Origin of the sequence: Kitasatospora sp. NPDC004723 (genome assembly GCF_040609255.1) — a bacterium.
In the GTDB taxonomy this organism is placed as follows: Bacteria; Actinomycetota; Actinomycetes; order Streptomycetales; family Streptomycetaceae; genus Kitasatospora.
On record NZ_JBEXJT010000039.1, the window covers coordinates 1 to 81725 of the forward strand.

An 81725-nucleotide genomic window follows, 5' to 3' on the forward strand; every position below is an offset into this window, starting at 1 on the left:
GGGGCGCGGGCGCCGCCGCGCCCCCCCGCCCGCCGCGCGCCCCCCGCCCCCCGGGCGCCGCCCCGGCCCCCCCCGCCCCTCGCCCGCCCCCCCCCCGGGCCCGCAGGACGGGCCCCAGGGGCTCAGGCCCAGCTGGAGTGCAGCGGCTTGCCCTCGGCGTAGCCGGCCGCGCTCTGGATGCCGACCACGGCCTTGTCGTGGAACTCCTCCAGGGTGGCCGCGCCCGCGTAGGTGCAGGAGCTGCGCACGCCCGCGATGATCGAGTCGATCAGGTCCTCGACGCCCGGGCGGGCCGGGTCCAGGAACATCCGCGAGTGCGAGATGCCCTCCTCGAAGAGCGCCTTGCGGGCCCGGTCGTACGAGGAGTCCTGGGCGGTGCGGTTGCCCACGGCCCGCTTGGAGGCCATGCCGAAGGACTCCTTGTACTGCCGGCCGTCGGCGGTGGTCTGCAGGTCGCCGGGCGACTCGTAGGTACCGGCGAACCAGGAGCCGATCATCACATTGGACGCACCGGCGGCCAGCGCCATGGCGACGTCGCGCGGGTGGCGCACGCCGCCGTCGGCCCAGACGTGCCGGCCGAGCCGGCGGGCCTCGGCGGCGCACTCCAGAACGGCCGAGAACTGCGGTCGGCCGACGCCGGTCATCATCCGGGTGGTGCACATCGCGCCCGGGCCGACGCCGACCTTCAGGATGTCGGCACCCGCCTCGACGAGGTCCCGCACGCCGGCCGCCGAGACGACGTTGCCCGCGACGACCGGGACCTGCGGGTCCAGGCCGCGCACGGCCCGCAGCGCGGTGATCATCGACTCCTGGTGGCCGTGCGCGGTGTCCACGACGAGCGTGTCGGCACCGGCCTCCAGCAGGGCCTTGGCCTTGCCGGCGACGTCGCCGTTGATGCCGACGGTGGCGGCGACCCGCAGCCGGCCGGCGGCGTCCACGGCCGGGGTGTAGAGGGTGGCGCGCAGCGCGTTCTTGCGGGTCAGGATGCCGACCAGGCGGCCCTCGCGGTCCACCACGGGGGCGAGCTTGCGGTGCCCCTCGCTCAGCCTGTCGAAGGCGTCCCGCGGGTCGATGTCCTCGTCGAGCAGCAGCAGCTCGCGGGACATCACCTCGGAGAGCGAGGTGAAGCGGTCGACGCCCTGGCAGTCGGAGTCGGCGACGACGCCGACCGGACGGCCGTCCTCGACCACGACCAGCGCGCCGTGGGCGCGCTTGGGCAGCAGCGAGAGCGCCTCGGCGACGGTGGCGCCGGGGTCGAGGGTGATGGCCGTGTCGTGCACCAGGTGACGCCGCTTGACCCAGCCGACGACCTCGGCGATGACCTCGGTCGGGATGTCCTGGGGAATGGCGACCAGGCCGCCGCGGCGGGCCACGGTCTCGGCCATCCGGCGGCCGGCGATGGCGGTCATGTTGGCGACGACCAGCGGGATGGTGGTGCCGGTGCCGTCGTTGGAGGAGAGGTCGACACCCTGGCGGGAGCCCACGGCGGATCGACTGGGGACCATGAAGACGTCGTCGTACGTGAGGTCGTACGAGGGCATGAGGTCGTTCAGGAAGCGCATGAAGGGGGCTCTCTGGCTGGGAGAAGATACATCTCGGGTGCGGGTGCGGCACGGCCGCAGGGCGCACTCGGGCGCCCCTGCACCCGACGTTCGATTCTGCGGGAGCCCTGTACCAAAAGCCAGTTCGAGCACGATTGCTGGCACTGCACACAAGCCATGATCGAAGCTCCGCGCGTAGACCTGGAGGATCCTCCAAACACTCGGCTTTTCGCCCCGCCCCGGGCCACTCCCGTAGCATTCACGCGGTGAACGCGGCGACCGCCGTGGTCGGTGAGGCGAGCGGGAAACGGCAGAGGGCATGACGGCGGCGGGCGTGGACATCGAGCAGGACAACGGCACCGGGACCGCCGAGGAGATCGACTACGGCCCCGGCCTCGACCCGGAGCGGCTGCGGCTCTGCCTGGAGGTGCTCGCCGAGCTGGACGAGCTGCACGTCGACCACCCGGACGCGATCACCGTCCGGCAGGCCGTCGGCGGCATATTCCGCACCCTGAAGCAGCGCCGCCGCCAGGAGACCCGGGCCCGCAAGACGGCCAACGACCGCGAGGTCACCGCGCGCACCGCGACCGGCGCGCCGACCCGGATCGACGACGAGACGGCCGGCGCGTTCGGCCTGACCACCGTCACCACCACCGAGATCGCCGGGATCCTGGAGCGCCCCCGCTCCTGCTACATCTGCAAGCAGCGCTACGTCGAGGTCGACGCCTTCTACCACAACCTCTGCCAGAACTGCGCGGTCAAGAACCGGACCCGCCGGGACGCCCGCGCCGACCTCACCGGCAAGCGCGCGCTGCTGACCGGCGGACGGGCCAAGATCGGGATGTACATCGCGCTGATGCTGCTGCGCGACGGCGCCCACACCACCATCACCACCCGCTTCCCCAACGACGCGATCCGCCGCTTCACCGCGATGCCGGACAGCGCCGAGTGGCTGCACCGGCTGAAGATCGTCGGCATCGACCTGCGCGACCCGGCCCAGGTGATGGCGCTGGCCGACGAGGTCGCCGCGGACGGCCCGCTGGACATCCTGATCAACAACGCCGCGCAGACCGTGCGCCGCCCGCCGGAGTCCTACCGCGAGCTGGTCGCCGCCGAGTCCGCGCCGCTGCCGGCCGGCGAGCTGCCGCAGTCCACCACCATCGGCCGGTTCAACAGCGGCAGCGTCGACCTGCCCGCCCTGCCGCAGCAGTCCTCCGGCGGCGAGCGGATCTCCGCCGAGGACGTCACCTCGCTCGCCCTGGTCACCGGGTCGGCGACGCCCGAGCGGATCCAGGCCGGCACGGCGATCGACGCCGGCGGCCTGGTGCCCGACCTCGCGGACACCAACAGCTGGGTGCAGACGGTCAGCGAGGTCGGCCCGGTGGAGCTGCTGGAGGTCCAGCTGTGCAACTCCACCGCGCCGTTCATCCTGATCAGCCGGCTCCGCCCGGCGATGGCCGCCTCGGCGTCCCGCCGCAAGTACGTGGTCAACGTCTCCGCGATGGAGGGCGTGTTCCAGCGGGGCTACAAGGGCGCCGGCCACCCGCACACCAACATGGCCAAGGCCGCGCTGAACATGCTCACCCGCACCAGCGCGCAGGAGATGTTCCAGGCCGACGGCATCCTGATGACCGCCGTCGACACCGGCTGGATCACCGACGAGCGCCCGCACCCGGACAAGATGCGACTGGCCGACGAGGGCTTCCACGCCCCGCTCGACCTGGTCGACGGCGCGGCCCGGGTCTACGACCCGATCGTCCGCGGCGAGCAGGGCGAGGACCTCTACGGCTGCTTCCTGAAGGACTTCGAGCGCGCCGCCTGGTAGCCACAGCCCGTCCCCACGTCACGGAGGAACCGCCATGACCACCGCACCGCTGCTCGGCGCCGGCGTGATCGTGCCCACCGGGGACGGCCGGGTGCTGATCGGCCGCCGCACCACCGCGGGCGAGCCTCCGACCTGGAGCCTGCCCGGCGGCAAGGTCGACCCCGGCGAGTCCTTCGAGCGGACGGCCGCGCGCGAACTGGCCGAGGAGACCGGGATCGTGCTGCCCGCCGAGGGGATGCGGGTGCTCGCGGTACTGCTCGACCACGAGCTGGGCCGCCCCCGGCTGACCGCCGCGGTGCTCGCCCCGCCGAGCCTGGCGCCCGCCGTGGTCACCGAGCCGCACGCGTGCGGCGGCTGGGAGCGGCTGCCGCTGGACGCGCTGCCGGAGCCGATGTTCTACCCGTCCGGGCTGGTGCTCGGCAGCTGGCGCCGGGAGCTGGGCGGCTCGCCGCGGCCCGGGACGCACGCGTACCCCGTCCACGGGTGAGACCCGCCCCGGGCGGGACGGGTCTCACCTTCACCTCAAGGATCCGCTGTCGGGGTTCCGGTCAGAACTCGCTGGTGACGGTGACGCCCTTGAAGTCCTGCTGGGCGTACAGGCTGAAGAACACGTAGCCGGCGGGCGGGTTGGTGATGGTCAGGGTCTCGGAGTTGTCCGGCCCCGCCGAGCGCGTGACGTACGCGTTGGTGTACGCCCAGCTGCCCCAGTGGTAGTAGAGGTCGGCATTGCCGGTGCCGCCGCTGCTGGTCACCCTGATCTGCTTGGTGCCGGCCGGCACGTTGATGTAGAAGTGCGCGTAGTTGCCGGTGGTCGCCGAGATGCCGGTCCGCACGCAGTTCTTGTCGAGCTGGCGGGTGTCGCCGCTCTCGCACGCCTTGAACTGCGGGAACTCCGGGACGGTCGCGCAGGCACCGGCGGCGCAACGGCTCAGCCAGTTGTCGAAGTCGGCGTCGTAGCGGGTGCCGATGGCGGTCGTGATGGCGCGGGAGCCCGCCCAGTCACCGACGCGCCACTTGGCGAGCAGCGCGTCCACGTCGGAGCGGTGCTGCTCCAGCATGTAGCGGACGGCCAGGTAGCCCCACTGGTAGACGCGGTTCTGGTCGCCGTAGGCGGTGTCGAAGAGCTCGCTCAGCCGGTAGCTGTGCCGGGCCGCCGAGTCGATGGCGGCCTGGTTGACCTGCTTCAGGTACGAGGTGGCGACGACCTCGGCGAGGCCCTCGGTCCACCAGACCAGCTTGCCGGGCCCGCCCTGGTCGAAGTTGCCCCAGAGGTTGAAGCGGGCGTCGAGGTAGTGGGTGTACTCGTGGTTGAGGTTGCGGATCTCGTAGCCCCCGGACCGCGACGGCTCCTCGTAGGCGAGGAAGCGGGCCTGGTTGCCGGCCTTGGAGGGCTCGCCCTCCAGGTAGATGCCGCCGTTGTTGGTGTCGGTGTTGAAGATCGCCCGGCCGAGCAGCACGTACTGGACGTCGGAGTCGAAGGCGACGACCTCCAGGGCCGCGTTGTTGTCGTCGGCGACCGGGCCCTTGTCCCGGGACACGGCGTGGAAGAAGACGTCCTGGCCGTTCAGGCTGGTGCAGGCCGCGGCCAGCTGGGCCGCGGTCAGGTCCTGGCCGAGGATGCGCAGGGTCGGGCTGCAGGTGTGCCGGACCGGCAGGTAGGCGTCCTTGAACCGCTGCGGGTCGTCACAGGTGCCGTAGTAGCCGCAGTTGGCCTGGTCGAACTTCTGGATGGAGGCCACGGCGGAGGCGCGCTGGGGCCAGTTCGGCCCGGTGACGCCGCCGGAGGTGTCGACCAGGTTCTTCACCATCGCGCGGGACCGCGGGGCGATCTCCCCGATCGCCTTCAGCCGGGTCAGCTCGTCGATGGCGTTGTTGAGGGTGAGGGAGTTGTTGCGGTCCCGGTCCAGCAGGTGGCCCCTGGCGCGGAGGATGAAGCCGTTCAGCGCGTCGAGCACGCCCGGGTCGGCCACGACGGCCGCCCGGAACGCCGGGTCCTCGGAGTTGACGCCCCGGTACAGCACCAGGGTGACCGGGTTGACCGCCCGCAGCAGGTTGGCCTTGTCCCAGGCCTCGGGCTGATAGGCGTTCAGGATCTGCTTGACGACGTCGACGTAGTCGCCGGGCCGGCGGGGCACGTCGGCCAGCACGGCGGCGCGCTCCAGCGGGACGGCGTTGGCCGTGGTGGCGTCGAGCGAGCGGGGGTTGGCGAAGAAGGCGTGGACGGCCTCGCTGATCTTGGCCGGCAGCTTGTCGTACGAGCCGACGACGTCCGCCTTGGTCCACTGCACCGAGTAGCCGGCCTGCACGTAGTACATCAGCTGCGTGATGTGGTCGTTGTCGTTGCCCTGGTAGGTGCGGGCACTCTCGCGCAGCGCGTCGATGACGGTGAGCATCTGGGACTCGCGGAAGGCCCCGGCCGCGTACTCGGTCGGGATCCGGAACAGCCCGTCGACGCAGTCGTAGCTGGCCGCCTTGACGAGGCGGACCAGGGCCGCGCCGGTCCGGGCGAAGGACGCCGGGTTGCAGGCGGCGGCGTCGGCCGCCTCCGTGTCCGCGGCCTCCGCGCCCAGGCCGAACGCCTTGGCGGAGGGCGCGGGAGCCTTGGCCGGCGCGGAGTCGGACTCCTGGAAGGCGTGCCGCTCGGGGGCGGCGTCCGCCGGCCTCGGCTCCGCGTCGCGGCCGTGCGCCGACGACGCGAGGTCGCTGTCGGCGCCGGGCGGCGGGAGGTCGCCGCGGTCGGTCTTGGGGGTCGCCGCGGGGGTCGGGGCGACGGGAGCGGCCTGGCTCCGCGGGGCGAACAGGCCGATCGTCAGGGCACAGGAAAGGACGAGCAGAAGCAGTCTTGCCAGTTGCGGGAGTCGCAACAGGCGCACGGTACTCACGTGGGGGCCTCCGGGCCTGGTTCGGCCGCATTGGGGTACGGCCGGTGGGGGGGTGAGGACCGATGGCAACGGGGCTGGGTACCGGTCCGTCGCACGGTGGGGAGGTGAGCAGTACCATTGCACATGTCACATGCCTTGCGGAAGTCCCTTTCCCGACTCCGCACGTTCGTCCCGGAACGACCGGAGGGCTTGACCTTCGGTCAGACTCCGTGCGCGCCACGGGAATTCGCCGGAATTCGGGCCGGACGTACGCGAACCCCGCCTCCGGGTCCGGGGGCGGGGTTCGCGCGAAAGGGCCGTGGCCGGCCACGGGGGGATCAGCCGTTGCGGGCCGCCTCCGGGCCGGTGATCCGCTTCAGCAGCGGCAGCGTGGAGGCGATGATCCCGAGCGACACCGCGAGCCCGAGCAGCACCAGCACGAAGTACACCGCGCCCGGCGAGACCAGGTCGTAGTTCATCTGCGACTTGAGGAACATCGCCGCCGCGCCGAAGCCCGTACCGGTCGCGATCGCCGCCACCACCAGCAGCGGCAGCGCGCTCTCCAGGGCGATCACCCAGCGCAGCATGCGCAGCGGCGCCCCGGTGAGCCGCAGCATCGCGAACGGCCGGCGCCGGTCGGAGAGGCCGGCGACCACGCTGACCGCGAGGCTGCAGCCGGCGATCGGCAGGGTGGTGAGCAGGACGACGTCGGCCAGCTGCCGCCAGCCGGCGAGGACCTGCTGCTCGGCGGAGCCCCAGTCGTGGACCGTCCGGGCGTTGTGGTCCGGGAAGGCCCGGCTGAGGATGGTGCGGACCCGTTCCTTCGCGGCCGTCGACCCGTCCGTCGTCACGTAGAGCGACTGCACCGGCAGCCGGGCCGCCGCCTCGACGGTGATCGGCGCGCTCGGCCACTCGACGGCCTGCTGGGAGCTCAGGCTCAGGAAGCCGTACGGCTCGACGGCCGCCACGGCCGCGCCCGGGGCGCAGTGGCCGACCGCCTGGACCTGCGCGAGGTCCGCGCAGTCCGTCAGCAGGGGCACCGGCCCGCCGGGCCGGTTGGACGTTTCGCGGGCCAGGCCGTCCGGGTTGGCATGGGCGACGGCGAGGCCCCGGAAGCCGGGGACGGCCTTCAGGTCGGCCAACACCCGCTCCGGGACGGCCGCGGTCATCGGCGGCTGGTCGGAGGAGGCGCCGTGCTCCACCGCCACCCGGGTCTGCGGGTCACCGCTGAGCGCGCCCCGGTTGGCGTCGATGGTGCCGATGATGGAGACCGTCGCGGTGGTGACGAACAGCGCCAGGATCAGGCCGGCGACCGAGCGGAACCCGGCCTTGGGGTCGTCGGCGAGCCGTCGTACGGCGATCAGGGTGGCCGGGCGGCCGGTCCGGGCGGCGACCGCGCGGGCGGCCGCCATGGTCAGCCAGGGGCCGGCCACCACCAGGCCGAGCATGACCACCAGGAAGCCGGTCAGGTAGGCGGCGGTCTGCCCGTCGGTGGTGTCCGGGCGGCGGCCGACGAACCAGGCGAGTTCGGCGAGTCCGGCCAGCAGCGGCACGACCCGCCAGACGGTCGGCGGCTTGGGGGTGACCCGGCGGCTGACGCCGAGCGGGGAGATGGTCACCCGGCGCAGTGCGAGCCGGGCGGCCACCGCCGCCGCCACCGGGACGCCGAGCAGCACGGCCAGGCCCTGCGGCGCGGTGAGCGCGAGGTCCTCGACGAAGAAGCGGTCCCCGGTGAACGGCACGGTCGCCACCAGCGGGCGCAGCGCCAGGTACAGCCCGAAGCCGAGGGCGGTGCCGACGACGGCGGCGAGCGTGGACTCGACGGCCGCGATCAGCGTGATCTGCCGGGGCGTCGCACCGACCAGGCGCATCGCGGCGTAGCGCTGCTCACGGGTGGCGGCGGAGAGCCGGGTGGCGGTGCCGATGAAGATCACCACCGGGAAGAGCAGTGCCCCGGCGACCACCGAGAGGATCAGGGTCATGGCGTCGCCGCGGGTGCCGGTGGCCGGGCAGTCGCTGGTGCACCCCGGCGGGAGGGCGGTGGCGATGGTGGTGATCCGGCGGGCGTCGGGCCGGGCCGCGAGCGCCGCCTGGTCCTGACCGCCGATCAGGACCAGCGAGTCCGGGGAGGCGAGCGCGGAGTCGCCGATCTCGCCGGCCAGCCGGCCGGGGAAGCGGTCGGCCAGTTGGTCGGCCGGCCGCTCCCGGATCAGCTTGGCGAGGGCGGGCGAGGCGTAGTACTCGCCGGCCGCGGGCAGCTTCGGCAGACCGGGCGGCACCGGCGAGGTCGGCCCGGTGGCGGCGACCTCGAAGTAGAGCATCCGCTCGCCGTCGTAGAACTCGGGGCCGCGGTCGCGCCACCAGAGCGGGTCGACGGCCGCGGTCTCGGTGCGGCTCTTGGCACCGCTGTTGGCCCAGAGCATCCGTTCGTTGGTGGCGCCGACGGCGTTCACGGCGGCGATCGTGGAGAGCAGCAGGCCGACGCCGACGGCCGCGGCGGCGGCGATGGTGAGCAGCCGGGCGACGGCCTGCCGGCCGCCGCTGACGGCGAGGCGCAGGGCGAAGGAGATCACGAGGCGGCCCGTCCCGCCGGTGCGGGGCCGGTCGCGTAGTCGGCGGAGAGCGTACGGGCCCGGCCGTCGCGGACGATGGCCTCGCGGTCGGCGTAGGCGGCGACCCGGGGCTCGTGGGTGACCAGGACGACCGTGGTGCCCTGCTCGCGGGCGGCGGCGACCATCAGTGCCATCACCTGCTCGCCGGTGAGCGAGTCCAGCGCGCCGGTCGGCTCGTCGGCGAACAGCACCCGGGGGCGGGTCACCAGGCCGCGGGCGAGCGCGACCCGCTGGGCCTGACCGCCCGACAGCTCGCCGGAGCGGCGGCGCTCCAGGCCGTCGAGGCCGAGCTGGGCGAACCACGGGCGGGCGTCGGCGAGGGCGGCGGAGCGGCGGACGCCGGAGAGCAGCAGCGGCAGGGCGATGTTCTCCTCGGCCGTCAGTTCCGGGACGAGCTGGCCGAACTGGAACACGAAGCCGAAGCGGTCCCGCCTTAAGGCGCTGCGCCGGTTCTCGTCGAGGTTGTCGATCCGCTGCCCTTCGAAGAGCACCTCGCCCGCGTCGGGGACGAGGATGCCGGCCAGGCAGTGCAGCAGGGTGGACTTGCCGGAGCCGCTGGCGCCCATCACGGCGAGCACCTCGCCGGCCTCGGCGGCCAGGCTGGCACCGCGCAGGGCCGGGGTCTCGCCGAAGGCCAGTTCGATGTCGCGGGCTTCGATCAGGGGGGTCATGCGCGCACCTCCGAGGCAAGGGCGTCCAGGCGGGCGGTGGTCAGGTCGATCCACCGCAGGTCCGCCTCCAGGTGGAAGAGGCCGTGGTCGGCGAGCAGGGCGTCGACCAGCGGGCCGGTCCGGCGCAGTTCGGTGAGCTCGCGCATCCGGCGCAGGTGCGCGGCGCGCTGGGTGTCGAGGTAGGCCTCGGCGTCGCGGCCGAGCAGCAGGGCCAGCACGACCTTGGTGAAGAGCACGGACTGGAGGGTGGGTTCGGGGGCGACGGGCTCGGCGAGCCAGTGCTCGAACTCGCTCACCCCGGCCTCGGTGATGACGTAGCGCTTGCGCTCGGGCCCGTCGCCGGGTTCGGCCTCGCCGGGCACGACCTTGCCGTCGCGCGCCAGGCGGCCGAGCGTGGCGTAGACCTGACCGTACGGCAGGGGTTTGCCGCGTCCGAAGAAGGTGTCGTAGTCGCGCTTGAGGTCGTAGCCGTGGCTCGGCTCCCGCTCCAGCAGCCCGAGAAGGGTCAGGGGAACACTCATGGAAGGACCATACACCAGAGGTATACATCGAGTGTATAGCTGGCGAGAATACGGCCCTGACCTGGATAAACGCGATGTCGATCTCTACTCGGGAAACGCCGCGAGCGGGGGACGGCCCCAACCCCGTCCCCCGCTCTGCACGGCGGCCCGGCGAGCCCCCACAGCGGGCCGGGCCTCCGCGTCCCCGGCACGAGAACGCGGCCAGGGCCCAGCCTGCCTCCTCACCCCCCGGCCCGCCGAGGGCCGAACGTCCCGGTCCTCCCCCGTGCTTTGGGCCCAAGGGCCCGCCGGGGCCGGGCCCCCCGCTCTTGTGCGAGGGGCCGTCGCCGGGGGAGATTTGGATCCGACGGGGCCGAACCACGCCAACAGCCGTGAGGAGCACGCATCGTGTCCAGCTCACCCCGCTCGGCCCGCACCGCGTCCCTGCCCCGGCGGGCCGGCCGCCATCTGCGCCGCGCCCTCGGCCGCCACCGCACCGTCCAGCGCCGTGAACCACTCGCCCGTCCCGTCGACCGGGCCCGCAGCCGGGCCTGGCTGGTCGCCGGGCTCGCCCTGGTCGTCGGACTCGCCGGCGTCGTCACCGCCGCCGTCCTCGGCTACCGCGCCGCCGGGCGCACCGCCGAGGCCGAACGCGGCCGGCTGCACCGCACCGAGGCACTGGTGCTCGGCAAACTCCGCACGGAGGAGACCGGCGCCGGGCGCTGGAGCGGCGGCTACCAGAAGCGGACCGACACCTCGGTCTCCTGGACCGCCCCCGACGGCCTCGCCCGCACCGGCACCGTCGAGATCCCGCGCAGCACCGCCAGCGGCTCCACCATCGTCCTGTGGGTCGACGACGCCGGGCTGCCCGCCACCGCCCCGGCCACCCGGGTGGGGCTGACCGTCGGGGCCGTCTGCACCGGACTGGCGGGCTCGGCGAGCCTGGCCGCGCTGGTCGGCGGCGTGCTGGCGCTGCGGCTGCGCGTGCTCGACCGGCGGGCGCACCGCGGCTGGGAACGGTCCTGGGCCCGCTGGGAGCCGCGCTGGTCCGGGCGCACCAGCCAGCCGCAGGACGACTGACCGCACGTCACAACACCACGCCCTCGGAATTGGAGCACCGTTGTTCACCACCGACCGGTTGACCGCCCGCCTCTGGGAGCACACCGACGCCGAGCGCGCGTACGACCTGTACTCGCGCTGGGAGGTCGCACAGTGGCTCGGCGCCGCGCCGCGGGCACTGGAGTCGCCCGCCGAGGTGCCCGCCATGATCGACCGCTGGCGGGCCCGGTCGGCGGACCCCCGGTACGGCGTCTGGGCGCTGGAGCGGCGCGACACCGGGGTGGTGGCCGGCTCGGTGATGCTCCTCCCGCTGCCGGACCCGGACGGCACCGGGAACGGCGAGGTGGAGGTCGGCTGGCACCTCCACCCCGACTCCTGGGGCCACGGCTACGCCACCGAGGCCGCCCGCGCCGCCCTCGCCAAGGGCTTCGCCGACGGCCTCACCGAGATCCACGCCGTCGTCCGCCCCGGCAACGACCGCTCCGCCGCCGTCTGCCACCGCCTCGCCATGACGCCCCAGGGCCGCACCACCCGCTGGTACGGCGCCGAGTTCGACGCCTTCCTCGCCACCCGCCTCTGACCCCCTCCTCGCCCCGCCCCGCACAATATGCAGACCGGTCCACTCAGCACGAGAAGTCGGCCCGGCCGACTTCCTGCTCCGGCACCCCCACAGCCCCCGCCCCGGGTGGACGGGCGAAGGCCGCGTCAGGCCGGGGCCGACCAGGGGGTGGCGGGGGGGCGGGAGGCCTGGTGGGTGAGGGCGGCGACGGAGAGCAGCAGGGCGAGGGCGGCGGCGAGGGCGACCGGGACCGCGGCGTGCAGGACGAGCACGGCACCGACCAGGGCGCCCGCGAACATCCAGGCGGCGGAGGCGAGCCGGCGGCCACCGGCGCGGTCGGCGGCCAGCGCGGTGAGCGTCATGGTCAGCACGGTGGTCGTCAGGTCCGGCACCTTGAGCGCGCGGACCACCGCGTTCTGCAGCCCCATCGCCGCGCCCAGCACCGCGATCAGCGGGTAGCGGACCGGGTCGGCGGTGTGCCCGAAGGCCGCGGCGAAGGCCGTGCACGCGGCGAGCAGCACCGACTGCACGCCGGCCGTGACCACCAGCAGCCGCCCGCGGTGGCCGGGACGGCGCTCGGCGAGGCGCCCGCCCGCCAGCGCGCCCGCCAGGAAGGCGGCGAGCGCGGTGAGCGAGGCCGTCGCGGACAGCCCCGGCGCGCCGGCCAGGGCGAAGCCGAGGAAGACCACGTTGCCGGTCATGTTGGCGACGAAGACGTGCCCGAGCGCGAGGTAGCTCACCGCGTCGACCAGTCCGGTGACCACCGTGAGCACCAGCAGCATCGGCACCAGCGGGCCGTGCCGGGGGTCGGGGTCGCCGTACATCCGGGTCAGCACCGCCTCAGCCTAGCCTCGCCCGGCCGGTGGGGCCCGACGGTGCCCGTCGGGCCCCACCGGCGGACGAGTGGACGAGCGGTCAGATCGCGAGCGCCGGCTTGTGGTGGTCCAGCCAGAGCGCCAGGTCCACGACCCGCTCCAGCCGGAGCCGGTGGCCCCACTCCAGCTGGTCGGCCGGCGTGTCCAGGCTGCTCTTGATCACCGTCTCGTCGGCGATGTCCCGCACGTGCGGCGCGTCCAGCGCCTCGCGGGCGAGCCGCTGCAGCCCGCTGTTGTAGTCGGCGTGGTGGGTGGCCGGGTAGTGGTTCTTCGGCCGCCACAGCACCGAGTCCGGGGCGATGCCCTGGCCGGCGGCGCGCAGCAGGCTCTTCTCGCGGCCGTCGTAGCTCTTCATCGCCCACGGGGTGCTGAAGGCGTACTCGACCAGCCGGTGGTCGCAGTACGGCACCCGCACCTCCAGGCCCTGGGCCATCGACAGCCGGTCCTTGCGGTGCAGCAGCTGGCGCAGCCAGCGGGTCAGCGACAGGTGCTGCATCTCGCGCTGCCGGTGCTCGGCCGGGCTCTCGCCGTCCACGTGCGGGACGGCGGCCAGCGAGCTGCGGTAGGTGTCGTCGCGGAACTCGGCGATCCGCAGGTGTGCGGCGAGGTCCGGGTTGATCGGCATGGCCGCCTCGTCGCCGGTGACGAGCAGCCAGGGGAAGGTCTGCGCGGCGAGCGCCTTGGGGTTGTGGAACCACGGGTAGCCGCCGAACACCTCGTCGGCCGCCTCGCCGGAGAGGGCGACCGTCGAGTGCTTGCGGATCTCGCCGAACAGCAGGAACAGCGAGGTGTCCATGTCGCCGACGCCGATCGGCGAGTCCCGGGAGACGACGACGGCCCGCCGGTTCTCCAGGTCGAGCAGGGTGCGCGGGTCGAGCACCACGGTGGAGTGGTCGCTGCCGATGAACGCGCCGGCCTCGGCGGCGTACGGGGTGTCGTGGCCGGTGCGCAGCACGTCGCCGGTGAACTGCTCGGCCTGGTCGCTGTAGTCGACGGCGTAGGAGCGCAGCTTGGCGTCCGGGCCCTCCTGGAGGCGCAGTTCGTCGGCGACCAGGGCGGTGACGATGGTGGAGTCGAGGCCGCCGGAGAGCAGGCTGCAGAGCGGGACGTCCGCCTCCAGCTGGGCGCGGGCGGCACGGTTGACCAGCTCGCCGATCCGCTCCTTGGTGGCGTCCAGGTCCTCGGTGTGCGGGCGGGCGGTGAGCTCCCAGTAGGTCCGCTCGCGGATGCCGGTGCGGTCGAGGACGAGCAGGCCGCCGGGGTGGACCTCGCGGACGCCGGACCAGACGGTGGGGCCGGTGTTGAAGAGCAGGCTGTAGGCCTCGCGCAGGCCGTCGGCGTCGACGGTGGGGGTGACCTCGGGGTGGGCGAACAGCGCCTTGGGCTCGGAGCCGAAGACCAGCCCGCCGCCGGTCTCGGCCCAGAACAGCGGCTTGACGCCGAGCCGGTCGCGGACCAGCAGCAGCCGCTGCTCGCGCTCGTCCCAGACGGCGAAGGCGTACATGCCCTCCAGCCGCTCGACGAGGGCGTCGCCCCACTCCTGGTAGGCGCGGAGCACCACCTCGGTGTCGCTGCGGGTCTCGAACCGGTGGCCCCTGGCCCGCAGTTCGGCGCGCAGCTCGTGGTGGTTGTAGACCTCGCCGCTGTAGGTGAGGACGACACCCGGTTCGTCCTGCCGGTCGGGCATGGGCTGGGCGCCGCCCTCGATGTCGATGACGGCGAGGCGCCGGTGGCCCAGGGCGGCGTGGCGGCCGAGCCAGACACCTCCGGCGTCGGGGCCGCGCAGGGTCATGGTGGCGGTCATCGCCTCGATGACGGGGGCGCTGTGGCGGACGTCCTGGTGAAAGGACACCCAGCCGGTGATTCCGCACATGCGCGAGCACTCCTTGGACGAGCTGACAATCGGATCCGGCCCAGCAGTCGGACAAGCGGCGGCGGTGGTTCCACGAATTCGGACACATTTCCGGCCACGCCACGGCGGCTCCGGAATTTTGAACACGTTCAGTCCACCCCTTAGGGTGGGTACCGACGAACGACCGAGGGGGTCTCGACGCGATGAGAATCGTCATACCCGGGGGGACCGGGCAGATCGGCCGCATCCTGGACCGGGCGCTGACCGACGACGGCCACGAGGTCCTGGTCCTCACCCGCCGGCCCCGGCGCGACCAGGAGATCCACTGGGACGGCCGCTCGCTCGGCCGCTGGACGGACGTGGTCGACGGCGCCGACGCCGTCGTCAACCTCGCCGGACGCAGCATCGACTGCCGCTACACCGAGCAGAACCTGCGCGACATGCGCGAGTCCCGGGTGCACTCCACCCGGACCGTCGGCCGGGCCATCGCCGGCGCCCGGCACCCGCCCCGGGTCTGGCTGCAGATGAGCACCGCCACCGTCTACAGCCACACCTTCGGCACCCCGCACGACGAGGAAACCGGCGTCATCGGCGGCGGCGAGCCCGGCGTGCCCCGCTCCTGGGACCACAGCGTGCGGATCGCCCGCGACTGGGAGCGCGAGCAGACGGACGCCGCCACCCCGCACACCCGCCGGGTCGCGCTGCGCTGCGCGGCGGTGATGAGCCCGGACGCCGGCGGCACCTTCGACCGGCTGGTGCGGCTCGCCCGGACCGGCCTCGGCGGACCGGTCGACGGCGGCGCGCAGTACGTGTCGTGGATCCACGACCACGACCTCGTCCGCGCCGTCCGCTTCCTGCTCGACCGGGAGGACGTCACCGGCCCGGTGAACCTGGCCGCACCGGCGCCGCTGCCGCAGCGGGAGTTCATGCGGACGATCCGGCGGGCCAAGGGCATCCCGCTGGGGCTGCCCGCGACCCGGTGGATGGCCCGGGCGGGCGCCTTCGCGCTGCGCTCGGACAGCGAACTGCTGCTGAAGAGCCGTGCCGTCGTCCCGGGCCGGCTCCAGGCGGCCGGGTTCGGCTTCGAGCACCCGCACTGGCCGGCGGCGGCGGCCGACCTGGTCCGGCGGATGCGCCGCTGAGCGCGCGCCACCGTACGATGGGCGGCGGCCCGGACGGTACGGCGGGCACAACGGCAGGCCGGCGGAACGGCGGGACGGCGGAGGAGCGCACGGGGTGCTGCGGGGACTGGGCGATCTGGAGGCCGAGATCATGGACCGGCTCTGGTCCTGGGGCCGCCCGGCCACCGCCCGCGAGGTCGTCGACGACCTGCGGCAGGACCGCCCCGTCGCCTACACCACCGTCAACACCGTCGCCGACATCCTGCACACCAAGGGCTGGCTGCGACGCCACAAGGTCGGCCGCGCCTGGGTGTACGAGCCGACCTGCACCCGCGAGTCGTACACCGCGCAGCTGATGCACCAGGCGCTGGAGACCACCTCCGACCGGGCCGGGGCCCTGCTGCACTTCGTCGACCGGATCAGCGGGGACGAGGCGACGGCACTGCTCGCCGCCCTGGAGCAGGTCAAGGCCCGGGACGACGCCCGGTGACCCTGCTGCTGCTCGCGCTCCACCTGCTCCTGGTCGGCGTCCTGCTCCCCCGGCGGCTGGCCGGCTCACCGCGGCTCCGGGCCCGCCCGGGCGTCGGCGCCGCCGTCTGGCTCGCGCTGATGGCCTCCTTCGGCACCGGCCTGCTGCTGGCCGCGCACCATCTGCTCGCCCCGCTCGGACACGAGCCGGCCGGGCTGGTCGGACTGCTGCCGCACGTCGAACCGCCCACCGCCGCGCCGCACGCGCACGGCTGGTGGCTGCCGGCCGCGGCGGGCGGGGCGGTCGCCGCGATGGCGGCGGTCCTGGCCGTCCGGGCCGCGCGGGCCCGGCGGCGGCACCGGGCCGCGCTCGACCTGGTCGCCGCCCGGGACCCGCGGCGCCGGCTGCTGGTGCTGGACGACCCGCGGCCCGCCGTCTACTGCCTGCCCGGCCGCCGGTCCCGGGTGGTGGTCACCCGCGGCGCCGTGGAACTGCTGGACGAGCGGCGGCTGGCCGCGGCCGTCGCCCACGAACACGGCCACCTGCGGGGGCGGCACCACCTGGTGCTGCTCGCGGCGGACACCTTCGCGCTGCTGCTCGGCCGCCGGCTGCCGCTGGCCGGCCTCGGGCGGACGGAGGTGGCGCTGCTGCTGGAGATGGCGGCCGACGACGCCGCGCTCGCCCGGGTGACCCGTACCGACCTGGCCGGCGCCCTGTACGCGCTGGCCACCGCCGCTCCGGCCGCCCCCGCCGCCGGGCCGGGCACCCTCGCCGCCGCGTCCACCGGCGTGCTCGCCCGCGTCCAGCGCCTCGCCCACACCCCCGCGCCCCCGGCGCGCGCCTACCGCCTGGCCGCCCTCGCCGCCCCGCTGCTCCCCTACCTCCTCGCCTGCGCCCCGCACCCGTAGGAGCGCACCCGTAGGAGCAGGCGCCCCGGCGTTTCGACGCTCCCGCGCCGCCGCGCGCGGGGAGGAGGGACCCACCGTCCGCCACCCCGACGGAGTCCCGGATGCGCCTGCTGATCACCTCGGACACCCACGTCCCGCCGCGCGCACGGCAGTTGCCCGCACCGCTGCTCACCGCCGTGGACGAGGCCGACGTGGTGTTCCACGCCGGCGACTGGGTCGACACCGCCACCCTCGACCTGTTCCTGGCGCGGTCCGCCCGGCTGGTCGCCGTGCACGGCAACAACGACGGGCCCGGACTGCGCGAGCGCCTCCCCGAGATCGCGCGGGCGGAACTCCAGGGCCTGCGCTTCGCCGTGGTGCACGAGACCGGCCCGGCCCGGGGCCGGGAGCAGCGGTGCGAGGCGCGCTTCCCCGACACCGACGTCCTGGTCTTCGGCCACAGCCACATCCCCTGGGACAGCACCGCCCCCGGGGGCCTGCGGCTGCTCAACCCGGGGTCGCCCACCGACCGCCGCCGCCAGGCGTTCGCCACCTACCTGACCGCCCGGGTCGACGACGGCCGCCTGGCCGACGTCCGGCTCCACCGGCTGCCGCCCCGGCCCTGACCGGCACCGCCCCCCTGCCGCCTTGACCGGCCGCCGCGCCGTGTGATCCGATCGCGGGGCATCGCGTGCCGGTGGCGGACCGCGCCAGGCATGGAGGTGTGGAACCCGAAAGGGCGGCCGCCATGGCTTCCCCCACCAGCGACCGCACGGTCGCGCTCAGTCTCCAGCTCTCCCGTACCCACCGGGACCTGCTCCGCCGGATCGACGACCTCAGGTCCGATCCGGGCTCCCGCCGGCCGGACGAGGATCCGCTCAGTACCCACTGCCTGGCCTTCTGCGAGGCCCTGACGGCCCACCACGAGGGCGAGGACGAAGGCCTGTTCGCCCAGCTGCTGCGCGAGCGCCCCGACCTCGCGCCGACGATCGCCAAACTCGTCGAGGACCACGGACTGATCTCCGGGATCCTGTCCCGGGTGCGCGCACTCGCCCTGCGGGCCGCCGGATCCGCCGCAGCCGAACGCGAAGCGGTCAGGCGTGAGCTCGACGGCCTCGCGGCGATCATGGAGTCCCACTTCCGCTACGAGGAACGCGCGATCAGCGCGGCCCTCGACGCCACCACACCGCTCGGCGACTGGCCCGACCCGGTCTTCCGCCCCGGCCCGGCCGCCGCCCGCCGCGACCACCCGCGGCAGCACACCGCTCAGGGCCGGACGGCTCAGGGGCGGACGGCGCCGACGTAGGGCATCGCGTCGATCGGGAGGACCTCGACGTTCTTGCCGGTGCGCGGGGCGTGGATCATCTTGCCCCCGCCGATGTAGATGCCGACGTGGTGGATGTCGCCGTAGAAGAACACCAGGTCCCCGGGCTGGAGGTCGCCGCGGGCGATCCGGGCGCCGGCCTTCCACTGGTCCTGGGAGACACGCGGGAGCTTGACGCCCGCCGCGCGGTAGGCGGCACCGGTCAGGCCGGAGCAGTCGAAGCCGGAGGGGCCGGTGGCGCCCCAGACGTAGGGCTTGCCCAGCTGCGCGTAGGCGAACTGGAGGATGGTGGCCGCCCGCCCGGTGGCCGGTGCGGCGTCGGCCGGGCGCTCGGCGGCGGCGGAGCGGGAGGCGCGGGTGGCGGCGGCCTCCTGGGCGTTGACCTTGGCCCGGTCGGCGGCGCTCAGCTTGTTGAGCATCGCCTGCGCCTTGGCCAGCTTGTCCTGGACCGCCTTCTTCTCCGCGGCCAGGGACGTGCCGGCCTCGTCGAGCTGGGCGAGGGTGGCGGTGGCCTCGGCACGGTCCTGGTCGAGCCGGCGCTGCTCGTCGAGGGCCCGGCGCAACAGCGCCGCCTGGGAGTCGACGACCTGGTTCTGCGCGGCGGCCCGGGCCAGGTAGCCGCCGGGGTCGGAGTCGAGCATCAGCTGGACGGACGGGTCGATGCCGCCGTTGCGGTACTGCTCGGCCGCGATGCCGCCGAGCTGGGTGCGCAGCTCGTTCATCGCCTCCTGACCGCGGGCCACCTTCTCCTGGATCCGGTTGGCGTCGCCCTGGAGGGTCTGCTGCTTCTCCTGGAAGCCGTTGTAGCGCTCGATCGACTGCTCGGCCTCCTCGTTGAGCTGGTCGACCTGCTCCTTGACCGAGGCGAGGCTGGGCGCGGGCTCGGCCTGGGCGGGGCCCGCGGTGAGGACGACGCCGCCGGCCATCGCGGTGGTGACGACCGCCAGGCGGGCCCGGCTGGGCGGGCTGGGCTTGCGGCGCTTTCCCATGACGGCTGACTCCTCGGGGCGGGGAAGACGGTGCGGAGGGAACACGGGCAGGGGGTGTCCGGGGAGAACCGCCCCGGCCCGCGTTCTACTAAGCAAGTTAATAGATGACGGCCGCTGTTCCGCAAGCCGCCCGCCCGCAGCCGCCCGCACGGCCCTCACCGCGCGCCCTCCACCGGGGCCCCGCCGGTACGCCCGGCGGCCGTCCTCCGCGCCGGTAGTGCAACAGAGTGCAGAGCGAGGGCAAGGTCACACCCTTCGCCTCTCCTGCGCCCCCGCGAACGAGCGCTAACCTGCCGGACATGACGGTCCCGCCCGAAGGGCTTCCCCTGGCCGCCGAGTTCCCGGCCGCCCACCACGAGCAGTGGCAGACCCTCGTCGAGGGTGTGCTGCGCAAGTCGGGGGCGCAGCCCGAGGACGGCGCAGCCGCCGAGCGCGCGCTCAGCACCGCGCTCCAGGACGGGCTGCGCGCCCGCCCGCTGTACACCGCCGAGGACGCCCCGGCCGACCCGGGCTTCCCCGGGTTCCCGCCGTTCGTCCGCGGCGCCCGTCCGCAGGGCGCCTCGGTCGCGGGCTGGGACGTCCGCCAGCGGCACGGCGACCCCGATCCGCGCCGCACCAACGAGGCGGTGCTGGCCGATCTGGAGCACGGCGGCGGCTCGCTCTGGCTGGAGCTGGGCGGCGACGGCCTGCCGGTCACCGCGCTGGGCGAGGCGCTCACCGGCGTCTACCTGGACCTGGCCGGGGTGGTGCTCGACGCTGGCGCCGAATTCCCCGAGGCCGCCGAGCAGTTGTTCAAGCTGTACCGGGAGCGCGAGGTCTCCCCCGGCGCCGCCGTCGGCACCCTGGGCGCCGACCCGCTGGGCCTGCAGGCCCACACCGGCGACGCCGCGCGCACCGAGGCACTGCTCGCCGAGGCCGCCGCGCTCGCCACCCGCTGCGCCGAGGGCTTCCCCGGTCTGCGGGCGCTGGCCGTCGACGCGCTGCCGTACCACGAGGCCGGCGCCTCGCCCGCGCAGGAGCTGGGCGCCTCGCTGGCCACCGGCGTCGCCTACCTGCGCGCGCTGACCGGGGCCGGGCTGCCGGTGGACGCCGCGCTCGGCCAGCTGGAGTTCCGCTACGCCGCGGACGCCGACCAGTTCCTGACGATCGCCAAGTTCCGTGCCGCGCGCCGTCTCTGGGCCCGGGTGGCCGAGGCCTGCGGCGCGTCCCCGGCCGTCTCGGCGCAGCGCCAGCACGCCGTCACCTCCGCGGTGATGATGACCGCCCGCGACCCGTGGGTGAACATGCTCCGCACCACGATCGCTTGCCTGGCCGCCGGCGTCGGCGGCGCGGACGCGGTCACCGTCCTGCCGTTCGACGCCGCACTCGGCCTGCCGGACGCCTTCGCCCGCCGGATCGCCCGCAACACCCAGGCGATCCTGCTGGAGGAGTCGCACCTGGCCCGCGTCGTCGACCCGGCCGGCGGCTCCTGGTACGTGGAGCGGCTGACCGACGAGCTGGCGCACGCCGCCTGGGCGTGGTTCCAGGAGATCGAGCGGGCCGGCGGCCAGCGCGCCGCACTGGAGTCGGGCCTGGTCGGCGAGCGGATCGCGGCCACCTGGGCGGAGCGCTCGGTGCGGCTCGCCAAGCGGCGCGAACCCGTCACCGGCGTCAGCGAGTTCCCCCACCTCGGCGAGCAGGCGCCGGTGCGCGAGCCGGCCCCGGCCGGACCGGCCGGCGGGCTGCCGCGGGTGCGCCGCGCCGAGGCCTTCGAGGCGCTGCGCGACCGCTCGGACGCCTGGCTCGCGGCCACCGGCACGCGGCCGACGCTGTTCCTGGCGTCGATCGGCACCGCCGCGGCGCACACCGCGCGCACCACCTTCGCCGCCAACCTGTTCCAGGCCGGCGGGATCGCCACCACCGCGTTCGAGGGCACCGAACCCGCCGCGTTCGCCGAGGCGTTCGCCGCGAGCGGCGCCGCGGTGGCCTGCCTCTGCTCCAGCGACGCCCTGTACGCCGAGCACGCCGAGGCGGTCGCCGCCGCGCTCCGGGCGGCCGGCGCGCAGCGGGTGCTGCTGGCCGGCCGGCCGGGCGGGACGCCGCCGGCGGGTGTGGACGGGTTCGTCTTCGCGGGCGGCGACGCGGTGGCCGTGCTGACGTCCCTGCTCGACCAGATCACCGAGACCGCCGACAACGGCGGGACCGCCCAGATCGGAGTGGCCCGATGATCCCCGACTTCACCTCGATCGGGCTGGACGCCGACGGCACCGACGCCCCGGCGGCCGCCCCCGCTGCTGCCGTCACCGACGGCCAGTGGCGCGCCGCCTGGCGGCAGGCCACCGGCAAGGACGTCGACGAGCAGCTCTGGGACACCCCCGAGGGCATCGGCGTCAAGCCGCTCTACACCGCCGAGGACCTCGCGGGCCTGGACTTCCTGGGCACCTACCCGGGCATCGCCCCCTACCTGCGCGGCCCGTACCCGACGATGTACGTCAACCAGCCGTGGACGGTGCGCCAGTACGCGGGCTTCTCCACCGCCGAGGAGTCCAACGCCTTCTACCGCCGCAACCTGGCGGCCGGCCAGAAGGGCCTGTCGGTCGCCTTCGACCTGCCGACCCACCGCGGCTACGACAGCGACCACCCCCGGGTGACCGGCGACGTCGGCATGGCGGGCGTGGCGATCGACTCGATCTACGACATGCGCCAGCTGTTCGACGGCATCCCGCTCGACCGGATGTCGGTGTCGATGACGATGAACGGCGCGGTGCTGCCCGTGCTCGCGCTGTACATCGTGGCGGCCGAGGAGCAGGGCGTACCGCCGGAGAAGCTGGCCGGGACCATCCAGAACGACATCCTCAAGGAGTTCATGGTCCGCAACACGTACATCTACCCGCCGCAGCCGTCGATGCGGATCATCTCGGACATCTTCGCCTACACCTCGCAGAAGATGCCCCGGTACAACTCGATCTCCATCTCCGGCTACCACATCCAGGAGGCCGGGGCCACCGCCGACCTGGAGCTGGCCTACACGCTGGCCGACGGTGTGGAGTACCTGCGGGCCGGGCTGGACGTCGGTCTCGACGTGGACGCCTTCGCGCCGCGCCTGTCGTTCTTCTGGGCGATCGGCATGAACTTCTTCATGGAGGTCGCCAAGCTGCGCGCGGCCCGGCTGCTCTGGGCGAAGCTGGTCAAGCAGTTCGACCCGAAGAACGCCAAGTCGCTGTCGCTGCGCACCCATTCGCAGACCTCTGGCTGGTCGCTCACGGCGCAGGACGTCTTCAACAACGTCACCCGCACCTGTGTGGAGGCGATGGCCGCCACCCAGGGCCACACCCAGTCGCTGCACACCAACGCGCTGGACGAGGCGCTGGCGCTGCCGACCGATTTCTCCGCCCGGATCGCCCGCAACACCCAGCTGCTGCTCCAGCAGGAGTCCGGCACCTGCCGGGTCATCGACCCGTGGGGCGGCTCGGCGTACGTCGAGAAGCTGACCAACGACCTGGCGAACCGCGCCTGGCAGCACATCCAGGAGGTCGAGGCGGCCGGCGGCATGGCCAAGGCCATCGACGCGGGCATCCCCAAGCTGCGCGTCGAGGAGGCCGCCGCCCGTACCCAGGCCCGGATCGACTCCGGCCGCCAGCCGGTGATCGGCGTCAACAAGTACCGGGTGGAGAGCGACGAGCAGATCGAGGTGCTCAAGGTCGACAACTCCGCGGTGCGCGCCCGGCAGGTCGAGAAGCTGCGCCGGCTGCGCGAGGAGCGCGACGAGGCCGCCACCCGCGCCGCGCTGGACGCGCTGACCCGGGCCGCCGAGGCCGGTCCGCAGCGCGGCGGCTCGCTGGACGGCAACCTGCTGCACCTGGCGGTGAACGCGGCCCGTGCCAAGGCCACCGTCGGCGAGATCTCGGACGCCCTGGAGAAGGTGTACGGCCGCCACTCCGGGCAGATCCGTACCATCTCGGGTGTGTACCGAGACGAAGCGGGCCCGTCGGCCCCCCTGCAGCACACCCGCGAGCTGGTCGAGCGGTTCGAGGAGGCCGAGGGCCGCCGCCCGCGCATCCTGGTCGCCAAGATGGGCCAGGACGGCCACGACCGCGGCCAGAAGGTGATCGCCACCGCCTTCGCCGACCTCGGCTTCACGGTGGACGTCGGCCCGCTGTTCCAGACCCCGGCCGAGGTCGCCCGGCAGGCCGTCGAGGCGGACGTGCACATCGTCGGCGTCTCCTCGCTGGCCGCCGGCCACCTCACCCTGGTGCCCGCGCTGCGCGCCGAACTGGCCGCGGCGGGCCGCGAGGACATCACCATCGTGGTCGGCGGGGTGATCCCCCCGCAGGACTTCGACGCGCTGTACGAGGCGGGCGCCGCGGCGGTCTTCCCGCCCGGCACGGTGATCCCGGAGGCCGCCTACGACCTGCTGAAGTCGCTCGCCGCCGATCTCGGCCACGAGCTCTGAGGCGCTGATCCGATGGCGCCCCGGACGATCGACCTGGACAGCTACGCGACGGGCGTGCGGGAGGGCTCGCGCGCGTACATCGCGCGGGCCATCACCCTCGTCGAGTCCACCCGGCCGGACCACCGCGTGCTGGCGCAGCAGCTGCTGACGATGCTGCTGCCGCACGCGGGCGGGGCCGTGCGGGTGGGCATCACGGGGGTGCCCGGAGTCGGCAAGTCGACTTTCATCGACGCCTTCGGCACCATGCTCACCGGGCTCGGGCACCGGGTGGCGGTGCTGGCCGTCGACCCGACGTCCAGCCGTACCGGCGGCTCGATCCTGGGCGACAAGACCCGGATGGAGCGGCTCGCGGTCGACCCGCAGGCCTTCGTCCGCCCCTCCCCCACCTCGGGCACGCTCGGCGGGGTGGCCAAGGCCACCCGGGAGTCGATGCTGGTGATGGAGGCGGCCGGCTACGACGTGGTGCTGATCGAGACGGTCGGCGTCGGCCAGTCGGAGACCACGGTGGCCGGCATGGTGGACTCCTTCCTGCTGCTGTCGCTGGCCCGCACCGGCGACCAGTTGCAGGGCATCAAGAAGGGCGTGCTGGAACTCGCCGACGTCATCGCGGTCAACAAGGCGGACGGCCCGCACGAGCTGGACGCCAAGGCCGCGGCCCGGGAGCTCGCCGGCGCGCTGCGGCTGCTCCAGGCCCCGGACGCCCCGTGGACACCGCCGGTGCTGACCTGCTCGGGGCGCGACGGCAGCGGCCTGGACGTCGTCTGGGAGCGGCTCCAGCAGCACCGCAAGGTGCTGGACGCGACCGGCGCACTCGCCGCCAAGCGCCGCGACCAGCAGGTGGAGTGGACCTGGGCGATGGTCCACGACCAGCTCCTCGCCCGTCTCCACGCCCACCCGGACGTCACCCGCCTGCTCCCGGACCTGGAACGCCGCGTCCGCGACGGCGAACTGACCGCCACCCTCGCGGCGGACCGCATCCTGGACGCCTTCGGCCTGCACTGAGCCACTACGCCACCACGAGCCCGAGCGCCGTGCCCCACCCGTACGTGGGGCACGGCGCTTCGTGCTCCTCCGGGAACTCGAACCACACCACCTTGCCCGCGCCCGCCGGGTACCAGCCCCATGCCCCGGCCAACGCCTCCACCAGCAACAGCCCGCGCCCGCCGGTGTCTTCGGCCCCACGCTCCCGCCGCGGGAGCGCGGGGCATCCGTCGGTCACCTCGACCCGCAGCCGCCGCGCGCACCGGAGGACGGTCACGACACAGCGTTCCCCGGTGTGCAGCAGTGCATTGGCGATCACCTCGCCGGCACACAACTCCAGGTCCTGGAACGCATCATCCGCAAGCGGCACATCCCACTCCCGCACGATCGCCGCCACCAACCACCGCGCCGCCGGCACCGCCTCCGGCCCCGGCGCCACCCCCCATTCCAGCGGAACCGGGAACCGGGCACTGCTGAGCGGGCTGACCATCATGAACGCCTCCACGTCGACGGGGCAGGAGAGCTGCCGAGGGCCGAGCGACTGATCACCACCAGTCAACATGCGGTCACGCCTATGGGACGATCGATGATGCGGTGCGCGCATACCCGTATGCGCGCACCGCATCGAACCGCATCACGGCCCCGTGAGGGCCCGTAGCGTTTGGGTGGGCTGGTGAACTGGAACTCGGCAGCCGTCCGGCAGGCGTCCCGGACCGGGAACTACGGCAAGGTCGTCGAACTGGCGCGAAGCCATCGGCGGATGACCCAGATGCAGTTGGGTGCGGCATGCGGGTTGTCGCAGTCGGCAGTCTCGCGGCTGGAGAAGCGCGGTGACGGGCCCTACTCCATGGACGTGCTGCTGCGGATCTCACGGCACCTGGACATCCCACCGGCCATGCTCGGCCTGGCCGCCGCGCCGATGGGGACGATGAAGGGAGGCGAGTGCGTGGAGAGGCGGCAGTTCCTCGGCGCGGCGGCGGCGATCGCCGTCGCCGCGCCCGCTCTCACCCTCGTGGATCACCCCGTGGAGGAGGCCGAGCCACAGGCAGCGGCGCTCCGGCTCGCCACGACCTCGTACCGGAGGCTGGACGGATCGACGCCGTCCCGCGAACTCGCAGAGGCCACCCACTCGCACCTGCGGCTGATCCAGGGGCTCATGCGCACGGCACCCACCGAGACCGAACGGTCCGGGCTCGCGGCTGCCGCGAGCGAGGCCGCGAGTCTGGCGGCGTGGCTGGCCTGGGACATGGCCGACCACGGCTCGGCGCGTGCGTTCTACGGGGCCGCGATCAAGGCGGCCCGGTCGAGCATGAACCCGCTGCTCGCCGCCTACCAGACGGGAAGTCTCGCCCAGTTCGAGGCGCACACCGGCAACGCTGTCCAGGCGCTGAGCCTCGCACGGAGCGCTCGAAGGTTCCTGGAACCGGACTCTCCGCCCATCGCCGATGCCTGGCTCTCGTCCGTGGAGGCCCTGGGACATGCCGCCGCGCGCGATCGGCGCGGCGCCGATCGCGCGTTGACACGGAGCCGAGCGGTGATCGAGGGCAGCGCTGGTGAAGCTCGGCCGCCTTGGCCCTGGGTGTTCACCTTCGACGAGTCGAAGATCGCCGCGGTCCGCGTCAGCTGCGGCGCCAAGCTGGGGCTCGCCGCATGGACATCCGAGGGCGTCCGCTCCCCGGCCGTCACCGGTCATGCGAAGCAGCGGGCGCTGATGTTCATGGATGTGGCAACGGGCCACCTGGCCGCAGGGCGGGTCGAGGCGGCGTTCACGCTCGCCGGCCAGGCGTTGGAGATCGGCCTCCAGTACCGCTCGGGGCGGATCGTCGAAAGGGGCCGTGCGCTCCGGCGCTCCTTCAGCACGTCGTCGCCGTCCAGGGCCGTCCGTGACTTCGACGAGCGGCTGCACGGCGTACACCTCTAGGAAGGAACACGATGCGGATCGGGATCACGGGGCACCGAGGGCTGGATGCCGAGCTGGAGCGGAAGGTCCGGCAGTTGCTGGCCGACTCCCTGGCGGCAGAGGCCGCGGGCGAACTCACCGTCGTATCCTGCATCGCGGACGGGCCGGACGCGTGGATCGCCGAGATCGCACTCGACCGGGGCGCCCGACTCGCGGTTGTCATCCCCGCCCAGCGATACCGTGACGGCCTGCCGGAGTGGCACCACCCGGTCTACGACCGCCTCCTCCGGGGCGCCTCCGAGCAGCACCACACCGGGCGGGTGGAGTCCGACGAGGCCGCCCACATGGCCGGGAGCGAGTTGCTCGTCGGCCAGGTCGACCGCCTGATCGCCGTCTGGGACGGGCTGCCCGCCCGGGGCTTCGGCGGGACGGCGGACGTGGTCGCCCACGCACGGCGGCTGGGTGTTCCCGTCGAGGTGCTCTGGCCCACCGGGGCCCGGCGCTGACCGGTCGAGAAAGGGGAGAAGCATGGGATTCGGCCTCGTTGTACGGTTCGTCGCCCGTGATGCGACAGCCGCTCACGCCTTCGACGAACTGGCACGGGAGGCACTCGAAGGGATCCGCACCAAGGAGCCCGGCACTCTCGTCTACGTCAATCACGCCGTGCCGGACCAGCCGCGCGTCCGGGTCTTCTACGAGCTGTACGCGGACCGCGAGGCGTTCGAGGAGCACGAGCGGCAGCCGCACGTCCACCGGTTCCTGACCGAGCGCGGCCGGTACCTCGAATCGTTCGAGGTCACCTTCCTGGACGAGATCGACGGCAAGGGGTCGTCCGCCTGACCCGAACTCCCGGCCGAAACAAAAGGGCCCCCGGCCGGTGCGCACCGGCCGGGGGCCCTTCCGCTACCCGTACTGCCCTGGGTCAGGCGCTCTTGGCGGCCGTGAAGCGGGTCGAGACGTCCTGCCAGTTGACGACGTCCCACAGGCGGGTGACGTAGTCGGGGCGGACGTTCTTGTACTGCAGGTAGTAGGCGTGCTCCCAGGCGTCGAAGGCCAGCAGCGGGGTGGTGCCCTGGCCGACGTTGCCGTGGTGGTCGTAGACCTGCTCGACGATCAGGCGACCGCCCAGCGGCTCCCAGGAGAGGATGCCCCAGCCCGAGCCCTGGACGCCGGTGGTGGCGGTGGTCAGCTGCTTCTTGAAGGCCTCGAAGCTGCCGAAGTGCTCGGTGATGGCGTCGGCCAGCTCGCCCTCGGGGCGGTCGCCGCCCTCCGGGGAGAGGTTCTGCCAGAACAGCGAGTGCAGCACGTGGCCGGAGAGGTGGAAGGCGAAGGTCTTCTGCAGGCCGACCAGACCGCCGAACTGCTCCTTGTCACGCGCCTCGGCCAGCTGCTCCAGGGTGTCGTTGGCGCCCTTGACGTACGCGGCGTGGTGCTTGGAGTGGTGCAGCTCCAGGATTTCCGCGGACATCGCGCGCTCCAGCGCGGAGTAGTCGTACGGCAGGTCGGGAAGCGAGTAGGTGCCCATCAGGACACGGCCCCTTTCGGCGAGTTCAACGATGACGATCGTGCCGGGTCAACACTATTGCGTATCAGTTGCAAGAACGAACAAGGGGCTCCTGCATATTCCTCCCGTCGTGTCGGGCACAATGGGACCGGCAGCGTGTAATGAGCGATGAGGGCGAGTGACCATGACAGGTGCACCGGTGGTGCTGGGCATCGAGTCGTCCTGCGACGAGACCGGCGCGGGGCTGGTGCGCGACGGCGTGCTGCTCGGACAGGCGGTGGCCTCCTCGATGGACGAGCACGCCCGCTTCGGCGGCGTGGTCCCCGAGATCGCCGCCCGGGCGCACCTGCACGCGATGGCCCCGGTGGTCGACGAGGCGCTGCGCCGGGCCGGGCTGACCCTCGCCGACGTCGGCGCCGTCGCGGTGACGGCCGGTCCGGGCCTGGCCGGGGCCCTGCAGATCGGGGTGGCGGCGGCCAAGGCGTACGCCTTCTCGCTGGGCGTCCCGCTGTACGGGGTGCACCACCTGGCCGGGCACGTGGCCGCCGCGACGCTCGACGGCGGACCGCTGCCGGACCCGTGCGTGGTCCTCATCGTCTCCGGCGGGCACACCTCCCTGCTGCTCGTCCGCGACCTGGCCCGCGATCCGATCGTGCACCTGGGCGACACCCTGGACGACGCGGCCGGCGAGTGCTTCGACAAGGTGGCCCGGATCCTGCGGCTGCCCTACCCCGGCGGACCCGCGATCGACCGGGCCGCGCGCGAGGGCGACCGGCGTGCGGTGCGTTTTCCGCGCCCGCTGAGCGGGCCGAACGACCCGCCCTACGCCTTCTCCTTCTCCGGCCTCAAGACCGCCGCCGCCCGCTGGGTGGAGGCGCAGCGGGCCGCCGGCGCCGAGCCGCACGTCCCGGACGCCGCCGCCGCGCTCCAGGAGGCGATCGCCGACGTGCTGACCCGCAAGGCCGTCAGGGCCTGCCTGGACCACGGGATCGGGACGCTGGTGGTGGTCGGCGGGGTGGCCGCGAACTCGCGGGTGCGGGAGCTGGCCGAGCGGCGCTGCGCCTCGGCCGGCATCGCGTTGCGGGTGCCGCCGCTCGGACTGTGCACGGACAACGGGGCGATGGTCGCGGCCGTCGGCGACCTGCTGGTGCGTGCGGGCGCCGCGCCGGCCCCGGCAGACCTGTCGGTCGACCCGTCGGCGCCGCTGGAGTTCGCGGCACTCACCCCGCGGGTGACGGCGCGGGCCGCCTGAGTCACGACAACCGCAGGACGATCCGGGACAAAAGCCCCGGGCGACTGTCCTCTGACAACGTTTCGGTTGCGACGAACATTTCTTCGATCATTCATCTTCCCAGCGCACTGTGACCTGTGCCATTTTACATGTCACACATCGAGAGGTCGCGGTCCCCCAAACCGCGGCCCGAACGGCCCCGGAGGCCCCCACAGATGCGTCCCTTCCGGATTTCCAAGGCCAACGCGCGCAGGCTCCCTGCGCTCGGTGCCGCCTTCTTCATCGCACTCGGCCTGTTCGCCCCGCAGAGCCAGGCCGCCCCGGCCGGCTCCGCCGCGGCCCCGGCCGGCAACAGCGCCGCCTCGTCGACGCCGCGGTCGATCCCGGTGCCCAAGTCGCCCGACGCGAAGAGCACCAGCCCCTTCAAGCTCTCCGCCCAGGACAGCGCCGAGGCGAACACCCCGCCGGCCGCCCCGGCCACCCAGCCGGCCAAGGCCGCCAAGGGCTTCTCGGCCGCCGCCGCCGACCCCTGTCCCGACCTCTCCGGAGTGCTCAACGCCACGGGCAGCGCGCTGGTCCAGCAGCTCAAGGCCCTGCCGCGGGTCGACTGCACCTACCCGCTGTTCAACATCACCGGGGACAGCGTCAAGGCCTTCCGCGAGGCCAACATGGTGACCGTCGCCAACGCCCTGCGCGACGCCTCCCCCGCCTACCCGGGCGACAACAGCACCAACATCGGGCAGCTGGTGCTGTTCCTGCGCGCCGGCTACTTCGTGCAGTGGAAGTTCCCGGAGACCGTCGGCGCCTACAGCTCGACGCTGAAGTCCGCGACCGGTGCCGCGCTGGACGCCTTCTTCGCCTCCGCGCACGGCAAGGACGTCACCGACGCCAACGGCGCGCTCCTCGTCGAGGTCGTCAAGGTGATCGGCCAGAGCGACACCCTCGGCCGCGAGGCCGGCGTGTTCAAGTGGCTGCTCTCCAGCTACAACGGCAGCTGGCCCACCCAGATGACCAACACCGTCTCGGAGTTCGACTGGGTCCTCAAGGACGCCTACGAGTCCAAGACCGACGCCGCCGGCTGGAAGGCCGCCCTCAAGGCCGACCCGAGCATCGTCAACACCTGGTCGGGCTTCATCACCCGCAACGACTCGCAGCTGAACCGCTGGGACGTCGTCAGCAACATCGGCCGCTACCTCGGCTACGCCCTGCAGGTCGACGAGCTCAAGGGCCAGCTCCGGCCGGTCCTGAAGGACCTCATCAACCGCTACCCGAACGTCGGCCCCACCGCCCCGATCACCATGAACCTGGGCTGGGCGACCCGCCAGTTCGACAAGGGCAACTGCGCGGCCTACGGCATCTGCGACCTGGGCACCCGCCTCATCCCGGTGATCCTGCCGATCCAGCGCGTCTGCAACGACGGCCTGAAGATCAAGGCCCAGGACATGTCCCCGGGCCAGCTGGACTCGACCTGCACCAGCCTGATCAACCAGGACGCCTACTTCCACAAGATCATCGGTGACAAGGGCGCCATCCCCGGCGACGTGAACACCAACCTCGAGGTCGTCGCCTTCGACGACTACGACCAGTACTCGCTGTACGCCTGGGCCTTCTACGACATCGACGTCGACAACGGTGGCATGTACGAGGAGGGCGACCCGTCCAAGCCGGGCAACCAGGCCCGCTTCATCGCCCACGAGGCCTCCTGGCTGCGGCCGAAGTTCGAGATCTGGAACCTCAACCACGAGTACACCCACTACCTCGACGGCCGCTACAACATGTACGGCGACTTCGAGGCCAGCCAGACCACCCCGACCATCTGGTGGGTCGAGGGCATCGCCGAGAACATCTCCTACGGCTACCGCAACGAGCGCAACGCCGCCGCGATCACCGAGGCCGGCAAGAAGACCTACAAGCTCAGCGAGCTCTTCGACACCGTCTACGGCCAGACCGCCGACCCCGACGAGAACTCCAACCGCGTCTACCGCTGGGGCTGGCTGGCCGTTCGCTACATGCTCCAGGAGCACCGCTCCGACATGGACGCCATCCTCACCAAGTACCGCACCGGTGACTGGAACGGCGCCCGCACCATCCTGAAGCAGACCATCGGCACCCGCTACGACGCCGGCTTCGACGCCTGGCTCACCAAGTGCGCCAGCAACGACTGCGGCCCGCTGCCGGAGGCCCCGACCGGCCCGGTCACCCCGAGCACCCCGCTCTGCACCATCCCGGACACCCGCCAGTTCGACAACAACTGCCGCCGGGACAACCTCACCGCCACCACCGGCAACTACAGCTACCACTTCATCAACCTGCCGGCCGGCGTCAAGACGCTGACCATCACCAGCAGCGGCGGCACCGGCAACGCCGACCTCTACTACGGCGGCAACAACTGGGCCACCACCAGCAACGCGCTGGCCAAGTCCACCAACGCCGACAACAACGAGACGCTGACCATCACCAACCCGCCGTCCGGCTGGGTCTACTTCAGCCTCGCCGCCCAGCAGACCTTCAGCGGTACCACGCTCTCCGTGTCGTACCAGTAACAGGCTCCGCATACGAAGGGCCCCGCCGGTTCGCCCGGCGGGGCCTTTTCCATGCCCGCGCACACCTTCTCGAAGCCCCCCCGGGAAGCGAACTGACAACGTTTCGGTTGCGGCGAACAATTCTTTGGTTCGCAACCTTCCCAGTGCACTGTGATGTGTGCCATTTTACATGTCACACACCGAGAGCCGCGTGCCCCACATGCGGCCCAACAGGCCCGGAGGCCCCCACAGATGCGCTCCTTCCGCATGTCCAAGGCCAACGCGCGCAGAGTCCCTGCGCTCGGCACCGCCTTATTCCTCGCGATCGGCCTCTTCGCTCCGCAGAGCCAGGCCGCGCCGGCCCCCGCGGGCACCCCGGCCGCCGCCGGCGCCGCCTCTGCTTCGGCGCCCCGGTCGATCCCGTTCCCCGAGCCCGACGTCCAGCGGACGCACCCCTTCAAGCTCTCCGCCGATGACAACGACCGGGCCCAGCGCGCGCTCGGCGCCCCGACCGACGCGCCCTCCCCGGCCGCCAAGGGCTTCTCGGCCCCCGCCGCCGGGGACGGCTGTCCCACCGACCTCTCCGAGCTGATCAGCGCCACGGGCAGCGCGCTGGTCCAGAAGCTCAAGGCCCTGCCGAAGGTCGAGTGCACCTACCCGCTGTTCGACCTCACCGGGGACAACGCGGCGACCGCCTTCCGCGAGTCCAACCTGGTGACCGTCGCCAACGCGCTGCGCGACGACTCCCCCGCCTACCCGGGCGACAACAGCACCGACATCGGGCAGCTCGTGCTGTTCCTGCGCGCCGCCTACTGGGTGCAGTCGAACTACCCGGCCGTGGTCGGCGCCTACGGCTCGACGCTGACCGCCGCGACCAAGGGCGCGCTGGACGCGTTCTTCGCCTCCCCGCACAGCAAGGACGTCACCGAAGCCAACGCCGCGCTCCTCGTCGAGACCACCAAGGTCATCGACCAGACCTCGACGCTCGGCCGGTACGCCGGTGTCTACAAGTGGCTGCTCTCCACCTACGACGGCGTCACCGCGCCCGCGAGCCTCAAGGCCACCGTCGTGCGGTTCGACCCGATGATCGAGGACGGCTTCGAGGACAAGAAGGACAGCACGGGCTGGAAGGCCGCGCTCCGGGCCGACCCCACCATTCTCGACGCCTGGGCCGGCTTCATCACCCGCAACGAGGCGCTGCTGAACCACGACAACCTGATCAGCAACACCGGCCGCTACCTCGGCTACGCCCTGAAGGTCGACGAGCTCAAGCCCCGGCTCCGGCCGATCCTGAAGGACCTGATCAACCGCTGGCCGAACACCGGCCCGACGGCCCCGATCACCATGAACCTGGGCTGGGCCACGCGCCAGTTCGACAAGGGCCACTGCGCCGACTACGGCATCTGCGACCTGGGCGCCCGCCTCATCCCGGTGATCCTCCCGACGACGTACACCTGCAACCCGGACCTGAAGATCCGGGCCCAGGACATGTCCCTCTGGCAGCTGCGCTCCACCTGCACCAACCTGACGGACCAGAACCCGTACTTCCACAAGATCATCGGCGACCCGGGCGTCATCCCCGGGGACGTGAACACCAACCTCGAGGTCGTCGTCTTCAACGACGAGTACCACTACAAGCTGTACGCCTGGGCCTTCTACGACATCGACGTCGACAACGGCGGCATGTACGAGGAGGGCGACCCGTCCAAGCCGGGCAACCAGGCCCGCTTCATCGCCCACGAGGTGTGGTGGGACACCGAGACGTTCGCGATCTGGAACCTCAACCACGAGTACACCCACTACCTCGACGGCCGCTACAACATGGGCGGCGACTACGCGGCCAGCGAGCTGACCCCGACCACCTGGTGGGTCGAGGGCATCGCCGAGAACATCTCCTTCGGCTACCGCAACGAGCGCAATGACAAGGCGATCGCCCTGGCGGCCGCCAAGACGTACAAGCTCAGCGAGCTGTTCGACACCACGTACGACCCGGAGGCCGGCGCCGACGTCAACACCAACCGCGTCTACCGCTGGGGCTGGCTGGCCGTCCGCTACATGCTCCAGAACCACCGCGCGGACGTCGACACCGTGCTCACCATGTACCGCGCCGCCGACTGGAACGGTGCCCGCGCCTTCCTGAAGCAGACCATCGGCACGCGCTACGACGCCGACTTCAACACCTGGCTGGACGCCTGCGCCAAGAACGACTGCGGCCCGCTGCCGGAGGCCCCGACCGGCCCGGTCACCCCGAGCACCCCGCTCTGCACCATCCCGGACACCCGCCAGTTCGACAAGAACTGCCGCCGGGAGAACCTGACCGCCACCACCGGCAACTACAGCTACCACTTCATCAACCTGCCGGCCGGCGTCAAGACGCTGACCATCACCAGCAGCGGCGGCACCGGCAACGCCGACCTCTACTACGGCGGCTCCAACTGGGCCACCACCGGCAACGCCCTCGCCAAGTCCACCAACGCCGGCAACGACGAGACGCTGACCATCACCAACCCGCCCGCCGGGTGGGCCTTCTTCAGCCTCGCCGCCCAGCAGACCTTCAGCGGTACCACGCTCTCCGTGTCGTACCAGTAGACCGATATCCACTACGCAGCACCCATGACAAGGGGCCCCGCCGGTCTGCGAACGGCGGGGCCCCGCTCCGTACCCGGAACCGCGGGTGATGCGACCGGCGTCCCCCGCGTGACAGGTGGTCATCCGGTGATCGCCCGAATCTGGGGAGGGCGGCCATGCCAGCAAGGAACGAGGAGGGACGCCGCAGCGATGCGGCGCCCGGCCTGGCGTGGTTCCTCGCCGCTCCGCCGCTGGCGGTGGCCAGCACCCTTCTCGGTACCAGGCTCACCGCCCAGACCTGGGACGGGCAGTGCGAATTCGGGATCGGCCCGTCGGACCGCTTCGCCCTCGTCCTGATCACCATGCCGACGGTCTGCTGCGCGATGGTCGTGGCGCTGGTCCTCCTCCAGTTGGCGCTGCGCCGGGCGCCGGCCGGCGTGCGCTGGCCGGCCCTGGTCGGCACCGCCGTCCTGTTCACGGCGCTCTACACCGCCGGCATGGGACGTCCGCCGACGGCGCCGCAGGTGTGCGCCGGCCCCTGGCCCACCCTCCCGTTCACCCGTTGAGGCCGCCTACAGCTCCGCCTCCGGGGGGAGGCGGTGGACGCCGGGGAGGTGGGTGTCGAGTTCGCCGGGTTCGAAGCGGCACATGCCGACGGCGTGCCAGAACTCACCGGCCACGTCGCCCTCGCACTTGTAGGCACCGGAGGGGAGCAGGGCGGCCCAGCCGTCCGGCGCGCCGAGCAGGGTGGCCAGCGCGGTCGGGCGGCCGTCGGCCTGGACGCGCCAGAGGCGGACGGTGCCGTCCTCGCCGCCGCTGGCCAGCAGTGAGCCGTCCGGGCTGAAGGTGACAGCGAGGATCCGCCCGGTGTGGCCGCGCAGGCCGGCCAGTTCGGTGCCGCTGAGCGGGTCCCAGACCCGGACCACCCGGTCGTCGCCGGCGGTGGCGAGCAGCGGGCGGTGCGGGTGGGCGGCGGCGGTCCACAGCCGGCCGACGTGGCCGGTGAGGCGGTGGCGGACGGTCCGGTCGACCCAGATCAGCGCGGTGCCGTCCCAGGAGGCGCTGGCCAGCCAGGCGCTGTCGGCGGCCGGGGCGACGGCGTACACCCGGTCGGTGTGGCCGTCGAGTTCGGCCTCCACCCGCCCGGTCGCGATGTCGGAGATCCGCACCGTGGTGTCGTCGCAGCCGGTGAGCAGCTGCCGGCCGTCCGGGCTGAAGGCGATCGAGCGGACCCGGCCGCGGTGCTCGCGCAGCGTGGTGAGGTGGGCGCCGGTGCGGCGGTACCAGATGCGGACGGTGTCGTCGTCGTTGGCGGTGGCGACCAGGGCGCCGTCGGCGCTGAACGCCTCCGCCCAGACGTGCTCGGTCTCGACGTCCATCTCGCGCAGGTACTCGCCGGTGCGGGCGTTCCACAGGCACAGGTCGCCGTCGTTGGTGGCGGTGGCCAGTACGGCCTCCTCCGGGCTGAACACCGCGGAGACCAACCGGCTGCTGCGGCCGGAGAGTTCGCGCAGCCGGCGGCCGGTGGACGGCTCCCAGATCCGGACCGCGCCGTCGTTGCCGCCGGCGGCCAGCAGGGCTCCGTCGCCGCTGAAGGTGAGCGAGCCGATCCGCCGCCCGTGGCCGCGCAGCAGCTGGCGGCTGCGGCCACTGGAGGGGTCCCAGAGCCGGACCCGGCCGTCGTTGCCGCCGGTGACCAGCAGCGGGTCGGTCTCCGCGCCGCCGCGGCCCGAGCCGGGGCGGAACCGGCAGGCCCAGACCGAGCCGCGGTGCTCGGGCGGCTGCCGGCGCAGCGGCACCACCTCGCGGGCGCCCGCGGCGCCCACCGTGCCCGCGCCCTCCCCGGCGCCGACCCGCCAGACCCGGACCCCGCCGTCGCTGTCGCTGGCCGCGAAGCGGGTGCCGGCCTCGTCGAAGGTGACCTGGTAGATCTTGCCGGTGGAGTCCTCGGGCCGGCCGGCGGCAGTGCCGTCGAGCGGGTTCCAGAACCGGATCTGGCCCTCGGTGTCACCGCTGGCGAGCAGGTCGCCGTCGGGGTGGAAGGCCAGCGTGTAGATCCGGCCGGCGTGGCCGGGCAGGCTGTGGCGCAGCCGGCGGCCGGCCACCTCCCAGATCCGCACGGTGCCGCCGGTGCCGTCGTCCGGCCCGCCGTCGGCGGTGGCCACCAGGGTGCCGTCCGGGCTGAACGCGGAGCGGTAGACGGTGCCGCGGTGGCCGGGCAGGACGGCGAGCCGGCGGCCGGTCACCGTGGACCACAGCCGGGCACCGCCGCCCTGGTCGCCGGTGACCAGCACGGTGCCGTCGGGGTTGAACACCGAGGTGTAGACGGGCGCGGCGTGGCCGGGCAGCCGGTGCAGCGGCTCGCCGGTGGCGGTGTCCCAGAGGGTGACGACGCCGTTGAGGTCGCCGGTGGCGACCATCCGGCCGTCGGGGGCGAGCGAGACCGGCCAGACGCCGCCGGGGTGCACGTCGAGGCGGTGGCGGCACTCGCCGGAGACCGGGTCCCAGAGCCGGACGGTGCCGTCGGCGCTGCCGGTGGCGAGCACGTTGCCGGCGAACTTGACGGTGTAGACGCGGCCGATGTGGTCCTTGAGGGTGCGCAGGGCGATGCCGGTGACGGCGTCGCAGACCAGCACGCTGCCGTCCTCGGAGCCGACCGCCAGCAGGTGGCCGTCCCGGCTGAAGGCGACGGGCTCGGGCAGCCGGGTGGAGCGCACGTCGAAGCCGTAGGGGACGCCGACCTCGGAGGGGCTGAAGCCGGCCTCGACGGGCAGCCCGGGGGCGATGGCGGCGGCCTGCAGCTCGGGGGCGGCCAGCACCTCCTCGTCGGTGACGGCGGAGATCAGCGCGGCCCGCTGCCAGCGGCTGCCGCGCAGCCGGGCGCCGCGCAGGTCGGTGCGGATCAGCCGGGCACCGTGCAGGTCGGCGAAGCGCAGGTCGGCGCCGCTGAGGTCGGCGGCGTCGAGCCGGGCGCCGGCCAGGCGGGCGCCGCGCAGGTCGGCGCCGGCGAGGTTGGCACCGAGCAGCCGGGCCCCGCGCAGGTCGGCGCCGAACAGGTCGACGCCGGACAGGTCGCGGTGCGAGAGGTCCTCGCCGGCCAGGGTGGCACCGCGCAGGTCGGTGTGGGCGGGCACCCGCAGCCGGTCGAGGATCTTGACGGCGTTGAGCCGGGCCGCTTCGGAGGCGGCCTCGGGGATGTCCAGGACGGAGCGGGCCCAGCGCTGGCAGACCTGGTGGTCGGTGAGGTCGCAGAGGAACTCGACGGCCAACCGGCTGAGCGGGCCGCGGCCGAGCAGGGTGGCGTCGCCGCGCCGCAGCGCCTCGGCGGCGGCCCGGGCGACCAGCCACTCCACCACCGAGCCGTGGATGAAGTGGAACATGCCCTCGTCGGAGCGGACCAGCAGGCTGCCGGAGCCGACGGCGTGGGCGACCTGCGGGGTGGGCATCCGGTTCTCGGCGAGGCCGTTGAGCACGCCGGCGATGTCGACGATCTCGTCCAGCGGGATGGAGCTGCGGCCGCTCTCCCACAGCCGCAGCGCGAGCAGGGTGACGGCCTGCCAGAGCTGGTCGAGGTGCAGGCCGGGGGCGGCGCCGGGGCCGCCGTGGCCGCGCTGCTCCTCGAACCGCAGCCAGGCGGTGAAGACCTCCTGGTAGAGGCCGGCGGCGCTGAGGGCCCGGCCGGCGCCGGCGACGGCGCGCAGCCGGTCGTGGTCGAGGTCGGCGACGAAGCTCAGCAGCCGGGGGTTGCGGCAGAGCGCGAGCAGGTCGGGGATGGCCTCCAGCAGCCGCATCCGGCGGTCGGCGGCCTCCCGGTCGCCGTAGCGGTTGCCGAGGTAGCCGCGGATCTGGTGCGGGGTGAAGTCCTGGACGGCGATGAGCCGGCGCTGTGGGAGCAGGCCGACGCGTTCGCCGAGCGCGGTGAGCACCTGCTCGTGGGAGCTGAAGTGCTGGGTGCGGCTGGTGACCACGATCTTGGCGCTGTCGACGGCGGCGTCCAGCAGAACCTGGAGGTGGTCGGCGGCGCGTTCGTAGCTGACCCGGTTGACGAGTTCGTCGAAGCCGTCGAAGAGCAGCACAACCCGGCCCTGGCGGAGCATGTAGCGGAAGGCCCGCAGGTCGAGGGTGTCGATGCCGTGCTCGGTGAGGTGGGCGGCGACCAGGCCGTCCAGCGAGTGCGCCTTGTCGAGGGCGCTGAGCTCGATGAACAGCGGCGACAGGTGCGGGAGTTCGGCGGGCAGCCGGCGGGCGAGCTCGCGCAGGGCGAAGGTCTTGCCGCGGCCGAAGTCGCCGAGCAGCAGGACAAAGCGGCCGTGGTCGGAGTCGAGCAGCCGCAGCATCTCCTCGACCAGGCCGTCGCGTTCCTCGGCGCCGGGGCGTTCGGCGTCGCGGTAGCGCTGCGGCAGGTAGAGGCCGGGGTGGTACTGGCTGTCGGTGGCGAGCCGTTCGGTCTGGGCGGCGACGTGGCCGCGCAGGTCGAGCAGGCCCTGGAACTCCAGGAAGCTGCGCAGCCGCACGCCCCGGCGGCGGGCCCGATCGCGCAGTTCGCGCGAGGGCGGCGGGCCGTCGTGCACGAGTTCGGCGTCGAGGGCGGCGCCGTCGGCGTGCACCGCGTCGGCGAAGCGCTCGACCTCCTCCTCGGTGGGGGTGCCGACGCAGGCGGCGACCCGCTGCTGGCGGACCAGTCCGGATTCCGCCCAGGTGACGAACAGCTGGGTGGCGGTGCCGGCGACGGAGCGGATCTGGGCGCCCGGGTGGCGGGTGCGGCAGACCTCGGCGACCCGCTCCAGCAGGGCCTGCTCCGGGGTGGCGAGCGCGCGGGCCTCGTGGTCGGTGTCGGCGGGTTCGCGGACCTCCTCCAGCTGCGGCGGGCCGGCCTGCGGGGCCGGTTCGGGGGCCGGGAAGGCGCGTTCGGCCCGGTGCCAGGCCACCGTGAGCCGCTGGTGTTCGCCGACGGGGGCGGGCCAGCGGGTGAGGCCCTCGCGGGTGAGCCGGAGCAACTGGTGGGCGCCGGGGGCGGCTGCGCCCAGGACGGGAAGCTCGCCGGTCGAGGTGGCCAGGGTGCGCGGGGTGGTGCGGCCGTCGGCCGGGCCGTGCAGCAGCAGGTGGAGGCGGGGTGCGGTGAGCCGGGTGAACCGGTCGGCGTCGCGCAGCGGTTCGGCGCCCGGGCCGTGGGAGGCGCGGGCGGGGGCGATGTTGGCGGAGCGCACGCCGGAGCCCGGGGTGACCGGGTGGCGCACGGCGCCGATCCGCAGCCAGCCGTCGTTGGCGTACGGGCGCAGCGCCTGGGCGAACCAGGCGGCCTGCTCGGGGCCGAGCCAGCCGTAGTGGTCCTCGGGCCGGTGGGTCCAGGCCATCGAGGAGTTGAGCCCGGCGACGACGGTGCCGAGTTCGGGCACCGGGAAGAGCGTCCACGGCTGGGCGCTGTCGAAGACCACGTCCAGGCCCTGGTAGAACTCCTGGAACAGCCGGGCGTAGTGCCGCCACTTGGGCCAGTACGGCGCGGCGGGCCGCAGCTCGTCGGCCTCGCAGGTGGCGAAGTAGGCGCGGGAGGCGGCCTGGCTGACGTCCTGGCCGCCGGGCAGCACGGCCACCCGGTGCGGTTCCAGGCCGAGCAGGGCGCGGATGCCGGTGAGGAAGGTGAGCGCCTGCTCGCACTCGCGGGGGCTGCCGGAGGCGGTGAGGTCGCCGGTGACGACGACGAGTTCGGGCGCGGGGGCGCCGGCGTCGGCGAGTTCGACCAGGTCGCCCCAGATGGCGGCCTGTAGGTCGACCGGGTCGTGGCCGCTGCCGAAGGCGGGTCCGGCCAGGTGCAGGACGGTGATCGCCTCGCGGCCCGCGGGGCGGGCGGCGGCCTGCGGGTACTCGGGCTGGGCGGAGGGGCGGCGGCGTCCGGCCCAGCCGGTGCCGCCGACCTGGCGCGGGGCGGGGACGGCGCTCGGCGTCCGGACGGGGCCGCCGCTGGTGCCGTTGCCGCCGTTGGCGCCGTTGCCCGGGTAGCCGGGGACCAGGTCGGGGCGGGCCCGGCCGTCCACCGCCTGGCCGACCCGGGTGAGCAGCAGTTCGCGCGCCCGGGCGGGCTCGGTGACGCCGACGAGGTCGATGTAGGTGAGCGTGGCGAGCAGCCCGTCCACCGGGATGTCCTCGATCCGGACGGTCAGCAGCCGCCGCTCCGGCGCGTCCGGATCGGCGCGCAGCGCGGCCTGCCACTCCATCCGGCCGTAGCGCGAGCGCTCGTAGTTGCGCGAGAGCAGCGCGATGACGGCCGCGGACTCGGTCACCCCGCGGTCCATGAAGTCGACGAAGTTGGTGCCCGGCACGAAGTCCCAGGCCTGGAGCAGCGCCCGGTAGCCCGCTTCCTCCAAGGTCCAGGCGATCCAGGACGCCCACCGTTCGTCGGCCGGCGAGTAGCTGATGAAGAAGTCGATCGGCCCGGGGCCACCCGGGGTCGCGTCAAGAGCCCCCATGGAAGCAGCTTATGACCGATCCGGAGAGGCTCAACCCTGTTTCACCTCAACGAGTTCGGGTGGTTTTCGGCCGTCGCCCCTCCCCCACGTTTCCGTCACTCGTCCGTCCGTACGAGCGGCGGCCCCGGCCGACGGCCTCGACCGGCAACGTCTCGTGTGCGACCCTGACGTCCGTGTTCGCGTACTGGCCCGCCGTCAAGCGGCTGCACCCCCTGGACCTGCTGGCCGCGGGGCTGCTCGCCTGCGGCCTGCTCCTCCTCGCCACCGGCCTGCTGCCGACGGACTCCGCCGGGGCGGCCGTGCAACGGATCGCCCCGCTGCTGGCCTTCCTCGGTTCGGTCATCGTGCTCGCCGAACTGACCAGTGCCGCAGGAGTGTTCGACGTGGTGGCGGCCTGGGTGGCGCGGGCCGGACGGGGCAGCTACTCCGCGCTGTTCCTGCTCTGCGTCGGCTTCGCCGCGCTCACCACCACCGTGCTCAACCTGGACACCACCGCCGTCCTGCTCACCCCGGTCATGCTGGCGCTGGCCACCCGGGTGGGCATCGCCCCGCTGCCGCTGGCGATGACCACGGTCTGGCTGGCTAACACCGCGAGCCTGCTGCTGCCGGTCTCCAACCTCACCAACCTGCTGGCCGCCGACCGGGTCGCGCTCTCCCCCGCCGGCCTGGCCCGCGTGATGTGGGCGCCGCAACTCGCCGCGCTGCTGGTCACCATGGTCTGCCTGTGGGGCTTCTACTGGCGGCGCGGCCGGCGCGGCGCGGCCACCTACCGGCCGCCCGCGGCGCACCGGCCCGGGGACCGGACACTGTTCCGGATCTGCGCGCTGGCCTGCGCCGGCTTCCTGGTGGCCAGCCTGGCGGCCGTCGTCCCGCTCTGGGCGGCCTCGGGCGCGGCGGCGGCCGTCGTGGTGGCGGCGTTCGCGGTGCGCCGGCCGGAGGCGCTGCGGGCCTCACTGGTGCCGTGGCGGCTGCTGGTGATGGTGCCCGGCATGTTCCTGGTGGTGCAGACGGTGGACGCGCACGGTCTGCACCGGCTGCTCGCCGACGCGATCGGCGCGGACGGCGGCACGCTCGGCCTCTTCCGGGCCTCGGCGGTCGGCGCGGGCCTGTCCAACCTGCTGAACAACCTGCCGGTCTACCTGGCCGGCGAGGCCGCCGTCCCGGAGGGCAACCACACCCAGCTGCTGGCCCTGCTGATCGGCACCAACATCGGCCCGCTGGTGACCCCCTGGGCCTCGCTGGCCACCCTGCTCTGGTACGAGCGCTGCCGCTCGGCCGGTCTGCGGGTGCCGCTGCGCGGCGTCGCCGCGACCAGCGCGGCCCTGGCCCTCGGCGGCGTCGGCCTGGCGACGGCGGCACTGGCCCTCACCGGGTGACCGGCGCCCACCCGACCACTGAGCGGACGGACCACGGTCATTCAGTAGAGAGCGGGCAAATCGCCCCGACTTCTCACACTGCGTGGCCGAACCACCCGGATCGCCCAAAACTTCCGCGGCGAACGTCGGCACTTTGCCGCGTACGCGACGTATGCCTTTCCTGGCCCAACCGCACTGTGACTGCTGGCACTTGACATTCCTGCACCGGCGGTAAAGGATCCGACACGAAGAACTGACGAACAGTCAGGTACTGTCATTGAGGGACCGCCGGTCAGGATCCCGGGTTGAAGGGCTGTTCTTACGCCTTCGGATCGACCGCCTCGTCTGCGCCGATGGCCTTCGACGCTCGACGAACCGCCGTCCCGTCCGCAGCCTCAGGTTCCCCAGGGGCGGACACTCCGTCCAACGACGCCGTCAACTCCGGTCCGACCGCACCGGCGGCACCGGGGTCCTGCTGGACGGCGGCGATCGGCTCTACAGCTGAAGGAGAGCAAGTGACCGACGAAATGGTACGGCGGGCACAGGTCTTCGTGAACGCCGCCTATGGCAGCCGAATAGGAATGACGATTGCCGAGGACGGAAAGACCGGCTGGCCCACGATGTACGCCCTCACCCGGGCACTGCAACTCGAACTCGGCATAGCCACACGGCGGTCAACGCCGCCCTGGACCACGGATTCAAGACGGGGACCCGCATCGACCAACGCCGAGCATCTGTAGAACATCTGGAAGAACTCGTACGAATCCGAGACGTTTGCACTGAACAGCGTCTTCATCATCGACCTCTGGGACATCGACGGGAAGCCCGGGGGCGACGACAGTTCCCCCGCGATGCGGCCGGCTCGACTGGACTATGTGGACGAGGAGATCTACGACGTCCTCCGCCGCTACCAGGGCCCCGCGGAGCCGGCGTTCAGTGAGGCAAGGAAGCGCATGGGGCTCTACTACGTCATGGAGAAGTACAACTCCATATCCCGGAACCTTTGAAAGTGCAGAGAACCATGATGTCAGGGGACGAGCCATACGCCAGACACAACGGTCTGGTCCTGCTACTCGCAATCCTGGCCAGCGCCATCGCCACACCGGGCCTGATCTTCTACGGCCTCCGGATTCTGATACGGGCAAGATCCAGGTACGAGGCAAGGGGATTGGCGGCAGCCACGGCACTTTTTGCATGGGCTGCCACCACCGGACTCTACGGGTGGGGTCTGCTGAAGTTGGCCATCACCGACGACTATTCCGAGGACCGGGCCTGCAACGCCGTCACTGGTGGCCGGCTCGCGGGGTACGACCCGTCGTTCCTTCCGCTGGAACTCCGCTGCCTCACCACTGACGGCCGAAGCGTTCCGGCGGTGGTTCCCTCGTACTTCAATCCGACGCTCCTCGCACTGGCGATCGGCGCGACAGCCCTGACGGTCGCCGCCTTTTGGACGAGTCGCTGTTCCACATCGACGTTCCTCCGGGATCTCCGGAGCTGACGGCTTTGTCCGAGCAGTTCCGCTCCCGGAACAGCATTCCAGGCCTGGCGATCCGCTGACGCCCGAGCGCCGGGCCGCCGCCCGACGATTGGCCTCCCGCCAACGGGGGCAGCGCCCGCCCCGATAGAACCGAACCACCGCACACCAGCAAGCCCGATACGGGATCAACTAGTCCCTAATGCTCGCACGAAGCAACGACCCGGGCGGCGGGGGCGGCGGCGTCAGCGCCGTCGGCTGACGCGGCCGAGCTCGACCGTTCGAATCCGGCGTCGTGGAAACTCCCCCTGGAGCCGTACCTTCTGTCGGTCAATGAGCAGGAGCAGCTGGGGCGCGCCATGGGCATGCTGACCGAGGACTGCATGCACCGCGCCGGGTACAAGAACTGGCGGCCCGCGCCACCACTGCCGAGGATGGGGCCCAAGACCCGGACCGACCTGCGCTACGGCATCCACGACGCCACCCTGGTCGGCAAGCGCGGGTACCACCCGGACGCCGCGGAACAGGCCGCGCATGAGGCCGCCGTGGCGGCCGGCGCGGTCGGCCCCTCGGGGGCCGAGGCAGCGGCCGAGAACAACTGCGGACAGCAGGGGAAGCAGAAGCTCGGCGATGTCCAGGAGGCCTTCCAGTTCGCCGAGCAGCTCGCCAACGAGGCCTATGTCAAGGCCCAGCAGGAGCCGGAAGTCGCGGCGGCCTTCGCCCAGTGGTCCGCCTGTATGAAGGAGAGCGGCTACGTCTACCGGGAACCGCTCGATGTCGCGAGCGACCGGAAGTTCGGCGGGGAGGTGACCAAGGCCGAGATCGAGACAGCGCAGACCGACCTCCAGTGCCGCGGCCGTACCAATCTCGCCCTGACCTGGTTCGAGGCCGAATCCAAGCTGCAGAAGGCGTCCGAGGAGAAGAACGCCCTCGTGCTGCAGGACGGACGGAAGAAGCTCGATGCCACGATGAAGACCGTCACCGCCGTTCTGGCCGGTCGGTCGTAGGCGGTCGTAGGCGGGCGCGGGTGGTGCAGCCGGAAGGTCATGCGGCACCGGACGGGCCCGCGGGGCCTGCCGTCAGGTCGAGCAGGTACGGCAGGACCTCCGGGCGGGCCGCGACATAGCTGCGGGCGGTGTCCGGCCGGCCGATCCGGGCACTGAAGGGGCCGCCGTCCAGCGTGCGGACCTCCAGCCCGGCCTCGGTGGCGAGCAGGCAGCCGGCCGGCAGGTCGATCTCCTCCGCCCGGTAGCCGACGAAGCCGTCGATCAGCCCGCAGGCCAGCAGCGACCAGGTGAGCAGCGGCGCCCACAGCTGGAGCACCCGGCGCGCGCCGCTCTCCAGGCCGTCCTTGAGGGCCCGCGCCACCGGGTCGCCGGCCGGCACGCCGTGGCCCTGGGTCCAGCCGAGCACCGGTCGGACGGCGCCGAGCGGTCGCCGCGGCGCCGTCAGCCGCCCGGCCGGGCCGTGGGCGCCCGAGCCGCGCACCGCCCGCCAGGTGCGGCCGGCCACCGGGTCGTGCACCACGCCGAGCACCGGCTCGTCGTCCACGCACAGCGCGATGCCGACCACGTAGGCGGGCAGGCCGATCACCACGTTGTTGCTGCCGTCCAGCGGGTCGACCAGCCAGGTGCGGCGGGCGCCGGACCCGCCGGCCAGGTCGCCGCCCTCCTCGGCGCGGATCCGGTCGGCGGGGAAGCGCTCGGCCAGCCGGCGGGTCACCAGCTGCTCGGCGAGCAGGTCGAGTTCGGTGACCACGTCGCCGTCCGTGCCCTTGGTGTCGACCCGGAACGTGCTGAGGAAGCGCGAGCGCAGCAGCGCGCCCGCGTCCTCGGCGGCCCGCACCGCGACCCGGCATTCCTCTTCGAACGCCCCGGCGCCGTCACCCGGGTCCGTCGTCGTACTCCCCACTGATCCTCCTGGCTGCCTCTTCGGCGATCCGGGCCGTGCGTTCCGCGTCGCAGAGCCGGCGCACCACCCGGCGGGGGCCGCCGTCCACCGGCCCCAGCACCACGTCCACCGGCCCCGGTACGGTGCGGCCGAGCACGACGGTGGCGGTGGGCGTGCCGCCCGGCAGCACGGTGGCGTGGAACTCCCCGGCCCGCAGGGTGTAGGTCTCGCCGCGCCCGCTGGTCTGCTCGGCCAGCGGCTCCCAGCGCACCAGCCGGGCGGTGGGCCGTACCTCGTCCACCCCGGCGGCGGCGTCGCTGTGCACCGCGTAGGCCCGGTGCGTCGGCCGGGCCGGCTCGTCGTACACGCCGATCCGCAGGTTGCCGATCCGGCCGTAGAGCACGCTGCTCTTCAACTCCCAGCTGTGGCAGTGGATCTCGCGCTGTCCGACGGCGGTCGCCGGGTCGAACACGTGCACGCAGACGCCGAGCGCCCCGTCGCGCACCACCGGCAGGCAGTAGAACCCGAGCGGGTGCGCCACCGCCCGCAGCACCCGGGCCCCGCTCACCACCTGGGCCAGCAGCCCGCCCACCAGCGTGTCCAGCCCGGGCTCGGCAACGGTGCGGCCGGTGGCCCGGTCGAGCGTCGTGAACAGGTCGTTGCTCATCGCTCCCCCTTGTCCCCCGCCCAATATGCTAGGACTGCCGAGAAGTTGACGGCCAGCGAGTTGACGCCCCCGGCCACGGTTTCCCGTTGCCGAAAACCCGCGGGCCCGCGACGCGTGGTGCGTCGCGGGCCCGCGGGTCCCGGTGGGAAAGGCGGTCAGGCGGTGGCGGGCTGGAGGGTCCAGCGCTGGTTGGCGTTGCCGTTGCAGCCCCAGATGCCCAGGGTGGTGCCGTTGGCGTCGTTCCAGCCGGGCAGTTCCAGGCAGGCGTTGGCGGCGGGGTTGTGGAGGGTGCCGTCGGCGCGGTACGTCCAGATCTGGCCGGTGGTGGCCCGGCAGTCGGTGAGGACCGTCGGCGTGCCCCAGGAGGTCACGTCGTCCCGGACGGTCACGCAGCGTCCGCCGGAACGCAGGGTGCCGTCGGAGCCGAAGGCGAACTTCTGGCTCGCGCCGTTCCAGCAGTCGTAGAAGCGCAGGCCGCCGCCGTCGGGCGCGCCGTAGTTGTCGAGGCAGCGGCCCGGGTTGTGGGCGGAGCGGACGCCGAAGTCGGCGGAGCGGTCCCGCGGGATCTCCTGGGGCGCGGCGAAGCGCGGCCGGCCGCCCGCCGGGGCGGTGCCCGCGAAGCGCACCAGCCGGCCGTCGTAGACGGTGGCGACCAGGTCGGGGTAGCCGTCGCCGGTCATGTCACCGGGCGAGTCCACGGTCGGGAAGACGTTCGCGGCGAGCCCGATCGGGAGCACGGCGTGGGCGGCGGGCACCGTCCACTGCTCGGTCGCGGTGCCGCCGCAGTCCGCGATCACCAGACGGCTGCCCAGTCGGGTGACCGGGTCGGCCGCGTCGAGGCACTTGCCCGCGTTGGGGTTCATCAGCGTGCGCGGGTGGGGGCCGGCGACCCACTGCTGGGCCGGGCTGCCGTTGCAGTCCCACAGGTTGACCGGCGAGCCGTTGGCGGTGTTGCCGCCGGTGACGTCGAGGCACTTGCCGAGGACGTGCAGTGAGCCGTCGGTGCCGAGGGTGAACTGCTGGTTGGGGCTTTCGCCCTGCTCGGAGCAGGCCCACAGCAGGGCCGCGGTGCCGTTGCCCGTCCAGCCGTGGTCGATGTCGGCGCAGAGGTCCTTGCCGTCGGCGGCCTTGAGGCCCCAGCCCAGGGGCCGGTGGGCGGGCATCGTCAGCGGGGCGGAGCCGTTGACCGGCCAGCCCTCGGTGTCCAGCGGCAGCGGCAGGCCGGTGACGGCCCCGGTCACGGTGTCCCGCACCCAGAGCGTCGGCGCGCCGTTGACCTCGCCGGGGTGCAGCAGGGTGAAGCCGCTCCAGTCGTCCCCGGCGGCGCCGAGCTCGACACCGGTGCCGACGTAGCACAGGCTGTTGGAGGGGTAGTAGCGCAGGTGGCCCTTCTCGACGGTGACGAGGCCGGTCCCGCTGCCCCGTCGGACGGCCGTCAGCTGGGCGATGTTGTCCCAGGTCCCGTCGACACCCCGGGTGCACATGCCGCTGGTGCCCAGCTGGGTGGCGGAGCGGGTGAAGTGGCCGGCCGCGCCCTCCGGGGCGGCGTTCACGTCGTTGCTGTAGAGGAAGAGCTGCTTGGTGGCCTTGTTGTACGCGAACAGCGAGTCGCCGCTGCCCATGACGGCGCCGCGGTGGGCCACCAGGTAGTTGTTCCAGTCGTCCTTGCGCGGGCTGCGGTCCGCCGTGGACGCCGCCTCGGGCGTCAGCGGCTTGGTGCCGTCGCCGCCCCGGAACAGGGTCAGCGAGCCGTCCGCGGCCGGGAGCAGGAAGTCCGCGACGCCGTCGCGGTCGACGTCGCCCGGCACGACCGGGGCGGCCGGCTTGGCGGGGACGTAGTACGCGTAGGTGGACGCCTGCGGCGCGGAGTTGCCGGCCCCGTCGACGGCGCGCACGAACAGCGTGTGACTCCCCCAGTTGCCGACACCGACGCTGATCGGGACGTCGGCGTACGCGGTGCCGTCGGCCGTGAAGGAGGCCGGGACGCTGCCGGTGCCGTTGGGCGAGCTGTTGTCGTCGAGCGCGTACTGGAACGCGCGGACGCCACTGGCGAGGCAGCTGCCGCCCACGCAGCCGGCCGGGACCGGGTCCTTGCTGGTGACGCGGACGGTGACGCCGGTGTCACCGGCGCGGCCGGTGGGCGTGGCGCCGCTGCCGAGCGGCGGGAACACCGAGGAGGGCGCGATGGACGCCTGGGTCGGCGCGCTGAGGTCGACGGTGAAGGCGCAGTCCGCCGACGCGGGGCTGTTCACGCCCCCGGCGGTGGACCAGGCGTTCCAGCCGTACCGGTGGCCGTCCGCCAGCGCGCGGCCGACGTAGGTGTCGCCCCAGCCGCCGGTGCCGGCGATCGGCACGCTGGTCCGCGAGGTCGCGCCGGACTCGGCGCTCTCGCCCGCCGAGGCGTCCCACACGTGGAACCCGACGGTGATGTTGCTGCCGGGCGCCCCGCCGGCCCGGGCGAACAGGCGGACGTCGGACGAACCGTCCTGGAACGTCGACGTCCGGCCGATCCACCCGGGCGTGCCGCCGCCGCAGGCACTGTCCGCGGGGTTCCTCGACTGGGGGCTGGTGTACATCCCGGTGGGGGTGCTCGGTCCGGAGCCGTCCGCGAACGCGGCTCCGGGGGCGGCCAGCACCAGGGCGGCCGCGGACAGGGGGACCAGGCGTCTCGCCAGCGGGCCCCGCAGCCTTCCGGGGGGACGGGATTCTCGCATGATGTGTTCGTTCGCCTTCGCAGCCGTACCCCTCGGCCCGGGGCCGACCGCCGGTCGCCTCGCCGACGGCACCGCACGGGCAGCGTCTCGCCGAAGACCGGTGAATGAAGGGGTGTTTGTCCGATTGGTGCGCATTCCGACCACCCGTCAGGTGACGAGCCCTCACCTCGACGATCGGTGCGCGGTCGAACGCTAGTGCGTGCGAACGCGGGCTGGCAATCCGGTTTCCACGATCTTCGCGCCCGCCCCGCCGGGGCGAACGGCGCAGGTCACCGGCGCGCCCGGCGGCGGATGCGCCCCGGTGACAGAAGCGCCCGGCCCCGGCCGGAGGGTTCCGGTCGGGGCCGAGCGCCGTCGTGGCGGGACGGGCGGGGTCAGCGCAGGTCGAAGACCAGGCGGGCGGAGACCTTGCCGTTCAGGACCTCGTCGAAGCAGGTGTTGACGTCCTCCAGCCGGCGGGTCTCGCGGATGACCCGGGTGCGGCCCAGGGCGTGCAGCCGGAAGACCTCCGCGAGGTCCTCCCGGGTGCCGACGATCGAGCCGATCACCTTGGTCCCGTTGAGCACGGTGTCGAAGACCGGCAGTTCGAGCCTGCCCTCGGCGGGAAGGGCCACCAGGACGAGGGCGCCACCGCGGCGCAGCGAGCCGTAGGCGGCCTGGAAGGAGGCGTTGCTGACGGCCAGCGCGATGGCGGCGTGGGCCCCGCCGAGCTTCTGCACCTCGGCGGCGACGTCCTGGACCCGGGCGTCCAGCACGTGGTCGGCGCCGAGCTCGCGGGCCAGTGCGAGCTTGTCGTCGGTGACGTCGACCGCGATGGTCTCGGCGCCGGCGATCCGGGCGTACTGGAGGGCGAGGTGGCCGAGGCCGCCGATGCCGGAGATCAGGACGCGGGTGCCGGGCCCGGCACCGGAGACCTTGAGGGCCTTGTAGGTGGTGACGCCGGCGCAGGAGAGCGGGGCGGCGTCCAGCGGGTCGATGCCGTCGGGCACCGGGACGACGTAGTCGCCGTGGGCGAGGGCCTGCTCGGCGTAGGCGCCGTCGACGGAGTAGCCGCTGTTGTGCTGCCGGGTGCAGAGGGTCTCCCAGCCGGAGACGCAGTGGTCGCAGCGCCCGCAGGCGTCGGCCAGCCACGGGATGGCCACCCGCTCGCCGACCCGGACGTGCCGGACCTCGGAGCCGGCCGCCTCGACGATGCCGACGCCCTCGTGGCCGGGGACGAACGGCGGGTTCGGCTTCACCGGCCAGTCGCCGCGGGCGGCGTGGATGTCGGTGTGGCAGAGTCCGGAGGCCTCGATCCGCACCCGCACCTGGTGCGGACCGGGGTCGGGCAGCGGGCGCTCCTCGATCACGAGCGGCTGGGTGAAGTCGTGGACGACGGCGGCCTTCATGGTTCTGCTCCTGCCCTTCGTACCGGGGGGACCGTTCCCGGCCCCCGGAACCCCGTTCGGTTCACCTCCATCCCACGCCACGGCCGGGCGGGCCGCCAGGGCCGGACGGGTGAACCCGGAGGGACCATGGTCCCTCCGGGGCGCCGGTCAGGACTCGCGGTGCACGATGCGGCGGACCAGCTCGGGGACCCATTCGACGTACTCGACCTCCGCGCCGTCCGCGTGCCGGGCGTAGAGGAACCGGCCGGTCGCGGAGGCGGTCTCGGGCGTGGTGACGACGGCGCCCGCGGCCTCCAGGGTCTCGCTCAGCTCGTCGAGGTCGGAGACCACGACGGTCGCCGAGGCGTGCGCGTACTTGGCGCGCTCGGAGGGCGGGCCGGCGATCACCAGGAAGTCGCCGATGGCGGCGAGTTCGATCTCGTGGAAGCGGAACAGCAGGTCCGGCTCGGCCCCGGTGAGGGTGCGCAGCAGCGGGAGCGCGTGGTCCAGGCCGTCGGCCCAGAGCCGGGCATAGGTCTTGAGGATGGGCATGGGTGCTCCGAGTCGTCCGACGCCGTCCGGCGTCGACCGGCGTCACGGGTGGCCACCGTGTCAATCCGCCGGACGCCGGGTCTCCGACAGGTACCGGATCACCGTAAGCGGGCGGGCTCCCGCACAGAAGACCGTACTTTGCGGTGCGTCAGTGCCCGACGGTAACCGACCCGCCACCTGCGGCGGAGCCGGCCGGCCCGGTCCGGCCGCCGTCCCAGGCGATCAGCATCCGCAGGGCGTCCTCGGACGGGCTGCCGGGGTCGGGGGTGTAGGTGATCAGCGCCTGGTCGGGGTCGTCGGCCGGGCGGAGGGTCTCGTAGACCAGTTCCATCCGGCCGACCAGCGGGTGGTGGAACACCTTGCGGCCGGAGGTCTTGTCGCGCACCGGGTGCTCCGCCCACCACTGGCGGAACTCCGGGCTGCGTACCGAGAGTTCGCCGATCAGCTCGGCGAGCCGGGGGTCGTCGGGGCGGCGTCCGGCCTCCAGCCGGAGGAAGGCGGCGTTCTCCCGCGCGCAGCCGACCCAGTCGTCGTACAGGGTGCGCGAGGCCGGGTCGAGGTAGGTGATGCGGGCGATGTTGCGCTCGGCGGGGGCGAGCGCGCCGTAGTCGCCGAGCAGGGAGACGGCGGCGCGGTTCCAGGCGAGGACGTCCATCCGCCGGCCCATCACCACGGCGGGCACCTCGGGCATCGCCCCGAGCAGCCGGGCCAGGGCCGGGCGGACCTTCTGCGGGCCGGAGCCCCGGCCGCCCGGGCCCCGGCCCCCGGCGCCGCGGCCGCGGGCCGGGCGGGTCCGGGCGAGGCGGTGCAGGTGGCCGCCCTCCTCGGGGTCGAGGCGCAGCGCGCGGGCGACCGCGTCGAGCACGGAGTCCGAGGGGTTGCCGACCCGGCCCTGCTCGAGCCGGGTGTAGTAGTCGACGCTGACGCCGGCGAGCTGGGCGAGCTCCTCGCGGCGCAGGCCGGCCACCCGGCGCCGGCCGCCGAGGTCCGGCAGGCCGACGTCCTCGGGGCGGAGCCGGGAGCGGCGGGTCCGGAGGAACTCGGCGAGGCCGGCGCCGGTGGCGGCGACGTGGGTGGGGCTCGTGCTCATACGGCCATTCTCACCGGTCGGCGCTCCCGCAGCCTGGCCCTGGCAGGACCAGGCTGCGGGAGCGGAGGCAACCGGAGCGGCGGTCACCAGCCGTTGGCGACCGCCACCACGCCGCCGTCCACCACGAGGTCCTGGCCGGTGATGTAGGAGGCGCGGGGCGAGAGCAGGAAGGCCACCGCCTCGGCGACCTCCGCCGCCTCGCCCAGCCGGCCGAGCGGCACCAGGGACCGTACGGCGTCCTGCTGGGCCGGTTCGGTGATCACCTCGTGGAACATCCCGGTGACGATGTAGCCGGGGCTGACCGAGTTGATCCGGATGCCGCGCCCGGCGAACTCGCTGCCGAGGGTGCGGGTGAGGTTGTGCACGGCCGCCTTGGTCGCCGCGTACACGGGGGCGTTGGGCAGGCCGCGGTGCAGCGTCCAGGAGGCGTTGAGGACGATCGAGGCGCCGCCGGCGGACCGCTCCAGCAGCGGCAGGGCGTGCAGGACGGTGAACAGGACGCCCTTGAAGTTGACGTCCACGGTGCGGTCGAAGCTCTCCTCGGTCACCTCGGCCGAGGTCTCGAAGACGCCGACCCCGGCGTTGGCGAACACGCCGTCGAGGCGGCCGAAGCGCTCCTCCACCCGGCCGGCCAGCCGGGCCAGTTCGGCGGGCCGGGAGGAGTCGGCGCGGACGGTGAGCAGCCGTTCCCCGCCGCCGAGTTCGGACTCGGCCCGGCCCAGTCGGGCGTCGTCGCGGCCGGTGATCACGACGCTCGCCCCGCGGTCCAGCAGCAGCCGTGCGGTGGCCAGGCCCATGCCGCTCGTCCCGCCGGTGATCAGCACCGTCCGGCCGTCGAAGTCGCGGGCGGTGTCCGGGGTGTTCTCGTTCAGGTAGGTCATGCCCCCACCCTCGGGGCCGCGGGCGGGCCGGACCAGGCCCGCCCGGACCGGGGGTCCGCCGGGACCACCCTGGCGTCGGAATGCTTGCGCTCCATACCCCCTGGGGGTATGTTTCCCCTCGCCCCTCGGAGACATACCCCCACCCGGTATTGGAGAACGTGGTCATGTCCGACCTCACCGCCGCGTCCGCGGCCCCGGCCGCGCCGCCCGCGGCACCCTCGCCCCGCCGCTGGACAGCCCTCGGGCTCATCGCCCTCGCCCAGTTCATGGTGATCATGGACACCTCGATCATCGGGGTCGCCCTGCCCGAGATGCGCTCCGCGCTCGGCTTCACCCAGGAGGGCCTGTCCTGGGTCTTCAACGCCTACGTCGTCGCCTTCGGCGGACTACTGCTGCTCGGCGGCCGGCTCTCCGACCTGTTCGGCGCCAAGCGGCTGTTCGCCACCGGCTGGGCCGTCCTCGCCGCCGGCTCGCTGCTCGCCGGCCTCGCCGGGAACCCCGGACTCGAACTCGCCGGACGCGCCGTCCAGGGCGCCGGCTCCGCGCTGATCGCCCCGGCCGCGCTCACCCTGCTGATCAGCCTGTTCGGCGCCCGCCCGCAGGAGCTCGGCAAGGCGCTCGCCCTGTACGGCGCGGCGGCCCCGGCCGGCGGCACCGCGGGCGTCTTCCTCGGCGGCGTGATCACCCAGTACCTCAGCTGGGAGTGGGTCTTCTACGTCAACATCCCGGTCGCCCTCGGCGTCCTGCTCGCCACCCCCGGCGTGATGCCCGCCGCCCCCGCCCGCCGCGGCTCGGTGGACTGGCTCGGCGCGCTCACCGTCACCGCCGGCCTCGCCGTCTCCGTCTACGCCATCGTCCGCGCCCCGGAGACCGGTTGGGGCTCCGCGAGCACCTGGCTGGTGCTCGCCGGGGGCGTGCTGCTGATCCTCGCCTTCGTCGCGCTCCAGGCCAAGCGGCGCGAACCGCTGATGCGGCTCGGCATCTGGCGCAGCCCCGGCCTGGCCGGCGCCAACCTCGCCCAGCTGCTGATGGCCGCCGCCTGGATCCCGATGTGGTTCTTCCTGAACCTCTACCTCCAGCAGGTGCTCGGCCTGCAGGCCTTCGCCTCCGGTGCCGCGCTGCTGCCGATGACCGCCGCCATCATGCTGATGATGATCGTGCTGGCGCCCCGGCTGATCGCGCGCTTCGGCCCCAAGCCGCTCATCGTCACCGGTCTGCTCGCCCTCGCCGGCGGCATGCTCTGGCTCTCCTTCGCCCGCCCCGACGGCAGCTTCGCCGTCGACGTGCTGCCCGCCTCGCTGCTCGCCGCCGTCGGCATGTCGCTCGCCTTCATCCCCTCGCTCGGCACCGCGCTCGCCGTACCGAACCCGGCCGAGGGCGGTCTGGCCTCCGGCATCGTCAACACCAGCTACCAGATCGGCTCCGCCCTCGGCCTCGCCGCGATGACCGCGCTGGCCGCCGCGAACGGCGCGCGCGAACCCGGCGACCCGGTCGCGCTGACCGACGGCTTCTCCGCCGCGTTCCTGGGCGCCGCCGCCCTCGCCCTGCTCGGCGCGCTCGTCTCGGCGCTCACCATCCGTACCGCCAAGAGCGGTTGAGGCCGCCGACCGATCCCCGCCCCGCGCCTGTGCCCCCGCCGAACCCGGCAGGGGCACAGGCGCGGGGCGGGCCCGGGGCACTCCGGGACATCCACGGGTCGTCGACGCCGGCGCCGGCCACCCGGGACGGGCGGCACGTGCTGGCGCTCAACGCCAACGCCGACTGGTTCCGCGACGAACTCCCCCTGGCCGAGGCCGAGTTCTGCGGCTGAGCGACCGCACCCGGGCCGCCCGCCGGGGGGCGTCAGGCCTCCCGGCGGGCCCCCTCCGACGGGACCGCCCGGTACACGTGCGGCTCGGCGTAACCGGCCGCCGCGAAGGCCTCGACCACCGCCGCGGCCACCGCCTGCGCCTTCTCCGTCGACACCAGGGCGATCACCGAGCCGCCGAAGCCGCCGCCGGTCATCCGTGCGCCGAGGGCCCCGGCGGCGACGGCGGTGTCGGCCGCGAGGTCGGTCTCCGGGCAGGACGTCCGGTAGTCATCGCGCAGCGAGGCGTGGCCGGCGGTGAGGATCGGGCCGAGCGCGGCCGGACCGTGCCGCTCCAGCTCCTCGACGGCCCGCTCGACCCGGTCGTTCTCGGTCACCACGTGCCGCACCAACGGGACCAGCTCGGCGGGCAGTCGGGTGGAGGCCGCGGGCAGGTCGGCGGCGGCGAGGTCGCGCAGTGCGGGCAGCCCGAGCAGCGCGGCAGCCCGTTCGCAGCCGGCCCGCAGCGCCGCGTACGCGCCGTCGGCGAGGTCGTGCTGCACCCGGGTGTCGAGGACCAGCAGGGTGAGGCCGGCGCCCGCCAGGTCGAGCGGCACGTGCCGGGCGGAGAGGTCGCGGGCGTCCAGGTGCAGGGCGGCCCCGGCGCGGCAGACCATCGAGGCCATCTGGTCCATGATCCCGCAGGGCACGCCGACGAACTCGTTCTCGGCCCGCTGCGCGAGCAGGGCCGACTCGACGGCGTCCAGGCCGAGTTCGTACAGGTCGTTGTACGCTGCCGCGACCGCGCACTCCAGCGCGGCCGAGGAGGAGAGGCCGGCGCCGCCGGGCACGTCGCTGTCGAGCAGCACATCGGCGCCGCCCACCTCGTGCCCGGCCTTTCGCAGCGTCCACACCACGGCCGCGGGGTACGCGGCCCAGCCGGCCACCCCGCCCGGGGTGAGCGCGGCGACGTCCAGTTCCACGGTGTCGCCGGGCACCCGGGTCGAGGCGAGCCGCAGCACCCCGTCGGAGCGGCGCCGGGCGTACGCGCGCACGGCCTGCGGGATCGCGATCGGCAGCACGAACCCGTCGTTGTAGTCGGTGTGTTCGCCGATCAGGTTGACCCGGCCGGGGGCCGCCCAGACGCCCTCGGGGGCGTGGCCGTAGAGCTCCTCGAAGGTGCTGCCGGGAGCGGTGCTGGTCGTGGTCATCCCTGCGGTCCTCCGTCGGTCGGGGCGGTCGGGGCGGTGGGGGCGGCGGTGGGGGCAGCGGCGGGCGCGGTGAGGGGCGTGGCGGGCGCGGCCTCGCGCAGGCGCCGGGCGGCGTCCTCCGGGGCGACGTCGTTCATGAACGCCTCCATGCCGGACTCGGTGCCGGCCAGGTACTTGAGCTTGTCGGCCGTCCGCCGGACGGTGAACAGCTCCAGGTGGAGGGCGAATTCGGCCTCCTCGCCGACCGGCGCCTGGTGCCAGGCGGCGATGTAGGGCGCGCGGACGCGACGGCCGCCGTCCGCCGGGTCGGTGAAGAGGTTGTCGAACCGGCGCAGCAGGTCGAGGTAGACGCGGCCGAACTCGGCGCGCTCGGCCTCGGTGAGGCGGGTGAGGTCGGGGACCCGGCGGTTCGGGTGGAGGTGGACCTCGTAGGGCCAGCGGGCGGCGAAGGGCACGAAGGCGGTCCAGTGCTCGCCGGTGAGGACGACCCGCGAGGAGGACCGCTCGGCGGCGAGCAGGTCCTCGAAGAGGTTGCGGCCGGTGGCGGCCCGGTGGCGGGCGGCCTGGTCGAGCATCCGGGCGGTGCGCGGGGTGGTGAACGGCAGCGCGTAGATCTGGCCGTGCGGGTGGGCGAGGGTGACGCCGATCTCGACGCCGCGGTTCTCGAAGCAGTACACCTGCCGGACACCGGGCCGGGCGGAGAGTGCGGCGGTGCGGTCGGTCCAGGCGTCGAGCACCAGGCGGGCGCGGTCCTCGTCCAGGTCCGCGAAGGAGGCGCCGTGATCGGAGGTGAAGCAGACCACCTCGCAGCGGCCGACGCCGGGGCGGCGACCGAGCAGCGGGTCCTCCTCGGCGGGCACCCCGGGGTGGGTTCCGGGCTCGCCCGCGAGGGACGGGAAGCGGTTCTCGAAGACAGCCACCTGGTAGTCGGCCGCCGGGATCTCGCTGAGCCGGCCGTCGCGGCTGGGGCACAGCGGGCACTCGTCGGCCGGCGGGTGGTAGGTGCGTGCCTGGCGGTGGGCGGCGATGGTCACCCAGGCGCCGGTCAGCGGGTCGAGCCGTACCTCGGAGGAGGGCACGGCGGCGTCCAGCGGACGCCGGTCGGCGACCGTCCGGCCGGCGGGCGGTGCGCCCCGGTCGTAGTAGATCAGCTCACGGCCGTCGGCGAGTTCGGTGACGGTCCTGGTCGTCGCACCGGCCGTCCCGGTCGGGTCGGTCACCGTCGCGGGCATGACGTGCTCCCTCTCATGGGGCTTCCCTTCAACCACATGACCAAACAATATCGAACAGGATCCAACATGCACGCCACCGGGCCGGGGGCGGTCCGCGAACAGGGTCAGCCGGCCGCCCGGTGCCAGGGGGCGTCGGGCCGGGTCGGCACCGGATCCGCCGTGAGCCGCAGGGCGTAGACGTCCCGCCCGTCGGGGCCGGGCACCGGGCCGAGGTAGTCGTGGCCGGTGAGGTGGCACCAGGCGGGCAGGTCGAGCGGCGCCGCCGGATCGGTGCTGATCACGTGCACGACCGTCCCGGCGGAACGGCCCGCGATGCGCTTGCGCAGGTGCAGCAGCAGGGTGACGCAGAGCATGCCGGTGCCGTCGACGACCAGCGGACCGGGCCCGTCCGCTCCGGGGTCATCGGCCCCCGGGCCGGCAGCGGCCGGAGCGGCGGTCATGCGGCGCCCGCCTCGACCGGGAGGGACGCCAGCCGCCATTCGAGCATGCCGTCGGCGAGCCGCTTCGCGTCGCGACCGTGCGCCGCCAGCAGCCGCACGGCGTCGTGGGCGAGGACGCAGTTGGTGCCGCGGCAGTACGCGACGACCTCCACCGCAGCGGGCAGCTCGGCGAGCCGGGCCTCCAACTGGTCCAGCGGGACGGACAGGGCGCCGGGGATGTGCCCGGCGGCGTACTCCTCGGCCGGCCGCACGTCGATCACGGTGGCGGTGCCCGCCTTCACCCGCGCCAGCAGCTCCTCCCGGGTGAGGTGGTCGGTGTCCTGCGGCCCGAGGTAGGCGGCCCGGGCCTGTCCGGTGGCCGCGAGACGGGCGAGCGCGACCTGCTGGAGCTGCGCGTAGAGGGCGGCGACGTCGTCCCCGGCGAGACGGTAGTGGATGCGCACGCCGTCGCGGCGGGCGACCACCAGCCCGGCCTGCTTGAGGGTCTGCAGATGGGCGGAGGCGGTGGTCAGCCCGAGCCCGGCGGCCCGGGCGAGGGCGTCGACGCCGCGCTCCCCCTGGGCGAGCAGATCGAGCAGCTCCAGGCGCTTGCCGTTGGACAGCGCCTTGCCGGTGGTGGCCAGCGCGTCGAACAGCGCGGCCTTCTGTGCGGGATCTCCCATGACATCCTCCATAAATCCATGGATTATTGTAGAACCAGTCGGGTGGACCTGTCGCCCGGCCCGACACCGGATGTCCGACACCCGGATCCGCCCATTCTGGAGGACGGCCCGTGACCGCCACCCTGTCCACCGCCGGCTCCGCCGTCCGGCTCGGGCTCCGCGCCAACCTCGCCCAGTTCACCCTGCTGGTCGCGGTCAACGCCCTGGTCGGCGGCATGCTCGGCCAGGAACGCACCGTCCTGCCCCTGCTCGCCGACCGCACCTTCCAGCTCTCCGCCTACACCGCCGCACTGACCTACATCGTGGCGTTCGGCGCGACCAAGGCCGTCACCAACTTCTTCGCGGGCGCCCTCTCCGACCGCTACGGCCGCAAGCCGGTGCTGGTCGCGGGCTGGCTGCTCGCCCTCCCGGTGCCGCTGCTGCTGATCTGGGCGCCGACCTGGGGCTGGGTGGTGTTCGCGAACGTCCTGCTCGGCGTCAACCAGGGCCTGACCTGGTCGACCACCGTCATCATGAAGATCGACCTGGTCGGCCCCGCCCGCCGGGGCCTGGCGATGGGCTTCAACGAGGCCGCCGGCTACCTCGCCGTCGCCGCCACCGCGATGGGCACCGGTGCCATCGCCGCGCACTGGGGACTGCGCCCGCAGCCGTTCCTGCTCGGCATCGCCTTCGCCGCCCTCGGCCTCGGCCTGTCCGTCCTCGCCGTCCGCGAGACCCGCGAACACGCCCGCGCCGAGGCCGCCCGCCACCCGGCCCCCGCCAACCCCGACCACCACGGCGAGCTGACCACCGGCCAGGTCGCCCGCACCACCAGCCTCACCGACCGGGCGCTGTCCTCGGCCAGCTGGGCGGGCATGGTCAACAACCTGAACGACGCCCTCGCCTGGGGCGTCTTCCCGCTGCTGTTCGCCACCCACGGCCTGTCGGTCGCCCGGATCGGCCTGCTCGCCGCCCTCTACCCGGCGGTCTGGGGGCTGGGCCAGATCCTCACCGGCTGGTGGTCCGACCGGATCGGCCGCAAGCACCTGATCACCGCCGGCATGCTCCTGCAGGCCGTCGCCATCGGCCTGGTCGCCGCCGGCACCACCTTCCCGGTGTGGGCACTCGCCCAGATCCTGCTCGGCGCCGGCACCGCGCTGGTCTACCCGACCCTGCTCGCCGTCATCGGCGACGTCGCCCACCCGGCCTGGCGCGCCCGCGCGGTCGGCGTCTACCGCCTCTGGCGCGACGGCGGCTTCGCGGTCGGTGCCCTCCTCGCCGGAGCGCTCGCCGACGCCTACGGCGTGACCACCGCCATCTGGGCGGTCGCCGCCCTCACCGCCACGGCGGGCGCGGTCGTCGCGGTGCGGATGTACGAGACCCACCCCCGCGCGGCCCGTGGCGAATCCGCCTGAGCGGGCGGCCCGCTCGGCGGATACTCGCTGGACCGGCCGCGGAGCGGAGCCGATAGTGGAGCGATGTGCTTCCGTCGCATCAGTTCGAGCCGGCACTTCGTCTGCCTACCGTGCCGCGCGTCCTCCAAGAAGCGCGACGCGAACGACGGCCGCGCGAACCGCTGCCCGCGCTGCCGGGGCTCCCTGATCGACGCCGGCCACGACCTGGAGGTCCCCCGCCGCACCGATACGGCCGGGTGGCGGGCACTCACCGTCGTGCTCAACGCGGGCATCACGTTCCACTCCTCCTGCTGCGAGGGCCCCGGCTGGCGACCGCGCACCCCGCGCGAGGTGAAGGAACGCCTGACCGCGGCGGCGAGAAGCGGCACCCCGATCCGCAAGGCCCTCACCACGGCGACGCCGGCCGACCTCACGGTCAGGACACGCACACCCGGCAGGCCCCGCTGACCGCCTGCCGGGACGACGGCACGGCCCGACGGTCCCCCGCCGGCCCGAGCGCGGGCGGGCCCGAGGGGTCGTCCGGGCCCGCGCGTCACCGGGCGGCAGGACGGGGCCGAGGAGGGAGGGACCGGACCGGGCGCGGGGACCGGGCGGGGGGCCAGGCGTGGAGGGCGAGGGTGGCCGCCGCGAGGGCGAGGACGCCGAGGGCGAGGGTGGCGGCGGGGAGGCCGGCGGTGGCGCCGAGCCAGCCGGCCAGGGGGTAGGCGAGCAGCCAGCAGCCGTGGGAGAGCGAGAACTGGGCGGCGAAGGCGGCCGGCAGGTCCGCCGCCGGCACGGCGGAGCGCAGCAGGCGACCGCCCGGGGTGAGGATCAGCGAACCGGCCGCGCCGAGCCCGGCCCACAGGGCCAGTAGCGCGGGCCAGCGCCATCCGCCGCCGCCCGCCGTCGGCCCCGCCGCGGTGACCAGGGCCAGCGCGGCGAGCAGGCCCACGACGGCAAAGGCGGCGGGCAGCATCACCGCGCGGTCGGTGACCCGGTCCAGCACCCGGGGCAGCAGCAGCGCCACCGTCATCGAGCCGGCGCCGTACGCGCCGAGCGCGAGCGGCACGTCGGCCGCCGGCCGGCCCAGTTGCCCGCGGACACAGACGACGGTGTTGACGATCACCATGGCCCCGCCGGCCGCGACGGCGAGGTCCAGGGCGAGCAGCGCCCGCAGGCGTGGCACGGAGAGGAAGAGCCGGATCCCCGCCAGCGAGCGCGAAGCGAGCGCCCCACCCGATCCGCCCGCCCCGGCCGCGCCACCCGGTCCGCCCGCCCCGGCCGCGCCGCCCGGCAGGACCACCGAGACCACCAGGGCGGCGGACGCGAGGAAGCCCGTCATCGTCCCCCAGAACAGCCAGCGGTAGCCGACCAGCGCCAGCACCCCGGCCGCCAGCACCGGGCTGACCAGGCTCTCGGTGTCGTAGGCGAGCCGGGACAGGGACAGCGCCCGGGTGTAGTCGTGCTCCTCGGGCAGGACCTCCGGGATGACCGACTGGAACGCCGGGGTGAAGGTCGCCGAGGCCGCTTGCAGGACGAAGATCAGCAGGTAGACCTGCCAGACCGAGCCGACGAACGGCAGCCCGAGCGCCACCCCGGCGCGCGTCAGGTCGGCGGCGACCAGCAGTCGGCGCCGCGGGATCCGGTGCGCGAGCGCGGCGACGACCGGGGCGATCCCCACGTAGGCGACCATCTTGATCGCCAGCGCGGTGCCGAGCACCGAGCCGGCGTCGGCCCCGGCGAGGTCGTAGGCGAGCAGGCCCAGCGCGACGGTGGCCAGGCCGCTGCCGGCGAGGGCGACCACCTGGGCGGTGAACAGGTGCCGGTAGGTGCGGTTGCGGAGGACGGAGAGCATCGGGGGCTCCGTTCGGACTCGGCGCGCGGGCCGGGGGCGTCCCGTTCGGGCTGCCGTCCCTCCAGAATAGGCCAACATGTGCATACCTGTGCACGTATTGAGGACGGCAATCCGCCCGAGGGTACAACGGTGGATCGCGCGCTCAGTCGTGCGGGGGCAGCCCGCTGATCTGGTGGTCGGCGACGTTCAGCGCCTCGTGGACCAGCCGCCGCAGGTGTCCGTGCCGCAGCGTGTACACCACCCGCCGCCCGTCCTTGCGGGTCGACACCAGCCCGGCCAGCCGCAGCTTGCCGAGGTGCTGGCTGACCGACGGCCGCGCCGCGCCGGCCGCCTCGGTCAGCGTGGTCACGTCCGCCTCGCCCTCGCCCAGCCGCTGGAGCAGCGCGAGCCGGGTGCGGTCGGCGAGCAGGGCGAGGATGCCGGCCGCCACGTCCAGCCGCTCGTCCAGCCGCCCGTCCGCGCCGGAGTGCTGCGATTCATGTGCACCTGATACCTGGACGCTGCCGCTCATGGCCTCAGCTTAGGGCGTGTCCGGTGACTTCCCGCCGGGCCGGCGTCCCGGCCTCAGGGCAGGACGTCGTAGGTGTAGACGGCGGTCGAGTCGAGGACGGACTCCGGCGTGGCGGAGGAGCCGAGCGGGGAGACGATCGGGTCCTTGAGGCGGTGGCCCTGCAGCGAGGCCGGCGCGGACTGGTCGGGGAGGTAGTGCCGCCCGTTGCGCCGCATCCATCCCTCCCAGATCCGGTCGATGTTGCAGTGGTGCAGGTAGAAGGCCGGCTCGTTGGGCGAGGAGGCCAGGCCCATGTCACGGCCGATGTAGACGTGCACCAGGTTGTGCAGACCGAAGGGGTTGAACCCCTCCAGGCGGTTGCGGAAGCCCTCCGAGGTGACGTCCCACGGCGCGAAGTCGTAGACGGCCAGGTTGGGGTCGCCGGTCGCCGGGTCGCTGTCGTACGCCGCCGTGACGTCTCCGGCGGTCGGCAGGTTGGGCGCGTCCACGCCGAGGGCCCGGCGCAGACCGCGCGGCGGGCGGTTGATCAGCGTCAGCATGGAGTTGACGTCGATCCGGACGCGGAAGGCATCGGGGTCGGCGGGGTTGGCCGGGTCGACCCCGAACGGGCCGTCGGTGACCGCGCCGCCGGCGGCCGGGGAGCCGGTGCCGCCCATGCAGGTCGGCTTCCAGAAGTCGCTGTCCGACGGGCGGGCGAGCGCCGCGTCCGCCGTCCAGTCCCAGTAGGGCAGGCCGAAGGACGGATCGCCCAGGACGCGTTGGAGGTTGGCCTCCAGCAGGCCGAGCATGACCCGGTGCCAGGGCAGGAAGATCGGGCCGCGGTGGGCGGCGTTGCGGACGTCGGGGTCGCCGCCGGGCGGGACGGCGGTGCGCATCGACATCACGTGCCAGATCACGAAGAGGTCGTAGGTGCGGACGGTCTCGGCCGGGCCGGCGATGCCGAAGTCGGCGGTGGTGAAGGTGCTCTGCTCGCGTTTGAGCAGGTTGACGCCGGAGGTGTAGGCGTCGCGGGCGGCGGGGTCGGTGAGGATGTTCCTCCGGACGACGGCGGCCATCTCAGCCGCCTCCGTGCCCGTGGCCGTGGCCGCCGCCCATGTCCATGCCCGTGCCCGGGCCGCCCATGCCGGTACCCGTCCCCGTACCGGAGCCGGATCCGCCTGCGGCCGTGAACTCGTCGGGATAGTTGTCGATCAGCGCCTTCACCGCGTCCAGTGCCGAGAGGAACCGGTACGCGGGCAGGGCATGGCAGTGCAGGGTGCCGTTGTCCTCCACGCCGATGTGCGCGCCGATCGGGCGGCCGTCCACGGTGATCTCGTACCTGGTGGTGACGACGATCCGGTGGCCGTCGTACAGCGTCGTGCGGACCGTCGTCGCGGGCCCCATGTGAGGGGCGGCCGGCGGGCGCGGCAGGCTGCTGAGGTAGCCACCGAGCTTCGCCGGAGTGGCAGCGGCGGCCAGGCCTTCTGGGTCCATGGCTGACTCCCGGGCCGAGGGCGGCCCCGGGCGTGCCCCGGAGCACGGTTCTCCCGCCTCCCACCGTCCCGCAGAACCGCCCGCCGCGCGCGGCGGGGCGGCGTCTCCGCAGGTCAGCCGCCCTACAGGCCGGTCCCCTCGGAGGTCACCCCTCCCGGAGGTCGGCGATCCGGCGGATCTTGCCGACGGAGCGCTCCAGGCTGTACGGGTCCACCACCTCGACGTCCACGCTCACCCCGACCCCGTCCTTGACGCCCCGCGCGATCTCCGCGGCGGCCGCGGCCCGTTGCTCGGGGGCGGCGTCCGGACGTGCCTCGACCCGCACCGTCAGGTGGTCCATCCGGCCCCGGCGGGTCAGCCGGAGCTGGAAGTGCGGCGCGACGGCGGGCACCCGCAGCAGGACCTCCTCGACCTGGGTCGGGAAGAGGTTGACCCCGCGCAGGATGATCATGTCGTCGCTGCGGCCCGTCACCCGGGCCATCCGGCGGAAGGCGGGGCGGGCGGTGCCCGGCAGCAGACGGGTGAGGTCGCGGGTGCGGTAGCGGATCACCGGCAGCGCCTCCTTGGTGAGCGAGGTGAAGACGAGTTCGCCGCTCTCGCCGTCCGGCAGCACGTCGTCGGTCAGCGGGTCGACCACCTCGGGGTAGAAGTGGTCCTCCCAGATGTGCAGGCCGTCCTTGGTCTCCACGCACTCCTGGGCGACGCCGGGCCCCATCACCTCGGAGAGGCCGTAGATGTCGACGGCGTGGAGGTCCATCCGCCGCTCGATCTCGGCGCGCATCTCCTCCGTCCACGGCTCGGCGCCGAAGATGCCGACCTTCAGCGAGGTCGACCGCGGATCGACGCCCTGCCGCTCGAACTCGTCGAGCAGCGTGAGCAGGTAGGACGGGGTGACCATGATGATCTCGGGGCGGAGGTCCTGGATCAGCTGGACCTGGCGGGCCGTCATGCCGCCGGACGCCGGGATCACCGTGCAGCCGGCCCGTTCGGCGCCCGCGTGCGCGCCCAGTCCGCCGGTGAACAGGCCGTAGCCGTAGGCGATGTGCACCGTCTGGCCGGGCCGCCCGCCGGCCGCCCGGATCGAGCGGGCCACCACGTCGGCCCACACGTCGAGGTCGTGCTCGGTGTAGCCGACGACGGTGGGCCGGCCGGTGGTGCCGCTGGAGGCGTGGATCCGGCGGACCTTCTCCCTCGGGACGGCGAACATGCCGAACGGGTAGGTGTCGCGCAGGTCGGCCTTGGTGGTGAAGGGGAAGCGGGCGAGGTCGGCGAGGGTGCGGCAGTCCTCGGGGGCGACGCCGGCCGCGTCGAACCTGCGGCGGTACAGCTCGACCTCGTCGTAGGCGTGGCGCAGCGTGGCCCGCAGGTGCGCGAGCTGGTGCGCGCGCAGCTCCTCGCGGGTCATCCGCTCGCCGGCGTCCAGCAGTTCGTCCGGCGGCGCTTCGCCCGGCCGCACCGTCCCGGGTGCCCCGGCTCCGCCCGGGTCCGCCGTTCCGCCGCTCATCGCGCCTCCTCCCAGCCATGCCTACCGATCATTCGGTCGGCACTCGACGGGGCCAAGTAATCCAGTACCCGAACCACCTGTCAAGGGTCGGCGCGCACGGATCCCCACCCCTCCTCAGCCCCGATCTCTGCCGAACGGCAGATGGCAGCGGCCCGCCGATCGGACAGGCTCGTCGTCGTCACCCGCCGTGAACGTACCCGCCGGAAGAGCAGATCGCATGAGCCGACCCGACCTCCGCACCTCCCCCCTGCCCGAGGACCCGCCGTACCTCGAACTGACCGACGTCGGCAAGGTCTACCGCGGCGGCAAGCGCGCCGTCGACGGCCTCTCGCTGCGGCTCGGCCCCGGGCTGCTCGGCCTGCTCGGACCGAACGGCGCGGGCAAGTCCTCACTGATGCGGATCGTCGCCACCGTCACCCGGCCCACCTCCGGCCGGCTCACCTACCGGGGTGCCGACGTGCTCGCCGAACCCGAGCGGCTCCGCCGCGAACTCGGCTTCCTCCCCCAGGACTTCGGCGTCCACCCGCAGCTCACCTCGCGCGAGTTCCTCGGCTACCTGGCCGCCGCCAAGGGCCTCTCCGCTCGCTCCGCCCGGGCCCGGATCGACGAGCTGCTCGCCCTGGTCAACCTCACCGAGGCGGTGCGCCGCCCGCTCGGCGCCTACTCCGGCGGCATGCTGCGCCGGGTCGGCATCGCGCAGGCGCTGCTCGGCGATCCGCGCGTCATCGTCGTCGACGAGCCCACCGCCGGGCTCGACCCGGAGGAGCGGGTGCGCTTCCGCAACCTGCTGAGCGCGCTCGCCGAGGACCGGGTGGTGCTGCTGTCCACCCACATCGTCTCGGACGTCGAGTCGGTGGCCGGGGACATCGCGGTCGTCGCCGGCGGTCGGCTGCTGCGCCGGGGCAGCCCGGAGGAGCTGCTGCGCGGCCGGAGCGGCCGGGTGTGGGAGGTCCTGGTGGACGCCGGGGCGGTCGCCGCCGTGCAGGCGCGGTACGTGGTGAGCCGGATGGTGCGCACCGGCGACGGCCGGGTCCGGCTGCGGCTGCTCGCGGACGGTTCGCCGTTCGCCGACGCGGTGCCGGTCGCCCCGGACCTGGAGGACGCGTACCTGGGCCTGGTCCGGTCCGCCGCCGACGACCGCCCGGGGGTGCGGCGATGAGCACGACCGCCCTCGCCGCGGCCCGTGCCGGGGCGCCCGCCCGGCTCTGGCGGCTCGCCCTCGGCGACTTCCGGGACCGGGTCCGCCGCCCCGCCTACGCGGTGACGCTGCTGGCCGCCGTCGGCCTCGGCCTGCTGGCCGTCCCGCCCGCCGACGGGCACTGGGCGATCCTCGCGCTGGGCCGCTACCGGGGCGAGTACACCAGCGCGTACGTCGGCACCGCGACCGCGCTGGCCGGCGCGCTCTGGCTCACCCTCGGCGGCTTCTACGTGGTCCGCAAAGGGCTCGGTCGCGACGAGGAGACCGGCGTCGGCCAGTTGCTCGCCGCGACGCCGCTGCGCACCGTCGAGCTGCTGCTCGCGAAGTTCCTCGGCAACCTGCTGGTCCTGGCATCGATGCTCGGCGTGCTCGCGCTCACCGCGCCCGCCCTGCAACTGGTCCGGGGCGAGGACCGCTCGCTCGACCCGGCCGCCCTGCTGACGCCCTTCCTGGTGCTGACCCTGCCGCTGCTCGTGGCGACGGCGGCGCTGGCCGTGCTGTTCGAGACGGTGCCGCTGCTGCGCGGCGGGCTGGGCAACGTCGTCTGGTTCGCCTGCGCCCCGGCCCTGCTGATCGCCGGGGAACGGCCCGGCGCCCCGCTCGGCGGGCTGGGCCTCGGCCCGGTGGCCGCCTCGCTGCGGGACGCCCTGGCCGTGCGCGGGGCCGACCTCGGCGGCGAGGAGTTCAGCCTCGGCCTGACCAAGGTGGACACCCCGCTGGAGCCGTTCCCCTGGGAAGGTGTGGGCCCGGACGGCGGCTTCCTCGTCCAGCGGCTGCTGCTGGTACTGCTCGCGGTGGCGGTCGCCGCCCTGCCCGCGCTCTGGTTCGCCCGCTTCGACCCGGCGCGCCGGGCGTCGGCCGAGCGCAAGCCGCTCCTGGGCGGTGGCGAGGAGGCGCCGGTGCCCGCCGCTCCCCCGGTGCTCGCGCCCACCCTGACCACCGCCGCCCCGGTCCACGCGGGGACGGGCCGCGGCTTCGGCCGCCTGCTGCTCGGGGAGGCCCGGATGCTGTTCGCCGACGCCTCGCGCTGGTGGTGGCTCGCCGCCGCCGGTCTGGTCGCGGCCGGCCTCGCCGTCCCGCCGGACACCGGGGCGGGCGCGGTGCTGCCCGCCGCCTGGATCTGGCCGGTCCTGCTCTGGTCGCGCCTCGGCAGCCGCTCGGCCGAGCACGGCCTGGAGGCCCTGCTCGGCGCCTACCCGGCCGCCCGCGCGCGGCTGCTCGCCGAATGGGCCGCCGGGGTCCTGCTCACCGGTCTGGTCGGCGCGGGCGTCCTGGTCCGCCTCGCGGCGGCCGGTGACACGGCCGGGGTGGCCGCCTGGTCGGCCGGTGCGCTGTTCGTCCCCTCGCTGGCTCTCGCCCTCGGCACCGTCTCCCGTTCCCACCGCCTCTTCCAGGCCCTCTACCTCCCGCTCTGGTACCTGGTGGTGAACCAGGTCGCCGCCCTCGACTTCATGGGTGCGGTCCGCCGGGCTGGCCACCTCGCCGGCCCCTCCCCGGTCCTCGTCGGCGCGCTGGCCCTGGCCCTGCTCGCCGCCACCCTGGTCGCCGCCTCGGCCCGCCGGGCACTGCGCGGCTGATCACCCGTCGGCGACGATCGCGTCGGCGACCGCGAAGCCGGCCTCGCAGACGGGGCAGACCGCGCGACCGAAGACATACGTCAGCACGCCGGCGACCTCGCCCCGGCCGTCGGCGAGCGCGAGGCCGTGCAGGCGCCGGCCGAGGCCGTCGAGGTCGGCGGGGGCCGCGGGGCGCAGCGGACGGGTCTCGACGTCCCCGTCCGCCAGCACGTAGTCCTCGGCGGTCGAGAAGAACCCGGACTCGCCGAGGACGATGAACAGATCGCACTCGCAGTCCGGACAGGCGATCTGGTACTCCTCGTTGACGATCCCCCAGGCCAGCTCCTCGCTCCAGCCGGGGACGCCTTCGAGACCCAGCAGGGCTTGCAGGAGATGGACGTAGTCGGCGGCGTCCGTGCCACCCCTGAGCTGCCGGTTCGCCGCCGCCAGCAGGGTGGCGGTCTCCGCCGCGAACCGCGAGCGGACCCCGCCCGCCCCGTGGTCCTGCTCGGCCCCGGCCATGATCGCGCCGGCCAGGAGCACGGCGTCGACCTCCTGCTCCCGGTCCCCGCACCCGGCCCGTGCGGCCAGCCAGGGCAGGGCCGCGAAGCTGGCCGGGTAGACGGTGCCCTGGTGGTACAGCGCCGACCAGAGGTCGCTCCACAGGTCGGCGGTCGGCGCCGCGACCAGCCGGTCCAGCAGATCCGGGATGTCGTCGGCGGGGCCGTAGGCATGGGTGAGTCGGGACCAGTCCGTCATACCCGGATCCAACCAGCCGGTGGGCCCGGCCCTCGGGCCGGGGGTCGCCGCCCCGGGGCAGGACGCCGTTATGGTGCTACTCTCACTAGCACCATGTTGCTGAAGCTGGAGGCCGGGGACCCGCGGCCGTTGCACGAGCAGGTCGCGGGAGCGATCCGGCGGGCCGTCGGGGACGGCGAGTGCGCGCCCGGCGAACGGCTGCCGCCGGCACGGGAGTTGGCGGCGGCACTCGGGGTGAACGCGAACACGGTGCTGCGGGCACTGCGGGCGCTGCGCGACGAAGGGGTGCTGGAGTTCCGGCGCGGGCGCGGCGTCACGGTCGTCCAGGGCGCCGACCGGCGTGCCGAACTGCTGGACTCGGTGCGCCGGTTGGTCGCGGACGCGGCGCACGCGGGCTTCGGCCGGGAGGACGTCGTCGAGATGATCAGGGGGCTGGAGTGAGCAGGGATGCACAACAGGACGGCCGGCGTGGCGGGCAGGCGGCGGTCCGGGCCGTCGGGGTGCTCGGGGTGCTCGTGCTGCTGCTAGGACTGCCCTGGGGCGCCCGGGCCCGGCTGCCGGAGCCCTTGGCCACGCACTGGAGCGGGGCGCACCCGGACAATTCGTCGTCGCTGATGGCCGCCGTGCTGTTCCCGGCCGGAGTGTGGGTGGTCGGGGCCGCCGTGGCGGAGGTCGTCCGATGGCACGGCGGGGAGCAGGCGCGGCTCTGGGCCGCGGTCGCAACGGCCTTCGGGGGTGCGTTGCTGACGGGCATTCAGGCCTCGATCGTCTCGGCCAACCTGGACCGCCCGAGCTGGCAGGAGGCCCGGCCACTGGGCGTCGAGGTGGCACTGGTCCTGGCGGCGGCGGTCGGGTCCGGCCTGGTGGCCTGGCGTCTCGCCCGGCGCGGCGGACCCGGGCCGCGCCCCGTGACGGCCGCCGACGGGCCGCGGCTCGACCTCCCGGACGGGCAGCGCGCCGTCTGGCTCTCCCGGGCGGTCAACCCCTGGCTGGGCCTGCTGGCCGCCGTGGCCGGCCTGGGCGCGGCGGGCGCGGCCCTGGCCGGGTTCGCCGGGCTGGGCGGTCCGTCCTGGGCGGCGGCCGCCACGCTGGCGGTCGTCGCGCTGGCCGGGGCCGCCTGCTCCTCGGTCCAGGCCCGGGTCACCGAGCAGGGCCTGACCGTGGCCTTCGGCCCGCTCGGCCTGCCGTCCCGGCACTGGGCGCCGGAGCAGATCGCCTCGGCCCGGGCCGAGCAGCGCTCCCCGGCCGAGGTGGGCGGCTGGGGCTACCGGCTGAGCGGCCTGGGCACCACGGTGATGCTGCGCCGCGGCGAGTGCCTGGTGATCAGCCCCCGCGAGGGCGCGGACTTCGCGGTGAGCGTGGACGACGCCGAGCGCGGCGCCGCCCTGCTGAACGCCCTGGCCGCCCGCCGGAACGCCGCCGGGTGAGGCGACCGGCGCGGACCTGCTCGCCCCGGGTCAGCCGCGGCGCTTCGGACGGCCCCGACGGGCAGCCGCCGAACCACCGGAAGCGGAACCCGAGCCGCCGCGCGGGCGGCCGCCGCCGGTGGCGCGGCCCGTGGCCGGTCGGCCGCCGGTGCCCTTGCCCGTGTTCTTCGCGGCGCCGCCGCCCTTGGCCGCACTGCCCTTCGCGGCGCCGCCCTTCGTCGTGCCGCCCTTGGGCTCGGCCGCAGCTGCGGCGGCGCTCTGACCACGGCCGCGGGAGCTGTTGACCGTCCGGCCGCGCACGATGCCGATGAACTCCTCCACCAGGTCGGTGGTCCGGTCCTCCGGCCAGGACAGCGCGACCCGGGACTGCGGGGCGTCCGTCATCGGCCGGTAGGTGAGGTCGCGCCGGTGGTGCAGCCGCGCCAGCGACTGCGGGACGAGCAGGACGCCGACACCGGCCGCGACCAGCTCGATCGCGTCCGCCGTGGTCGCCGGCCGCTCGATGGCGGGCCGGCCGGGCAGCTGCTCCCATTCGAGCGTGTCGTCGCGCGGGTGGAAGACCACCTCGTCGGCGAGGTCCTCGACGGTGGCCTCCTCGGCCGCCGCCAGCCAGTGGTCCTTCGGGAACACCACCACCGTCGTCTCGGTGTACAGCGGGATGGCGCTCAGGCCGGTCCGGTCGACCGGCAGCCGCACCAGGCCCGCGTCCGCGTCGCCCGCCCGCAGCGTCGGTTCGCCGTCGGCGGCGTCCACCGCGACCAGGGCGAGCGGAACGTCCGGCAGCCGCTCCGACCAGACGCGCGCCCACTTGCCGGGGGTCACGCCCGGGACGTACGCGAGCCGGAACGAGGGTGTCACCTGCATCTCTGTCACCCGACCAAGGCTACCGACCGTGACAGGCGGCCCCCGCCGCTCGCTTACCCTGGTCACCATGACATCGCTCAAGCAGAAGACCACGCAGACCATGAAGCCGGCGACGGCGGCGAAGAAGCTCGGGGTCTACCTCGGCGCCACCCCTGCCGACTTCCAGTCGGGCGTGATCTCCCGCGAGGAGCTCACCGCCCTGCAGTCCGAGCCGCCGCAGTGGCTGCAGGACCTGCGCCGCAACGGCCCGCACCCGCGGTCCGTGGTGGCCTCGCGGCTCGGCGTCTCGGCGTCCGGCCTGGCACGCGGCGGCATCACCGAGGCGCTCACCACCGCGCAGATCGAGGAGCTGCGGGACGAGAACCCGGAGTGGCTCCAGCGTGAGCGCACGATCCAGGCGGAGGTCCGCAAGGAGTCCGTCCGGGTCAAGGACAAGCACGAGAAGGAGGAGAAGCGGCGCAAGCAGGCGGCCGCTGCGGCCGAGCGCCAGCAGGCCCGCTGACCTGCGTCTTCACCGTCTTTTCGAATACGCTCCACCCCGGCCCCCCGGCGTTCGCGCCGGGGGGCCGTCGTCTGCCGGAACGGCGGGGCGCGGCGGGCTTCGGCCGGGGGGCCGGTCGGGTGGTGGCGCAAGGCCGCCCGGGTGACCCGGCCGACGTGTCGACGACGTGTCGGCGCCCCGGGTGTGCGTCGGTGGGAACGCGCCGCTCCCGAGCGGCACACGCCCCTGTCCCCGGACCTGAGAGCCGCGCATGCCCCCCACCGCGCACCTGCGCCGACTGCTTCCGACCGCCGCCTGCACCCTGGCCGCAGCCGTCCTCGCCGCCCCCGCGGCGCACGCCGCGCCACCGGGTCTAGGAGGTGGGGCGGGCACCGAACGGGGGGCCGTGATCGACTGGGACCGGGTGGCCGCCTGCGAGAGCGGCGGGAACTGGAGGATCAACACCGGCAACGGCTACTTCGGCGGCCTCCAGTTCGACCAGCCGACCTGGCGGGAGAACGGCGGCCTCGCCTACGCGCCGCGTCCCGACCTCGCCAGCCGCGAGCAGCAGATCGCCGTCGCCGACCGGCTCGCCGAACGGCGCGGCCTCAAGCCGTGGCCGGTCTGCGGCACCCGCGCCGGCCGCACCGGCGAACGGCCGCCGGTCGCCGGCCGGCCGGCCCACAAGCCACCGGCGCACCAGGAGCCGGTCCGCCAGGCACCGGTCCGCCAGGCACCGGCCGACGAGGAGGAGACCACGACCGGGACACCCGCCGCGCCTCCCCCGGCCGACGGGTCCGGCACCTGGACGGTGCGCGACGGGGACACCCTCGACAGCATCGCCGCCGAACTCGGGATCGAGGGCGGCTGGCCCGAGCTGTACGAGCACAACCGCGCCGTGCTCGGCGAGGACCCGGACCTCATCCAGCCGGGGCAGGAACTCGTCCTGCCGCTCTGAGCCGCACCGCCCCCGCCCGCCCCGGGCCCGCGCCACCCGTCAGCCCACCGTGGGCTGCCAGGGGCCGGACTCGGGGCGGGCCTCCGTGGTCGAGCCGTCCGGCCAGGGCGGCACGGTCAGGGCGACGATCCGCAGCGGGCCGGGGCCGTCCTCGTCGGCGCGGAACTGGAAGGCCGTCCCCAGCGGCACCGAGACCGCCGTCCCCGCCCGCAGCAGCTCCACGCTCTCCCGGCCGGACTGCCGCCGCCAGATCCGCCCGCTGCCGCCGATGACGTACCAGAGCTCCTGCACGGTGCTGTGCGACACCGCCCTGCTCACCGCGCCGGGGGCGAGTTCGAAGACCGCCTGACTGCCGAGGCCCTCCAGTACCAGCAGCGGCCGGACGACGGCGCCGTCCGGGGCGCGGACGACCGGGGCGTCCTCGGTCTCGGCGGTGCGGAACGGCTGCTCACCCATGTGCACCCGGCCCCTCTCGGCTCCGGCGGGCCCCCACCCGCTCCCTCCGGCGATGGGACCACACCCCCGCCCGTCCCGCCAGAGCGCCGTCAGAGCGTGCCCGTGTCCGCGGCCGCCGACGGACCGGGCCGGTGCCCCTACCCCCGTCCGGGGCGCCGGCCACCACCACCTTCCCGCCGCGCCCTCCCCGGCGGCTGCGGGTCGCGCCGGCCCTGGAGCGGCTGACCGAGGGCGAGACGCGACTCGCGCTGCTGGCCCAGGAGTTGGGGTTCAGCGACCAGGCGCACCTGACCCGGGTGGTGCACCGGACCGCCGGCCGGCCGCCTACGGGCCCTGCTCGGCCCGGCCGACCCGGTGGCGGGGCGGCGGGCGTAGGCTCGGCGGATGCCCCAGCACTCCTCCTCCGCCCCGCTGACCAGCCTGCACGACCGCGCGGCGCTCGCCGACCGCTTCGGCCGCGACCCGGAACTGCACCTCTTCGAACTCGGCGACCTGGACGAGCCGTTCTGGTCCCACACCGCCTGGTACACCGCCTCGGCGGACGGTCCGGTGGCGCTGCTGTACGCCGTCGGGGAGGTGCCCACCCTGCTCGGCCTGGCCCGGCCCGAACGCGCCGACGAGCTGGCCGGGCTGCTCCGGGCGATGCGGCCGGTACTGCCCCGGCGTCTGCTCGCCCACCTCACCACCGGCGGGGTGGACGCCCTCGCCCCGGACTACCGGGCCGAGCACCGGACGGCGATGCTGCGGATGGCGCTCACCGACCGCGCCGCCCTCGCGCCCCACCTCGGGCGCGAGGCCGGGCTGCTCGGCGCGGCGGACCTGCCGGACCTGCTCGCTCTGTTCGCCGCCGGCTACCCGGACAACTGGTTCGACGAGCGGATGCTGACCACCGGCCCGTACGTCGGCATCCGGGACGACGCGGGCCGGCTGGTCGCCACGGCCGGGGTGCACGTGTCCTCCCCGGAACGGCGGGTGGCGGTGATCGGCAATGTCACCACCCACCCGGAGGCCCGCGGCCGGGGCCTCGCCGCCGCCTGCACGGCCCGCCTCTGCGAGCTCCTCGCGGAGGGCGGCGCCGACCACATCGGCCTCAACGTCCGCGCCGGCCACCCCGCCGCCCTCCCCCTCTACCGCCGCCTCGGCTTCACCACCGTCACCGACTACGACGAGGCCGTGCTCGCAGCAATCTGACGCCCCGCTCCCCCACCAGCACAGGAAGTCGGACCCGCCGACTTCCTGCGCCGACAGCCTGGTCAGCGGGTGACGGGCCAGGTGAGGGTGGCGGTGAGGCGGGGGCGCAGGGCGGGGTCGAGGACGGCGGGGGTGGTGTCGGTGGCGGTGGCGGTGAGGGTGTGGACGCGGCCGGGCGGGCCGGGGAGCGGAAGGGTGCGCAGGTTGACGTCGGTGCGGCCGCGCAGTTGCGGGAGCTCGCGCCCGTCCACCGACCAGGTGAGGGCGGTGCCGGCGACCGGGAGGTCGATGCTGAGGCGGTCGGCACGGGTGAGCGGGGTGCCGGCCGGGGTGGGGCTGGTGAGCGGGACGGCGTGCCGGTAGAACCCGGCGATCATCGCCTCCCGCCCGGGCAGGTTGAACTGCCGCCCCAGCGAACGCATGATCGAGTTCTCGGTGGGCCGGTACAGCCCCTTGGGGAAGTAGCTGGCGCCCTCGTAGGCGCCGACCACTCCCCCGTCGGGCGAGGTCCGCCCGAGCCAGCGGTACCACTTGAGGTGGTCACGGGCCAGCCGGTCGGCGGTGTACATGCTGATGTTGGACACCTCCGGCTCGCCCTCCTCCGCCGGGTAGACGTCGTCGCCGTCGTAGAAGTACTCGTCGGCGAGCTTGCCGACCGAGTGGCCGGTCTCGTGGATGGCCACCTGGCCGGCCCTCGGGTTGCCGCCCGCGACCGTGGCGATGCCGTCGTAGCCGAGCGGGGAGGCGACGTTGTAGCCGGCGCCCCCGTACTTGGCGGTGTTGGCGACGACGAGCACGAGGTCGGCCTCCGGCGCCTTGACGGCGTACTTCTCGACCGCGTCGGTGTCGACGCAGAGCAGGCGCTCGATGTCGTCGCACCAGAAGTAGGAGCCCAGGGCGGTGTGGCGGACGGTGGCCCGGTCCGGGTCGCCGGTGATGCCGGACTCGGCGGAGACGGTGGCGACCGCCCAGACGTTGAACAGGCCCCGGTAGGAGGCGTACGGCTCGACGGAGCTCAGGTCCTGCCACTTGGCGGCGGCGTCGGCGCGGAACCTGTCCTGCTCGGCGGCGGTGTAGCCGTCGCCGATGACGACGACGTCGACCTTGCCCGCCGGTTCGCCGTTGCGCAGGATCGTGGTGACCTCGCCGTCCCCGGCGGCGGGCGCGAGTCCGGGCCGGCCGGCGGCCAGGTACGGGGAGGCCGCGGGCACGGTGGCCCGGCCGATCGAGCCGTCCTCGCCGAACACCTCGACGCCGTACCGGGCGCCGCCCGACGGTGAGGAGGCACCGGCGGACGCGACGGCGGGGGCGCTGCCGAGGGCGGCGAGGGCGAGGGCACCGGTGAGGGCGATCGAGCCGATCCTGCGATGGCGCACGGGCGTTGCTCCTCTGCGGGTGGGGCCGGTGGAGCCGCCATGGTAGGCAGCTGACGGCGCGTCGGCACAAGCCCCAGGTCCCTGGGGACTCAGCCGACGTGCACGCGCGGCCGGCGGGCCGGGTCCGGCTCGGCCTCGCGGAGGACCTCGCGGGTGACCGGCGCGACCTCGCCCTGGCCGAACAGGAAGAACCGCAGGAACTGGGCGAACGGATTGCCCTCGGTCCACTCGAAGTAGATGTGCGGCTGCTGGCCGGTGCGGTCGCGCACGGCGAGCAGCAGCGCGGCGAGGGCGTTGGGCACGCTGGAGCTCTCCAGGCTGAGCAGCCGGTAGCGGTCGTGCAGCACCTCGCCGTGCACGGTGAGCACCGCCTCGAACTCGGACGGATCGCGGACCGTCACCTCGACGAACACCAGGTCGTCCTCGGCGGGGATGTCGTTGTGGGCGCGGATCTGCTGCTTCTTCCGCTGGTACTCGGCGAGGCCGCGACCCTTCGGCTCATTGGCGATCAGCCGTAGCGGACGGTGGGTGTAGTCGTGCACGAAGCGCTCGGCGGCCTCGTCGAAGACGATGTCGGTGACCCGGAGTTCGAAGGCGCGCTTGAGGCGGGAGAGGAAGGAGAGCAGCACGATGGCCGCGATGAAGCAGGCGCCGATCTTCACGCCGTCCGGGCGCTCGGCGATGTTGAGGGCCGTGGTGTAGAGGAAGACGGCCGCGATGATCGCGAAGCCGATGGTCCAGCCGTGCTGGCGGGCGGCGCGGGCGGCGATGGTGACGGCGATGGCGGCGGAGCTGATCAGCACCAGCACGCCGGTGGCGTAGGCGCCGCCCTGGGCGTCCACGCTGGCGTCGAAGATCCAGGTGACCAGGAACGCGATCAGGGTGAGCACGATGACCATCGGCCGCACCGCCTTCGCCCAGTGCGGGGCCATGCCGTAGCGGGGCAGGTAGCGCGGCAGCAGGTTGAGCAGACCGGCCATCGCGGAGGCGCCGGCGAACCAGAGGATGGCGATGGTGGAGAGGTCGTAGACGCTGCCGAAGGTGTTGCCCAGGTACTCGTGGGCCAGGTAGGCGAGCGCTCGGCCGTTGGCCTGGCCGCCCACCTCGAAGGCCGCCTTGGGGATCAGCAGGGTGGTGATGAAGCTGGTGGTGATCAGGAAGACGCTCATGATCAGCGCGGCGGTGGTGAGCAGCTTGCGGGCGCCTCGGATCCGGCCGGCGGGGCGTTCCTCGGTGTCGTCCGGGTCGCCCTCGATGTGCGGCATGACGGCGACGCCGGTCTCGAAGCCGGACAGGCCGAGCGCCAGCTTCGGGAAGACGACCAGTGCGACGCCGATCATCGCGATGACGTTGCCGTGCTCGGCGGTGAGCGCGTCCGCCCAGTCGCCCACCACGTGCGGGGACTTGAAGAGGTGGTAGAAGCCGGTGACGACGACCACCACGTTGAGCGAGAGGTAGACCCCGACCAGGACGACCGCCAGGCCGATCGCCTCGCTGAAGCCCTTGAGGAAGACGCCGCCGAGCAGGGCGACCAGCACCAGGGTGATCAGGACCTGCCGGCCGGCCAGGGCGCTGTTCAGGTGCGGGTTCTCGACCAGGTGGGCGGTGGCGTCGGCGGCGGACAGGGTGATGGTGATCATGAAGTCGGTGGCGGCGAAGCCGAGCAGGGCGAGCACGAAGAGCTTGCCCTTCCAGAACGAGAGCAGGCGTTCCAGCATCGCGATCGAGCCCTGGCCGTGCGGGCTCTCCACGGCCACCCGGCGGTAGACGGGCAGGGCGCCGCAGAGGGTGACGACGACGAGCACGACGGTGGCCACCGGGGAGAGCAGGCCGGCCGCGAGGGCGGCGATGCCGGGCTGGTAGCCGAGGGTGGAGAAGTAGTCGAGGCCGGTCAGGCACATCACCCGCCACCAGGGGCGGCTCTGTTCGGCGGGGGCCTGGGCGTGCGGGCCGGGGTGCTGCTTGGCCCGGTCGGAGAGGCCTTCCAGCAGCCAGGCGCGGAACCGCTGTTCGCGCGGGGTGCCGCCGGCGACCGAGCCGGGGACCCGCGTCCTGCGGCGCGGGCGGTACGAGCCGCCCGCGCCGTCCGTTCCCGAGGAAGCCACCCTGCACCCCTTGTCCACGGCCCCGGATGCCGTCCGTCCGACGGCGGGGCGACAGGGCGACAGGCTATGCGACGGGGCCGCCGACCTGCGGGAACGCCTCGGCGGTGTCCCCTCATCGGGCCAGTGCGGTCCGGACGCGCGGGAGCCCCCCGGAACCGGGCGGTTCCGGGGGGCTCCGTCCGTCGGCCGGCCTTCGGTCAGCGGGCCGGAAGTCAGCCGGCCTTCGGTCAGCGGGCCGGCGGTCAGCGGAAGGTGCGCAGCCGGAGGCTGTTGCCGACCACGAAGACCGAGGAGAAGGCCATCGCCGCTCCGGCGATCATCGGGTTGAGCAGGCCGGCGGCGGCCAGCGGCAGGGCGGCGACGTTGTAGCCGAACGCCCAGAACAGGTTGCTCTTGATGGTGCCGAGGGTCCTGCGGGAGAGCCGGATGGCGTCGGCGGCCGAGCGCAGGTCGCCGCGGACCAGGGTGAGGTCGGCGGCCTCGATGGCGGCGTCGGTGCCGGTGCCCATGGCGAGGCCGAGGTCGGCCTGGGCGAGTGCGGCGGCGTCGTTGACACCGTCGCCGACCATCGCGACGACCTTGCCCTCGCCCTGCAGCCGCTGGACCACCGCGACCTTGTCCTGCGGCAGCACCTCGGCGATCACGTCCTCGGCCGGGATGCCGACCTCGGCGGCGACCGCCTCGGCGACCAGCCGGTTGTCACCGGTGAGCAGTACCGGCCGCAGGCCGAGGGCGCGCAGTTCGGCGATGGCCTCGGCGCTGGTGGGCTTGACCGCGTCGGCGACCTCCAGGACGGCCCGGGCCGCACCGTCCCAGCCGACCGCGACGGCGGTGCGGCCGGCGGCCTCGGCGGCGCGCTTGGCCTCGGCGAGCGCGGCGGGCAGGTGCTGCGACCACTCGGCGAGCAGGGCCTCCCGGCCGGCGACCACGGCGTGGCCGCCCACCACCCCCTGGACGCCCAGGCCGGGGATGTTCTCGAAGCCCTCGACGGCGGGCAGGGTGCCGAGCCGCTCGGCGGCCGCGGTGGCGATGGCGGCAGCGATCGGGTGCTCGGAGGCGTGTTCCAGGGCGCCGGCCAGGCGCAGCGCCTGCTCCTCGGTGACGCCCTCGGCGGTCCGTACGGCGAGCAGGGTCATCCGGCCGGTGGTGACGGTGCCGGTCTTGTCCAGGACGACGGTGTCGACCCGGCGGGTGTTCTCCAGCACCTCGGGGCCCTTGATCAGGATGCCGAGCTGGGCGCCGCGGCCGGTGCCGACGAGCAGGGCGGTCGGGGTGGCCAGGCCGAGGGCGCACGGGCAGGCGATGATCAGCACCGCGACGGCGGCGGTGAAGGCGGCGGTCCAGCCCTCGCCGGTGCCGAGCCAGTAGCCGAGGGTGGCCAGGGCCAGCGTGATGACGACCGGCACGAAGACGGCGGAGATCCGGTCGGCGAGCCGCTGGGCGGCGGCCTTGCCGCTCTGGGCGTCCTCGACGAGCTTGGCCATCCGGGCGAGCTGGGTGTCGGCGCCGACCCGGGCGGCCCGGACGACCAGCCGGCCGCCGGCGTTGACGGTGGCACCGGTGACGGTGTCGCCGACGCCGACCTCGACGGGCACGGACTCGCCGGTGAGCATCGAGGCGTCGACGGCCGAGGCGCCCTCGACGACCACGCCGTCGGTGGCGATCTTCTCGCCGGGGCGGACCACGAACAGCTCGCCGACGGTCAGTTCGGTGACCGGGACGCGGACCTCGGTCCCGCCGCGCAGCACGGTGACGTCCTTGGCGCCGAGTTCCAGCAGCGCCTTGAGCGCGGCGCCCGCGGTGCGCTTGGAACGGGCCTCGAAGTAGCGGCCGGCCAGGATGAAGGCGGTGACGCCGGCGGCGGCCTCCAGGTAGATGTTGGACGAGCCGTCGGAGCGGGCGATGGTGAACTCGAAGCCGTGCCGCATGCCGGGCATCCCGGCGTGGCCGAAGAACAGCGCCCACAGCGACCAGAGGAAGGCGGCGCCGGTGCCGAGCGAGACCAGGGTGTCCATGGTGGCGGCGCCGTGCCGGGCGTTGGTCCAGGCGGCCTTGTGGAAGGGCCAGGCGGCGTAGGTGACGACGGGGGCGGCGAGGGTGAGCGAGAGCCACTGCCAGTTGTCGAACTGGAGGGCCGGGACCATCGCCATCGCGATGACCGGGACGGCCAGGGCGAGCGCGGTGATCAGCCGCCGGCGCAGCGGAGCGAGTTCGCCGGCGGGCTCGGCGCCGCCGTCCGGGCCGGCGGGCTCGGCGGTGGCGGGGCGGGGCACGGCGGCGGTGTAGCCGGTGGCCTCGACGGTGGCGATCAGATCGGCGACCTCGACGGCGCCGGTGACGCTCACCCTGGCCTTCTCGGTGGCGTAGTTGACGGTGGCGGTGACACCGTCCATGCGGTTGAGCTTCTTCTCGATCCGGGCGGCGCACGAGGCGCAGGTCATGCCGCCGATCTGGAGTTCCACCTCGGTGGAGGCGGGTGCCTGGGTGGTCATCTGGGCTCCTCGTGGGTCGTCGGTGAGGCGGTGGGGGCGGGTCGAGGTTCCGGGGCCCGATACCCCCAGGGGGTTCGGGCGGGTGAAGCGGCGGGGGCGCCGGGCCCCGGGCCCGCCGGGTGATCAGGCCCGGCCGGCGAGCTCGTAACCGGCGTCGTCGACGGCGGCACGCAGGGCCGCCTCGTCCAGCTCCGCCTCGGCGGAGACGGTGACCAGGCCGGCCGGGACGTCGACGCGCACGGCGGTGACGCCGGGGAGGGCGGAGACCGCCTTGCCGACGGCCTGCTCGCAGTGGCCGCAGGTCATCCCGGCGACGGCGTAGACGGTGGTCACGGCGGTGACGGCGGCGGGGTCGACGGTGACGGTCGCGCCGGTGGAGCAGGTGCCGTCGGCGGAGCAGCAGGACATGGGTTCCTCCATGAGGTGGGTAGCATCCGGGAGATACCCGGTGGGGGTATCCCCTTGCGATGGCTCCTTTATACCCCTGGGGGGTATGTCATGCAAGCCCTCGACCGCCGGGGGCCATCCTTGACGTCATACCCCCCGGGGGTATCTAATCGAGGGCATCGGAGGACCAGCTCGACGATCCGGGGAGATTCCCATGAACGGCTACCACCACGAGAAGGACCAGGTACAGCGCAGACTGCGCCGGGTCGAGGGCCAGATCCGCGGGCTGCAGCGGATGGTCGACTCGGACAGCTACTGCATCGAGGTGCTCACCCAGGTCTCGGCCGTCACCAAGGCGCTCCAGTCGGTGGCACTCCAGTTGCTCGACGACCACCTCGGCCACTGTGTGCAGGACGCCATCGCCAAGGGCGGCGCCGAGGCCGATGCCAAGGTCGCCGAGGCCTCGCAGGCGATCGCCCGCCTGATGCGGGCCTGAGGCGCACCCGCCGAGCCCGCCCCGTCCAACTCGTCCAGCCCGTCCGCCCCCACGCCCGCGCCGCCAGGAGTCCGCCATGAACACCGCACTGAAGATCGCCGCCTTCGCCACCGGGGTGACCACCGCCTTCGGCGCCGCGTACGGCGTCGGCCACCTGACCGGCGACGGGAAGCCCGCCCCGCGCCCCACCACCGCCGCGCACGCCGGGCACACCCCGGCCCCCGCCGCGAGCGCGGGAGCGGCAGCCGCCGCCGAACAGCTACCCGGCGGCCTCCAGGTCTCCGAACGCGGCCACACCCTGGCCCTGGAGAACCCCTTCGTCACCGCCGGCGCCCCGACCGAGCTGAGGTTCCGCGTCCTCGGCGCCGACGGCCGCCCGGTCACCGACTACCGCCCGGCCCACGAGAAGGAACTGCACCTGATCGTCGCTCCGCGCGACCTCGCCACCTTCCAGCACCTGCACCCCGTCCGCGCCGCCGACGGCACCTGGAGCGCGCCCGTCGCGCTGCCGGCCGCCGGGGAGTACCGGGTGTTCGCCGACTTCACCCCGGCCGACGCCGCCGAGGGCCTGACCCTGGGCGCCGACCTGCACGCCGCCGGCGAACTGCGCCCGGCCCCGCTGCCGGCGACCGGCCGGACCGTCACCGTCGACGGCTACACCGTCACCCTGGACGGCGAGCTCACCCCGGGCCGGGCCGGGCAGCTGACGCTGAACGTCGGCCGGGACGGCCGGCCCGTCACCGACCTCCAGCCCTACCTCGGCGCCGCCGGCCACCTGGTCGCGCTGCGCGCCGGGGACCTCGCCTATCTGCACGTCCACCCCGACGGCCACCTGCCCGAGGGCGCCGCGACGGCCGGCGGTCCGGCGATCACCTTCACCACCACGGCGCCCAGCGGCGGCGAGTACCGGCTCTTCCTGGACTTCCAGCACCGGGGCACCGTGCACACCGCCGCGTTCACCCTCCCGGTGGGCGGCACCCCGGCACCCGCCGCCACCGGGGCGCCCAGCGCAGAGGTGCCCACCACCGCGCCGGCCGGTCACGACGGCGCGGGCCACCAGCACTGACCCCGCGCCCGCCGTGCGAACGGGCCCCGCACCGGAGCGAGGTCCGCGACCGGGTGACGGGGGTCTACAGCAAGGCCACCGCTCCCCTGGTCGGCCGCACCCGGGACCAGGTGCGCGCCTTCCTCGACG

Annotated in this window: 71 protein-coding genes; 37 read left to right on the top strand and 34 right to left on the bottom strand. The window is 73.9% G+C overall.

The window, feature by feature from the left end; all coding sequences use genetic code 11:
• Positions 1–122: 122 nt before the first annotated feature.
• A complete protein-coding gene (locus ABZW10_RS28930; protein ID WP_355371424.1) occupies positions 123–1562 on the bottom strand; it encodes a GuaB1 family IMP dehydrogenase-related protein in 1440 nt (479 codons plus the stop codon).
• A 298-nt stretch (positions 1563–1860) separates the two neighbouring features.
• Here ABZW10_RS28930 and ABZW10_RS28935 point away from each other — a divergent pair, with 298 nt between their 5' ends.
• Complete coding sequence (locus tag ABZW10_RS28935) at positions 1861–3366, top strand: SDR family NAD(P)-dependent oxidoreductase (RefSeq protein ID WP_355371427.1); 1506 nt, start codon at positions 1861–1863, stop codon at positions 3364–3366.
• Between the two features lie 34 nt (positions 3367–3400).
• Complete coding sequence (locus ABZW10_RS28940; protein WP_355371430.1) at positions 3401–3853, top strand: NUDIX domain-containing protein; 453 nt, start codon at positions 3401–3403, stop codon at positions 3851–3853.
• Positions 3854–3914: 61 nt separating this feature from the next.
• Here the strand turns inward: ABZW10_RS28940 and ABZW10_RS28945 are convergent, their stop codons facing one another.
• From ABZW10_RS28945 to ABZW10_RS28960, 4 genes are all read right to left on the bottom strand, one after another.
• Positions 3915–6230, bottom strand: coding sequence for a collagenase (locus tag ABZW10_RS28945; protein ID WP_355371432.1), 2316 nt, complete (start codon positions 6228–6230; stop codon positions 3915–3917).
• Between the two features lie 335 nt (positions 6231–6565).
• On the bottom strand, positions 6566–8800 hold the full coding sequence (locus ABZW10_RS28950) for an FtsX-like permease family protein (protein WP_355371435.1): 2235 nt from the start codon (positions 8798–8800) through the stop codon (positions 6566–6568).
• Positions 8797–9510 (bottom strand): ABC transporter ATP-binding protein, encoded by a 714-nt coding sequence (locus ABZW10_RS28955; RefSeq protein ID WP_355371438.1) that lies wholly within the window; start codon positions 9508–9510, stop codon positions 8797–8799. Before ABZW10_RS28955 ends, ABZW10_RS28950 begins: the two co-directional genes overlap by 4 nt.
• Positions 9507–10031, bottom strand: a complete 525-nt coding sequence (locus ABZW10_RS28960; RefSeq protein ID WP_355371441.1) for a PadR family transcriptional regulator — start codon at positions 10029–10031, stop codon at positions 9507–9509. Before ABZW10_RS28960 ends, ABZW10_RS28955 begins: the two co-directional genes overlap by 4 nt.
• A gap of 387 nt (positions 10032–10418) precedes the next feature.
• On the opposite strand from ABZW10_RS28960, the gene ABZW10_RS28965 reads away from it, so the two are divergent.
• Together ABZW10_RS28965 and ABZW10_RS28970 are read left to right on the top strand one after the other, a co-directional pair.
• A complete protein-coding gene (locus ABZW10_RS28965; protein ID WP_355371443.1) occupies positions 10419–11090 on the top strand; it encodes a hypothetical protein in 672 nt (223 codons plus the stop codon).
• 40 nt (positions 11091–11130) lie between these two features.
• On the top strand, positions 11131–11649 hold the full coding sequence (locus ABZW10_RS28970; RefSeq protein ID WP_355371446.1) for a GNAT family N-acetyltransferase: 519 nt from the start codon (positions 11131–11133) through the stop codon (positions 11647–11649).
• A gap of 125 nt (positions 11650–11774) precedes the next feature.
• Here ABZW10_RS28970 and ABZW10_RS28975 read toward each other — a convergent pair whose 3' ends face one another.
• Positions 11775–12452: a YoaK family protein gene (locus tag ABZW10_RS28975; protein WP_355371597.1), complete on the bottom strand. Its 678-nt coding sequence runs from the start codon at positions 12450–12452 to the stop codon at positions 11775–11777.
• A gap of 91 nt (positions 12453–12543) precedes the next feature.
• A complete protein-coding gene (gene asnB / locus ABZW10_RS28980; RefSeq protein ID WP_355371449.1) occupies positions 12544–14376 on the bottom strand; it encodes an asparagine synthase (glutamine-hydrolyzing) in 1833 nt (610 codons plus the stop codon).
• A gap of 182 nt (positions 14377–14558) precedes the next feature.
• Between asnB and ABZW10_RS28985 the strand changes: the two genes are divergently transcribed.
• The 5 genes from ABZW10_RS28985 (at position 14559) to ABZW10_RS29005 (ending at position 18138) form a co-directional block, all read left to right on the top strand.
• A complete protein-coding gene (locus ABZW10_RS28985; protein WP_355371452.1) occupies positions 14559–15497 on the top strand; it encodes a TIGR01777 family oxidoreductase in 939 nt (312 codons plus the stop codon).
• A 97-nt stretch (positions 15498–15594) separates the two neighbouring features.
• A complete protein-coding gene (locus tag ABZW10_RS28990) occupies positions 15595–15966 on the top strand; it encodes a BlaI/MecI/CopY family transcriptional regulator (protein ID WP_355371600.1) in 372 nt (123 codons plus the stop codon).
• Entirely contained in the window at positions 15963–16853 is an 891-nt protein-coding gene (locus ABZW10_RS28995) for a M56 family metallopeptidase (protein WP_355371455.1), read from the top strand. The genes ABZW10_RS28990 and ABZW10_RS28995 overlap by 4 nt, the downstream gene beginning before the upstream one ends.
• 101 nt (positions 16854–16954) lie before the next feature.
• A complete protein-coding gene (locus ABZW10_RS29000; protein ID WP_355371458.1) occupies positions 16955–17458 on the top strand; it encodes a metallophosphoesterase in 504 nt (167 codons plus the stop codon).
• Between the two features lie 122 nt (positions 17459–17580).
• On the top strand, positions 17581–18138 hold the full coding sequence (locus ABZW10_RS29005) for a hemerythrin domain-containing protein (RefSeq protein WP_355371461.1): 558 nt from the start codon (positions 17581–17583) through the stop codon (positions 18136–18138).
• Here the strand turns inward: ABZW10_RS29005 and ABZW10_RS29010 are convergent.
• Positions 18114–19145 (bottom strand): NlpC/P60 family protein, encoded by a 1032-nt coding sequence (locus tag ABZW10_RS29010; RefSeq protein ID WP_355371464.1) that lies wholly within the window; start codon positions 19143–19145, stop codon positions 18114–18116. The two genes, ABZW10_RS29005 and ABZW10_RS29010, sit on opposite strands and share 25 nt — an antisense overlap.
• A 299-nt stretch (positions 19146–19444) precedes the next feature.
• On the opposite strand from ABZW10_RS29010, the gene ABZW10_RS29015 reads away from it, so the two are divergent.
• From ABZW10_RS29015 to meaB, 3 genes are read left to right on the top strand one after another with little or no spacing between them, the layout of a single operon-like run.
• The gene (locus ABZW10_RS29015; protein ID WP_355371467.1) at positions 19445–21352 is read left to right on the top strand and encodes a methylmalonyl-CoA mutase subunit beta; all 1908 of its coding nucleotides are present in this window, start codon (positions 19445–19447) and stop codon (positions 21350–21352) included.
• On the top strand, positions 21349–23577 hold the full coding sequence (scpA, locus tag ABZW10_RS29020) for a methylmalonyl-CoA mutase (protein ID WP_355371469.1): 2229 nt from the start codon (positions 21349–21351) through the stop codon (positions 23575–23577). The genes ABZW10_RS29015 and scpA overlap by 4 nt, the downstream gene beginning before the upstream one ends.
• A 12-nt stretch (positions 23578–23589) precedes the next feature.
• The gene (gene meaB, locus ABZW10_RS29025) at positions 23590–24579 is read left to right on the top strand and encodes a methylmalonyl Co-A mutase-associated GTPase MeaB (protein WP_355371471.1); all 990 of its coding nucleotides are present in this window, start codon (positions 23590–23592) and stop codon (positions 24577–24579) included.
• 4 nt (positions 24580–24583) lie between these two features.
• On the opposite strand, the gene ABZW10_RS29030 is transcribed toward meaB, so the two are convergent.
• Positions 24584–25051, bottom strand: a complete 468-nt coding sequence (locus tag ABZW10_RS29030) for an ATP-binding protein (RefSeq protein WP_355371473.1) — start codon at positions 25049–25051, stop codon at positions 24584–24586.
• A 180-nt stretch (positions 25052–25231) separates the two neighbouring features.
• On the opposite strand from ABZW10_RS29030, the gene ABZW10_RS29035 reads away from it, so the two are divergent.
• Genes ABZW10_RS29035 through ABZW10_RS29045 form a run of 3 tightly spaced genes read left to right on the top strand, consistent with a single transcriptional unit; the run spans position 25232 to position 27298 of the window.
• Positions 25232–26479, top strand: a complete 1248-nt coding sequence (locus ABZW10_RS29035; RefSeq protein ID WP_355371476.1) for a helix-turn-helix transcriptional regulator — start codon at positions 25232–25234, stop codon at positions 26477–26479.
• A gap of 11 nt (positions 26480–26490) precedes the next feature.
• Positions 26491–26964, top strand: coding sequence for a hypothetical protein (locus ABZW10_RS29040; protein ID WP_355371478.1), 474 nt, complete (start codon positions 26491–26493; stop codon positions 26962–26964).
• Positions 26965–26986: 22 nt separating this feature from the next.
• A complete protein-coding gene (locus ABZW10_RS29045) occupies positions 26987–27298 on the top strand; it encodes an antibiotic biosynthesis monooxygenase (RefSeq protein ID WP_355371480.1) in 312 nt (103 codons plus the stop codon).
• Between the two features lie 82 nt (positions 27299–27380).
• Here ABZW10_RS29045 and ABZW10_RS29050 read toward each other — a convergent pair whose 3' ends face one another.
• Positions 27381–27983 (bottom strand): superoxide dismutase, encoded by a 603-nt coding sequence (locus ABZW10_RS29050; RefSeq protein ID WP_355371482.1) that lies wholly within the window; start codon positions 27981–27983, stop codon positions 27381–27383.
• Between the two features lie 163 nt (positions 27984–28146).
• Here ABZW10_RS29050 and tsaD point away from each other — a divergent pair, with 163 nt between their 5' ends.
• The 4 genes from tsaD (at position 28147) to ABZW10_RS29070 (ending at position 34849) form a co-directional block, all read left to right on the top strand.
• Entirely contained in the window at positions 28147–29214 is a 1068-nt protein-coding gene (gene tsaD, locus ABZW10_RS29055; protein ID WP_355371484.1) for a tRNA (adenosine(37)-N6)-threonylcarbamoyltransferase complex transferase subunit TsaD, read from the top strand.
• Positions 29215–29408: 194 nt separating this feature from the next.
• The gene (locus ABZW10_RS29060) at positions 29409–31736 is read left to right on the top strand and encodes a collagenase (protein WP_355371487.1); all 2328 of its coding nucleotides are present in this window, start codon (positions 29409–29411) and stop codon (positions 31734–31736) included.
• 231 nt (positions 31737–31967) lie between these two features.
• Complete coding sequence (locus ABZW10_RS29065) at positions 31968–34304, top strand: collagenase (RefSeq protein WP_355371489.1); 2337 nt, start codon at positions 31968–31970, stop codon at positions 34302–34304.
• 155 nt (positions 34305–34459) lie between these two features.
• Complete coding sequence (locus ABZW10_RS29070) at positions 34460–34849, top strand: hypothetical protein (protein WP_355371491.1); 390 nt, start codon at positions 34460–34462, stop codon at positions 34847–34849.
• Between the two features lie 6 nt (positions 34850–34855).
• On the opposite strand, the gene ABZW10_RS29075 is transcribed toward ABZW10_RS29070, so the two are convergent.
• On the bottom strand, positions 34856–40747 hold the full coding sequence (locus tag ABZW10_RS29075; protein ID WP_355371494.1) for a TIR domain-containing protein: 5892 nt from the start codon (positions 40745–40747) through the stop codon (positions 34856–34858).
• A 173-nt stretch (positions 40748–40920) separates the two neighbouring features.
• Between ABZW10_RS29075 and ABZW10_RS29080 the strand changes: the two genes are divergently transcribed.
• The 5 genes from ABZW10_RS29080 (at position 40921) to ABZW10_RS29100 (ending at position 44583) form a co-directional block, all read left to right on the top strand.
• The gene (locus ABZW10_RS29080; RefSeq protein WP_355371496.1) at positions 40921–42123 is read left to right on the top strand and encodes an SLC13 family permease; all 1203 of its coding nucleotides are present in this window, start codon (positions 40921–40923) and stop codon (positions 42121–42123) included.
• A 494-nt stretch (positions 42124–42617) separates the two neighbouring features.
• Complete coding sequence (locus ABZW10_RS29085) at positions 42618–42842, top strand: hypothetical protein (protein WP_355371499.1); 225 nt, start codon at positions 42618–42620, stop codon at positions 42840–42842.
• 135 nt (positions 42843–42977) lie between these two features.
• A complete protein-coding gene (locus ABZW10_RS29090; protein ID WP_355371501.1) occupies positions 42978–43109 on the top strand; it encodes a hypothetical protein in 132 nt (43 codons plus the stop codon).
• A 2-nt stretch (positions 43110–43111) separates the two neighbouring features.
• Positions 43112–43600, top strand: coding sequence for a hypothetical protein (locus tag ABZW10_RS29095; protein WP_355371504.1), 489 nt, complete (start codon positions 43112–43114; stop codon positions 43598–43600).
• Positions 43601–43935: 335 nt separating this feature from the next.
• The gene (locus ABZW10_RS29100; protein WP_355371507.1) at positions 43936–44583 is read left to right on the top strand and encodes a hypothetical protein; all 648 of its coding nucleotides are present in this window, start codon (positions 43936–43938) and stop codon (positions 44581–44583) included.
• Positions 44584–44620: 37 nt separating this feature from the next.
• On the opposite strand, the gene ABZW10_RS29105 is transcribed toward ABZW10_RS29100, so the two are convergent.
• The 7 genes from ABZW10_RS29105 to ABZW10_RS29135 all read right to left on the bottom strand — a co-directional run bounded on the left by ABZW10_RS29105 (position 44621) and on the right by ABZW10_RS29135 (position 52737).
• Entirely contained in the window at positions 44621–45487 is an 867-nt protein-coding gene (locus ABZW10_RS29105; RefSeq protein WP_355371509.1) for an inositol monophosphatase, read from the bottom strand.
• The gene (locus tag ABZW10_RS29110) at positions 45459–46133 is read right to left on the bottom strand and encodes a hypothetical protein (protein WP_355371512.1); all 675 of its coding nucleotides are present in this window, start codon (positions 46131–46133) and stop codon (positions 45459–45461) included. The genes ABZW10_RS29105 and ABZW10_RS29110 overlap by 29 nt, the downstream gene beginning before the upstream one ends.
• Before the next feature lie 155 nt (positions 46134–46288).
• Positions 46289–48847, bottom strand: coding sequence for a ricin-type beta-trefoil lectin domain protein (locus ABZW10_RS29115; RefSeq protein ID WP_355371514.1), 2559 nt, complete (start codon positions 48845–48847; stop codon positions 46289–46291).
• A gap of 374 nt (positions 48848–49221) precedes the next feature.
• Positions 49222–50235, bottom strand: coding sequence for an alcohol dehydrogenase AdhP (gene adhP, locus ABZW10_RS29120; protein WP_355371516.1), 1014 nt, complete (start codon positions 50233–50235; stop codon positions 49222–49224).
• Between the two features lie 147 nt (positions 50236–50382).
• Complete coding sequence (locus ABZW10_RS29125) at positions 50383–50766, bottom strand: VOC family protein (protein WP_355371519.1); 384 nt, start codon at positions 50764–50766, stop codon at positions 50383–50385.
• A 148-nt stretch (positions 50767–50914) separates the two neighbouring features.
• Positions 50915–51856: a helix-turn-helix transcriptional regulator gene (locus ABZW10_RS29130; protein WP_355371521.1), complete on the bottom strand. Its 942-nt coding sequence runs from the start codon at positions 51854–51856 to the stop codon at positions 50915–50917.
• An 83-nt stretch (positions 51857–51939) separates the two neighbouring features.
• A complete protein-coding gene (locus ABZW10_RS29135; RefSeq protein WP_355371524.1) occupies positions 51940–52737 on the bottom strand; it encodes a glucose 1-dehydrogenase in 798 nt (265 codons plus the stop codon).
• A 164-nt stretch (positions 52738–52901) separates the two neighbouring features.
• Here ABZW10_RS29135 and ABZW10_RS29140 point away from each other — a divergent pair, with 164 nt between their 5' ends.
• Both ABZW10_RS29140 and ABZW10_RS29145 read left to right on the top strand, forming a co-directional pair.
• Positions 52902–54335: an MFS transporter gene (locus ABZW10_RS29140; RefSeq protein WP_355371526.1), complete on the top strand. Its 1434-nt coding sequence runs from the start codon at positions 52902–52904 to the stop codon at positions 54333–54335.
• A 29-nt stretch (positions 54336–54364) separates the two neighbouring features.
• Positions 54365–54547, top strand: coding sequence for a hypothetical protein (locus tag ABZW10_RS29145; RefSeq protein WP_355371529.1), 183 nt, complete (start codon positions 54365–54367; stop codon positions 54545–54547).
• A gap of 32 nt (positions 54548–54579) precedes the next feature.
• Here ABZW10_RS29145 and galK read toward each other — a convergent pair whose 3' ends face one another.
• The 4 genes from galK to ABZW10_RS29165 form a co-directional block, all read right to left on the bottom strand.
• Complete coding sequence (gene galK, locus ABZW10_RS29150) at positions 54580–55734, bottom strand: galactokinase (protein ID WP_355371532.1); 1155 nt, start codon at positions 55732–55734, stop codon at positions 54580–54582.
• A complete protein-coding gene (gene galT / locus ABZW10_RS29155) occupies positions 55731–56966 on the bottom strand; it encodes a galactose-1-phosphate uridylyltransferase (protein WP_355371535.1) in 1236 nt (411 codons plus the stop codon). The genes galK and galT overlap by 4 nt, the downstream gene beginning before the upstream one ends.
• Before the next feature lie 104 nt (positions 56967–57070).
• The gene (locus ABZW10_RS29160; protein WP_355371538.1) at positions 57071–57406 is read right to left on the bottom strand and encodes a sulfurtransferase TusA family protein; all 336 of its coding nucleotides are present in this window, start codon (positions 57404–57406) and stop codon (positions 57071–57073) included.
• Positions 57403–58068 (bottom strand): metalloregulator ArsR/SmtB family transcription factor, encoded by a 666-nt coding sequence (locus ABZW10_RS29165; RefSeq protein ID WP_355371541.1) that lies wholly within the window; start codon positions 58066–58068, stop codon positions 57403–57405. The genes ABZW10_RS29160 and ABZW10_RS29165 overlap by 4 nt, the downstream gene beginning before the upstream one ends.
• Before the next feature lie 110 nt (positions 58069–58178).
• Here ABZW10_RS29165 and ABZW10_RS29170 point away from each other — a divergent pair, with 110 nt between their 5' ends.
• Together ABZW10_RS29170 and ABZW10_RS29175 are read left to right on the top strand one after the other, a co-directional pair.
• The gene (locus ABZW10_RS29170; protein WP_355371544.1) at positions 58179–59462 is read left to right on the top strand and encodes an MFS transporter; all 1284 of its coding nucleotides are present in this window, start codon (positions 58179–58181) and stop codon (positions 59460–59462) included.
• A 63-nt stretch (positions 59463–59525) separates the two neighbouring features.
• The gene (locus tag ABZW10_RS29175) at positions 59526–59909 is read left to right on the top strand and encodes a hypothetical protein (RefSeq protein ID WP_355371546.1); all 384 of its coding nucleotides are present in this window, start codon (positions 59526–59528) and stop codon (positions 59907–59909) included.
• Positions 59910–59994: 85 nt separating this feature from the next.
• Here ABZW10_RS29175 and ABZW10_RS29180 read toward each other — a convergent pair whose 3' ends face one another.
• The 5 genes from ABZW10_RS29180 to paaK form a co-directional block, all read right to left on the bottom strand.
• Positions 59995–61296, bottom strand: coding sequence for an MFS transporter (locus ABZW10_RS29180; RefSeq protein WP_355371549.1), 1302 nt, complete (start codon positions 61294–61296; stop codon positions 59995–59997).
• Positions 61297–61438: 142 nt separating this feature from the next.
• The gene (locus ABZW10_RS29185) at positions 61439–61807 is read right to left on the bottom strand and encodes a metalloregulator ArsR/SmtB family transcription factor (protein WP_355371552.1); all 369 of its coding nucleotides are present in this window, start codon (positions 61805–61807) and stop codon (positions 61439–61441) included.
• Between the two features lie 53 nt (positions 61808–61860).
• Positions 61861–62862: a tyrosinase family protein gene (locus tag ABZW10_RS29190; protein ID WP_355371555.1), complete on the bottom strand. Its 1002-nt coding sequence runs from the start codon at positions 62860–62862 to the stop codon at positions 61861–61863.
• A 1-nt stretch (position 62863) separates the two neighbouring features.
• Positions 62864–63280, bottom strand: coding sequence for a hypothetical protein (locus ABZW10_RS29195; RefSeq protein WP_355371558.1), 417 nt, complete (start codon positions 63278–63280; stop codon positions 62864–62866).
• Between the two features lie 145 nt (positions 63281–63425).
• Positions 63426–64784, bottom strand: a complete 1359-nt coding sequence (gene paaK / locus ABZW10_RS29200) for a phenylacetate--CoA ligase PaaK (RefSeq protein ID WP_355371561.1) — start codon at positions 64782–64784, stop codon at positions 63426–63428.
• 217 nt (positions 64785–65001) lie between these two features.
• Here paaK and ABZW10_RS29205 point away from each other — a divergent pair, with 217 nt between their 5' ends.
• Complete coding sequence (locus ABZW10_RS29205) at positions 65002–65943, top strand: ATP-binding cassette domain-containing protein (protein ID WP_355371563.1); 942 nt, start codon at positions 65002–65004, stop codon at positions 65941–65943.
• Positions 65940–67559 carry a hypothetical protein gene (locus tag ABZW10_RS29210; RefSeq protein ID WP_355371565.1) on the top strand — a complete coding sequence of 540 codons (1620 nt, stop codon included), beginning with the start codon at positions 65940–65942 and terminating at the stop codon, positions 67557–67559. The genes ABZW10_RS29205 and ABZW10_RS29210 overlap by 4 nt, the downstream gene beginning before the upstream one ends.
• Here the strand turns inward: ABZW10_RS29210 and ABZW10_RS29215 are convergent, their stop codons facing one another.
• Entirely contained in the window at positions 67560–68297 is a 738-nt protein-coding gene (locus tag ABZW10_RS29215) for a hypothetical protein (RefSeq protein ID WP_355371568.1), read from the bottom strand. It lies immediately after the preceding gene.
• Positions 68298–68390: 93 nt separating this feature from the next.
• Between ABZW10_RS29215 and ABZW10_RS29220 the strand changes: the two genes are divergently transcribed.
• Complete coding sequence (locus ABZW10_RS29220) at positions 68391–68738, top strand: GntR family transcriptional regulator (RefSeq protein ID WP_355371571.1); 348 nt, start codon at positions 68391–68393, stop codon at positions 68736–68738.
• Positions 68735–69724, top strand: coding sequence for a DUF1648 domain-containing protein (locus tag ABZW10_RS29225; protein WP_355371573.1), 990 nt, complete (start codon positions 68735–68737; stop codon positions 69722–69724). Before ABZW10_RS29220 ends, ABZW10_RS29225 begins: the two co-directional genes overlap by 4 nt.
• 30 nt (positions 69725–69754) lie before the next feature.
• On the opposite strand, the gene ABZW10_RS29230 is transcribed toward ABZW10_RS29225, so the two are convergent.
• The gene (locus tag ABZW10_RS29230) at positions 69755–70588 is read right to left on the bottom strand and encodes a LysR family substrate-binding domain-containing protein (protein WP_355371602.1); all 834 of its coding nucleotides are present in this window, start codon (positions 70586–70588) and stop codon (positions 69755–69757) included.
• A gap of 67 nt (positions 70589–70655) precedes the next feature.
• Between ABZW10_RS29230 and ABZW10_RS29235 the strand changes: the two genes are divergently transcribed.
• Together ABZW10_RS29235 and ABZW10_RS29240 are read left to right on the top strand one after the other, a co-directional pair.
• Positions 70656–71090, top strand: a complete 435-nt coding sequence (locus ABZW10_RS29235; RefSeq protein WP_355371576.1) for a DUF5997 family protein — start codon at positions 70656–70658, stop codon at positions 71088–71090.
• A gap of 250 nt (positions 71091–71340) precedes the next feature.
• Positions 71341–72027, top strand: coding sequence for a transglycosylase family protein (locus ABZW10_RS29240; protein WP_355371579.1), 687 nt, complete (start codon positions 71341–71343; stop codon positions 72025–72027).
• Positions 72028–72066: 39 nt separating this feature from the next.
• On the opposite strand, the gene ABZW10_RS29245 is transcribed toward ABZW10_RS29240, so the two are convergent.
• Positions 72067–72483 carry a cupin domain-containing protein gene (locus ABZW10_RS29245; RefSeq protein ID WP_355371582.1) on the bottom strand — a complete coding sequence of 139 codons (417 nt, stop codon included), beginning with the start codon at positions 72481–72483 and terminating at the stop codon, positions 72067–72069.
• A gap of 384 nt (positions 72484–72867) precedes the next feature.
• On the opposite strand from ABZW10_RS29245, the gene ABZW10_RS29250 reads away from it, so the two are divergent.
• The gene (locus ABZW10_RS29250; protein WP_355371585.1) at positions 72868–73674 is read left to right on the top strand and encodes a GNAT family N-acetyltransferase; all 807 of its coding nucleotides are present in this window, start codon (positions 72868–72870) and stop codon (positions 73672–73674) included.
• Positions 73675–73736: 62 nt separating this feature from the next.
• On the opposite strand, the gene ABZW10_RS29255 is transcribed toward ABZW10_RS29250, so the two are convergent.
• The 4 genes from ABZW10_RS29255 to ABZW10_RS29270 form a co-directional block, all read right to left on the bottom strand.
• Positions 73737–75050: a M64 family metallopeptidase gene (locus ABZW10_RS29255; RefSeq protein ID WP_355371587.1), complete on the bottom strand. Its 1314-nt coding sequence runs from the start codon at positions 75048–75050 to the stop codon at positions 73737–73739.
• An 89-nt stretch (positions 75051–75139) separates the two neighbouring features.
• On the bottom strand, positions 75140–77041 hold the full coding sequence (locus tag ABZW10_RS29260) for an amino acid transporter (protein WP_355371605.1): 1902 nt from the start codon (positions 77039–77041) through the stop codon (positions 75140–75142).
• A 356-nt stretch (positions 77042–77397) separates the two neighbouring features.
• Positions 77398–79647: a heavy metal translocating P-type ATPase gene (locus tag ABZW10_RS29265; protein WP_355371590.1), complete on the bottom strand. Its 2250-nt coding sequence runs from the start codon at positions 79645–79647 to the stop codon at positions 77398–77400.
• 123 nt (positions 79648–79770) lie between these two features.
• Positions 79771–80055, bottom strand: coding sequence for a heavy metal-associated domain-containing protein (locus ABZW10_RS29270; protein WP_355371592.1), 285 nt, complete (start codon positions 80053–80055; stop codon positions 79771–79773).
• Positions 80056–80203: 148 nt separating this feature from the next.
• Between ABZW10_RS29270 and ABZW10_RS29275 the strand changes: the two genes are divergently transcribed.
• Together ABZW10_RS29275 and ABZW10_RS29280 are read left to right on the top strand one after the other, a co-directional pair.
• The gene (locus ABZW10_RS29275; protein ID WP_355371607.1) at positions 80204–80530 is read left to right on the top strand and encodes a metal-sensitive transcriptional regulator; all 327 of its coding nucleotides are present in this window, start codon (positions 80204–80206) and stop codon (positions 80528–80530) included.
• A gap of 76 nt (positions 80531–80606) precedes the next feature.
• Positions 80607–81596 carry a hypothetical protein gene (locus ABZW10_RS29280; protein WP_355371595.1) on the top strand — a complete coding sequence of 330 codons (990 nt, stop codon included), beginning with the start codon at positions 80607–80609 and terminating at the stop codon, positions 81594–81596.
• Positions 81597–81725 lie beyond the last annotated feature (129 nt).

Coding starts and splice junctions, on each gene's coding strand:
- ABZW10_RS28935 (WP_355371427.1), top strand. CDS start 1,861: ATGACGGCGGCGGGCGTGGACATCGAGCAGGACAACGGCACCGGGACC.
- ABZW10_RS28985 (WP_355371452.1), top strand. CDS start 14,559: ATGAGAATCGTCATACCCGGGGGGACCGGGCAGATCGGCCGCATCCTG.
- ABZW10_RS29245 (WP_355371582.1), bottom strand. CDS start 72,483: ATGGGTGAGCAGCCGTTCCGCACCGCCGAGACCGAGGACGCCCCGGTC.
- ABZW10_RS29010 (WP_355371464.1), bottom strand. CDS start 19,145: ATGGGAAAGCGCCGCAAGCCCAGCCCGCCCAGCCGGGCCCGCCTGGCG.
- ABZW10_RS29045 (WP_355371480.1), top strand. CDS start 26,987: ATGGGATTCGGCCTCGTTGTACGGTTCGTCGCCCGTGATGCGACAGCC.
- ABZW10_RS29180 (WP_355371549.1), bottom strand. CDS start 61,296: ATGCTCTCCGTCCTCCGCAACCGCACCTACCGGCACCTGTTCACCGCC.
- ABZW10_RS29215 (WP_355371568.1), bottom strand. CDS start 68,297: ATGACGGACTGGTCCCGACTCACCCATGCCTACGGCCCCGCCGACGAC.
- galK (WP_355371532.1), bottom strand. CDS start 55,734: ATGACCACGACCAGCACCGCTCCCGGCAGCACCTTCGAGGAGCTCTAC.
- meaB (WP_355371471.1), top strand. CDS start 23,590: ATGGCGCCCCGGACGATCGACCTGGACAGCTACGCGACGGGCGTGCGG.
- ABZW10_RS29050 (WP_355371482.1), bottom strand. CDS start 27,983: ATGGGCACCTACTCGCTTCCCGACCTGCCGTACGACTACTCCGCGCTG.
- ABZW10_RS29135 (WP_355371524.1), bottom strand. CDS start 52,737: ATGACCTACCTGAACGAGAACACCCCGGACACCGCCCGCGACTTCGAC.
- ABZW10_RS29165 (WP_355371541.1), bottom strand. CDS start 58,068: ATGGGAGATCCCGCACAGAAGGCCGCGCTGTTCGACGCGCTGGCCACC.
- ABZW10_RS29015 (WP_355371467.1), top strand. CDS start 19,445: ATGACGGTCCCGCCCGAAGGGCTTCCCCTGGCCGCCGAGTTCCCGGCC.
- ABZW10_RS29220 (WP_355371571.1), top strand. CDS start 68,391: ATGTTGCTGAAGCTGGAGGCCGGGGACCCGCGGCCGTTGCACGAGCAG.
- ABZW10_RS29160 (WP_355371538.1), bottom strand. CDS start 57,406: ATGACCGCCGCTCCGGCCGCTGCCGGCCCGGGGGCCGATGACCCCGGA.
- ABZW10_RS29175 (WP_355371546.1), top strand. CDS start 59,526: ATGTGCTTCCGTCGCATCAGTTCGAGCCGGCACTTCGTCTGCCTACCG.
- ABZW10_RS29070 (WP_355371491.1), top strand. CDS start 34,460: ATGCCAGCAAGGAACGAGGAGGGACGCCGCAGCGATGCGGCGCCCGGC.
- tsaD (WP_355371484.1), top strand. CDS start 28,147: ATGACAGGTGCACCGGTGGTGCTGGGCATCGAGTCGTCCTGCGACGAG.
- ABZW10_RS29125 (WP_355371519.1), bottom strand. CDS start 50,766: ATGCCCATCCTCAAGACCTATGCCCGGCTCTGGGCCGACGGCCTGGAC.
- ABZW10_RS28930 (WP_355371424.1), bottom strand. CDS start 1,562: ATGCGCTTCCTGAACGACCTCATGCCCTCGTACGACCTCACGTACGAC.
- ABZW10_RS29185 (WP_355371552.1), bottom strand. CDS start 61,807: ATGAGCGGCAGCGTCCAGGTATCAGGTGCACATGAATCGCAGCACTCC.
- ABZW10_RS29005 (WP_355371461.1), top strand. CDS start 17,581: ATGGCTTCCCCCACCAGCGACCGCACGGTCGCGCTCAGTCTCCAGCTC.
- ABZW10_RS29110 (WP_355371512.1), bottom strand. CDS start 46,133: ATGAGCAACGACCTGTTCACGACGCTCGACCGGGCCACCGGCCGCACC.
- ABZW10_RS28960 (WP_355371441.1), bottom strand. CDS start 10,031: ATGAGTGTTCCCCTGACCCTTCTCGGGCTGCTGGAGCGGGAGCCGAGC.
- ABZW10_RS28940 (WP_355371430.1), top strand. CDS start 3,401: ATGACCACCGCACCGCTGCTCGGCGCCGGCGTGATCGTGCCCACCGGG.
- ABZW10_RS29235 (WP_355371576.1), top strand. CDS start 70,656: ATGACATCGCTCAAGCAGAAGACCACGCAGACCATGAAGCCGGCGACG.
- ABZW10_RS29115 (WP_355371514.1), bottom strand. CDS start 48,847: ATGCGAGAATCCCGTCCCCCCGGAAGGCTGCGGGGCCCGCTGGCGAGA.
- ABZW10_RS29040 (WP_355371478.1), top strand. CDS start 26,491: ATGCGGATCGGGATCACGGGGCACCGAGGGCTGGATGCCGAGCTGGAG.
- ABZW10_RS29250 (WP_355371585.1), top strand. CDS start 72,868: ATGCCCCAGCACTCCTCCTCCGCCCCGCTGACCAGCCTGCACGACCGC.
- ABZW10_RS29140 (WP_355371526.1), top strand. CDS start 52,902: ATGTCCGACCTCACCGCCGCGTCCGCGGCCCCGGCCGCGCCGCCCGCG.
- galT (WP_355371535.1), bottom strand. CDS start 56,966: ATGCCCGCGACGGTGACCGACCCGACCGGGACGGCCGGTGCGACGACC.
- ABZW10_RS29270 (WP_355371592.1), bottom strand. CDS start 80,055: ATGTCCTGCTGCTCCGCCGACGGCACCTGCTCCACCGGCGCGACCGTC.
- ABZW10_RS29195 (WP_355371558.1), bottom strand. CDS start 63,280: ATGGACCCAGAAGGCCTGGCCGCCGCTGCCACTCCGGCGAAGCTCGGT.
- ABZW10_RS28955 (WP_355371438.1), bottom strand. CDS start 9,510: ATGACCCCCCTGATCGAAGCCCGCGACATCGAACTGGCCTTCGGCGAG.
- ABZW10_RS29030 (WP_355371473.1), bottom strand. CDS start 25,051: ATGATGGTCAGCCCGCTCAGCAGTGCCCGGTTCCCGGTTCCGCTGGAA.
- ABZW10_RS29240 (WP_355371579.1), top strand. CDS start 71,341: ATGCCCCCCACCGCGCACCTGCGCCGACTGCTTCCGACCGCCGCCTGC.
- ABZW10_RS29230 (WP_355371602.1), bottom strand. CDS start 70,588: ATGCAGGTGACACCCTCGTTCCGGCTCGCGTACGTCCCGGGCGTGACC.
- ABZW10_RS29065 (WP_355371489.1), top strand. CDS start 31,968: ATGCGCTCCTTCCGCATGTCCAAGGCCAACGCGCGCAGAGTCCCTGCG.
- ABZW10_RS29130 (WP_355371521.1), bottom strand. CDS start 51,856: ATGAGCACGAGCCCCACCCACGTCGCCGCCACCGGCGCCGGCCTCGCC.
- ABZW10_RS29060 (WP_355371487.1), top strand. CDS start 29,409: ATGCGTCCCTTCCGGATTTCCAAGGCCAACGCGCGCAGGCTCCCTGCG.
- ABZW10_RS29205 (WP_355371563.1), top strand. CDS start 65,002: ATGAGCCGACCCGACCTCCGCACCTCCCCCCTGCCCGAGGACCCGCCG.
- paaK (WP_355371561.1), bottom strand. CDS start 64,784: ATGAGCGGCGGAACGGCGGACCCGGGCGGAGCCGGGGCACCCGGGACG.
- ABZW10_RS28975 (WP_355371597.1), bottom strand. CDS start 12,452: ATGTACGGCGACCCCGACCCCCGGCACGGCCCGCTGGTGCCGATGCTG.
- ABZW10_RS29210 (WP_355371565.1), top strand. CDS start 65,940: ATGAGCACGACCGCCCTCGCCGCGGCCCGTGCCGGGGCGCCCGCCCGG.
- asnB (WP_355371449.1), bottom strand. CDS start 14,376: ATGTGCGGAATCACCGGCTGGGTGTCCTTTCACCAGGACGTCCGCCAC.
- ABZW10_RS29190 (WP_355371555.1), bottom strand. CDS start 62,862: ATGGCCGCCGTCGTCCGGAGGAACATCCTCACCGACCCCGCCGCCCGC.
- scpA (WP_355371469.1), top strand. CDS start 21,349: ATGATCCCCGACTTCACCTCGATCGGGCTGGACGCCGACGGCACCGAC.
- ABZW10_RS29075 (WP_355371494.1), bottom strand. CDS start 40,747: ATGGGGGCTCTTGACGCGACCCCGGGTGGCCCCGGGCCGATCGACTTC.
- ABZW10_RS29100 (WP_355371507.1), top strand. CDS start 43,936: ATGGGCATGCTGACCGAGGACTGCATGCACCGCGCCGGGTACAAGAAC.
- ABZW10_RS29265 (WP_355371590.1), bottom strand. CDS start 79,647: ATGACCACCCAGGCACCCGCCTCCACCGAGGTGGAACTCCAGATCGGC.
- ABZW10_RS29000 (WP_355371458.1), top strand. CDS start 16,955: ATGCGCCTGCTGATCACCTCGGACACCCACGTCCCGCCGCGCGCACGG.
- adhP (WP_355371516.1), bottom strand. CDS start 50,235: ATGAAGGCCGCCGTCGTCCACGACTTCACCCAGCCGCTCGTGATCGAG.
- ABZW10_RS29280 (WP_355371595.1), top strand. CDS start 80,607: ATGAACACCGCACTGAAGATCGCCGCCTTCGCCACCGGGGTGACCACC.